100 protein-coding genes and 1 pseudogene (1 of these 101 cut by a window edge) are annotated in these 114406 nt (G+C 74.0%); 52 read left to right on the plus strand and 49 right to left on the minus strand.

Annotated elements, in window-relative coordinates; all coding sequences use genetic code 11:
- Positions 1–900: 900 nt before the first annotated feature.
- A complete protein-coding gene (locus tag ACFXGN_RS16705) occupies positions 901–1644 on the minus strand; it encodes a carbonic anhydrase (RefSeq protein ID WP_384859199.1) in 744 nt (247 codons plus the stop codon).
- A 504-nt stretch (positions 1645–2148) separates the two neighbouring features.
- Between ACFXGN_RS16705 and ACFXGN_RS16710 the strand changes: the two genes are divergently transcribed.
- Both ACFXGN_RS16710 and ACFXGN_RS16715 read left to right on the plus strand, forming a co-directional pair.
- Positions 2149–3411: a pyroglutamyl peptidase gene (locus tag ACFXGN_RS16710; RefSeq protein WP_384859201.1), complete on the plus strand. Its 1263-nt coding sequence runs from the start codon at positions 2149–2151 to the stop codon at positions 3409–3411.
- A gap of 720 nt (positions 3412–4131) precedes the next feature.
- On the plus strand, positions 4132–4257 hold the full coding sequence (locus tag ACFXGN_RS16715; RefSeq protein ID WP_384859203.1) for a hypothetical protein: 126 nt from the start codon (positions 4132–4134) through the stop codon (positions 4255–4257).
- A gap of 303 nt (positions 4258–4560) precedes the next feature.
- Here the strand turns inward: ACFXGN_RS16715 and ACFXGN_RS16720 are convergent, their stop codons facing one another.
- Positions 4561–5121, minus strand: coding sequence for a TetR/AcrR family transcriptional regulator (locus tag ACFXGN_RS16720; protein WP_384859206.1), 561 nt, complete (start codon positions 5119–5121; stop codon positions 4561–4563).
- Between the two features lie 103 nt (positions 5122–5224).
- Here ACFXGN_RS16720 and ACFXGN_RS16725 point away from each other — a divergent pair, with 103 nt between their 5' ends.
- The gene (locus ACFXGN_RS16725) at positions 5225–5863 is read left to right on the plus strand and encodes a DUF2867 domain-containing protein (protein ID WP_384859208.1); all 639 of its coding nucleotides are present in this window, start codon (positions 5225–5227) and stop codon (positions 5861–5863) included.
- Positions 5864–5989: 126 nt separating this feature from the next.
- Here the strand turns inward: ACFXGN_RS16725 and ACFXGN_RS16730 are convergent, their stop codons facing one another.
- Together ACFXGN_RS16730 and ACFXGN_RS16735 are read right to left on the minus strand one after the other, a co-directional pair.
- A complete protein-coding gene (locus ACFXGN_RS16730; RefSeq protein WP_384859210.1) occupies positions 5990–6199 on the minus strand; it encodes a hypothetical protein in 210 nt (69 codons plus the stop codon).
- Positions 6200–6329: 130 nt separating this feature from the next.
- Positions 6330–7154 (minus strand): SDR family oxidoreductase, encoded by an 825-nt coding sequence (locus ACFXGN_RS16735; protein WP_384859212.1) that lies wholly within the window; start codon positions 7152–7154, stop codon positions 6330–6332.
- A gap of 702 nt (positions 7155–7856) precedes the next feature.
- Between ACFXGN_RS16735 and ACFXGN_RS16740 the strand changes: the two genes are divergently transcribed.
- Together ACFXGN_RS16740 and ACFXGN_RS16745 are read left to right on the plus strand one after the other, a co-directional pair.
- Positions 7857–8678, plus strand: a complete 822-nt coding sequence (locus tag ACFXGN_RS16740; protein ID WP_384859215.1) for a lipase family protein — start codon at positions 7857–7859, stop codon at positions 8676–8678.
- Positions 8679–9740: 1062 nt separating this feature from the next.
- Entirely contained in the window at positions 9741–10646 is a 906-nt protein-coding gene (locus ACFXGN_RS16745; protein ID WP_384859217.1) for a hypothetical protein, read from the plus strand.
- A gap of 332 nt (positions 10647–10978) precedes the next feature.
- On the opposite strand, the pseudogene ACFXGN_RS16750 reads toward ACFXGN_RS16745, so the two are convergent.
- A pseudogene (locus tag ACFXGN_RS16750) lies at positions 10979–11368 on the minus strand (cytochrome P450); the annotation flags it as partial.
- 280 nt (positions 11369–11648) lie between these two features.
- On the opposite strand from ACFXGN_RS16750, the gene ACFXGN_RS16755 reads away from it, so the two are divergent.
- The 3 genes from ACFXGN_RS16755 to ACFXGN_RS16765 all read left to right on the plus strand — a co-directional run bounded on the left by ACFXGN_RS16755 (position 11649) and on the right by ACFXGN_RS16765 (position 16368).
- Positions 11649–11885: a hypothetical protein gene (locus ACFXGN_RS16755; protein WP_384859220.1), complete on the plus strand. Its 237-nt coding sequence runs from the start codon at positions 11649–11651 to the stop codon at positions 11883–11885.
- A 1236-nt stretch (positions 11886–13121) separates the two neighbouring features.
- Positions 13122–13331, plus strand: coding sequence for a hypothetical protein (locus ACFXGN_RS16760; protein WP_384859222.1), 210 nt, complete (start codon positions 13122–13124; stop codon positions 13329–13331).
- A gap of 1666 nt (positions 13332–14997) precedes the next feature.
- On the plus strand, positions 14998–16368 hold the full coding sequence (locus ACFXGN_RS16765) for an MFS transporter (RefSeq protein WP_384859224.1): 1371 nt from the start codon (positions 14998–15000) through the stop codon (positions 16366–16368).
- Between the two features lie 63 nt (positions 16369–16431).
- On the opposite strand, the gene ACFXGN_RS16770 is transcribed toward ACFXGN_RS16765, so the two are convergent.
- The 6 genes from ACFXGN_RS16770 to ACFXGN_RS16795 all read right to left on the minus strand — a co-directional run bounded on the left by ACFXGN_RS16770 (position 16432) and on the right by ACFXGN_RS16795 (position 23517).
- Positions 16432–18333 carry a helix-turn-helix domain-containing protein gene (locus ACFXGN_RS16770; protein ID WP_384859227.1) on the minus strand — a complete coding sequence of 634 codons (1902 nt, stop codon included), beginning with the start codon at positions 18331–18333 and terminating at the stop codon, positions 16432–16434.
- Between the two features lie 89 nt (positions 18334–18422).
- Complete coding sequence (locus ACFXGN_RS16775; protein WP_384859229.1) at positions 18423–19388, minus strand: 3-hydroxybutyrate dehydrogenase; 966 nt, start codon at positions 19386–19388, stop codon at positions 18423–18425.
- Positions 19389–19443: 55 nt separating this feature from the next.
- Positions 19444–19926 (minus strand): NUDIX domain-containing protein, encoded by a 483-nt coding sequence (locus tag ACFXGN_RS16780; protein ID WP_384859232.1) that lies wholly within the window; start codon positions 19924–19926, stop codon positions 19444–19446.
- A 43-nt stretch (positions 19927–19969) separates the two neighbouring features.
- Positions 19970–21571, minus strand: coding sequence for an apolipoprotein N-acyltransferase (gene lnt / locus ACFXGN_RS16785; RefSeq protein ID WP_384859234.1), 1602 nt, complete (start codon positions 21569–21571; stop codon positions 19970–19972).
- Between the two features lie 512 nt (positions 21572–22083).
- Positions 22084–22641 carry a hypothetical protein gene (locus ACFXGN_RS16790; RefSeq protein WP_384859237.1) on the minus strand — a complete coding sequence of 186 codons (558 nt, stop codon included), beginning with the start codon at positions 22639–22641 and terminating at the stop codon, positions 22084–22086.
- An 81-nt stretch (positions 22642–22722) separates the two neighbouring features.
- On the minus strand, positions 22723–23517 hold the full coding sequence (locus ACFXGN_RS16795) for a glutamate racemase (RefSeq protein WP_384859239.1): 795 nt from the start codon (positions 23515–23517) through the stop codon (positions 22723–22725).
- 58 nt (positions 23518–23575) lie between these two features.
- Between ACFXGN_RS16795 and ACFXGN_RS16800 the strand changes: the two genes are divergently transcribed.
- The 5 genes from ACFXGN_RS16800 to ACFXGN_RS16820 all read left to right on the plus strand — a co-directional run bounded on the left by ACFXGN_RS16800 (position 23576) and on the right by ACFXGN_RS16820 (position 30629).
- Positions 23576–24769, plus strand: a complete 1194-nt coding sequence (locus ACFXGN_RS16800) for a glycosyltransferase (protein WP_384859242.1) — start codon at positions 23576–23578, stop codon at positions 24767–24769.
- A 492-nt stretch (positions 24770–25261) separates the two neighbouring features.
- The gene (locus ACFXGN_RS16805; protein WP_384859244.1) at positions 25262–25768 is read left to right on the plus strand and encodes a DUF6643 family protein; all 507 of its coding nucleotides are present in this window, start codon (positions 25262–25264) and stop codon (positions 25766–25768) included.
- A 52-nt stretch (positions 25769–25820) separates the two neighbouring features.
- The gene (locus ACFXGN_RS16810) at positions 25821–26645 is read left to right on the plus strand and encodes an MOSC domain-containing protein (RefSeq protein WP_384859247.1); all 825 of its coding nucleotides are present in this window, start codon (positions 25821–25823) and stop codon (positions 26643–26645) included.
- Positions 26646–26792: 147 nt separating this feature from the next.
- The gene (locus ACFXGN_RS16815) at positions 26793–27401 is read left to right on the plus strand and encodes a hypothetical protein (RefSeq protein WP_384859249.1); all 609 of its coding nucleotides are present in this window, start codon (positions 26793–26795) and stop codon (positions 27399–27401) included.
- Positions 27402–28160: 759 nt separating this feature from the next.
- A complete protein-coding gene (locus ACFXGN_RS16820) occupies positions 28161–30629 on the plus strand; it encodes a right-handed parallel beta-helix repeat-containing protein (RefSeq protein ID WP_384859252.1) in 2469 nt (822 codons plus the stop codon).
- A 7-nt stretch (positions 30630–30636) separates the two neighbouring features.
- Here the strand turns inward: ACFXGN_RS16820 and ACFXGN_RS16825 are convergent, their stop codons facing one another.
- The gene (locus ACFXGN_RS16825) at positions 30637–33231 is read right to left on the minus strand and encodes a hypothetical protein (protein WP_384859255.1); all 2595 of its coding nucleotides are present in this window, start codon (positions 33229–33231) and stop codon (positions 30637–30639) included.
- Between the two features lie 146 nt (positions 33232–33377).
- Between ACFXGN_RS16825 and ACFXGN_RS16830 the strand changes: the two genes are divergently transcribed.
- The 3 genes from ACFXGN_RS16830 to ACFXGN_RS16840 all read left to right on the plus strand — a co-directional run bounded on the left by ACFXGN_RS16830 (position 33378) and on the right by ACFXGN_RS16840 (position 35554).
- Positions 33378–34208, plus strand: a complete 831-nt coding sequence (locus tag ACFXGN_RS16830; RefSeq protein ID WP_384859258.1) for a DeoR/GlpR family DNA-binding transcription regulator — start codon at positions 33378–33380, stop codon at positions 34206–34208.
- A 196-nt stretch (positions 34209–34404) separates the two neighbouring features.
- On the plus strand, positions 34405–34845 hold the full coding sequence (locus ACFXGN_RS16835; protein ID WP_384859261.1) for an SRPBCC family protein: 441 nt from the start codon (positions 34405–34407) through the stop codon (positions 34843–34845).
- A gap of 208 nt (positions 34846–35053) precedes the next feature.
- Positions 35054–35554 carry an SRPBCC family protein gene (locus ACFXGN_RS16840; protein WP_384859264.1) on the plus strand — a complete coding sequence of 167 codons (501 nt, stop codon included), beginning with the start codon at positions 35054–35056 and terminating at the stop codon, positions 35552–35554.
- Here ACFXGN_RS16840 and ACFXGN_RS16845 read toward each other — a convergent pair.
- Positions 35514–36653 (minus strand): PLP-dependent cysteine synthase family protein, encoded by a 1140-nt coding sequence (locus tag ACFXGN_RS16845; protein WP_384859266.1) that lies wholly within the window; start codon positions 36651–36653, stop codon positions 35514–35516. The two genes, ACFXGN_RS16840 and ACFXGN_RS16845, sit on opposite strands and share 41 nt — an antisense overlap.
- Positions 36654–36837: 184 nt before the next feature.
- On the opposite strand from ACFXGN_RS16845, the gene ACFXGN_RS16850 reads away from it, so the two are divergent.
- Positions 36838–37185, plus strand: coding sequence for a hypothetical protein (locus ACFXGN_RS16850; RefSeq protein WP_384859269.1), 348 nt, complete (start codon positions 36838–36840; stop codon positions 37183–37185).
- Between the two features lie 239 nt (positions 37186–37424).
- Positions 37425–38042: an ATP-binding protein gene (locus ACFXGN_RS16855; protein WP_384859272.1), complete on the plus strand. Its 618-nt coding sequence runs from the start codon at positions 37425–37427 to the stop codon at positions 38040–38042.
- 147 nt (positions 38043–38189) lie between these two features.
- On the opposite strand, the gene ACFXGN_RS16860 is transcribed toward ACFXGN_RS16855, so the two are convergent.
- On the minus strand, positions 38190–38960 hold the full coding sequence (locus ACFXGN_RS16860; RefSeq protein ID WP_384859274.1) for an SAM-dependent methyltransferase: 771 nt from the start codon (positions 38958–38960) through the stop codon (positions 38190–38192).
- A gap of 98 nt (positions 38961–39058) precedes the next feature.
- On the opposite strand from ACFXGN_RS16860, the gene ACFXGN_RS16865 reads away from it, so the two are divergent.
- Entirely contained in the window at positions 39059–39529 is a 471-nt protein-coding gene (locus ACFXGN_RS16865; protein ID WP_384859277.1) for an SRPBCC family protein, read from the plus strand.
- 227 nt (positions 39530–39756) lie between these two features.
- On the opposite strand, the gene ACFXGN_RS16870 is transcribed toward ACFXGN_RS16865, so the two are convergent.
- On the minus strand, positions 39757–40983 hold the full coding sequence (locus ACFXGN_RS16870; protein ID WP_384859279.1) for an ROK family protein: 1227 nt from the start codon (positions 40981–40983) through the stop codon (positions 39757–39759).
- 626 nt (positions 40984–41609) lie between these two features.
- On the opposite strand from ACFXGN_RS16870, the gene ACFXGN_RS16875 reads away from it, so the two are divergent.
- From ACFXGN_RS16875 to ACFXGN_RS16890, 4 genes are all read left to right on the plus strand, one after another.
- The gene (locus ACFXGN_RS16875; RefSeq protein ID WP_384859282.1) at positions 41610–41813 is read left to right on the plus strand and encodes a hypothetical protein; all 204 of its coding nucleotides are present in this window, start codon (positions 41610–41612) and stop codon (positions 41811–41813) included.
- 291 nt (positions 41814–42104) lie between these two features.
- Positions 42105–48305, plus strand: a complete 6201-nt coding sequence (locus tag ACFXGN_RS16880; RefSeq protein WP_384859783.1) for a DNRLRE domain-containing protein — start codon at positions 42105–42107, stop codon at positions 48303–48305.
- 58 nt (positions 48306–48363) lie between these two features.
- Positions 48364–48609 carry a hypothetical protein gene (locus ACFXGN_RS16885; protein WP_384859285.1) on the plus strand — a complete coding sequence of 82 codons (246 nt, stop codon included), beginning with the start codon at positions 48364–48366 and terminating at the stop codon, positions 48607–48609.
- 162 nt (positions 48610–48771) lie between these two features.
- The gene (locus ACFXGN_RS16890) at positions 48772–49545 is read left to right on the plus strand and encodes a maleylpyruvate isomerase family mycothiol-dependent enzyme (protein WP_384859786.1); all 774 of its coding nucleotides are present in this window, start codon (positions 48772–48774) and stop codon (positions 49543–49545) included.
- Between the two features lie 384 nt (positions 49546–49929).
- Here ACFXGN_RS16890 and ACFXGN_RS16895 read toward each other — a convergent pair whose 3' ends face one another.
- The gene (locus ACFXGN_RS16895; RefSeq protein ID WP_384859288.1) at positions 49930–50586 is read right to left on the minus strand and encodes a TetR/AcrR family transcriptional regulator; all 657 of its coding nucleotides are present in this window, start codon (positions 50584–50586) and stop codon (positions 49930–49932) included.
- Positions 50587–50694: 108 nt separating this feature from the next.
- Between ACFXGN_RS16895 and ACFXGN_RS16900 the strand changes: the two genes are divergently transcribed.
- Together ACFXGN_RS16900 and ACFXGN_RS16905 are read left to right on the plus strand one after the other, a co-directional pair.
- Positions 50695–51885, plus strand: coding sequence for a cytochrome P450 (locus ACFXGN_RS16900; protein ID WP_384859290.1), 1191 nt, complete (start codon positions 50695–50697; stop codon positions 51883–51885).
- A 5-nt stretch (positions 51886–51890) separates the two neighbouring features.
- A complete protein-coding gene (locus ACFXGN_RS16905) occupies positions 51891–52106 on the plus strand; it encodes a ferredoxin (protein WP_384859293.1) in 216 nt (71 codons plus the stop codon).
- Between the two features lie 152 nt (positions 52107–52258).
- On the opposite strand, the gene ACFXGN_RS16910 is transcribed toward ACFXGN_RS16905, so the two are convergent.
- Positions 52259–52597 (minus strand): thioredoxin family protein, encoded by a 339-nt coding sequence (locus ACFXGN_RS16910; RefSeq protein WP_384859295.1) that lies wholly within the window; start codon positions 52595–52597, stop codon positions 52259–52261.
- Positions 52598–52809: 212 nt separating this feature from the next.
- Here ACFXGN_RS16910 and ACFXGN_RS16915 point away from each other — a divergent pair, with 212 nt between their 5' ends.
- From ACFXGN_RS16915 to ACFXGN_RS16950, 8 genes are all read left to right on the plus strand, one after another.
- Positions 52810–53313 (plus strand): RNA polymerase sigma factor, encoded by a 504-nt coding sequence (locus ACFXGN_RS16915; protein ID WP_384859789.1) that lies wholly within the window; start codon positions 52810–52812, stop codon positions 53311–53313.
- Positions 53310–54122 carry a zf-HC2 domain-containing protein gene (locus tag ACFXGN_RS16920; protein WP_384859297.1) on the plus strand — a complete coding sequence of 271 codons (813 nt, stop codon included), beginning with the start codon at positions 53310–53312 and terminating at the stop codon, positions 54120–54122. The genes ACFXGN_RS16915 and ACFXGN_RS16920 overlap by 4 nt, the downstream gene beginning before the upstream one ends.
- Before the next feature lie 216 nt (positions 54123–54338).
- A complete protein-coding gene (locus ACFXGN_RS16925) occupies positions 54339–55148 on the plus strand; it encodes an ABC transporter ATP-binding protein (RefSeq protein ID WP_384859300.1) in 810 nt (269 codons plus the stop codon).
- Complete coding sequence (locus tag ACFXGN_RS16930; RefSeq protein ID WP_384859302.1) at positions 55145–56536, plus strand: hypothetical protein; 1392 nt, start codon at positions 55145–55147, stop codon at positions 56534–56536. Before ACFXGN_RS16925 ends, ACFXGN_RS16930 begins: the two co-directional genes overlap by 4 nt.
- On the plus strand, positions 56533–57108 hold the full coding sequence (locus ACFXGN_RS16935; protein ID WP_384859304.1) for a hypothetical protein: 576 nt from the start codon (positions 56533–56535) through the stop codon (positions 57106–57108). Before ACFXGN_RS16930 ends, ACFXGN_RS16935 begins: the two co-directional genes overlap by 4 nt.
- A 74-nt stretch (positions 57109–57182) precedes the next feature.
- Positions 57183–57650 carry a hypothetical protein gene (locus ACFXGN_RS16940; RefSeq protein ID WP_384859306.1) on the plus strand — a complete coding sequence of 156 codons (468 nt, stop codon included), beginning with the start codon at positions 57183–57185 and terminating at the stop codon, positions 57648–57650.
- A 92-nt stretch (positions 57651–57742) separates the two neighbouring features.
- Positions 57743–57868 carry a hypothetical protein gene (locus ACFXGN_RS16945; RefSeq protein WP_384859308.1) on the plus strand — a complete coding sequence of 42 codons (126 nt, stop codon included), beginning with the start codon at positions 57743–57745 and terminating at the stop codon, positions 57866–57868.
- 337 nt (positions 57869–58205) lie between these two features.
- Entirely contained in the window at positions 58206–60974 is a 2769-nt protein-coding gene (locus ACFXGN_RS16950) for a hypothetical protein (protein ID WP_384859310.1), read from the plus strand.
- A 139-nt stretch (positions 60975–61113) separates the two neighbouring features.
- Here the strand turns inward: ACFXGN_RS16950 and ACFXGN_RS16955 are convergent, their stop codons facing one another.
- Complete coding sequence (locus tag ACFXGN_RS16955) at positions 61114–62634, minus strand: MFS transporter (protein WP_384859313.1); 1521 nt, start codon at positions 62632–62634, stop codon at positions 61114–61116.
- Positions 62635–62802: 168 nt separating this feature from the next.
- Positions 62803–63402 (minus strand): TetR/AcrR family transcriptional regulator, encoded by a 600-nt coding sequence (locus tag ACFXGN_RS16960; protein WP_384859315.1) that lies wholly within the window; start codon positions 63400–63402, stop codon positions 62803–62805.
- Positions 63403–63521: 119 nt separating this feature from the next.
- Between ACFXGN_RS16960 and ACFXGN_RS16965 the strand changes: the two genes are divergently transcribed.
- Complete coding sequence (locus ACFXGN_RS16965; protein WP_384859318.1) at positions 63522–64535, plus strand: zinc-binding dehydrogenase; 1014 nt, start codon at positions 63522–63524, stop codon at positions 64533–64535.
- Positions 64536–64815: 280 nt separating this feature from the next.
- On the opposite strand, the gene ACFXGN_RS16970 is transcribed toward ACFXGN_RS16965, so the two are convergent.
- On the minus strand, positions 64816–65511 hold the full coding sequence (locus ACFXGN_RS16970; protein ID WP_384859321.1) for a TetR/AcrR family transcriptional regulator: 696 nt from the start codon (positions 65509–65511) through the stop codon (positions 64816–64818).
- A 286-nt stretch (positions 65512–65797) separates the two neighbouring features.
- On the opposite strand from ACFXGN_RS16970, the gene ACFXGN_RS16975 reads away from it, so the two are divergent.
- Positions 65798–66250 (plus strand): nitroreductase family deazaflavin-dependent oxidoreductase, encoded by a 453-nt coding sequence (locus tag ACFXGN_RS16975; protein ID WP_384859792.1) that lies wholly within the window; start codon positions 65798–65800, stop codon positions 66248–66250.
- A gap of 105 nt (positions 66251–66355) precedes the next feature.
- On the opposite strand, the gene ACFXGN_RS16980 is transcribed toward ACFXGN_RS16975, so the two are convergent.
- Entirely contained in the window at positions 66356–67717 is a 1362-nt protein-coding gene (locus ACFXGN_RS16980; protein ID WP_384859794.1) for a geranylgeranyl reductase family protein, read from the minus strand.
- 437 nt (positions 67718–68154) lie between these two features.
- On the opposite strand from ACFXGN_RS16980, the gene ACFXGN_RS16985 reads away from it, so the two are divergent.
- Positions 68155–69519, plus strand: coding sequence for a dipeptidase (locus ACFXGN_RS16985; protein WP_384859324.1), 1365 nt, complete (start codon positions 68155–68157; stop codon positions 69517–69519).
- Positions 69520–69607: 88 nt separating this feature from the next.
- Positions 69608–70288, plus strand: coding sequence for an MBL fold metallo-hydrolase (locus ACFXGN_RS16990; RefSeq protein WP_384859325.1), 681 nt, complete (start codon positions 69608–69610; stop codon positions 70286–70288).
- A gap of 282 nt (positions 70289–70570) precedes the next feature.
- Here the strand turns inward: ACFXGN_RS16990 and ACFXGN_RS16995 are convergent, their stop codons facing one another.
- The gene (locus tag ACFXGN_RS16995; RefSeq protein ID WP_384859328.1) at positions 70571–71605 is read right to left on the minus strand and encodes an NUDIX domain-containing protein; all 1035 of its coding nucleotides are present in this window, start codon (positions 71603–71605) and stop codon (positions 70571–70573) included.
- Positions 71606–71917: 312 nt separating this feature from the next.
- Positions 71918–72964: an ROK family protein gene (locus ACFXGN_RS17000; protein WP_384859330.1), complete on the minus strand. Its 1047-nt coding sequence runs from the start codon at positions 72962–72964 to the stop codon at positions 71918–71920.
- A gap of 209 nt (positions 72965–73173) precedes the next feature.
- Between ACFXGN_RS17000 and ACFXGN_RS17005 the strand changes: the two genes are divergently transcribed.
- Entirely contained in the window at positions 73174–74208 is a 1035-nt protein-coding gene (locus ACFXGN_RS17005) for a LacI family DNA-binding transcriptional regulator (protein ID WP_384859333.1), read from the plus strand.
- Between the two features lie 340 nt (positions 74209–74548).
- On the opposite strand, the gene ACFXGN_RS17010 is transcribed toward ACFXGN_RS17005, so the two are convergent.
- From ACFXGN_RS17010 to ACFXGN_RS17035, 6 genes are all read right to left on the minus strand, one after another.
- Positions 74549–76654: a protein kinase gene (locus tag ACFXGN_RS17010; protein ID WP_384859336.1), complete on the minus strand. Its 2106-nt coding sequence runs from the start codon at positions 76652–76654 to the stop codon at positions 74549–74551.
- Positions 76655–76769: 115 nt separating this feature from the next.
- Positions 76770–78059 (minus strand): DUF6986 family protein, encoded by a 1290-nt coding sequence (locus ACFXGN_RS17015; protein ID WP_384859337.1) that lies wholly within the window; start codon positions 78057–78059, stop codon positions 76770–76772.
- 174 nt (positions 78060–78233) lie between these two features.
- A complete protein-coding gene (locus ACFXGN_RS17020; protein ID WP_384859339.1) occupies positions 78234–79196 on the minus strand; it encodes an electron transfer flavoprotein subunit alpha/FixB family protein in 963 nt (320 codons plus the stop codon).
- Positions 79197–79284: 88 nt separating this feature from the next.
- On the minus strand, positions 79285–80070 hold the full coding sequence (locus ACFXGN_RS17025) for an electron transfer flavoprotein subunit beta/FixA family protein (protein WP_384859342.1): 786 nt from the start codon (positions 80068–80070) through the stop codon (positions 79285–79287).
- 201 nt (positions 80071–80271) lie between these two features.
- Positions 80272–80796, minus strand: a complete 525-nt coding sequence (locus ACFXGN_RS17030) for a flavin reductase family protein (RefSeq protein ID WP_384859344.1) — start codon at positions 80794–80796, stop codon at positions 80272–80274.
- A 197-nt stretch (positions 80797–80993) separates the two neighbouring features.
- Positions 80994–81317 carry a TlpA family protein disulfide reductase gene (locus tag ACFXGN_RS17035; protein ID WP_384859347.1) on the minus strand — a complete coding sequence of 108 codons (324 nt, stop codon included), beginning with the start codon at positions 81315–81317 and terminating at the stop codon, positions 80994–80996.
- 330 nt (positions 81318–81647) lie between these two features.
- Between ACFXGN_RS17035 and ACFXGN_RS17040 the strand changes: the two genes are divergently transcribed.
- Positions 81648–82370: a lysophospholipid acyltransferase family protein gene (locus ACFXGN_RS17040; RefSeq protein ID WP_384859350.1), complete on the plus strand. Its 723-nt coding sequence runs from the start codon at positions 81648–81650 to the stop codon at positions 82368–82370.
- 21 nt (positions 82371–82391) lie between these two features.
- Here the strand turns inward: ACFXGN_RS17040 and ACFXGN_RS17045 are convergent, their stop codons facing one another.
- The 8 genes from ACFXGN_RS17045 to ACFXGN_RS17080 form a co-directional block, all read right to left on the minus strand.
- The gene (locus tag ACFXGN_RS17045; protein ID WP_384859353.1) at positions 82392–83084 is read right to left on the minus strand and encodes a B3/4 domain-containing protein; all 693 of its coding nucleotides are present in this window, start codon (positions 83082–83084) and stop codon (positions 82392–82394) included.
- A gap of 212 nt (positions 83085–83296) precedes the next feature.
- Positions 83297–83815: an adenylate kinase gene (locus tag ACFXGN_RS17050; RefSeq protein ID WP_384859355.1), complete on the minus strand. Its 519-nt coding sequence runs from the start codon at positions 83813–83815 to the stop codon at positions 83297–83299.
- A gap of 166 nt (positions 83816–83981) precedes the next feature.
- Positions 83982–84626, minus strand: coding sequence for a restriction endonuclease (locus ACFXGN_RS17055; protein ID WP_384859357.1), 645 nt, complete (start codon positions 84624–84626; stop codon positions 83982–83984).
- A gap of 128 nt (positions 84627–84754) precedes the next feature.
- Positions 84755–84964 carry a hypothetical protein gene (locus ACFXGN_RS17060; protein ID WP_384859360.1) on the minus strand — a complete coding sequence of 70 codons (210 nt, stop codon included), beginning with the start codon at positions 84962–84964 and terminating at the stop codon, positions 84755–84757.
- A gap of 280 nt (positions 84965–85244) precedes the next feature.
- Positions 85245–86324, minus strand: a complete 1080-nt coding sequence (locus ACFXGN_RS17065) for a threonine aldolase family protein (RefSeq protein WP_384859361.1) — start codon at positions 86322–86324, stop codon at positions 85245–85247.
- A complete protein-coding gene (locus ACFXGN_RS17070) occupies positions 86321–87082 on the minus strand; it encodes an SDR family NAD(P)-dependent oxidoreductase (RefSeq protein ID WP_384859363.1) in 762 nt (253 codons plus the stop codon). The genes ACFXGN_RS17065 and ACFXGN_RS17070 overlap by 4 nt, the downstream gene beginning before the upstream one ends.
- Before the next feature lie 35 nt (positions 87083–87117).
- Positions 87118–88524, minus strand: coding sequence for a DUF6421 family protein (locus ACFXGN_RS17075; RefSeq protein WP_384859366.1), 1407 nt, complete (start codon positions 88522–88524; stop codon positions 87118–87120).
- Between the two features lie 156 nt (positions 88525–88680).
- Entirely contained in the window at positions 88681–89232 is a 552-nt protein-coding gene (locus ACFXGN_RS17080; protein WP_384859369.1) for a GNAT family N-acetyltransferase, read from the minus strand.
- A 172-nt stretch (positions 89233–89404) separates the two neighbouring features.
- Between ACFXGN_RS17080 and ACFXGN_RS17085 the strand changes: the two genes are divergently transcribed.
- The 4 genes from ACFXGN_RS17085 (at position 89405) to ACFXGN_RS17100 (ending at position 92848) form a co-directional block, all read left to right on the plus strand.
- On the plus strand, positions 89405–90019 hold the full coding sequence (locus ACFXGN_RS17085; protein ID WP_384859372.1) for a DUF5134 domain-containing protein: 615 nt from the start codon (positions 89405–89407) through the stop codon (positions 90017–90019).
- A 218-nt stretch (positions 90020–90237) separates the two neighbouring features.
- Positions 90238–91173, plus strand: coding sequence for a M56 family metallopeptidase (locus ACFXGN_RS17090; protein WP_384859374.1), 936 nt, complete (start codon positions 90238–90240; stop codon positions 91171–91173).
- 109 nt (positions 91174–91282) lie between these two features.
- On the plus strand, positions 91283–91957 hold the full coding sequence (locus ACFXGN_RS17095) for a phosphatase PAP2 family protein (protein WP_384859377.1): 675 nt from the start codon (positions 91283–91285) through the stop codon (positions 91955–91957).
- A 129-nt stretch (positions 91958–92086) separates the two neighbouring features.
- Positions 92087–92848, plus strand: a complete 762-nt coding sequence (locus ACFXGN_RS17100) for a TetR/AcrR family transcriptional regulator (protein ID WP_384859379.1) — start codon at positions 92087–92089, stop codon at positions 92846–92848.
- Here the strand turns inward: ACFXGN_RS17100 and ACFXGN_RS17105 are convergent.
- Positions 92836–94371, minus strand: coding sequence for an LVIVD repeat-containing protein (locus tag ACFXGN_RS17105; protein ID WP_384859381.1), 1536 nt, complete (start codon positions 94369–94371; stop codon positions 92836–92838). The genes ACFXGN_RS17100 and ACFXGN_RS17105 overlap by 13 nt on opposite strands.
- A 173-nt stretch (positions 94372–94544) precedes the next feature.
- On the opposite strand from ACFXGN_RS17105, the gene ACFXGN_RS17110 reads away from it, so the two are divergent.
- Positions 94545–95195: a DUF305 domain-containing protein gene (locus ACFXGN_RS17110; RefSeq protein ID WP_384859797.1), complete on the plus strand. Its 651-nt coding sequence runs from the start codon at positions 94545–94547 to the stop codon at positions 95193–95195.
- 136 nt (positions 95196–95331) lie between these two features.
- Here ACFXGN_RS17110 and ACFXGN_RS17115 read toward each other — a convergent pair whose 3' ends face one another.
- From ACFXGN_RS17115 to ACFXGN_RS17125, 3 genes are all read right to left on the minus strand, one after another.
- On the minus strand, positions 95332–96642 hold the full coding sequence (locus tag ACFXGN_RS17115; protein WP_384859384.1) for an NAD(P)/FAD-dependent oxidoreductase: 1311 nt from the start codon (positions 96640–96642) through the stop codon (positions 95332–95334).
- 119 nt (positions 96643–96761) lie between these two features.
- Positions 96762–98243, minus strand: coding sequence for a PE-PGRS family protein (locus ACFXGN_RS17120; protein ID WP_384859387.1), 1482 nt, complete (start codon positions 98241–98243; stop codon positions 96762–96764).
- Between the two features lie 193 nt (positions 98244–98436).
- Positions 98437–98790 (minus strand): ArsR/SmtB family transcription factor, encoded by a 354-nt coding sequence (locus ACFXGN_RS17125; protein ID WP_384859390.1) that lies wholly within the window; start codon positions 98788–98790, stop codon positions 98437–98439.
- 124 nt (positions 98791–98914) lie between these two features.
- On the opposite strand from ACFXGN_RS17125, the gene ACFXGN_RS17130 reads away from it, so the two are divergent.
- Both ACFXGN_RS17130 and ACFXGN_RS17135 read left to right on the plus strand, forming a co-directional pair.
- The gene (locus ACFXGN_RS17130) at positions 98915–100000 is read left to right on the plus strand and encodes an NADH:flavin oxidoreductase/NADH oxidase (protein ID WP_384859392.1); all 1086 of its coding nucleotides are present in this window, start codon (positions 98915–98917) and stop codon (positions 99998–100000) included.
- Between the two features lie 63 nt (positions 100001–100063).
- Positions 100064–101203, plus strand: coding sequence for a WD40/YVTN/BNR-like repeat-containing protein (locus tag ACFXGN_RS17135; RefSeq protein ID WP_384859395.1), 1140 nt, complete (start codon positions 100064–100066; stop codon positions 101201–101203).
- A gap of 116 nt (positions 101204–101319) precedes the next feature.
- Here ACFXGN_RS17135 and ACFXGN_RS17140 read toward each other — a convergent pair whose 3' ends face one another.
- Positions 101320–101997 (minus strand): uracil-DNA glycosylase, encoded by a 678-nt coding sequence (locus ACFXGN_RS17140; protein ID WP_384859398.1) that lies wholly within the window; start codon positions 101995–101997, stop codon positions 101320–101322.
- Between the two features lie 179 nt (positions 101998–102176).
- Here ACFXGN_RS17140 and ACFXGN_RS17145 point away from each other — a divergent pair, with 179 nt between their 5' ends.
- On the plus strand, positions 102177–103145 hold the full coding sequence (locus ACFXGN_RS17145; protein WP_384859799.1) for an N-acetylglucosamine kinase: 969 nt from the start codon (positions 102177–102179) through the stop codon (positions 103143–103145).
- A 184-nt stretch (positions 103146–103329) separates the two neighbouring features.
- On the plus strand, positions 103330–104253 hold the full coding sequence (locus ACFXGN_RS17150; protein ID WP_384859401.1) for a sirohydrochlorin chelatase: 924 nt from the start codon (positions 103330–103332) through the stop codon (positions 104251–104253).
- Positions 104254–104380: 127 nt separating this feature from the next.
- Here the strand turns inward: ACFXGN_RS17150 and ACFXGN_RS17155 are convergent, their stop codons facing one another.
- Positions 104381–105436, minus strand: coding sequence for a lactonase family protein (locus ACFXGN_RS17155; protein ID WP_384859402.1), 1056 nt, complete (start codon positions 105434–105436; stop codon positions 104381–104383).
- A 178-nt stretch (positions 105437–105614) separates the two neighbouring features.
- Positions 105615–107117: an FUSC family protein gene (locus ACFXGN_RS17160; protein WP_384859802.1), complete on the minus strand. Its 1503-nt coding sequence runs from the start codon at positions 107115–107117 to the stop codon at positions 105615–105617.
- Positions 107118–107735: 618 nt separating this feature from the next.
- Here ACFXGN_RS17160 and ACFXGN_RS17165 point away from each other — a divergent pair.
- From ACFXGN_RS17165 to ACFXGN_RS17175, 3 genes are all read left to right on the plus strand, one after another.
- Positions 107736–108233: an Lrp/AsnC family transcriptional regulator gene (locus ACFXGN_RS17165; RefSeq protein ID WP_384859405.1), complete on the plus strand. Its 498-nt coding sequence runs from the start codon at positions 107736–107738 to the stop codon at positions 108231–108233.
- Between the two features lie 220 nt (positions 108234–108453).
- A complete protein-coding gene (locus tag ACFXGN_RS17170) occupies positions 108454–108849 on the plus strand; it encodes a molybdopterin-binding protein (RefSeq protein ID WP_384859408.1) in 396 nt (131 codons plus the stop codon).
- Between the two features lie 141 nt (positions 108850–108990).
- On the plus strand, positions 108991–109608 hold the full coding sequence (locus ACFXGN_RS17175; protein WP_384859410.1) for a DinB family protein: 618 nt from the start codon (positions 108991–108993) through the stop codon (positions 109606–109608).
- A 57-nt stretch (positions 109609–109665) separates the two neighbouring features.
- Here ACFXGN_RS17175 and ACFXGN_RS17180 read toward each other — a convergent pair whose 3' ends face one another.
- From ACFXGN_RS17180 to ACFXGN_RS17195, 4 genes are all read right to left on the minus strand, one after another.
- Positions 109666–111126, minus strand: a complete 1461-nt coding sequence (locus tag ACFXGN_RS17180) for a ricin-type beta-trefoil lectin domain protein (protein WP_384859413.1) — start codon at positions 111124–111126, stop codon at positions 109666–109668.
- Positions 111127–111368: 242 nt separating this feature from the next.
- Complete coding sequence (locus tag ACFXGN_RS17185; protein ID WP_384859415.1) at positions 111369–112208, minus strand: ABC transporter permease; 840 nt, start codon at positions 112206–112208, stop codon at positions 111369–111371.
- Positions 112168–112995, minus strand: a complete 828-nt coding sequence (locus ACFXGN_RS17190; RefSeq protein ID WP_384859417.1) for an ABC transporter ATP-binding protein — start codon at positions 112993–112995, stop codon at positions 112168–112170. Before ACFXGN_RS17190 ends, ACFXGN_RS17185 begins: the two co-directional genes overlap by 41 nt.
- Positions 112992–113480 carry a MarR family winged helix-turn-helix transcriptional regulator gene (locus tag ACFXGN_RS17195; protein WP_384859420.1) on the minus strand — a complete coding sequence of 163 codons (489 nt, stop codon included), beginning with the start codon at positions 113478–113480 and terminating at the stop codon, positions 112992–112994. The genes ACFXGN_RS17190 and ACFXGN_RS17195 overlap by 4 nt, the downstream gene beginning before the upstream one ends.
- 158 nt (positions 113481–113638) lie before the next feature.
- Here ACFXGN_RS17195 and ACFXGN_RS17200 point away from each other — a divergent pair, with 158 nt between their 5' ends.
- On the plus strand, positions 113639–114100 hold the full coding sequence (locus ACFXGN_RS17200) for a hypothetical protein (protein WP_384859422.1): 462 nt from the start codon (positions 113639–113641) through the stop codon (positions 114098–114100).
- Positions 114101–114179: 79 nt separating this feature from the next.
- Here the strand turns inward: ACFXGN_RS17200 and ACFXGN_RS17205 are convergent, their stop codons facing one another.
- Positions 114180–114406, minus strand: the final stretch of a protein-coding gene (locus ACFXGN_RS17205) for an APC family permease (RefSeq protein ID WP_384859805.1). 1714 nt of this gene lie beyond the right edge of the window; only the last 227 of its 1941 coding nucleotides appear in the window; its start codon lies beyond the right edge, outside the window; its stop codon occupies positions 114180–114182.

Below are 114406 nucleotides of genomic sequence, written 5' to 3' on the forward strand. Positions count from 1 at the left end.
CCATGAGACCGCCCCCGACCACCTATCAGCCCACTACACTCCCGCCGCCCGGTGAAAGCCACAGCTCAGACAGCGAAATCCTGCTGGAGTACTAGGTGTCTGAGGCAGGGCCCGGCGCAGTCCCCGGCGGAGACGGAGGAACGCGGCCTCCTCCTGCTCGGTGGAGGGGTGCAGGCGTTCCGCAGCGGAGTGACCGGTGACGAACCAGCACTTCCAGGCCTACGGTCCTCCGGACCGCCAGGCACCCCGGCACCCCGGCACCCCGGCACCCCGGCACCCCGGCACCCCGGCACCCCGGCACCCCGGCACCCCGGCACCCGAGCCGTACAGCAGGATGGTGGCGAGTCGGCTGTCAGGTTCACGGGCGGTCGGGGCGACGACATCGACCGGGTAACGGCCGACCGCGTACGGCACCGTGCTCGCCATGAGCTCCTGGACGCTGCGGAGGCGGCCTCGGCAAGGGCATCACCGCAGCGCTCTCGGGCATGGGGGCTCGGCTCGGGTGAGCCAGGTGCGGCAGTCCGCACGGACAAATCCCGTGTGGGGCGCGGCTTCGGGATCGTCGAGGAACTCTCCCGTGGTGGTCGAGTAGCGCTTGAACAGCGACCATGCCCCCGGCGCGGGCATCAGTGCGTCCTTGACCGTGGCGGTCGACGTCCGGACCGCGAGCGCCGACAACGTCCTTGCCTGCGCCGAGCGGTCGGGGCCAGTCAGGTCCCGGCTCGCTTCCCGCCGCTCAAGACCTGAAGGTGAGAAGCGGGATGGCAGCGGTCGAGGCGAGGCGAGAGAGCCGCCCGGCCGGGTGTCCAGGGTGAGCTGATGGACGGCGTGGCCGAAGGGCTGGGAGCCGGTCGGTCGCGTACTCGTGGATCAGCGGCGGCCACCGGCGCCGGAGGCCGGTCAGGAGACCTTGTGCACCCGCTGGCTGGTCAGCTCGTACCGGGCGCCGATCACCGCGAGACGCCCGTCGGCGATCCGGACGGCGAGATCCGGCTCCGCCACCAGAAGGTCCCGCACCCGCCGTACGTTCTCGGTGACCGCCGCGTCCACCCGCGCCTCGCCGTGGAGCCGGTAGTCGATCGCCGGGCGGATCCGGTCCGCCAGGAAGCCGATGTGGGCCGGAAGCTCCGCGCCGTCGTCGGCGTGGACGGCCGCGGCGACCGCCCCGCACCCCTGATGGCCCAGGACGACGATCAGCGGGACGGCGAGCTCCAGCACGCCGTAGGCGATGCTGCCCAGGACCGCCTCGTCCAGGACCTCGCCCGCCGACCGCACGGTCAGCAGATCACCCAGCCCCTGATCGAAGACCAGCTCGGGCGGCACCCGCGAGTCCACGCACCCCAGCACCACCGCGAAGGGATGCTGCCCGCCCACCAGGGCCCTGCGCACATCGACGGCCCGGTCCGGATGGCTCTCGTGGAACGTCCGCCACCGCACGTTCCCCTCCGACAGCTCCCGCCACGCCCGCGCAGGTCCCGAGGGCCTCGACCCGACGGCGGCCACCGGTACGGGCCGCGCGCCGGACATCGCCGACGGCCCGCACACCAGACCGGCCACCAATGCCGCCAGCCCTCCCAGCCCCGCCCGCACCAGACGGCGCCGCGCAGTGAACATTCCCGGCCCGTCATCACGATTGACGCTCATGCCCGGACAACCTAGACCCGCCCGCGCCCCGGACACCGGGCTCCGCACCGGCCCCGGGCGGGCTCCGGCACGCCCGCGATACGGCCGACGCCTGTGCCAGAGGGTCAGTTCCCGCTGCCCGCCCCGTACGTTCCCGATGCCCGAGCGGGTGAAGCACACCGACGCCATCATTGACCGCCTCAGCCAGACGGGCGAGGCCCTTGGGGAGGACCTGTCCCGGACAGCGTCGGGGCGGTGAGCCGCGCCCGCGCGTTCCCCACCGAACCGGGCGCGTCGAGTCGGACCGTCTCATCGACGGCCCCAGGCTTCCGCTTTCACCAGCGCCACCGGAATCACGGCGCCACGGACGGACCCGCTCCGTCCACCCGACCACGGGACAGAGGCCGCTGGGGCGATAGGGGTGATTGGGGCAGCTGTGGTGAGTGGGACGGCTGAGGCAGGCACATGGTTGCGGGGCCGGAAGGGAGCCGGGATACTTCGCGGACCCCCGACGGAAGGACCCCCGTGCCACGGATACGCCCTGTCTCGCTCGGTCTCGCCCTGGCCAGTACCGCGCTCGTCCTCGGAACGCCACCGGCCTCGGCCACCGCCCCGGCCACGGGCGCCGCGCCGGTCACCGTCGAGGAGACCCGGCTCGATCGGGCCGCGCCCCAGGAGATCCTGCGCCGCAGCGGGTTCGACGCCGTGGCACGGGAGTTCGCGGACGCGCTGGCGGACGCCGACTCCTACCGGGAGGCCGAGCGGACCGTCGAGCGCCAGGGCGCGGGGCTGTGGCGACGCGCCGTCGACCGGGCGCAGGGGCGGGGGCCCGCCCGTGGCGATCTCAGCCGGGACGACGACCGGCCGCTGTACTGGGCACGGCTCGGCATGACCCGCGAACTGCGGTCCTGGCAGGCCGGATTCGCCCTCGACGACACCGCGCGGGCGCGTCTGCTCGACCGGCTCGAACGGTCCTCGCGAGGCCAGGACTCGATCCGCTACCCGGGGAAGGGCAAGAAGAACAAGGCCGTCAAGCGGGTCCTCATGACGGGCTTCGACCCCTTCACGCTGGACCGGGACACCCGGATCAGCAACCCTTCCGGCGCCACCGCGCTGGCCCTGGACGGCACCTTGATCCGTACGGCGGACGGTGGCCTCGCCCGGATCGAGACAGCCGTCTTCCCGGTCCGCTGGCAGGACTTCGCCGACGGGAGCGTGGAGCGGACGCTGCGCGCGCACCTGCCGGAGGTGGACCTGTTCACGACGGTCAGTCAGGGGCGGGTCGGCCGGTTCGACATCGAGCGCCACAACGGGGCCTGGCGCGGCGGTTTCCCCGACAACGAGAACCTCTCGCGGACGGAGACGGTTCCGGTGGCCGACCCGGCCACGCAGCCCCAGTGGACGACGACGACCCTCCCGTACCGGGCGATCGTGGCGGCGGACACCGGACCGTTCCCGGTGTACGACAACACCACGGTGACCGAGGTACCGGCCGGGGCGAGCGCGCCGGTGAACCGTGCCGACGGACCCACCACCGGCTCGGCCGCCCGCGCGGGCGGCGGCGGGAACTACCTCTCCAACGAGATCGCCTACCGCGCCACCCTGCTGCGCGACCGGCTGGGCCTGCCGGACCTGCCCGGCGGCCATGTCCACACCCCGGTCCTGCAGTTCGGCGCGAACAACGCCGACCCGGCGACGGGCACGGTCACCGACCCGGAGTTCGTCCGCAACCGTCTGGACATCATCGCCCAGGTCCGCGCCGTGATCGGGGTGGCCGCTTCGTCCTGAGGACTGCCCGGAGGGCGCCGCGAAGAGCGGCGCCCGACCGGCGCGGGCCGTCCTGGTCACCACGGATCTGGTGGCAGCAGCCGTGGGGGCGTGATCCCGGCAGCGGCCGTCCTCGGCGCGCTGGCAATGCCCTTGCTCTACGGCGCCGCCGTCGTGCTGGGCTCCCTCTCCGTCCTGTGGGACGCCGCATCGATGACCTCCGTCGTGCCTGCCCCTGGAGGCCCCGGTCGACTTCACCGCACCAATACGCGGATCACGGCCGTGACCACCGTCGCCAGAGCCATCGGGGCGGGGCGGGGTCGGATCCGTGCTCGCCGCCGTGGCCCGGCCAGCTCGCACCCTGCTCGCCGACACCCCCGCCTACCTCGTCGCCGCGTGGTGCGCCTCCCGGACACGGTCACTACCGGCACCAGCCCGATGCCGGGCGGCACGACAGTCGGTGTGGTCGGAGATCCAAGAGGGCCTCGCCCACTCCGTACGCGCCCCCCGTTCCGCGCCCTCCGCTCTCGGTCCTGGCCGCCCCGGCACCGCTACCGCCCTGACCAGCACCCTGCTCGCCCACCACCTTCTCGTCACCCTGCGGGCCAGGCACCGGCCTCGGGCCGGTCATGGCGGCGAGCAGCCTCGGCGGACTCACCGGCGCTCTCGCGGGGCCGCGTCTCGTCCCGCCGGTACGACTCCGGCCCCATCCTGGCCTGGGGACTCACCACCTACGCGGTCATGCGGATACCCGTACCGCTCACACACCCCGGGCCCGGCTGGCTCCAGACCGTCGCCCACACGCACAACCTCGCCCTCGCCCTCGACCTCGCCGCAGGATCAGGAACGCCACAGACTCAGTCCTGACCCGACCAGACGCAACCTTCTGCAACACGCCTCAGGGATCCGGCCAATGATTGCCTGATCCTCAACACCCTTTGCCCGTACGAGCGATGATCCGGGGCGCTGACGGGGGTCTGGATCAGGGCGATGAGTCCGGGTGCTGTCAGCAGGCTCCCGGACGTCCGTGGAAGCCCGCGCCCTGTCGACGTACGACGAGAACGGCGGAACACCCGCCCGGACCGGCCCGGACTACCCCGGACGGGTGCGGCGGGGCGTGCCGGGGCGCCCACGGGGCATGAGCCGTGCTGTCGCCCCGGCGGCGCCGCCTCAGCCCGTCGGGGGGCGGTCCAGGATCAGATCGCCCGCGCGCTGGAGGACTTCGAGCCGGGTACGGCCGTTGTGGTCGGCGGCCAGGGTGTGGCGGGCCACTGTCATGCAGAACGCCAGCAGGCTGCGGGCTTCCACCTCGTCGGGGTCGGTGCAGAAGGTGCCGATCATCTCGCGCAACAGCTCCATGCGCCGGTTGTCGACGCGCCGCAGGCGCTCCGCCACGGACGGATCGCGGCGGGCCCAGTCGCGTACCGCGAGGTCGACGGGGAGCAGTTCGTCGGAGAAGGTCAGCAGGCCCGCGCGCTGGACCTTCGTCTTCGGGTCGCCGCCCTCGCGCTGGACCTGCGCGATCACCTCGTCGGTGCTCTCCCGCTCCCAGGAGTCCAGCATGGCCGTCAGCAGTGCGTCGCGATCCGCGAAGTACCCGTAGAACCCCCCTTTGGTGACGCCGAGCCGCTTGGCGAGGACCTCGATGCGGACGGCGTCCGCACCGCCGTCGGCGAGGGCCCGCAGACCCTCCTCCACCCAGCGCTCACGCGGCGTGCGAGCTGCGCCCATGGTGTGCTCCACCTCACTCGGTGCACTGATATACGGCTCCGTATATCAGTGCCTAGGATTCGTTCTGTACGCCAGCGTACAAAGGGAGAGGGAGAACAGCGCCATGAGGCTTCCCCGTACGGCACACACCGAACATCCGTGGCGGATCCACGCCGTCGCACCCGACTTCGGGGTCGAGGACGTGTGGTCCTTCCGCACCCCCGGCGCCGGGCCCGACGACTTCCCCGTGATGCTCGCCGCGATGCGCGCGCACGGCGGCCTCGCCCGGCAACCGCCCGCGGTGCGGTTCCTCTTCGCCGTGCGCTGGAAGCTGGGCAGGCTGTTCGGCTGGGACCGGCCGGAGGCGGGCCTCGGGGGCCGCGCCGGGTCACTGCGCGAACGGCTCCCGGACGATCTGCGGAACGCGCCCGTCGCGCCGGAGCCCGGCGGCAGCCCCTTCACTCCGCTCTACGACCTGCCCCGCGAATCCGTGCGGGAACTCGCGAACGGCACCGGCCACTCCCTGATGCACCTGGGGTGGGCACCCGCGCCAGGAGGTGACGGGGAGTACGAACTGCGGATGGCGGTCCTGGTCAAGCCCAACGGGCGGTTCGGGAGCCTCTACATGGCCCTCATCGCGCCGTTCCGGTATCTGGTCGTCTATCCGGCACTGACCCGGATGTGGGAGCGCGCCTGGCGCGAGCACGGGCGGCCGGACGCGCGGGCCGAGGCCCACCCCTCCAGCCCGGTCCCCCCGATGTGAGGTGCTACTGACCCGGACGCACCACGGCCCCGACCAGGGTGTCTGTCCGGTCGGGGCCGCCTTCGTGGCCAGGCCGGGTACCGGGCCCGTGGTAGGTCGGCCAGCGGAGGGACGCTGTCCTGCGGGTCAGGTGAGCAACCCGATGATCTGGGCCTGGTCGATCTTCTTGCCGAGGGCATCGGCCTTCTGGCCCAGGTCCCGACCCGGAGGCGTACCGGGAGCGAGGTCGGGCTTGATGATCCCGCACCCGAGGTCGTGCTTCTCCGCGACCTCTTCGCATTCGAACCGGCTGGTCGGGGCAGCGAGTTCGCTGTGGGCGACGGGACCCTCGGGCACGCGGGAACTCCGGCCAGGGTGAGAGCGATGGCCGGAAGGTCCGCGACGACGTGCCCGCGCACCGCCCTGACCGGACCGGACCGGCTGAAGCTTCCTGGAGGGGCAGGGCGGTCATCAGCCTGGTGACTCCTCACGCTCCGGCGAGGAACTCGGTGGCACCGCGGAGCCTGACGGTCAGCCTGCGCTGGGTGGCCCGGTTGTCGAGGCGTACGTCGAGAGCTCCCGGCAAGCGCGTGTCCGCGCGAAGTCCTGCCGGAAGCCTGGCCGGGTCGATCCGGTCGCGGCGGGCGACGAGGACGCCGAGGGCGTAGCGGCTGAGGGCGTCGGGTCCGGCCAGGTGGAAGACACCGGTCTCGTCGGAGGCGGCCAGTTCCCAGAGGGCCGCCGCCGGATCGACCACGTGTACGGGGCAGCGGACGTCGTCCGTGAAGAGGGCGCCTTCCCTTCTGCCGGTGGCGAGTTCGTGCACGACGCGCTCGTGCTCCGATCCGCCGCTGCCGATGATGAGCGAGGTCCTCGCCACCACCGCGGAAGGGTGCAGGAGCCGGACCGCCGTCTCGGCGGCGGCCTTCGCGGCCCCGTAGGGGGTGACGGGGTCGGGGAGCGCTGTCTCCGCGTAGTGGACGTGGCGGCCTGAGAAGACGGCGTCGCTCGACACGTGCACCAGACGGATCTTCCGCCGGGCCGTCGCCCGGGTCAGGCGGACCGAGCCGTCTGCGGTGACAGCCCAGTCGTCATCACCGCTGGAGGCGTTGATGACGGCACGCGGGGCCACCGAGTCGAGGAGATCGTCGAGACGGCGGGGGTCGCGCAGGTCGAGGTGGTGCCACGAAGTCCCGGAAGCCCTGCCGGGACGGGAGTTGAACGTCGCGGCCGTGGTGTGACCGAGAGCCGGTGCCTGACGCACCAGCTCGGTCCCCAGGAACCCGGTGGCTCCGATGATCAGTACTGTCATGCCCGCACACGCTAACGCGAGACGCGGGCGACCCCCGTCCTTCACGAGGGAGCGGGGGATGGTGTGGTCGAAATGCGGTGGCCGACCGCCGTGGACGCCGGGCTCCGGGCGATCGCGCGCGCCCGATGGTTCCTTGTCCGGGATGGTGCAGCGGATACACCGGAACGAGTGTCTGGCGGGTGGTGTCCTTGATCGGGGGAACCGAGGGGCTGGGCATGATCATGAACTCGAAATCCGTACCCGTTCTCCCGCTCGCGGCTGCGGCCCTGCTGGTCCTGGGCCAGCGGACTGCGACGGCTGCCGAGCGGCAGCCTTTCGAGCGGACGCATCAGGAACGAACACCAGGAGAACCTGGTCGAGCCGGGCCGCATCTGCTTCCCGGTGCCACCTGACCGTGAGGACGGTGTTCCTGGTGCGGCTTCCCCGCCAGGCGGGCTGCCCGTCGCCGCTGTCAGGACGGGGGCCGCCAGGAGCAGGCCGACGAGCCGGGCGAGGCGGCCGACGACGGGCCGACGGGTGAGCAAGGCCCCGGGGAGTGCGGCTCGGCCTGTGGTGGTGGCGCGGGGGCGGTTCCGTGGTCTTTCGGGGTGACGTCCGGGCGCGCCGTACGCGGTGGCGGCGGATGCCCGGGTACGACGGAGGTCGTTGTCCGCGTCGACGGTGCCGTTCCGGTGCCGTCGGCCGTCCGCAGGAGGGATCGTCTTGCCGCTACCCACGGCCTTCGACCACCGGGCGAAGAGCTACAGCGTCGCGCACGCCTACTGGCTGGCGAAGGCGTCGGAGCTCGCCTACGAGGACGAAGCCGCCATCGAGCGGCAAGCCCGCGCCTGGGGCTTCGGCCAGGTACGTCATCACCAGACCCGGTTCACGCCGCCCTTCCCGCTGAAGGACACCCAGGCGTACACGATGGCCAGCGACGACATGATCGTGACGGCGTTCCGTGGCACGGAACCGGCGGAGATCCGCGACTGGCTCTCCGATTCCTCCACTCCGCCCTGGCCCGGCCCCGCCCGCACCGGCTACGTCCACTACGGCTTCGCCGAGGCGCTGGAGTCGGTCTTCCCCGAACTCCGGGGCACCCACGCCGAGCTGGGCGGCGGAGGGCGGTCCGTGTGGTTCACCGGCCACAGCCTCGGTGGAGCCCTGGCGATGCTGGCCGCCACCCGGATGTATCTGGAGGACCCGCGCCTGCGGGCCGACGGGGTCGTCACGTTCGGCCAGCCCCGCACCTGCGACCGGCTTCTCGCCGCCGCCTGCGACAAGGGCTTCAAGGGACGCCTGTACCGGTTCGTGAACAACAACGACATCGTGCCGCAGTTGCCTCCGGAGCCGGTCTACACCCACGTCGAGACGCTGAAGTACATCGATTCCTCCGGCCGTCTGCGCGATTCCATGGGCCTGGTCGCCGGGCTCGCCGACCGGGCCAGGGGCCTGACCGCCGACGCGTTCGCCCCGGCCACCGACGGCGTACGCGACCACGCGATCGGACGCTACCTCGCCGCCCTGGAGCAGAACCTCACCTGACCCGAGCCGGGGCGACCCACCGGGTCCGTTCGTCACGGTGCTCAGCGAGGTCCACCGGGAGCGGAAGCGCTTCTCCTCGACGCCGGGGCGCCGGGTTCCAGGCCGGTTGGTCAGCGTTCCGGGAGAGGGGTGTGAACAGTTCGTGCGGCAGGGGCGCCGGTGCTGGAGGTCCTGCGGCGCCGGGGTGGCCCGGGGGCTCGGCCGACGGCGAGCGCGGTTGTCCGGGCTCGCCCGGGGCGGCCGACCGCTCGGCCAGGGCCGGTCCAGGACTGAGACCTGGCGACCTGGCGACCTGGCGACCTGCGACGATCACGGCGCCACCGGTCACCGGTCCGTCGGAATGGGTCTGAGCCTGGCTGGCCGGTACGTGTGCGCCGTCCAGGTTCCCTACATGGTCGAGCCCGCGCAGCAGCCGAGTCCTGAGCCAGCGGGCCAGGGGGCGTTCGTCCAACCGGTGCAGGAGGCAGGCCGTCCTGCGAATGACGGCCAGCGACACCGCTGCGGCGGCCGGCGGGGGCATGGCCGTCCGCAGGGCGTTTCACCAGGACGATGCCGATCGACATGTGCAGCAGGTACAGCGGATACGTCAGAGCGGCGGCCTCCCTCAGCCATACGGTCTCGCGCCGCAGGTCGGGCGCGCTCAGCGCGATCAGGGCCAGAGCGGCGAGTGCGGCGAAGACGGTCAGTTGAGTCAGCCACAGGGCGACGGCCTGAGCGCCAGGGGACAAGTTCTCCGCGAGGCGTGCCGGTAGATGGCGCTGGGCCAGGACCTGACATGCTGCGATCAGGACCCACAGCGGGGCGGACGGGCCGAAGCGGCGCATGAGGTGGAACGCGATGCCCGCGCCGAAGTACGGCTGGTACGCGGGCATGTCCCACAGCGTGTTGTGGGCGGTCGGCGCGAAGGCCATCGCCGTGGCCGTGAGTTCGGAGCGTCAGGGCGTCTCCTGAACTCCGCTGGCACGGCGATCGCCGAGGCCGCCTTCGAACGCATCCGGTGCGGTACGTCCCTGACATCGGACATGCGCCCCGGTTGTCGGAGGGTGCCGCTACGGTGCCCCCATGACCGAACTTTCCTCCCTCACAGCCCAGTCGGCCGCCCCGATACCCCCGTCCTCGACCGAGCCGCAGGACAGCGGGGAGCGGCGGGCGGACTGGGACCGGCAGCTCGCGGACGCCTTCGCCGTTCTCGTCGGCAGTCCCCTGGACGCGTTCGACCCGGCCTCGGTCTACGCCGTCTGCCTGGGTGGCAACGCGCTGGACGAGTCCGGGTTCCGCCAGGATCCCGCCTGGGTGCGCCCTGCGGTGTTGAGCGGTGCCGAGCCGGTTGCCGGAGAGCACTTCCTGATCCATGGCGCGGTGCGGCCTCAGCCTTTCGACGCGGCCGGATCGGTCTTCGAGCTCTGGGTACCGCCGGGTGAGGCGACGGCGCTTCCGGCGGACTTCGCCGCCGCTCTGCCGGACGTCTGCTTCGACCAGGGCCTGGTGTGGGGTGCCGATCTCGCGGCGCTGGCGGAGCGGTACGGGGTGGATCTCGCCGATCCCGCTCTCGCCGGTACCTGGACGGTCTACCTCCCCAGGCTGGTCTCCGACGGCACCCTTCTCGACGCGCTGAGGGTCGCCCTCATCACCGGCCACGGCCCCGAGGACCTCCTGTTCCGTACGACCGGACCCGAGGAAGCAACAGGAGAGGAATACGGGACGCCGTACGCGGCGGTGTGGCAGGAGGACTGGGAGGAGGAACTGGCCGCGATCACCCACCCCGGACTCCGTTCACACCTGGGCTACTTCTGCACCGATGGCGAGGTGGCACTGATGCCCCTCGGTGACGACGCCGGAGCGGGAGGCTTGGAGGCCCAGGGCTGTGAAGCGGTCGCGGGATGGGAAGACGGGCACGGCCAGCTCGACATCACCGTCATCCGGCTCGGTGACCGCGTCACGAGACCGCGCCGGGTCACCCACCCCTGACCACCGACCACCGACCACCGACCACCGACCACCGCCAGAAGGATCCGCTTCCGCGCCGTGAGCACCCACTGAACCCTCCCGCGGCGCTCCACCCGACGCTGAGGCCGATACCCACGCCAGCGGGGGCCGCCTCCCGCCGCGCCTGCCCCGGTGCTCTCAAAGGCCGGGACCCGTCGCGTGGTCAGTCCCCCCGGCAGCCCGGACCTGTCCGCCCCCAGGGCCGGACCGGGAATGGTCACCGGCAGCTCGGAGACTCCGCCGATCAGGGATCCGTCGAGGAAGGGCAGTTCCTCCGCCGGGCCCGCGAGGGTGAGGCCGGGGTAGCGACGCAGGAGCGCCAGGAAGGCCGTGCGGAACTCCAGGACCGCGAGCCGCGCGCCCACGCAGCGGTCGGGACCGTGGCCGAAGGCCAGCTGCGGGCCGGGAACGCGCGTGAGGTCGAAGACGCCCGGGTCCGAGGAGACCCGGGGGTCCCGGTCCCCATGGGTGTGGGAGGGGAGCACGGCCTCCCCGGCGCGGACGAGCGTATTGCCGACGCGAACGTCGGCCGTGGCCAGCCAGGGCAGCGCCGCGTCGGCGATCGCGTCGAAGCGCGGGATCTCGTGGACGGCCCGGTCGACCAGGGCCGGATCCCGGCACAGTAGACGCCACCGCGGCCGGTCAGCGCGCAGTTGGAGCAGCCCGTTGCTGAGGGCAGCGACCACGGTCGCGTGCCCGGCCACGTACGGGTTGATGGCCGTGGCCAGCAGTTCGGTACGGGGCAGGGCCCCGGCGCGACGGCTCCGCAGGAGGGTGCGCAACAGGCCCTCGCCTGGGGCGAGCCCACCACCTGGCCGGGGCCCGTCGAACAGCAGGCGCTCCCCGTGGGCGCGCCGAGCAGGTCGCGGACGACCCCGGTGGCCAGCGGCAGGGAGAAGTTCTGGTGCGGGTCGACGGGGCGGCCCCGGCGCCCAGGGCGTCGACGCCGTCCAGCAGGCGTTCCACCCGTGCTTCGGCGGAGGGGTGCAGCGTCTCGACGGCGGCCGGGTGCAGGGCTGGTGCGTAGAGCCGTCGGACCCGGGTGTGGTCGGGCGGATCCAGACCCAGGAGGCTCGGTCCGTCGAGGTCGGCGCGGGTCATGTGGGGGCCGCCCGGCACGGTGAGCACGGCGCGGCGGCTGAACCGCCGGCCGGTGAGGACCCGTACGACATCGGCGTGCCGTACGGCGAGGTGGGCCAGGTCGCCGCTGGGGCATCGTGACGACAGCCATCCGGTCCTGTTCCAGGAGACCGGTGTGCGGCAGCGGTTCCAGGCAGTTCCGCCGGGCGAAGGGATGGGCGAGCGGCGGGCCGGGGCGGCAGGGGAGCTCGTGCATAGGGGCACCTCTCTGCGGGGAGGTGCCGTCAGGCCCCCCCCGGGGCTCTCCATCTGAGGCAGTCCGCACAGGCGGCGGGGTACTCGTGCGGTAAACGGGGCGGTGGGACAGGTCGGCCCGCCAGTGTTCCCGGAGCGCTGTGGTGACGGGCAGGCCGAGCCACGTGCGCACCCGCTCTGCGGCGCCCGCGTCAGCTCCTCAAAGGTGACGTCCAGGCAGCGGACCCCGGTCTCCGCGCTTGCCCGGAAGGCCCGTAGCCGCTCCAGCGCGGTAGGGGTGGCGGAGGTCAGTTGGCGGCCCACCTCAGGCGGGTCGAGGTGGTCGCTGCGCGCGCCGCGCCCGGCGCGAACCAGCCCGCACGCCGAGCCGATCGCCACATCGGTGTCGCGGTGGAGGACGACCGGACGGACGACCGGACGGGCGCGCGGATGGACAGCGGTCAGGGCCATGCCAGATGTAGGAGGGGCTCTTCAGCGGCGAACGGCTGCCCTCGGGGCCGGGACGGCGGGCGAGGATGTGCTGGAGCTGGGCCCGGTGGAGCCCGTAGGCCTCGGTGAGGTCCTTCTCCGGGAGCCAGGCCGCGTAACCGGGCACGCGGCAGCAGCCGATGGTGGCGAGCACGGAGTCGCGCAGGTCCGTGTTCATCAGGTGCTCGCACTCCTCCGGACAGGTCGCCGACATCAGTTGGATGCGGGCCGGTTCGGGGGCGGTTCGGCGGAGTGCGGCGACATGACGCCGGGCGGCGCGCACGAGCCGTGCCCGGCGGAGGTGAGCGGAGCGAGCAGTTCCTCCAGCCGGGGAGCGCGCGGTGCGGGATGGCGGTCGAGCAGGGTGTGCGGCAGGGTGCTTCGCGGTCGATCATGATGATCGACGTGTGGCGCGTGGAGAAGGAATCCCGCAGCCGCTGCCGCACCCGGTACTCACTCATCTTGGCGTCCAGGGCGTTCCAGATCCGCACGCATCACCGTGGCCCGCGACCCCGCGATCATCTCTCCTGGTCGCAGCGAGAGCCGGGAGGGCTATCCACCATGACGTCTCCGACTCGGATCACCAGAGCATGTTCGGCGGATCACTGATGGGGCTCCGGCCGACGACGCTGGCTGGCTGGCTATCCTCGCGTCGTGAACAGTCACGTGGTTGAGCTGGTGTGGGGCGGCATCGCTCTTGTGGGCGGGGGACTCCTGGCCACCGATGTCCGAGGAATAGCCGCCCGGTGTCAGGTGTTTTCCTATGCCTACCGATCGTGGCCCAGCAGTGTCATCACGTACAGAGTGATCGGAGGCGTCTTCGCCCTCGTCGGGGCAGGGACCCTCGTTGCCGCCGTACTCTGAACCTCAGGTGGTGCTGAAGCGGGACGGTCAGGACGTCGTGCAGGACGCCGAGTGCCGGGCGGTGTCCGGGACCTGGTGCAGCGAGTACGACGGCAGACCCTCACCGCCTCGGGCCGGGGCCGACATCGCCCACGTGATGCCGCTGGCCACAGCCTGGCGGGCGGGCGCCGACCCGTGGGACACCCCCTCGGCGCAAGGCGTTCGTCAACGACCTCGTCCACTCCCCGCTCATCGCCGTCTCCGCAGCATCGAACCGGGCGAAGGGTGACCAGACCCCCGACCCGTGGAAGCCCCCGCCGCAGTCGTACTGGAGCACCTCTTACCTGGCCTGGGGCAGCGTCAAGTACGTCTACGCCCTGAACCTCACCGCTGCCGAGCAGGGCGCCCCGACCACCGTGCTCGGCACCGCCCCACCGGCTGATGCCCAGCCCGGAATCCGGCAGGCGGTCCGTGGCACGGTGTCGCTGGTCCTGCCGTTCCGCTCGTGCGGGGCGACGATCGCCACGTTGCTGCGCGCCGCAGTCGCAGGCGTGCCGCTTCGGCTGGTGACCTGTGTTTCAAGGTCATGGGTCGCCACGTGAGGCGTCCCCTGTTTCAGATTGCGGTGTTCGCCTGCGGCAGTCACGCGTTCACGCTGTCCTGTGAGCATGGGCGATACCCGGCTGGAACGACACCGTGGTCACCGCGCGGCTCGATGTCGGCGGAGGCACCGTGCGCCGCTGGCGCACACGGTTCCCGCGCGACCGCCTCGCGGACTCGCGGACGAGCCGAGGCCCGGAGTGCCAAGGACCGTCACCGACACCCAGATGGAAGAGGTGGTGGTCCGCACCCTCGAAGACGCCTCCCGCGGGCACACACCGGTCCAAGCGGGAACCGGCCGAGGCCATGGGGATCCCGCCCGCGAGCGGGCTGAGGATCCGGCACGCCTTCGGCCCGCAACCGTGGCGGACCGAGACGTTCAAGATCTCCCCGGACCCGTTCCTGACCGACAGGACCCGGGACCCGTGACGTCGTCGGCCCGTGTCTCGCCCCGCCGACGAACACCGTGGTGTTCGCGGCCGACGAGAAACCGCAGATCCAGGCCCTTCAGCGGACCGCACCGGTGCTGCCCATCGGTCCCGGGAGTACCCGAGCGGTGGAGCTTCGACCACGTCCGCCACGGCACCGCCGACCAGATCCTCGACCGCATCCGCCGTCACTGCGACAGGATCTCCGAACCAGGTCACCAGCCGGTGTGGTGCGGGTGGATGCCTCGCTCCCCCACCACGCTCCACCAGTTGGCCCTCACGAACGGGGAACGGGGGAACAGGGGGCGGCAGACCGCGTCAGCACGTACCGACCCGGCCTGAATCAGCGTCGCAGTCAGCCGCTCGCACTTCCCGGTCCGTCATACCTGCGGCGCTTCTCCGCTCTGTAGTCGGTCAGCACCGAGTCAGCACGGGACTCAGCACCGCACCCGTCACATCACCCTGGACCAGGACAACAGAGGCAGCCTCTCCCCCGGCCCCCTCCCCGCCCTCCAGGAGGACCGCAAGGGGTTGCCATGGCGGCTGAGCGTACTCGTCCCTCCCGAACTGTGGTGTCCCACCACATACGCCCCTGATCTGCGCCTTCCTACGGTGTGGCGACAGCGAAACGTCCCCGTACCCGCCTGGAAGTGGTGCACATGGCCGCCGCAACTCCCTCCCCGACGCCGCCCGGTTCCCTCAAGCGCATCGTCGCCGCCAGCCTCATCGGCACCACCATCGAGTGGTACGACTTCTTCCTGTACGGGTCCGCCGCCGCGCTCGTGTTCAACAAGCTGTTCTTTCCCGAGTCCGATCCGCTGGTCGGGACCCTGCTGTCCTTCCTGACGTACGCGGTCGGGTTCGCCGCGCGACCACTCGGCGCGTTGGTGTTCGGGCACTACGGGGACCGGCTCGGGCGGAAGAAGCTGCTGGTGCTCAGCCTGCTGCTGATGGGCGGGGCGACGTTCGCGATCGGGCTGCTGCCGACCCACGCCACCATCGGGTCCGCCGCCCCGGTGCTCCTGACGGTGCTGCGGCTGGTGCAGGGCTTCGCGCTCGGCGGCGAGTGGGGCGGGGCCGTCCTGCTGGTGTCCGAGCACGGGGATGCCAAGCGGCGGGGGTTCTGGGCCTCCTGGCCGCAGACCGGGGCGCCCGCCGGGCAGTTGCTCGCGACCGGTGTGCTGTCGGCGCTGACCGCGCTGCTCTCCGACGCCGCCTTCGCCTCCTGGGGCTGGCGCGTCCCCTTCCTCCTCTCCGGTGTGCTGGTGATCGTCGGGCTCTGGATCCGGCTGTCCGTGGACGAGTCGCCGGTCTTCAAGGCGGCCCTCGCCGCCGCCGAGCGGCGCACGTCCGAGCCCGGGGGCGCCGCCGAGAAGATGCCGCTGGTGGCCGTGCTCAGACACCACTGGCGCGATGTGCTGATCGCCATGGGCGCCCGGATGGCCGAGAACATCTCGTACTACGTGATCACCGCGTTCATCCTCGTGTACGCGACGACCCAGGTCGGGCTCTCCAAGCAGACCGCGCTGAACACCGTCCTCATCGGCTCCGCCGTGCACTTCGCCGTGATCCCGCTCTGGGGCGCGCTCTCCGACCGGCTGGGCCGACGGCCCGTGTACCTGATCGGCGCGGTCGGCGTCGGTGCCTGGATGTTCCCCTTCTTCTCGCTGATCGACCGGGGCACCTTCGGCAGCCTGCTGCTCGCGGTGACCGTCGGCCTGGTCCTGCACGGCGCCATGTACGCGCCGCAGGCCGCCTTCTTCTCCGAGATGTTCGCGACCCGGATGCGCTACTCGGGAGCGTCGATCGGCGCCCAGTTCTCCTCGGTGGCCGCCGGGGCGCCCGCCCCGCTCGTCGCGACGGCGCTGCTCGCCGACCACGGCACCTCGACCCCGATCTCCCTGTACGTGATGGCCGCCGCGCTGCTCACCGTCGTCGCCGTCGTGTGCGCCCGGGAGACCCGCGACCGCGACCTCGGGGAGATCGAAGAGCGGACCGCCCCCGACGCCCGGGTCCGCGCCGACGCCTGACCCGTACGGTACGGATCGGCCCCGCCCCGCTCCCTGTCGAGCGGGGCACGGGCCCGTCCCACGTCAGCGTCCGGCGACCGCGTCGGAGAGCGCGTGCAGGCGCAGCGCCAGCTGGATCTCCAGGGCGCGAGCCGGGGACTGCCAGTCGGGGCCGAGGAGCCGGCCGACCCGGTCCAGGCGCTGGGCCACCGTGTTGACGTGGACGTGGAGCGCGTCCTTGGTGCGGGCGGGGCTCATGCCGCTGGCGAAGTACGCGTCGAGGGTGCGGACCAGGTCGGTGCCCCGGCGCCGGTCGTAGGCGACGACCTGGCCGACCGTACGGTCCACGAAGCCGTCGATGTCCCGGCCGTCGGCGAGCAGCAGGCCCAGAAAGCCGAGGTCCTCCGCGGCGGCGCCCTGACCCGAGCGGTGCAGGAGGCGGAGCGCGTCGAGGCAGCGGCGGGCCTCCTCGTACGCGAGGCCGACCAGGTCCGGGTGGTCGAGCGGGGCGCGCACGGCGGCGGAGGCGCCGACCGTGACCGGCTCGCGCAGGGTGCCGCCGAGGCCTCGGGCGGTCTGCCGGGCGAGGTCGGCGGCGCTCTCCCCGGGTCCCAGGGGCAGCAGCAGGACGGTGCCGCCGTCTCGTGCCGAGGCCAGTCCGCGGCGGGTGGCGGCCAGATGGGTGGCCGCCGACCACAGGCGCTGCCGGTCGGCGCTCTCCCGTCCGCCCGCGTCGGTGTCGGTGTCGGCCGGGCCGTCGGACGCCCGGTCGATCCGGGCGGCGAGCACCACGTGCGGGGCCTCGCTGTCGGCGCGGAGCCGGGCGGCGCGCTCGCGCAGCAGGCCCCGGTCGCGGTCGGGCGCGTCGAGGAGGTCGTCGAGGAGGTCGCCGCGCACCCGCTGCTCGGCCTCGGCCGCCGAGCGGCGGGCGAGCAGGAGGAGGGAGGTGACCAGGGCGGCCCGCTCCAGGGTGCGCTGGTCGACGGGGTCGAGGTCGGGCTGTCCGTGGAGGACGAGGGCGCCCAGGGTCTCGCCGCCCGCGGAGACGGCGGCGACCCAGTCGTCGCCGTCGCGGACCGCGTGGCCGCCCGCGTGCCGGGCGGTGCCCGCGCCCTCCTCGGTGAACTCGACGGTGCCGCCGAGGACTTCGGAGACGGCTTCGGCGACATCCTGGACGCCGCCGCCGTGCAGGACCAGTTCGGAGAGTCGGTCGTGAACCTCGGAGGCCCGCTCGATGACTGCGCTGTGCTCGCGGATGATGTCGTTGGCGCGTTCCAGTTCGGCGAGGGCCGAGCGGGTCTCGGCGAGCAGGTTGGCCGTGTCGATGGCGACGGCGGCGTGCGCGGCGAAGGAGCCGAGCAGGGCGACCTGTTCGCGTCCGAAGACCCTGGCCCTGCGATCGGCGGCGAACAGGACGCCGATGACCTGGCTGCCGAGGCTGAGGGGGACGCCGAGGATGGCGACGAGGCCCTCGTCCCGTACGGCCGTGTCGATGGTCCGGGTGTGCTGGAAGCGCGCGTCGTCGAAGTAGTCGTCGGTGACGTACGGGCGGGCGGTCTGGGCGACGAGGCCGCCGAGCCCTTCGCCCATGCCCAGTCTGAGCTGCTGGAACCGGGCGGAGACCGAGCCCTCGGTGACCCTCATGTAGGTGTCCCCCGCCGCCGGGTCGTTGAGGCTGAGGTAGGCGACCTCGGTGCCGAGGAGGGCGCGGGCGCGCTGGACGATGGCGCGGAGGACCGCGTCGAGGTCGCGGAGTCCCGCGAGGTCGTGGGCGGTGGCGAAGAGGGCGGAGAGTTCCGCCTCGCGGCGCCGCCGCCCCTCCAGTTCGGCCCGGACGCGCAGGGCGAGCTGTTTGGCCTGTTCGAGTCCGGCCAGCGCCTCGGGACCGGCGCCGCTCGCGCGGGCGAGCAGCACGGGCCGGTCGTAGGCCTCCGTGGCGGCTCCCCGGGCGAGGAGTTCCAGGTAGGAGACGTGTTCATGGGACATGGACACAGGGATACCTGCCGTAGGTGTGGTCGCACCACCCCTGTGGACAACCTTCCCGGGGTGGGCCCGCTCGGGGTGCGGGCCGTCGTTCAGTGGGCGGTCCAGCCGCCGTCGAGGGTGAGGGAGGTGCCGGTGATGAACGAGGCCTGGGGGGTGCAGAGGTAGAGCACGGCCTCGGCGACCTCCTCGGGTTCGACGAGCCGCTTGAGCGCGGAGTCCTTCAGGAGGATCTCGGACAGGACCCGCTCCGGGGGGATGCCGTGGGCGGCGGCCTGGTCGGCGATCTGCCGTTCGACGAGCGGGGTGCGTACGTAGCCGGGGCTGACGCAGTTGGAGGTGACCCCGTGCGGGGCGCCCTCCAGGGCGGCGGTCTTGGAGAGGCCCTCCAGCCCGTGCTTGGCGGACACGTACGCGGACTTGAAGGCGGAGGCGCGCAGTCCGTGGACGGAGGACAGGTTGACGATACGGCCCCACCCGCGCGCGTACATGTGGGGCAGGGCGCCCCGGATGAGCCGGAAAGGGGCTTCCAGCATCACGGTGAGAACCGTGTGGAAGACGTCCGGGGGGAACTCCTCGATGGGGCGGACCAGTTGGAGTCCGGCGTTGTTGACGAGGATGTCGGCGCCCGCCGCGGCGGCTTCGGCGGCGTCCAGGTCGGTGAGGTCGAGGAGGCGGGGTTCGAGCTTCCCGGGGAGTCCCTCGGCCGCCCCGGCGAGGGACTCCAGTCCCTCGGCCGCCCGGTCGACGGCCCTGACCCGGGCGCCGCAGGCCGCGAGCCGCAGGGCGCAGGCGCGTCCGATGCCTCCGGCCGCGCCGGTGACGAGCGCGGTGCGGCCGGTGAGGTCGAGGACGACGGCCCGGGAGGGGGGTGCGGGGGCGGGGACGGCCGTCCCGGGGGCATCGGGGCCCTCGGGGCCCGGAACGGCCCGGCCGGGCGGGGTGCCGGGGGCGGCCCGGCCCGGGGTGGTGCCGGGTCCGGGGGCATTACCGGGGCCCTGGGTGGTGCCGGGTCCGGAGGTGGTACCGGTGCCGGGGGCGGTGAGGGGGGCGCTCATGTTCCGCACCCTATGAACGGGCCCCTCCCCCACCCATGTGTGCCGAAGACATAGTTCAGCCGGTTGCCGTGGTGCGGAACCAGGTGGGTTCATCGGCCAGGGCCTTCTCGATCCGCAGATGGGAGAAGCGTTTCATCTCCGGCAGGTCGTCCAGGTCGAACCAGCCGACCTCGGTCGACTCGTCGTCGTTGACGCGCGCCTCGCCGCCCACCGCACGGCAGCGGAAGGCCACGTCCATGAACTGGCAGCGGTCGCCGTTGGGGTAGACGACGGGCTTGCGCAGGGTCTCGACGAGCACGATCCGTTCGACCTCGCAGTGGACCGCCGTCTCCTCGTACACCTCGCGGACCGCGCAGTCGGCGGGCTGCTCACCGGGTTCGACGATGCCGCCGACGACCGCCCAGCGTCCGTCGTCGGACCGCCGTCCGAGGAGCACCCGGCCCCGGTCGTCGAAGACGACGGCGCTCACCCCCGGCAGGAAGAGCAGCTGATGGCCCGCGGTCTCGCGCAGGGCCTGGATGAAGTCTGGGGTAGCCATGGGGCCGACCCTAGATCATCTACGGTGCCGGGCCGGGGCCGCGTCAGGAGGTGGAGCCGGTCCTGCGGGCCCGTACGGAACGGAGGACGGACCAGCCGAGTCCGGCGGCGGCGAGCGCCACGAGGAGCGCCTCGGGCAGGGTTCCCATCCTGGTCGCCGGGGTCAGCGAGGAACGCAGCGGCACCTTCTCGACGAGGACGTCGGGGGTGAACATCTTCGTCTCGGCGACGATCTCGCCGTCGGGGCGGATGATCGCGCTGACCCCGCTGGTGACGGGGACGACGACCGACCGGCTGTGCTCGACCGCCCGGACCCGGGACATCGCGAGCTGCTGGTAGGTCATCTCGCTGCGGCCGAAGGTGGCGTTGTTGCTGGGCACGGTGATGAGCTGGGCGCCATGGGTGACGGTGTCGCGGACGGCCCAGTCGAAGGCCGCCTCGTAACAGGTGGCGAGGCCGACCTTCGTCCCGGCGAGGTCGAACACGCCGATCTTGTCCCCCGGGCCGAAGTCGCGGCGGACCCGGTCGACGTCGCTGTTGAAGATCCGGACGAAGGAGCGCATCGGGATGTACTCGCCGAAGGGCTGGACGTGCCGCTTGTCGTAGGTGGCGACCGGGCCGCGCTTCGGGTCCCACTCGATGAGCGTGTTGCGGAGCTTGCCGGTCTCGGGGGCGACGACCGCGCCGATGACGGTGGGGACGCCGATGTCGCGGACGGCGCCGTCGATCACCTCGGACGCGTCGGCGTTCGCGTACGGGTCGATGTCCGAGGAGTTCTCGGGCCACAGGACGAAGTCGGGCTGCGGCTCGCGGCCCGCCCTGACGTCGTCGGCGAGTTCATGGGTGCGGGCGACGTGGTTGTCCAGGACGGCGCGGCGCTGTGCGTTGAAGTCGAGACCGAGGCGGGGCACGTTGCCCTGGACGGCGGCGACGGTGGCGGTGCCGTCCTCGGCCGTGTCGTCGACCAGCGGGAGCGCGGCGAGGGCGCCGGTGACCGGCAGCAGCACGGAGAGCGCGGCGGCGGTGACCGGGCCGCGCGGGAGGGTGCCGGTGGCGCGGCGGGCGCTGATCCTCCGGTACGCCTCGTACAGGCCGAAGCCGCAGAGGGCGACGGCGAAGCCGAGCACGGGGGTACCGCCCACGGCGGCGAGGGGGAGGAAGATCCCGTCGGCCTGCCCGAAGGCGATCTTGCCCCAGGGGAAGCCGCCGAAGGGCACGCGCGCGCGTGCCCCTTCCGCGAGGATCCACACCCCGGCGGCGAAGAACGGCCACCACGGGAGCCGGGAGACGGCGGCGATGCCGAGTCCGGCGCCCGCGACGAACAGCGCCTCGACACAGGCGAGGGCAAGCCAGGGGACGGGGCCGACCTCCTCACCGGTCCAGACGAGGAGCGGCAGCAGGAAGCCGAGCCCGGCGAGGTAGCCGAGGCCGAACCCGGCGCGAAGGCGACGGCCCCGCAGGGTCCAGCCGAGCAGCGCGAAGGCGGGCAGCGCGAGCCACCACAGGGGGCGCGGCGGGAAGCTCAGATAGAGCAGGAGCCCGGACAGCAGGGCCGTACCGGGCCGGACGAGCCGCCGCAGCCGGGAACCCGGCGTGGGCGCGGGGTCGGCTCCGGACGCGTCGACGGGGGTGATGGTGGTGCTCACCTCGCGGAGTCTACGGGGCGTCCCTGTCGGCCCGGCGGCCGGTGGGGCCGGGCCCGGAACGCTCCGGGGCGGAGGCGACCGGCCGTGCCCGGGGCGCCCCGGGCACGGAGCCGGGCCGGGATCCCGCCGGAGGACGCCCGGCCCGTCGGCGGGGCGCGGAAGGCGGAAGGAGGGGCGCGGGAGAAGAAGTTCCCGGAGGGTACGGACAGGGGCGCGGGAGTGGGCTACCCCGTAATACGGGAGTGGGTGACCCCGTACACGGGAGTGGGTGACCCGCGCATACGGACAGGGCGCGCGAGTGCGATGGATTTTCGGCGTCCACGGGCAGGGCCGGGCAGAAGGAGGCGACCGGCGTCCACGGGCAGAGGACCGGAAGCGGGGGCGGCGTCGTCCTCGTACGGCTCCTCAGGCGGTCGGCGGGTCCTGGCGGGCCCGCTCCCGGTGCCGGACGGGCGCCCCTGGTGCCGGACGGGCGCCCGGTACCGGAGGGCGCCCCGGTACCGCCCGGTGCGTCACGCGCCCGTGGGGGCCTGGGGGTGCGGGTCGGCGAGGCGGGCGCGGATGACGCGGACCGCCGATTCGGCGTCGTCGACGGTCACGGTGAACGTCCGTCCGTCGCCGAGGCGCAGGACCAGGCCCTCGCCGCCCCGGACGACGACGGCCGTGCCCTTCTCGGGGCGCCAGCGGTAGCCCCAGCCGCCCCAGTGGCGCGGGGTGACGCTCGGCGCGAAGTCGGCGCCGACGACATGGGAGAGCAGGATGCGGCGGCGCGGGAGGCCGATGTGGCCGCAGCGGACCTCCATCGCGCGGTCGTCGACCTCCACGGCCACATGGACGAAGGCGAGCGTGCCGAAGAGGACGAGGAGTCCGGCGGCGACGCAGCCGATCACGGCCATGAGGAGGGGGGCGACGCCCGAGGTCCAGGGCGATTCGACGGCGAGGGTGACGCCCAGGGCCATGAAGGCGCCGCCCGCCAGGGCCGCGACCCACTGGAAGCGGTTGGTGGCGCGGCCGGTCCAGACGACGGGGCTCGGTTCGTCGGCGCGCGGGTTCCGGGCGGGGTGCCTCATGCCGGAAGCGTACCCACGCCCCCGCCGGAGGGCACGCCGGAGGGCGACCGTCCGGTCACCCGGAGTGATGCGCCGGGGTGGTCAGCGGGCGGCGGTCTCGGCCGCGAGGAGACGGCCCTCCGCGTATCCGAGGGCGGTGACGGGAAGGGGGCCGGGGCGCCCGCTGAGGAGGACGGAGAGGGTGCCGGTCGGGGCCGCGCCGGGGGCGGCCCCGACGCCGACGCGGCGCAGCGCCTGCGCGGCGACGGCGTCGGCGGAGCCGTGGAAGACGACCGGGGGGAGTCCGTCCCGGCGGCGGGCGGCGAGGGCGGCCAGGATGCGGTCCTCGACGAGTTCGTAGTGGGTGCAGCCGAGGACGACGGCGCGGACGTCCCGGGGGGTGAGCGCGGCGGCGGCGGCGACGGCGCGGTCGACGGCCTCGGGGTCGGCGTGCTCGACGGCGTCGGCGAGGCCGGGGCAGGGCACCTCGGTGACCTCGGCTCCGTCGGCGAAGTCCCGGATGAGTCCGCGCTGGTAGGTGCTGCCGGTGGTGGCGGGGGTGGCCCAGATGGCGACCTTGCCGCCGTCGGCGGACGCGGGCTTGACCGCGGGCACGGTGCCGATGACGGCGATGTGCGGTTCCAGGACGGCCCGCAGCGCGGGCAGGGCGTGGACGGTGGCGGTGTTGCAGGCCACGATCAGGGCGCTCGGGTCGTGTTCGGCGGCGGCGAGGGCGACGGCGAGGGCGCGGCCCGTGAGGTCCTCGGGGGTGCGCGGACCCCACGGCATCCCGTCGGGGTCGTTGGACAGGAGCAGATCGGCGTCGGGCCGGAGACGCCGCACCGCGGCCGCTGCCGGGAGGAGGCCGATTCCGGAGTCCATGAGCGCGATCTTCACCCGGTCACCCTAGCCGATGGGCTCCTCATCCCCCTCGTTCTGGGGCAGACTGCCGCGAATGAGCACCCTCGCCTGGTTCGCGCTCGCTTCCCTGCTCGTGTGGGTCTGGCTGCTGCTGGGCCAGGGGTTCTTCTGGCGCACGGACCAGCGGCTGCCGCCGGTGTCCGGGGCACGCGCGCGGGTGGCGGCGGAGGGGTGGCCGCGCGTGGTGGTGGTCGTCCCGGCGCGGGACGAGGCCGGGGTGCTGCCGGTGAGCCTGCCGTCGTTGCTGGCGCAGGAGTATCCGGGGGTCGCCGAGGTGATCCTGGTGGACGACGGGAGCACGGACGGTACGGGGGCGCTGGCGGCGGGTTTCGCGGCCCGGTGCGGCGGGCTGCCGCTGACGGTGGTGTCGCCGGGCGAGCCGGAGCCGGGCTGGACGGGGAAGCTGTGGGCGCTGCGGCACGGCATGGCGCTCGCACGCGCGCGGGGGCCGGAGTTCCTGCTGCTCACGGACGCGGACATCGCGCACGAGCCGGACAGTCTGCGGCTGCTGGTGTCGGCGGCGGTGGCGAACGAGCTGGATCTGGTGTCGCAGATGGCCCGGCTGCGGGTGACGACCGGATGGGAGCGGCTGGTGGTGCCCGCGTTCGTCTACTTCTTCGCGCAGCTGTATCCGTTCCGCTGGATCAACCGGGTGCGGCGGCCGTGGGCGACGGCGGCGGCGGGCGGTTGCGTGCTGCTGCGGACGGAGGCGGCGGTGGCGGCGGGGGTGCCGGAGTCGATCCGGCGGGCGCTGATCGACGACGTCTCGCTGGCGCGGGCGGTGCGGCGTTCGGGCGGGCGGATCTGGCTGGGGCTGGCGGAGCGGGTCGACAGCGTGCGTCCCGCTCCGGGGCTCGGTGAGCTGTGGCGGATGGTGGCGAGGAGCGCGTACGCGCAGCTGCGGCACAGTCCGGTGCTGCTGCTGGGGACGGTGGCGGGCCTCGTCCTGGTCTATCTGGTGCCGCCGGTGGCGCTGGCCGGGGGGCTCGTGGGCGGGGACCGGGCGGCGGCGTGGGCGGGCGGGGCGGCGTGGGCGGTGATGGCGGGGACGTACGTGCCGATGTTGCGGTACTACCGGCAGTCGCCGTGGCTGGCGGCGTCGCTGCCGTTCACCGCGTTCCTCTATCTGCTGATGACGGTGGACTCGGCGGTGCGGCACCACCGGGGTGTCGGCGCGGCGTGGAAGGGGCGGACGTACGCGCGTCCGGAGGCGGCGGGGGAACGGTGACCGGAGCCGGGCGGCCCCCTGTGAGCGACCGGGGGGCGGCTCGCCGGGGCGGGGAGGGCTCGGGTCCGGGGCGGTCCGGCGGGTGCGCGCGGCCGGTGGCCGTCCGGCGGGTGCACGGGGCCGTCGATCATCCGGAGCGGCGTCACCGGAAAACATTTTCCCGACACGGGGAGTAGCCTGATCAATTCGGCGCGTGCGCGGCGAACCGCGCGTCCGCGGATTTGACGCCTAATCATGCCCATGATCGCTTCACCCACCCCTTCCCGGCACCTTTTCTTTATGTTTTCTTCATGCCCGGGGCGCCGGATCGCCCCGAAGGGCCGGACCCACCGGTAACCCCCTCCGAACTCGGCTTTTACACGATCTTGCCGTCGCGCGCCGCCCGTTTTTGTCACGTTCGCTCGGGTTGGGGATCGGCTCGTCCACGGAGCCCGGCAAACAACCCTCAAATCAGGCTCCCCAACCAGCACATCGTGGGTTTAACTTATGGCCATGACCTCCCCCCGCTCCACCTATGGAGGCGGTTACCACACCGCGCCGTCCTTCCCGGACACCCCGATCTACGACTCCCTGGTCGCGGAGCGGGGCACGCCTCAGATCGCCCCGATCAGAGTGCCCGCCGCCTACGACACCGGCAGCAGCTTCCCGGCCCCCGGTTCCTACCTGCCGGCGCTCCCCTCGGCGCTGCCCGCCCTCCCGGCCGCGCCCTCCCCGCAGCCCTCGTACGGCAACGGCTACGGATACCCGCAGCCCGTGCCGCAGATGGCTCCCGTGCCCCTGCAGCACGCCCCCGCCCCGTACATCCCGCAGCAGCAGATGACCCCGCGCGGCCACCAGGGCGCCCCGTACCAGCAGCCGCCCCGGCCCGCCCCGGCCGGCTACGAGGCGATGCGTCCCGCGGGCTACGAGGCGATGCGTCCGGCGGCCCCCCGGCCCGTCCCGGCGCCCGCACCCTACGAGGACCCGTACAACCGCCCCTACCAGGGCGGGGGTTACTGACCCGCCTCCCGTCGGACGGGGCCGGGACCGGAGCGGCTGGCAGGATGAGGACATGCCGACTCCGCTGCTCCGCTCCGTCCACGTCCACCCGGTGAAGGCCATGCGCGCGCTGTCCCCCACGGCGGCCGAGGTCCAGCCCTGGGGGCTGGCGGGGGACCGCCGCTGGGCCGTCGTCGACACCGCGGGGAAGGTCGTGACCCAACGCCGTACCCCCCGGATGGCGTTGGCCACGGCGGAGCCGCTGCCGGGCGGCGGAGTCGTCCTCTCCGCGCCCGGCCACCCGTCGCTGCCGGTCGGGGTGCCGCACCCCTCGGCCACGCTGACGATGGAGATCTTCGACAAGCCCGTGGAGACGGTGCCCGCGGGTCCGGCGGCGGACGCCTGGGTGTCCGCCTTCCTGGAGGGCGCGTTCCGGCTGGTCCACATGGACGCGCCCGAGCACCGGCGCCCGGTGGACCCGGAGTACGCGCTGCCCGGCGAGACCGTCAGCTTCGCCGACGGCTATCCGCTCCTCGTCACCACCACCGGCTCGCTCGACGCCCTCAACTCCCTCGTCGCCGAGGGCGACCACGCCCACGAGGGGCCGCTGCCGATGAGCCGCTTCCGGCCGAACCTGGTGGTCGGGGGGACCGCTCCCTGGGCCGAGGACGGCTGGACGCGCCTCGCCGTGGGGGAGGTCACCTTCCGGGTCGCCCGGCCCTGCGGGCGCTGTGTCGTCACCACGACGGACCAGCTCACCGCCGAGCGCGGCAAGGAGCCGCTGCGGACCCTCGCCCGGCACCGCAGGCGGGACGGCAGGGCCGTCTTCGGCCAGAACCTCGTCCCCGAGCACACCGGCACCGTCCGGGTCGGCGACGAGGTGAAGATCCTGGACTGACGGGGCCGACCGGCCCGAGCGGGCCCGGTGGACGTCCGGCGGGTCCGGCCACGGGACGCCCGTCACACTTCCCCGGCCCGACGGGCGGGGAACCCCGCCCCGGGGCACACTCGTTGGAGGACCGGTGAACGACGAGGGGGTGGGGACGTGCGCGCAGCCATCGGCCTCTGGCGCTGGCGGCACAATCCCCTGCGCCGGACCACGGACCTCGCGGAGGCGTGGGTCGCCTTCACGGCGGCGGCGCTGCTCTGTCTGCTGGTGCCGCTGACCGGCTGGGCGGCCGGAGCCTCCGCCAACGCCTCGCTCCAGCGCGCGGTCCGCGCGCAGCACGAGCAGCGGCTGCCGACGACGGCCCGGGTGCTGCGGGCCGCCGACCGGCCGGCGGGTGGTGCGGGGACGGCCGACGCGGCGGGCGAGGAGCGGCTGCGGCGTTCGGTGGTGGCCCGGTGGACCGCGCCGGACGGTTCGGTGCGTACGGGCACGGTGGCGACGGCCCGGCGGAGCTCCGCGCCGGGCGCGGTCTTCGCGCTGTGGACCGACCGGAGCGGACACCCGGTGGCCGCTCCGATGCGGGCGGGCGCCGCCCGCGCGCACGCGGCCGTCGCGGGACTGACGGCCGCGCTGCTCACCGGACTGATGGTGGAGACGGTCCGCCGTCTCGCCGTCCGCAGGCTGGTGCTCCTGCGGTACGCGCGCCTGGACCGCGCGTGGGCCGCGACGGGACCGGACTGGGGACGCACCGGCACGGGCAGCTGAGCGGGCCCGCGTCCGGGAGGTACGGACGCGGTCCGGCGGGCCCGCGCGTCGGCGGGCCTCGTGCCGACGCGCCGGGCCGGTGGACGGACGCGGCACGGCGGGCCCGGTGACCGCGCCGGGCCCTGAGGGGGCCGGGAGCGGGAAGGGCGTGCCCCGGGCGGGTGCGCGACCCGGGAGCGGTGATTCCGGGGCGCGTACGGCTTCGGTGGCCCGGCTGCTCGCCATGATCTGGGCCGTCATGGTGATTCCGGGGGCGTACGGCTCCGGTCGTACGGCCCCGCTGCGGCGGCCCGCCGCGAACGCGGGGCCCGGGGCGCCGGGGACGTACGGCCCGGACGGCGGCCCTCCGCCCCCCGCCGACGCGAGCGCGCACCCCACCGCCGCCGGTCACCGGGCCCACGGGCGACGGTCCTCCGGCCGTACCGACCCGGGGCGGGCGGGCCCAGCGTCCCCGTCCCGCCCGGCGGGCGGACCGCCGTGGCCGGGCGGCCCGGGGGAAAGGTTCTCCGGTGCGTACCGGCCCCGACCGCGCCCCGCTGCGGGCGGTGGATCCGTGGTCGTACCCCGGTGTCCTGGCCGCCGGAGCGCGACCGGGGACGACCGACCGCGACCGCCTCGCGACCGCCCGCGACCGAGCGGGCACCCGGCCCGCACCGGTGCGCGCGAGGGGGCCTCGACCCGTCAACCCGTCGGCCCCGCGCGCGCTACGGTGGGGCATCGGATCACCGGCGAGGCATGAGGCGGGGGCAGGACACACCCATGGCACAGGGCACGGTCCAGGTGACGCACACCGGCACATCGCGGTGGCGGCGCCGCACGGGTGAGTACCCCTCGCTTGCGGCTGCCCTGGAGGCCGCCGGGGACGGGGACGTGCTCACCGTCGCCCCCGGCACCTACCGGGAGAACCTCGTGGTGCGGCGGGCCGTCACCCTGCGCGGGCCCGAGGGCTCGGTCGGCTCGGTGCGGATCGCGCCGCCGGACGGCGTGCCGCTGACCGTCCGCGCCTCCGTGACCGTGCGGGACCTGCACATCGAGGGGCAGGACGTGGCCGCGCCCGCGCTGCTCGTCGAGGACGGCACCCCCGAGCTGCTGGACCTGAGGATCATGACCCGCTCGGCGGCCGGGATCGAGGTGCGGGGCACGGCCCGGCCGACGGTCCGCCGCTGCACGGTCGACAATCCGGCCGGGATCGGCATCGCCGTCCTCGACGGCGCGGGCGGGGTGTTCGAGGAGTGCGAGGTGGTGTCCGCCGGACAGACGGGGATCTCGGTGCGCGGCGGGGCGCACCCCCGGCTGGAACGCTGCCGGGTGCACCACGCCTCCGGCGCCGGGATCGCCGTGACCGGCGAGGGCAGCGGTCTGGAGGGGATCGGCTGCGAGGTGTACGAGATCAAGGGCTCCGGTCTGCAGATCGCGGGCAGGGCCTCCGCGCACTTCACGGACTCCTCGGTGCACCGCACCTCGGCGGACGGCATCACCCTGGACACGGACGCGGTCCTGACCCTGTCGGACTGCGACATCCACTCCGTACCGGAGAACGCGGTGGACCTGCGGTCCCGCTCGGTCCTGACGCTGACCCGGTCCACCGTCCGCAGGTTCGGCCGCAACGGCCTCTCGGTGTGGGACCCGGGGACCCGGGTGGACGCCCACCAGTGCGAGATCCACGACAGCACGGGCGACTATCCGGCGGTGTGGGTCAGCGACGGGGCGACCGCCGTCCTGGAGTCCTGCCGGGTGCACGACGTGCCGGACGCGCTGTTCGTCCTCGACCGGGGCTCGCGGGTGGACGTCGTCGACAGCGACCTCTCCCAGGTCCGGAACACGGCGGTGTCGGTGAGCGACGGGGCGACCGCCCAGCTCGACGACTGCCGCATCCGGGAGGCCTCCACGGGCGCCTGGTTCCGGGACCACGGCAGCGGCGGCACCCTCGCCGGCTGCACCATCGACTCGGTGCAGACCGGTGTCATCGTCACCAAGGGCGCCGACCCGACGATCGACCGGTGCACGGTCACCTCGCCCGCCGAGGCCGGTTTCTACGTGTCGGCGGAGGGCCGGGGCACCTTCACCGGCTGCCGGGTCACGGGCAGCGGAGGGTACGGCTTCCACGTCACCGACGGCTGCCGGACGACCCTGCGCAAGTGCCGTACGGAACGCTGCGCGCGCGGCGGCTACGAGTTCCCCGAGGAGGGCGCGAGCGCGGAGGACTGCACCAGCGACGAGAGCGCGGTCCGCTCCTCCGTGCCCGACGGCGGGACGGTCCCGTCCCCCATGCCGTCGGGCGGGGTGCTCGGCAAGGCGCCGGGCGGGGTCCTGGGGCCGGGCAGTGTCCTGGGGCCGGTCCCGGTCGGGGTGAGCAAGGTGCCGGTGCCGCTCGCCACGCCTCCCCCGGCCGCGCCCGTGCCGGTCGTCCCCTCCGCGCGTTCCTCGCAGGACGTCCTCGGGGAACTGGACGGTCTCGTGGGCCTGGAGAGCGTCAAGCTGGAGGTGCGGACGCTCACCAACATGATCGAGGTGGGCCGCAGGCGGCAGGAGGCGGGCCTGAAGGCGGCCTCGGTCCGCAGGCACCTCGTCTTCACCGGCAACCCGGGCACGGGCAAGACGACGGTGGCCCGGCTGTACGGGGAGATCCTGGCCTCGCTCGGGGTCCTGGAGCGCGGGCACCTGGTGGAGGTGTCCCGGGTGGACCTGGTCGGCGAGCACATCGGCTCGACCGCGATCCGTACCCAGGAGGCCTTCGACCGGGCGCGGGGCGGGGTGCTGTTCGTCGACGAGGCGTACGCCCTGTCGCCGGAGGACTCCGGCCGGGACTTCGGCCGGGAGGCGATCGACACCCTGGTGAAGCTGATGGAGGACCACCGGGACGCGGTGGTCGTCATCGTCGCCGGGTACACGACGGAGATGGAACGCTTCCTGACGGTCAACCCCGGTGTCGCCTCGCGTTTCTCACGGACCATCTCGTTCGGCGACTACGCGCCGGGGGAACTCCTGCGGATCGTGGGCCAGCAGGCCGACGAGCACGAGTACCGGCTCGCGCCCGGCACCGACCGGGCGCTGCTCGCCTACTTCACGAGGCTGCCGAAGGGCCCGGCGTTCGGCAACGGGCGCACCGCCCGCCAGACCTTCGAGTCGATGGTGGAGCGGCACGCGGGCCGGGTCGCCGAGCTGGCCGAGACCAGCACGGACGACCTGACCCTGCTCTATCCGGACGACCTCCCGGAACTGTCCTGACTCCGTTCTAGCCGGACGACCTCCCGGGACCGTCCCGCTCCGAGACCTCGTGGTCGCCCCGCTGCCGGGGCAGCGGGGGCGGCAGCCGGTCGAGGAGGCCGGTGCGCCGCCGGGCGAACGCCGGGTCGGCCTGGTAGTCGGAGTGCCCGAGGATGGGCTCGGGCAGCGGATGCGCGCGGGTCCTGCCGTAGACGACGGGGTCGAGCAGGACCTTCGCGTCGACGACGGGCCTGTCGTCGTCCGCCGGGACCCGGACGGGTCCGCCGATGGGGTCGGTGGCCCGGTAGAGGTTGCTCCAGCAGTGGACCGTGCGGTTCAGGGCGCGGAGCGCCTCGGGGCCGAAGTAGGCGGGGAACCAGCGGCCGTAGAGCCGCTCCAGGGGTGAGCCGTAGGTGAGGAGCGCGACCCGGCGGCGGGTGGCGGGCCGTAGCTGCCAGACGGCCGCCGCCGCCAGGACACTGCCCTGGGAGTGGCCGGAGATGACCAGTCGGCCGCCGGTGGCGCGGGTCCAGGAACTCATCCGCCAGGTGAGGTCGGGGACGGCCCGCTCCGCGTAGCAGGGCGGGGCGAACGGGTGGGCGGCGCGGGGCCAGAAGGTGCCGACGTCCCAGAGGACGCCGATGGTCCGGCGGGCGGAGGCGTCCTTGTAGGCGCGGCGGCCCCAGGTGACGAAGAAGAGGAAGCCGAAGCCGATCATCCAGGAGCCGAGGGCCTGGGTGGCGGAGGCGAGGGAGGCGACGGCCGGGTGGGCGCCGTCGAAGGCGCGTCCGGGGACGTTGCCGCTGGCCCAGGCGCCCACGACGGAGCAGGCGCCGAGAAGGAGGGTGGCGCCGGAGACGACGCCGACGAGGAGGGGCGCGGAGTCGGTGAGCGCCGCCCGTGCCCGGTCGGCCGCGATCTGCCCGGTGCGGACCGGGTCGTGCTCGTCGGTGGGGTAGTCGGCCTCGACGGCGGCCCGCAGCCGCCGGGCCGCGAGCACGGTCCGGACGCCGAGCAGGACGGCGGGGACGAGCAGCAGCAGGATCAGGACGGGGATCACGGAGGCCTGCCAGCTGAGCAGTACGGGGGGTGCTATCCGGGCGCCGGGGTCGCCCATGCCGGGGGTGGCGGGTCCGTCGAGCCAGTCGGCGACCCGCTGGGCCACTCCCCCGGACATGATGCCGCCGAGGGCGCAGGCGAGCATGGCGACGGCGGGCCCGCCGAGTCCGCGCAGGGCGGTACGGGGGTCGCGGCGGGGCCGTTGGAGGAGCAGGGCGACGATGCCGAGGGCGACGACCAGGACTCCCTGGACGACGGTGAGGCCGCCGAACACGGCGTCACCGGGGAGGGTCCCCGACGAGGTCCAGCCGGGGCGGGTCCAGGAGGCGTAGAGGGCGGTCAGCACGAGCAGGGCGAGGGAGGCGCCGGGCAGCCAGGAGACGAGGGCCTTCTCCAGGCCCAGGTCGAGACGGCGCTCGCTGCGGCCACGGCGGCACACCACCCAGAGGACGATCCCGGCGGCCACGGCGACGGCGGTCTGGAGGACCCGGCCGAGGAGGTCTCCGGCGCCCGGCAGACCGGTGTCGTGCCGGACGGCGGGCGTGACGACGGCGGCGGCGACGGTGAGGAACCCGGCGGCGGTGTGGGCGGCCCGGAGGCGGGCGACGAGCCTGCGGCCGTACCAGAAGCCGGGGCGGCCGAGGGCGGCCCGCAGTTCGGGGGGCGGGGCGGTGTCCGGGATTCCGTCCTTGCTTCGGGACGGGCCCCCGAAGGCGCTCCCGGCGGTGCCCCCGGACGGGTGTCCGGACGGGTGTCCGGACGGGTGTCCGGACGGGTGTCCGGACGGGTGTCCGGTGGTTTCCCCCGGTCCGTTCCCGGTGTCCTTCCCGGCCGTCGTCCCCCCGGCCGTCGTCCCGGTGTCCGGGTGCCCTTCGGCGGACGGTGTCCCGGGGCCTCCCGTACCGCTCGGTACGGGGGTGGCCGGGGCGTCGAAACCGGTGGGCGGCCGTTGGGCCTCGTACGCGCTCCACGTCCGGTTCGACAGGTACCAGAGCACGCCGACGAGGAGGGTCGGCACCAGGGCGGCGAGGGCGAGACGGCGGCCCGGGAGCGACCACCAGCCGCCGCGCCCGGCGGAGAGGAAACCGAGCCAGGAGTATCCGTCCGCGCAGGAGCCGCCCGCGCACTGCCAGGCCGTCAGGTCGAGCGCGACCTCGCAGGCGGCGGCGGTGAGCAGCACGGTGAGGCTGAGGGCGACGAGCCGGACGAGCACGCCGTACAGCCGGACGAGGCCCGCGCGGTCCTGGGCGGGCGGGCGCATCCAGTGCGCGAGGTTGGCGACCATGAAGGGCAGGAGCAGCAGCCACAGGGCGCGGGCCCCGTCGCCGGAGGTGAGGTTGGACCAGACGTACGCCTCCCGGACGGGTCCGGTCGCGTACCGCTCGGGGTGCTCCTCGGCTTCGAGGTCGTCGGCGCGGCGGTACACGGCGGCGGTCCGGTCGCCGGTGACCCGCACGGTCCGGGGGTCGTCCAGCATGTCCTGGGGGGTGGCTCCGCCGACTCCGTGCACGAGGAGTTCGAGCGCCGGGCCCCCGCCCTCCGGGGCGGGTGTGGCAGGGGACACTGGGGCGGCTTCCTCTCGGGGTGGGAAGATGCGACGTCGGCAACAAGCTCGGCACCAGGATCGCGGAAGGGCACGCGGCGACGCGCCGTCCCTCACCGAATCCGACGTTCATCCCCTTGTCTTCTGCGGAAGGACCGGCCCCGGCGGTGACTGACAACCAGAACCTCCTCGCGGAGCAGCGGCGCGCCCTGATCCTCGACGAGGTCCGGCGGCGCGGCGGTGTGCGGGTCAACGAGCTGACCCGTCGGCTGAACGTCTCGGACATGACGATCCGCCGCGACCTCGACACGCTGGCCCGGCAGGGCATGTTGGCGAAGGTGCACGGCGGGGCCGTCCCGGTGGCCGAACCCAGCGCCCACGAGCCGGGGTTCGAGGCCAAGTCGGTGCTCGAACCGAGCGCCAAGGACGAGATCGCCCGTGCGGCGGCGGCGCTGGTCGCGCCGGGCACCGCCATCGCGCTGTCCGGCGGGACGACGACGTACGCCCTCGCCCGGCACCTGCTCGACGTGCCGGAGCTGACCGTGGTGACGAACTCGGTGCGGGTCGCGGACGTGTTCCACGAGGCGCGGCCCGGGACCGGCGGCGGGGGCGGGTCCCGGGCGGGCGCGGCGACGGTGGTGCTGACCGGCGGGGTGCGCACGCCGTCCGACGCCCTGGTGGGGCCGGTGGCGGACCGGGCGGTCCGCTCGCTCCATTTCGATCTGCTGTTCCTCGGGGTGCACGGGATCTCGGCGGAGGCGGGGCTCTCCACGCCGAACCTGGCGGAGGCGGAGACCAACCGGTGTCTGATCCGGTCCGCGCGCCGGGTGGTGGTGGTCGCGGACCACACCAAGTGGGGCACCGTGGGCCTGAGTTCGTTCGCCGACCTGACGGAGGTGGACACCTGGGTGACGGACCGGGGGCTCCCCGGGGACGTACGGACCGAGGTCGTCGAGCAGGTGCCGGGGCTCGTGGTGGCGGGCGAGGAACAGCTGTGAGCCCCGCCCTGCCGGGACGGGCCACGGACCTCCTCGCGACCGGACCCGCCACGGGTCTCTTCGTGAGCGGTCCCGCCACGGGCTCCTTCCGGACGGGACAGGATACGGGCTCCTTCCTCGCGGGGCCGGTCGCGGGACCGGTCACGGGCTCCTTCCCGGCGGGGCCCGTCCCGAGCCGTTCCGGGGCGGGACGGTCATGAGCCTCTTCCGGCTGGAGCGGGCGGTGGCGGCGGCGCCGGAGGAGGTCTGGCGGCGGCTCACCGACTGGCCCGCGCACGGCCGTCAGGTGCCGCTGACCCGGACGCGGGTGCTGACGCCGGGGCCGAACCGGACCGGGACCCGGTTCACCGCGCGGACCGGGATCGGCGGGCTGTCCTTCGACGACCCGATGGAGGTCACGCGCTGGGAGCCCCCGACGGCGGACCGGGCCGGGGCGTGCCGACTGGAGAAGTCGGGCCGGGTGGTGCGGGGTTGGGCGCTGATCGAGGTGGCGGGGGCGCCCGGTGGCGGCAGCCGGGTCGTCTGGACGGAGGAGCTGTCGGTGCGCGGGGTGCCCAGGGTCTTCGACCCGGCCCTCGTCCGCGCGGGAAGCTTCCTGTTCGGGCGGGCGCTCGACGGACTGCTGGGGACGCGGTGAGAAGCCTTTCCGTGCCCTTCCGTGCCCTCCAGCGCCCTTCGGCCCTCCAGCGCCCTTCCGTTCCTTCCGGGAGACCGGGAGACTCCGGGGGCTCCAGCTTCCGGCTCCCGGCGACCCCGGTTCTCGCCAACTCCCTTCCGCCACTGTGCTGTTGACAGCAAGTCAGCTACGGTCTCACTTCCGCTTCCGTCCCGGGGAGGTTCGGTCCATGGCACGCCGACTGAGGCCGGTGGAGCTCGACTTCACCGTGTCCGCGCCCGTCCGTCTGGTCTTCTCGGCGGTGCTCGCCGCACCTCCCCCGGCCGTCTACCGGTCGCTGGCCGTGGAGGTGGGGAGCCTGCCCTCCTGGTTCACCGCGGTCACCTCCGCCGTACCGACCGGTGACGGCTCGGGCCGTACCGTGCGGCTGCGCGGCGGTGTCCGCTTCGAGGAGACGATCCTGGCCGCTGAGCCCGACGTCCGTTACGCCTACCGGGTGGACGTCACCAACGCGCCCGGCGTGACGGCCCTGGCGGAGGAGTGGGCCCTGCGGCCCGAGGGCAGGGGGACCCGGCTGCGCTGGACCATGGCCGCCGACGGGGCGCCGCCGTTCCGGCTGGGCCTGCGGCTCGCCGGACCGGGCCTGGCACTGTCCTTCCGGGACGCCGCGCGCCGCCTCGACCGGCGGCTCACTCCTGCCAGGCCCCCGTCGCCAGGAACCGGTCGATGACGGCGGCGTACGGGGCGATGTCGAGGCCCTGGGCGGCCAGCCAGTCGTCGGAGTAGTACTTGTCGAGGTAGCGGTCGCCGGGGTCGCAGAGCAGCGTCACGACGCTGCCGGTCCGCTCGTCGGCCACCATCTCGGCGACGATCCTGAAGGCGCTCCACAGGCCGGTGCCGGTGGAGCCGCCCGCCTTGCGGCCGATGGCGTCCTCCAGGGCCCGGACGGCGGCGACGCTCGCCGCGTCGGGCACCTTCATCATGCGGTCGACGGCCCCGGGCACGAAGCTGGGTTCCATCCGGGGGCGGCCGATGCCCTCGATGCGCGAGCCGCAGTCGGCGGTCGCGTGCGGGTCGTGATGCGTCCAGCCGTCGAAGAAACAGGAGTTCTCCGGGTCGGCGACGCAGATGCGGGTGTCGTGCTGCATGTAGTGGACGTAGCGGGCGATGGTGGCCGAGGTGCCGCCGGTGCCCGCGGTGGCGACGATCCAGGTGGGTTCCGGGTACCGCTCCAGCTTCAGCTGCTGGTACATCGACTCGGCGATGTTGTTGTTGCCGCGCCAGTCGGTGGCCCGCTCCGCGTAGGTGAACTGGTCCATGTAGTGGCCGCCGGTCCGCTCGGCGAGCGCCGCGGACTCCTCGTAGATCGTGCGGGAGTCGTCGACGAAGTGGCACTGCCCGCCGTGGAATTCGATGAGGCGGCACTTCTCGGGGCTCGTGGTGCGCGGCATGACGGCGATGAACGGCACCCCGATGAGCTTCGCGAAGTACGCCTCCGAGACGGCGGTCGAGCCGCTGGACGCCTCGATGACGGGCTTGCCGGGCCGCACCCAGCCGTTGCACAGGCCGTAGAGGAACAGCGAACGGGCGAGACGGTGCTTGAGGCTGCCGGTGGGGTGCGTCGACTCGTCCTTGAGGTAGAGGTCGATGCCCCACTTCTCGGGGAGGGGGAAGCGCAGCAGGTGCGTGTCGGCGGACCGGTTGGCGTCCGCCTGGACCTTGCGGACGGCTTCCTTGAGCCAGGCGCGGTACGCGAGATCGCTGCGGTCGACGTCGGCGGTCGGCGTGGTGGCCGGTCCGCCCCGAAGGCTCTTCTCCGTGGTGCTCATCCGTACCTCTCCTCGTTCGGCTCCCCCGTTCCCCCCGGGGCGCCCCACCGCCGACGATACCGCTCCCACCTGGGCAAACGTTTCCTTTGATTCCCCATAGGCCTGACTTGCGGAGGGCCACTGGTGCGGGCGCCGGAGGCCCGGCACACTGGGAGCGACAATGGGTGGAAGGGGTGGGATCGGCATGTCGAAACCCGAGTTCAGCGCCAGGGGCGTGGGGATCGTCCGCTGGCCGAGGTCGTTGACGCGCGCGGGCGAGGTACGGATCGAGGACGGCCGCCTCGCGCTGCTCACCAGTTACGGCAGCGAGATCGACAGCGCGCCCGTGGGCGCGGTGCGGGCGGGGCGCCCGTGGTTCGCGAAGCCCGACGAGGCGGTGGCGACCGTGAACGGCACCCGGTACCGCCTCAGACTGCACCGGGAGGAGCACCCCGATCCCGAAGGGGCCGTCGGGGAGGGCGACGACGGGGCGCGGACGACGGGACGGTTCCTGGCCGCGCTGAAGCGGGCGGCGGGACGGCGCTCGGGCTGAGACGACGGGCGGGCTGGGACGACGGGCGGCGGGACGGCCCGGAGCCGGACCCTCCGGCGGCCGGAAGCCGATGCCCGCCGGTCGCCGTGAGTTGCGGGACGGTCACCACTGGCTCAGGCTGGAACCACCTCACCGAGGGTTGATCGGTGGTGACGGCACGTTTCCGCCGTCACCCTGCTGTACCGCATGAGAGATCGGAATCTTCGTCTTCTTCCGGACCACTTCGGGGAGTCGCAGCCGTGATCAGCGAGCCGAGCAGGTACTACGCGGTGGAGCTCCACGCCCTGCCGTCGCGGATCGGACAGGTCCGCAGAATTGTCTCCGCGCATCTGCGCCACTGGCATCTGGACGCCCTGGTCGATCCCGCCGTCCTGGGCGTCACCGAACTCCTGACCAATGTCCACCGGCACGCCCGGCCGGACAAACGGTGCACCGTCGAGATCGAGCTGCTGCTCGACCGTCTCACGGTCTCCGTCCGGGACCACGACCCCCGTATGCCGGAGGCGGGCGACCGGGACCCGCTGGAGGCCTACGACGAGCTGGCCACCTCCGGGCGCGGCCTCGCCATCGTCGGCGCGGTCAGCGAGAGCTGGGGGGTGCGGCCCTGCGGGACCGGGGGGAAGGTCGTCTGGTTCACGCTGGCGGCGCCGCCGGACCCGCGCGACACGGTCGAACGCTGCCGCGAGGTGGTGTTCGGAGCCGTGGCCGAGAGCCTCGCGTCGTCGTACGGGACGATCCCCGCCGCACCGGTGGGAGCCTCGGTCGCACCGGGGCCGGTGTCGGCACCGGCGGTGGCCCTGGTGGGGGCGGCGGGCTCCGCGAGGATGGCGGGCTCCGCGAGGGCCCTGGTCCCGTAGGACCGGCCCCCGGTGCCTGCGCCGGAGGGAGTGCGGCCGGGGAATCGGCGGAGGCCACGGCGGCGGGAGCCGGGCCGTGGAACGGGCGTACGGGCGTACGAGCCCCACCGGGCCGCCGTGGCGCGCCCCGGGCAGGGCCGTCCGGCGTCAGGCCACCGCGATGAGCGTCAGGTAGGCGATGCCGAGGACGCCCCGGTAGCCGTGGAGCCAGGCCGAGCGCTGGCGGTCCACCCGCTCCCGGGTCTCGGCGGCGAGCGGATGGCCGGGACGGGCGGCGAGCCAGACCTCCGTGTCGTAGCGGTAGCCCGATTCGAACTCCTCCCACTCCTCCGCGCTCGCCGTCTCGATCCACGCGGGCCGGAACCCCGCCTCGACCGCCAGGTCCACCAGGGCACCGAGGCCCAGGTGGTCGCCGAGGTGCGCGCCGGGCCACATTCCGGCCAGTTCGGCGGCGGTCGGGGTGCGTTCCCAGAAGCCCTCGCCGAGGACGACCCGGCCGCCCGGACGGACGAACGAGCGCAGCGCGCGGAGGGCGACGGCGGGGTCGTGCGGCTGACCGGGGTCGCAGAGCGCCTGGCTCGCGCCGAGGCAGAGGACCGCGTCGGCCGGACCGTGGCCGGTGCCGCGCGCCGACTCCTCCACGAACGCGACCCGGTCGGCGAGCCCCCGGGACTCCGCGAGCGCCCGGCCCCTGGCCAGGTCCTCGGCGTCGATGTCGATCCCGGTCCCCCGGGCGCCGGGCGCGGCTTCGAGGACCCGCAGGAGTAACTCGCCCCAGCCGCAGCCGATGTCGAGCACATCGGCGGGCCCGGTGGCGGCGAGGCGCCCGGCGATGCGGGTGGCACGGGACTCGGAGAGCGGGCCGTGGAAGGTGAGGCCGCCGAGACGCGGGGGAAGCCCGGAGTCGTATGAGGTCATGGGGCGGAACGGTACGTCCCGGGGCCCCCGCCTCCCAGTGGATTTCGCCCCGGCCGCCGGGGGCGCGGTCCCGGCGGGCTCGTCCTAGCCTGGGAAGGGTGTACACCATGCGCGTGTCCCGCCGTGTCGCCGCGCCGCCCTCCGCCGTCTACCGGGCGCTCCTCGACCCGGAGGCCGTCGCGCGCTGGCGGGTGCCCTACGGGATGACCTGCGAGGTCCACACGTTCGACGCGCGCGAGGGCGGCACCTTCCGGATCTCCCTGACGTACGAGGACGAGAGCGGCGGCACGGGCAGGTCCGGGGCGCGCACCGACACGTACCACGGGCGCTTCGCGGAGCTGCTTCCGGACGAACGGGTCGTCGAGGTCATCGAGTTCGAGACCGACGACCCCCGGTTCCAGGGGGCGATGAGCCTCACGACGACGCTGGTGCCGATGGACGGCGGGACCGAGGTGGTCCTGGTCCACGAGGGGATTCCCGACGCCGTGTCCCCCGGCGACAACGAGACGGGCACCCGGATGGCGCTCGACCGGCTGGCCGCGCTGACCGAGGGACGGCCCGAGGGCTGAGGAGCGGGCGGAGGGGGAGCGGGGCCGGAGATCCGGTCGTCCCGGGAATCGGCCGGACCCCGGAAGCCTCCCGGGCCTCGGAAGCCTCCCGGACCGTGGGTCACTCAGACAGGACAGGACAGGGCAGGGCGGCCGTCCGGGCCGGGAGGCGGTCAGGACCAGGAAGCCGTCAGGGTCAGGAAGCAGGGGCAGGGCAGCCGTCCGGGCCGGGAGGCGCGAGCGCCGTTTCAGGCCGACTCGCGGCCCAGTGCGGCCAGGGGGTCGTCCAGGACCGGCTGCCAGGCCAGTTCGGCGGCGCCGACGAGACTGTTGTGGTCCAGGGTGCAGGGCAGGATCGGCACCCCGCCGCTGCGGCCCCAGAGGCTGCGGTCCGCGACGACCGCGCGGAGCCGCTCCGGGTCGGCGGCCAGGAGTTCGCCGTGCAGCCCGCCGAGGATGATCCGGTCGGGGTTGAGGATGTTCACCAGGCCCGCGAGACCCAGGCCGAGGCGGTCGATCAGCTCCCCGACGGCGACCCGTACGCCCGGGTCGTCGGGGCTGTCGCGCAGCAGCTCGCGGGACTCCCGGAGCAAGGACACCTCGGGTCCGGGGGCCCGGCCCGCGGCCGTGAGGAAGGCGAGCGGGTCGGTCTCGACGTCCAGACAGCCCCGGCTGCCGCAGTGGCAGGGGCGGCCCTCCGGGTTGACGGTGAGGTGGCCGACCTCCAGGGCGAGGCCCGCGCTGCCGGTGTGCAGGCGTCCGTCGAGGACGAGCGCACCGCCGACGCCCCGGTGTCCGGTGGCCACGCAGAGCAGGTCCCGGGCGCCGCGTCCGGCGCCGTGGCGGTGCTCGGCGAGGGCGGCGAGGTTGACGTCGTTGCCGGTGAAGGCGGGCCCTTCGATGCCCGCGGCCCGTACCCGCTCGGCGAAGATCTGCCGGACCTGGGCCCCGGCGGGCCAGGCCAGGTGCAGCGGGTTGAGCGCGGTGCCCTCGGGTTCGGCCACGGCGGAGGGGGCGGCGAGTCCGGCGCCGACGCAGCGGCGGCCGGACTCGTGGAGCAGTGCGGCACCCGCGTCGACGACGGCGCCGAGGACCTGGGCGGGGTCGGCCGAGACGGTGACGCAGCCCGGGGCGGTGGCGACGATGGTGCCGCCGAGGCCGACGAGGGCGGCGCGGAAGCCGTCGGCGTGGACCTGGGCGGCGAGGGCGACGGGGCCCTTCTCCTCCACGGCGAGGCGGTGCGAGGGCCGTCCCTGGGAGCCCGCGGCGGCGCCCGGGTTGGAGTCGACGCGGATGAGGCCGAGGGCTTCCAGTTCGGCGGCGACCGCACCGGCGGTGGCGCGGGTGACGCCCAGTTCGGCGGTGAGGACGGCCCTGGTCGGCGCCCTGCCGGTGTGCACCAGTTCCAGCGCGGGACCGAGCGCGTTCCGTCCCCTGTCCAGCCGTGTCCGGGTCGTCGTCGCCTTGCCGCTCATGGGGGTGAGTCTCCCATGATCGGACGGTCTGTCGGTCCCGCGCCCCCGGGCGCCGGGGCCGGGCGGCCGGAACGGTGCGGTCGGGGTCGCCGGACCGACCGCACCCCGTGGTCACCGTGAGTGATGTCCGCTGGTCGTCCGGGTCATCACGGTGGGGCGACATATGGGTGTCAGCCTGTATGGACCGTACGACCGTGATCACTCAGAATCCTTCTTGATCACCATCGCGACACCCGCCGACGGGCGGCGGGCACGTCGGACGGATGGCCGCGCGGAAGCCGAGGGGGAGGTCCGCAGTGTCGTTGTCCCGCCGGGTCTCCGTGCCGTCGTTCCACCGGGTCTCCGTGCCGTCGTCCCACCGAGTCTCCGCCCCGTCGTTCCGCCTCGGCTCCGTGCCGTCGTCCCTCCCGGGTGCCGTGGCGTCGCCGAAGCGTGGAGCCGGGGTGCCGTCGGACCGCCGGGGTCTCGTCAGGCCGTCGGACCATCGGGGTCTCGTCGCGCCGTCGGACCGCCGGGGCTCCGTACCGCAGCCGTGCCACCGGGGCTCCGTACCGCTGTCCGGCCCGGACCGCCCTCCGTCGTCATCCCACCCGGACTCCGCGCCCCCGCCCTGTCAGCGGGGCTCCGTGCCGGACGTACGTCGCTCCGTCATCCCCGGCGTCTTCGGCGTCTTCGGCGTCTCCAACCTCTCCGGCGTCTTCGCGGCGCCCGCGCCGGGAGCGTGGACCGCCGTTCCCGTTCCGGCCCTGCCCGACGACACCCCGCGCGGACCGCGCGACCGCGGCGAGCCCGTCCGCCACCTCCTCGGGACCGGTGTGACCGAGCCGTAGGAACGGAGCACCCCGTCACGCCTCCGGCCGTACGCGCCGGGAGGCGGTCCCGGCATGTCTCCGTCCGGCGAGAGCTCCACCGCCCGCCCCCATGGACCCCGCCGTTCCACCGCCGGTGGGACGGCGCCGGGACCGGCAATCCCCCCACCGGTCCCCCACACCCCACCCACCACCTACTCAGGGAGAAGCGTGAGAAGCCAGCTACCGGAACCCTCGTCAGGGTCCCGTCATCGGCCGGGACCCGAGCGGAGGAAGGGATTGCGCGGCACCGCCGCCGGCGTGGCCCTGCTGATGTCGGTCTCGATGGTCTACGGCGCCGAGGCAGCCGTCGCCGCGCCCGCCGCCCTCCCGGCGGCCGGGTCCCAGGGACCCGCCCCGGTGACCTCCGCCCCCGACGTCCTGTCCGCCCGGGTGGCGGCACGGCTGTCGGGCGAGCCGGTCGAGGCCTTGTCGGAGCGTACGGAGACGTCGACGACCTGGGTGAACGAGGACGGTTCGCTGACGACGGAGCTGTCGGCCGGACCGGTCCGCTTCGAGGACCCGGCCACGGGCGGCTGGCGTGACGTGGACGTCGAGCTGACGACCGCGCCGGACGGGTCGGTCGTCTCGAAGGCGCACCCGCAGGGCCTGCGGCTCGCCGGGAGGTCCGGGGCCAGGGCCTCGTCCCTGCGCGCCTCGCAGGCGGCTCCCGCCACGGACCTGGTGACGCTGGGCAGCGGCGAGGACGCGATCACCCTCCAGTGGCGCGGGGGACTGCCCGCGCCGAAGCTGGACGGCACCCGCGCCACCTACGAGAACGCGGTGCCGGGCGCGGACGTGGTCGTGGAGGCCACCCGGTCCGGATTCGAGCAGTTCGTCGAGGTCAAGCAGCGTCCCGAGGCCGGGTTCTCGTACACCCTGCCGCTGCGGACGAAGGGGCTGAAGGCCGAGCGGCAGGCCGACGGCAGTGTGCTGTTCACCGACAGGAAGTCGAAGAAGACGGCCGTCATGCCCGCGCCCGTGATGTGGGACGCCACGGTCGACCCGGTCTCCGGTGAGCACACCCGGCAGGTCCCGGTCGGCATGAAGGTGGTCAGGGCCAAGGGCGGCGTCGACCTCGTCATGACCCCCGACCCGGCCTTCCTCGCCGACCCGGCGACGACGTACCCGGTCACCGTCGACCCCTCGACGTCCGCCCTGTCGAACGTCTTCGACACGTACGTCCAGCAGGGCACGAGCACCGACTGGTCCACGGACGTGGAGCTGGATCTCGGCAACCCGGGGACGAAGAACGCCGACGGCACCCCGCGCACCGCGCGTTCCTTCGTCTCCTGGAACACCGCGCCCGTCTCCGACGCCCTGGTGCTGGACGCCAAGCTGTCGCTGTGGAACTTCCACTCCGCCAACCACACCGGCTCGGCGTGCCCGAACCAGCCCTGGGAGGTGTGGTCCACCGGAGCGGCGACGACCTCCTCGCGCTGGACCGCGCAGCCCGCGTGGACGGCGAAGAAGGCCACCTCCACCGAGACCCGGGGCAACGCCGCCTGCACCGCCCAGCCGGACGGCTGGATCAACGCCGACGTGACGGCGATGGTCCAGGAATGGGCGTCGGCCAAGGCCGCCCGGTCCCATCTGGGCCTGCGCGCCACCGACGAGAACGCCACCGCGCAGTGGAAGCGGGTCAACTCCGCCAACGCCGCCGCGAACGTCCCGAAGCTGACGGTCACCTACAACTACCGGCCGCGCACCGGCACCAAGCAGGAGGCGGGTCCGCCGTACTTCTCGTACGGCGGCGCCTACGTGGTCAACACGGTCACGCCGACCCTGCGGGACACCTTCGTCGACGCCAACGGCGACAAGGTCAACGGCACCTTCCAGATCTTCGACAGCGCCACCGACAAGCAGGTCGGCAACGTCCTCGTCTCCCCGTGGGTCAACTCCGGCCAGGTCGCCTCGGTGACCGTCCCCGCCGGGGTCCTCACCAACGGCAGGACCTACAAGTTCCGCTCCAACCCGTACGACGGGACCCACTACAACACGGGCTGGTCGGCGTGGAAGACCTTCACGGTCGACACCACCGCCCCCGTCGCGCCCGCCGGTGTCACCTCGACGGACTACCCGCCGGGCGCGTGGGTCAAGGGCGCGGGGCAGACGGGCACCTTCACCGTCACCCCCAGCGGCACCGACCACGACGGGGTCGAGTGGTCCCTCGACGGAGTGACCTGGACCAAGGTCCCCACCGGCGGCTCCACCGCCGCCAGGGCCGTCGCGGTCGCCCCGCCGAAGGACGGCACCCACACCCTCCGGGTGCGGCAGGTCGACAGGGCCGACAACAAGTCCGAGGCGGTCGAGTACACCTTCCACGCCGGTCCCGGCGGCTTCGTCCAGCCCGCCGACGGCGAACGCACCGCGCGCCGGCTGCCGCTGGTGGCCGAGGCCGACGGCGGCACGTACGACAAGGTGTCCTTCTCCTGGCGCCGCTCCGAGGCCGACCCCTGGCAGCGGATCCCGGCCGGTCAGGTCACCTCCGGCGGCGCCCCGCTGACCGCCTGGCCGGTGGCCATGACGGGCGGCAGGAACAGCCCGCTGGTGTGGAACGCCACGGAGACCGTCGACCCCGACGGCACCGTCCAGATCAAGGCCGACTTCACCGGCCCCGCCGCCTCGGCGGGCAGCACCGGACCGCTCTCCGTCGTCGTCGACCGCGATGCCTCCGGCGCGGCCACCCAGGAGATCGGTCCCGGCACGGTGAACCTGCTCACCGGTGACCACACACTGTCCTCGGGCGACGCCTCCGCCTTCGGGCTCTCCGTGTCCCGCACGGCTTCCTCCCGCACCCCGGACAAGGGCGTCAAGCAGGAGGGCCAGGCGCCGGTCTTCGGCAAGGAGTGGGTCTCCGGCACGGTCGCCGAGGCGACGCAGTCGGACTACTCGCACCTCCGGCGGATCTCGGACACGGCCGTCGCCGTCGTCGACTCCGAGGGCGAGGAGACGCACTTCACCGCGAACGCCGCCAGGACCGGCTGGATCGCCGAGACCGGTTCCGAGTTCCTCACCCTCGTGGGCGCCGTGACCGGTTCCTTCACCCTGTCCGACACCGAGGGCACGGTCACCGCGTTCACCAAGCCGGACGCGACCGCCACCACGTGGCAGGTCTCCTCCACGCTCCTCGACGGCCTCGCCCACACCACCACGACCGTGGTCTCCGAGACGGTGACCGTGGACGGCAGGAAGCTGGCCCGCCCGAAGCGGATCATCGCCCCGACCTCGGCCGCCTCGGCCGCCGTGTGCACGGCGACGCCGTCCACCAAGGGCTGCCGGGCGCTGGAGTTCGTCTACGGCACCGCCACCACCGGCACCGGCACCGCCTTCGGGGACTTCACCGGCCAGGTGAAGGAGATCCGGCTGTGGTCCACCGCGCCGGGCGCCGCCTCGGCCACCGCCAAGCCGGTGCAGACGTACGCCTACGACGCCTCCGGGCGCCTTCGTCAGGCGTGGAACCCGCAGATCGGCCCGGCGCTGAAGACCGAGTACACCTATGACGCGGCGGGCCGGGTCATAGGTCTGACCCCGACCGGGGAACTGCCCTGGACCTTCACCTACGGCAAGGCGGGCAACGCCGCCACCGCCGGTGACGGAATGCTCCTGAAGACGTCCCGCGCCGGACTGAAGCAGGGCACCGCCGACGTCCAGCAGGGCACCGCGGCCACGTCCGTCGTGTACGACGTGCCGCTGACCGGCGCCACCGCCCCGTACAAGATGGGCGCGGCGGACGTGCGGGCGTGGGGGCAGCTGGACGCCCCCACCGACGCGACGGCCGTCCTCCCCGCCGACGCGGTCCCCGCCACGCACGCGGGCGGTTCCCTGACGGCCGGGGCCTACGCCCGCGCCACCGTCACCTACATGGGTGTGGCGGGGCGTGCGGTGAACAGCGCCGCACCGGGCGGCCGGATCTCCACCACCGAGTACGACCGCTTCGGCAACACGGTCCGTGAACTGACCGCGGGCAACCGCGAGACCGCCCTCGGGACCGGCGCCGCCGACCGGGCCGCCCAGGCGGAGCTGGGCATCGGCCGGCTCACCCCGGCCGAGCGCGCCGATCTGCTGGCCACCCGGTCCGTCTTCGACGGGACGGGCACCCGTGAGCTGGAGAAGACCGGCCCGCTGCGCCGGATCGAGCTCACCGCCGACCTGAAGTCGGGGGCCACCACCCTGGTGTCCTCGGGGACGTCGGTGACGGCCCGTTCGTGGACGGTCAACGAGTACGACGCCGGGCGTCCCACCGACGGCACCGCCAAGGTGAAGGACCAGGTCACCCAGGTGACCACGGGCGCGCAGGTGCGCGAGCACCCCACCGTCCTCGGCGAGGCCCGGGTGACGCGGACGGTGTACGACTGGGCCAAGGGCCTGGTCACGAGGACGGTCAAGGACCCGGGCGGCCTCGCGATCACCGAGAGCACCGAGTACGACGACCAGGGCCGGGTCGTCAAGGAGTCGCCGCCCGGCGCGACCGGTACCGACGCCGCGACCCGGGTCACCACCTACTGGTCCGCGACCGGCACCGGCGTCTGCCAGGGCCGCCCGGAGTGGGCCGACCTGGTCTGCTCCACCGGACCGGCCGGTGCGATCACCGGCGGTGGCTCCCAGCCGTCGCAACTGCCGACGACCACCACCGAGTACAGCTGGTGGGGCGGCCCGGCGAAGGTCACCGAGACCGCCAACGGCGTCACCCGCACCACGACCACCGGCCACGACGACGCGGGCCGTCCCACCACGGTCGCCGTCACCGGCGGCGTCGGCCAGGCGGTCCCGGCGGCGACGACCGAGTACGACCCGGCCACGGGACGCGCGGTCAGGACGGTCTCGCCGACCGGCGGCACGATCACCAAGGCGTTCGACGGGCTGGGCCGCCAGACGTCCTACACGGACGCCGACGGCGGTGTCACCACCACCGAGTACGACCTGCTGGACCGACAGGTCAAGGTCGGTGACAGCGTTCCCTCGACCGTCACGTTCACCTACGACACCACGGCCGAGCCGCGCGGTCTGGCCACCCGGACCACGGACTCCGTGGCGGGCGCCTTCCACACCACGTACGACGCGGACGGGTCCGTCGCCACGGAGAAGCTGCCCGGCGGCTACACCCTCAGCGTCACCGAGGACACCACGGGCGCCACGCTGAACCGCACCTACACGCGGGACGGCGACGGCACGGTGGTCTACGCGGACACCGTCAACGAGTCCGCGCACGGCCAGGTCACCAGCCACGCGGGCTGGTCCGACCAGGTCTACCGCTACGACGCGGCCGGACGTCTCGTCACGGTCGAGGACACCGTGGACACGGTCTGCACGCGCCGCGCCTACGCGTTCGACGCGCGCACCAACCGCAAGTCCCTCACCACCACGGCGGCGGGGCCCGGCCTGGACTGCGCCACCACCGGCGGGAGCACCACCACCCACGCCTACGACAGCGCCGACCGGCTGGTGGACAGCGGCTACGCCTACGACGCCTTCGGCCGCACCACGGCACTGCCCGGCGGCCAGCTCGGCCACTACGCCAACGACCTGGTGCACCAGCAGACCGCCAACGGGCAGCGGCAGACCTGGCAGCTCGACGCGGCCCACCGCTTCCGCTCCTGGAAGACGGAGAGCGGCAGCGGCACCAGCTGGACCCCGACCGGGTCGAAGCGGAACCACTACGACGGCGACGGCGACAACCCGCGCTGGATCGTGGAGGACACCGCCACCGGCGCGCTGACCCGCAACGTCGAGTCCGCGAGCGGGGACCTCGCCGCCGTCACCGGGAAGACCGGCGACACCGTCCTGCAGTTCACCACCGTCCACGGTGACGTGGCGCTCCAGCTCCCGCTGGACGCGGGCAGGGCCCCCGTCGCGCTCGACAGCGACGAGTACGGCAACCCGCGCGCGGGTCAGGCGGCCACCCGCTACAACTGGCTCGGCGCCAAGCAGCGTTCCTCCGAGACGCTCACCGGTCTGACCCTGATGGGCGTCCGCCTCTACAGCCCGGCCACCGGCCGCTTCCTCTCCCTCGACCCGGTGTACGGCGGCGGCGCCAACGCCTACGGCTACCCCGGGGACCCGGTCAACGAGTACGACCTCGACGGCAGGTGGTGGAGCTGGAAGAAGACCAAGAGCTGGGTCAAGCGGCACCGCGTGGGCATCGCGGCGACGGCGGCGGGGGTCGGCTGCGGCCTGTTCACCGCCGGTCTCGCCTCGGCGGGCTGCGCGATCGTGGCGGGGGCGGCGGCCGGAGCCGGAGCCAAGTGGTACGGGAACCGCAAGGCGTCCTTCGGTTCCATCGCCCGCGCGGGAGTGGCGGGTGCCACCGGCATCGGTCCCTTCGGCGGGGCCATGGGCAGCATCGGACGCTGGGGGGTGAAGAAGGCCGTCACCCGCTGGGCGGTCAAGCGTTACCCGTCGAGCGGCGGTCACCGCGCGGTGCACACCAGCCACCGCAAGAAGACCTCGTGGTGGTCGTCGTGGCGGCGCTGAGGAATGTCGTGGTGACGCCGGAACACGGCGGACCCCGAGGACGATGATGAGGAGTCACATGAACGAATCGCGTAGGAACTCGACGGCGTTCTTCTTCCTGGGCGTGCTCGGTCTCCTGACCGGGATCGTCTTCTGGGCCACGTCGGGAAGGGCCTCGGCGACGGTCACCTTCGCCTGCTCGGCCGTGGTGTTCGCCACGGCGTGGTTCTTCGAACGGACCTCACGGCGCGACGACGGGGACCGGAACGGACAGGACGGACAGGACGGGCGGCACGGACCGGACGGACCGGGCCGGACCTCCTGACGCGGGAACCCGGCGGGTGGGCCCGGCACTTCGTGTGCCGGACCCACCCGCCGTTCCCATAGCACAACAATCGGTGTCGATACGGCAGATCCGCCGGACCTCCCCCTCTTCGACCCGGCGACTGCGACAATCCCGCCCATGGACGAGAACACCGGCGGAAACATGAAGATCTCGGAGCACATCGAGGCACTGGAGACGGCCGGCCGGGCCCTGGCGGACGCCGCCGCCGAGGCCGGGCCGGACGCGAACGTACCGACCTGTCCGGAGTGGCGGGTCCGTGATCTGCTCCGGCACGTGGCGATGGTGCACCGCTGGGCCACGGACCTCGTGGTCGAGCGGCGCACCGCGTACCACCCCGGCGCGGGTGAACCGGAACTGGACGGCGACGAACTGCTCACGTACTACCGGGAGGGGCACGCGGCCCTGGTGGCGGCCCTCCGGAGGGCCCCGGAGACGCTGGACTGCTGGACCTTCCTGCCCGCTCCCTCACCGCTCGCCTTCTGGGCGCGGCGCCAGGCCCACGAGACGGCCGTGCACCGCGCGGACGCCGAGTCGGCGCTCCCGGGCGGGCCCGGTCCGGTGGCCCCGGACCTGGCCGCCGACGGCGTCGACGAACTGCTGCGGGCCTTCCACGGCGGGGACGGCGGCAGCAGACTGCGGACGCCCGAGCCGAGGATCCTGCGGCTGCGGACGACGGACACGGGTGACGTCTGGACCGTGCACCTGTCGGCGGCGGAGCCGCCGCACACGGACCGGGGACACCGGGCGACCGGTGCGGGAACGGTCCTTCCCGCACCGGACACGGAGCTGAGCGGTCCGGTGGACCGGCTGTACCTGACCCTCTGGAACCGGCTCCCGGTCTCTGCGGTCACCCTGACCGGCGACGAGGAACTGGCCCGGCTCTGGCGGGAGGGGTCCGCCATCACCTGGTCCTGACGGGCCGGTGGGGGCGTGGGGCCGCCGGGGCGACGAGCCGCCGACGGTCCCGGGCCCCTCGGGCCCGCTCGGGCCCGTAGACCGGCCCGAGGACGGAGGAGGAGGCCCTGCCGGGGGCCGTCGCACCCGGTCGGGCCGCCTCCTCCTGACCCCGCCGGGCAGGCCCACGGCGTCGGTGCGGGGCGGGACGGGGCGCGGGAGCGGCCGGGTACGTCCTCGCGCCCGGCCGTTCCGGCGACACCACGAGGTGCCGCGCCCGGCACCGTGGGCCGGGCGGGGTCCGGCAGGTCCCGGGGCCGTACGCCGGGCAGGCCCCCTCGGCCGGGGTCGGCCGGGGTCGGGCAGGTCCGGCCGGGGTCGGCCCGGGATGGCCCGGCGACCCGTTCAGGCCCCCGGGGCGTCCCAGAGACCGTCGAGGGTGCCGAGCACGAGGCGGCAGACCGCTTCGGGGTCCGCGCTCGCGAGGGGCTCGCGGGCCACGACCGTGCGCAGGATGCCGATGCCGAGCAGCCAGGCCATCGCCAGGTCGGCGCGGAGCGCGGCGTCCTCGGCGCCGGACAGGGACGCCAGGGCGCTCTGGTACTTCTCCCCCAGCTCGCGCAGCGCCCCGGCCGTCTCCTCGCCCCTGCCGAGGGAGCGGAGGTAGACCTCCAGGGAACGGTCCTCGGTGCCGCCCGCGTCACGCGTCAGCATCGAGCGGAGGGCCGTCTCGAAGAGCTCCTCGGGGGGCGTGGCCCGGATCTGTTCGAGGCCGCCCCGCGCGACGACCTCCGTCAGCAGCCCCTGCTTGGAGCCGAAGTAGCGGAACAGCAGGGCCTGGTTGACCCCGGCCCGCTCGGCTATGTCCCGCACCTTGGCGCCTTCGTAGCCGTGCTCGGCGAACAGGTCACGGGCCGCGTCGAGGAGCCTGCGGCGGGTGCCGGCCGCGTCCCTGCGCCGCTCGGCGCCCGTCGGCCGTCCGGCACCCGGGTCACCGGAAGCCTTCGGCCCGTCGTCGGCGCGGGCCTCCGCTACGGCACGGGTACGGGCGGATCGATCCATGACGGTCCTCTCAGACGGCCCGTCAGGATAACGGCCATAAACGGTCGTTGACCGCACCGATCTCCGGTCCTAGCGTTGTAAGCACGTGCTTACAACTGGGAGGCCCTAGTGACGACAGCCGACACCGCACCCCTCGCCTACCCCTTCAACACCGCCGACGGGCTGACGCTCGCCGAGGAGTACGAGCGGGTGCGCGAGCAGCCCGGCCTGTTACGCGTCCAGCTCCCCTTCGGTGAACCGGCCTGGCTCGCCACGCGGTACGCGGACGCCCGGCTCGTCCTCGGTGACCAGCGCTTCAGCCGGGCCATGGGGGTCGGCCGGGACGAGCCCCGCCAGTCGGAGGGCAGCAACGACAGCGGCATCCTGAGCATGGATCCGCCGGACCACACCCGGCTGCGGTCCCTGGTGGCCAAGGCGTTCACCGTCCGCCAGGTGGAGAGGCTCCGCCCCCAGGTGCGGGAGCTCGCGGCGGGACTCCTGGACGAACTGGAGGCGGCGGGGCCCCCGGCCGACCTCGTGGACCTGTACGCGCTGCCGATCCCGGTCGCGGTGATCTGCCAGATGCTCGGCGTCCCCACCGAGGACCGCCCGCGCTTCCGGGTGTGGAGCGACGCGGCGCTCTCCACGAGTTCGCTGACGGCCGCCGAGTTCGAGGCGAACCGCGAGGAACTGCGCGCCTACATGGCCGGGCTGATCGCGGGACACCGCGAGGACCCCCGGGACGACCTGATGACCGCCCTCATCGAGGCCCGCGACGGCCGGGACCGGCTGTCCGAGCTCGAACTGGTCGACCTCTGCGTCGGCATCCTGGTCGCCGGACACGAGACGACCGCGTCGCAGATCCCGAACTTCACCCTCACCCTCCTCGACCATCCCGACCAGCTCGAACTGCTGCGGAGGAAGCCCGAGCTGATCGGCGCGGCCGTCGAGGAGCTGCTGCGGTTCGTCCCCCTGGGCAGCGGCGCGAGCCAGGCCCGGTACGCCACGGAGGACATCGAGGTCGGCGGCACGCTCGTACGGGCCGGGGAGCCCGTCCTCGTCGCGACGGGAGCCGCGAACCGTGACGCGCTCCGCTTCAGCGGCCCCGGGACGCTGGACATCGCGCGCGAGGGCAACCAGCACCTCGGTTTCGGCCACGGCGTCCACCACTGCCTCGGCGCGCCGCTGGCCCGGCTCGAACTCCAGGAGGCCCTGGTGGCGCTGATCACCCGCTTCCCCCGGCTCCGGCTGGCGGGGGACATCACCTGGAAGTCCGAGATGCTGGTGCGCGGCCCGCGCGTCATGCCGATCGGCTGGTGACGGCGGTGCCCTGGAACGTACGCGTCGATCCCGGCCTCTGCATGGCGTCCGGCATGTGCGCGGCGATCGCGCCCGAGGTGTTCGCCCTGGACGGGGAGCACGCACGGCCCCTCGCCGGGGCCGTCGCCCCGGACGACCGGGTCCTGGAGGCCGCCGACGTCTGCCCGGCCCAGGCCATCACGGTCCATGACGGTGCCTCGGTGATCGCCCCGCGCCCCTGAGACGTGCCGTGGACGGCCGCGTCACGACGACCGGCGGACGGACCGCGCCCGCCACGGACGGCGCGTCCTCCGCGGCTCGGTTCCGCGGCTCGGTCCTCCGCAGGTCGCGTCCTCCACGGACCGCTTCGTCCACGGACCGCTCCACGGGTCGCTCAGAGGTGGCCGTCCAGGAACTCCCGTACCTCGGCGGTGGTCATGGGGCCCGTGCCGTGGGCCACCGGCGCCCCGTCCTTCAGCAGGACGCAGGACGGGGCGCCGGTGATCCCGTACCGCTCGGTCGCGGCCGGGCAGCGCGTGATGTCGGTGCGGACGGCCGTCAGACGGCCCGCGTACTCGTCGGCGATGCCGCCCATGACGAGGTCCGCCGCCCGGCACGGCTCGATCGCCTTCGGCCATGTCCCGGTGAAGTACGCGAGGACCGGGACTCCGCTCGCCCTGAGGATGAAATCGAACTCCGCGTCCTCGCGCGGCTGGTGAACCCGCTTCGCCATGGAAGCTCCTGACCTCGTGTTCCGTCGTTCCGCCCCCATCATCCCCCGCGCCGCACCGGCCGCCCGAGAGCGTCCGGCTCCGGCGGTACCGCCCTGTGACCCGGATCACCTCCCCGGGAAAACCTGAGGTCCCCGCCGGGCGTCTAGCAGGTGTGAAACGAGTGAGGGCGGCGGCGCCGCAGGAACTGGACGAGGAGGGGCTCCTCCGACGGGTGGCCCGGGGCGACCGGGCCGCCTTCGAGGAGCTGTACCGGCGCACGTCTCCGTGGCTGGCGGTGCGGCTGCGCCGCCGCTGCGCCGACCAGCAGATCGTCGCCGAGGTCATGCAGGAGACGTATCTGGCGGTGTGGCGGGCGGCGGGCTCCTTCGCCGGGAGCGGCACCGGGGGAACGGCCGTCGGCTGGCTGTGGACGATCGCGGCCCGCCGCCTCGTCGACGCGTTCCGGCGCAGGGCCCACCACGCGGAGCCGCCACCGGCCGCCGCGCCGCACCCCGTGGCGCCCGCCGCCGAGGAGGAGGCGCTGCTGTCCACCGTCGGCGGTGACGTCGGGGACGCGCTGCGGCGCCTCGCCCCGGAGCTACGGGACGTCCTGCAGGCCATGGTGCTGGACGGGCTGTCCGTCAGGGAGACCGCCGTTCTGCTGGCACTGCCCGAGGGGACGGTCAAGACCCGCGCCCGCCGGGCCCGGATCGTGATGCGGGAGGCGCTGGGATGAACGTGGAACACGCGTCGGCACGGCTCATCGAGGGATACGCGCACGGCGGGGCGGACCTCGTCGCGGACGAGGTGTGGGCCCTGGAGGCCCATCTGGAGGGGTGCGGCGTCTGCCGCGACCGGCTGTCGGCCGCCCTGACGGCCGGGGTGCCCGCCGTGACGGCGCTGACCGCCGCCGTCTGGTCCGGTCTCGAACCGCTGCTGGCGACGACCGCCCCGGCTCCGCCGCGCCGGCTCCGCGCGCGCCTCTCGACCTGGGCGACGCCCGCCATGACGCCGTGGCTGGCCATGGTCCTGGCCGTGACGGCACTGGCCCTGGTGATGGACCTGGCGGGACCTGGCTCCGGCCGGGTCTCCCTGCTCCTGCTGCTCGCCCCCGTCCTGCCCGTGTGCGGCGTGGCGGCCTCGTGGTCGCGCGGCCTGGACCCGGCGTACGAGCTGACGTCCGGCACGCCGAGGGCGGGGCTGCACCTGGTGCTGCGGCGCACCGCCTCCGTACTCGCCGTGGTCGTCCCCGCCCTGCTGGCCGGAGGCTGGGCGACGGGCGTGTCGGCCGTGCAGTGGCTGCTGCCCTGCCTGGCCTTCACCTCGATGACCCTGGCGCTCGGCGGGCTCATCGGGACGGTCCGCGCCGCCGTCGCCCTGGTGACCGCGTGGGTCGCCGTGCTGGTACCGGTCCTCGTCACCGACAGCGTGGCCCTCGTCCTGAGGACGGACACCCTGCCGCTGTGGGGGCTGGCCCTCGCGCTCGGCGTCGGCGTGGTGATCGCCCGCAGGGGCGCGTACACCGTGCCGGGAGCCCACCGGTGAACTCCCGGGAGAACCCGGAACCCCCGCAGTCCTACGAATCCCCCGAATCCCCGGAGCGCCCGGAAATCCCTCCGACCTCCATGACCCCATCACTCCATGACCCCGAGACCACCTGAGATTCCCGGGAGATTCCCCCGGTTCACCCGAGATCTCCGACATGTCCGAGATCTCCAGGGCCCCGGGACCCCCCGGGACCCCCGCAAGAAGAGGAAGCGCATGATGCCCGCAGTGAGCAGGGCCGACATCGCCCCCACGGCCTACGCCTGGGAGATCCGGGCGACCGGGCTGAAGGTGAAGGTCGGCAGGAACCGGATGGCCGTCGACGGGCTCGATCTGTTCCTGGGGACCGGCGTGCACGGTCTCCTCGGCCCCAACGGGGCGGGCAAGACCACCCTCATCCGGGCGCTGGCCACCGTGCTGCGCCCCGCCGGGGGCACCCTGGAACTGCTCGGGGAGTCCGCGGGCGGGCTGGGCGAGTACCGGGCGCTGCGCCGCCGGATCGGCTATCTGCCGCAGGAGTTCGGCTACTACAAGCGGTTCACCGTGCGTGAGTTCGTCGAGTACATGGCCTGGCTGAAGGAGGTGCCGGGACCGGACATCCCGGCGGCGGTGCAGCGCGCCGTGGAGCGGGTCGGCCTGGCCGACCGCGCCGACGAGCGGATGAAGTCCCTGTCGGGCGGGATGGTACGGCGGGCCGGCATCGCCCAGGCCATCGTCAACGACCCGTCGGTCCTGCTCCTCGACGAGCCGACGGTCGGCCTGGACCCGGCGCAGCGGCTGCGCTTCCGCGAACTGCTCCAGGAACTGGGCGGGGACGCCTGTGTGGTCGTCTCCACCCATCTGGTGGAGGACGTGGCCGCCGCCTGCACCGATGTGGTGCTCTTCGCCGAGGGGCGGCTGGTCTTCCAGGGCACCCCGGACGAGCTGGCCGCCGCGGGCGGTCCGGAACACGTGGGCGACAGCCCCCTGGAGCGCGGCTACTCGGCGCTGCTGGCCGACCCCGTACAGACGAAGGGTGCCTGGTGAACCTCCGTATCCCGCTCATCGAGCTGAGGCGTTCCGTCGCCGTGTGGGCCGGGGCCGTCGTCCTGGTGGCCGCGCTCGCGTTCCTGCACCTCGTCCCCGGACCGTGGGCACAGGGCAGCACGCTCTGGACGGCCCAGTGGACCTCCATGGCCCTGTGGACCCGGCACCTGCTGATCTTCCTGTGGCCGATCGCGGTGGGGCTCGGGGCGCTCCAGGGGCTGCGCGACCACCGCTCGAAGATGTCCGAACTGCTGACCAGCACCCCTCGGCCCGCCCGGCACCGCGCGGCCCTCCTGGCGGGCACGACGGCCTTCGCGCTGGTCTCGGCCTTCGCGCTGCTCGTCCTCGTGGGCGCGGTGCGGGTCCTCGCCGGAGACGCCTCCTACACCCATCCGGGCTGGCTGCCCATCTCCCTGGTGGCGGCGCTCGCGCTGGCCGCCGGCGCGGCCCTGGGCATGGGGACCGCCCGGACCCTGCCCTCCGTCCTCACACCGCCCGTGCTGGCCGTGAGCGCCTTCCTCTTCGTCAACTTCCTCCGCCAGGTCCAGAGTTCGGACCACGTGCTGCCGACGTCCGCCGCGCCGAACCCCCTCTCGCTGCTGTCGCCCCCGGTGGCGGACGTGCGCGACACCCTGCTCACGCTCTCCTTCCCCGTCCACCTCGGGCAGACGCTCTGGCTGCTCGGCATGGCCGGTACGGGCCTGGCTCTGCTGGCCGCCGCCCGCCCGCGCACCCGGCTGCTGGCCCTCGTCCCCCTGCTGGCGGGCGGGGCCCTCGCCCTGCTCGTGCTCCCGGCCGACCCCCGCGACACCCATGTCGTCGACCGGGCCGCGGCGGCGCAGGTGTGCGACGGGCCGGTGTGCGTGACGGCCGCCCGGGAGGCGCGCCTCGGTACTCTGGCGGGCCCCGGCGGGGAGGCGCTGCGGCTGCTGCGCGACTCCCTGGGCGACCGGGCGCCCGTCGCGGTCCGCGAGACCACCGTGCCCCGGGCGATCGGCGGCACACCGGAGCGTCCGCGCGACTCCGTACTCGTCGACTTCGGCGACCGGACGATCGGCGAGGCCGAGGGCGAGCGGCTGACCCGGGCCCTGGTCGGTCAGGGCCTGGTCCCGCTGTGCCGCCCCCGCAGCACCGTCGAGAGCGGCACCCATGAGGAGGCCGCCGCCCAGGCCGTCGTGACCGCCTGGGTCTTCGGGGAGGAGCCGCGCCCGCTCGACGGGACCATGTTCACGGCGAAGGACCAGGAGGACCTGACCCGCCCGGTGTGGAAGAGGTTCGCCGTGCTGCCCCGGGACGAGCAGCGGCGCCGGATCGTCGCCGCGCACGCCGCCGCGGTCTCCTGCTCGGGCGACCCGCTCGCGCTGCTGAACGGCGGTGGGGCCCGGTGAGGCCGCTGACGCTGTACGCGCGCTCGCGGCAGGCGCCCGCCTCGTTCGCCGCCGTGCTGACCGGCGCGGTCGCGGTCGTGGTGCTCGCCCGGCTCGGCGGCGGAGGGCTGGACGATCCACGGCTCGCCACGCTCGTCCTCGTCCTGGGTATGACGGCGGTCTCGGTCGGACTCGGCGGGCAGGACCTCGCGCTGGACCGGACGGCCGCGATCCGCTGGATGCCCCGGAGGGCGGCGCACCTGCTGCTCTGCGGGGCGTTCGTCGGCGGGGTGCTGCTGGCGGCGCAGGCGCTGAGCGGGCAGCCGGTCTCCTTCTCCTTCGTGGCGCGCAACAGCGCGGGGCTGCTGGGGCTCGTCGCCGCCGGGACGGCCTGGGGCGGGGCCGCGTACGCGTGGCTCCCGCCGTTCGCCTGGCTGTCGGTCTCCCTCGTCGCCCCGCCCTCGGCGGGCACGGTCTCGCAGGTCCTGGGCTGGATGCTGCGGGAGCCGGGCGCGCAGGCCGCCACCTGGACGGCCGTCGTCCTGGCCGTCGTCGGCACCACGGTCTACGTCGTCGGGGGCCCGAGGCGTTAGGCGGGGGCCGGGCTCCGGCGCGGGCCCGGGGCGCACCCGGAGGGCGTCGGGGCCGCGCGTGGGACGCTGTCGGGATGGACGTTTTCACGGACCGGATGGACGACGCGTGGGAGTGGTGGGCCGCCGCCGTCGAGGAAGCGCAGGAGGGGCGCTGGGTCCGTGACGCCGTGGAACGGCAGGTGATGGCGGACGTCATGGCCGCGACCAACGCCCTGCACGGCGGCCGTACGGCTCCGTTCACCGAGGACGGATGGCACGTACGGATCGGGCGGATCGCCAACTGGGCGGGGGTGCTCCGGCTCGCCGCGCGGGCGGGAGGCTGGGAGCTCCGGCCCGTCGTCGGACACCGCCCCGGGCGTCCCGCGGGCATGGCCGAACTGCTGTCCGCCGTCTACGCGATCGGCGAGCAGGGCGAAAGATGGATGACCCTGCTCCTCCGGGAGGGCCGGGTGCCTCCGGAGAAGGAGATCGCCCGAGCGGAGGCCTTCCTGACCGGGCCGGGGTCCGTGGAGGACCTCGAACTCTTCTTCTACGACGACTGAGGGACGTCCCGCGTGGGTCCTGTGGCCTCTGTGGTCTCTGTAGGCCTCGCGTGCCCGTAAGCCTTACGTGCCCTGTAGACCTCGCACTCATCGTGAGCCTCGCGGACCTCGCAGGTCTCATGGGCCTCGCGCTCCTCACCGACCGTGCGGACCTCGGCGCCCGTGCCGATCTCGGCACCGTAGGCGGGCGCTCGACCGTCCGCACGGTCCCGCCGTAGCCCGTGTCCCACGCCGCCGGTCCCGCAGGGGCGGCCAGGTCCTGCCCCACCCGCGCGGCGCCCGGCACAGCACCTCGCCGCGCCGCCGGAACGGCCACGTACGGCCACGTACGGCCACGTACCGGCCAAGCACGGCCACGTACCGGCCAAGCACTCCGGTCATGGGGTCGCCGTCCCCGTCCAGCAGGTCGTCGTCCCCGTCATGAAGTCGCCGCCCGGTCGAACAGCTCCCGGTGGAGGCGCAACCCCCGGCGGGTTCGGACGTCTACCGGTTACGAAGGGCGCCCCTGGGATTCCCGGGGCGCCGGAGCATGACCGAGGACGAGGAGACACCATCGTGGGACAGGTCTCACGCGCGCTGGCCGCAGGCCTGGCGGTCGTGGCGCTGGCGGCGGGTGCGCCGGCGTACGCGCAGCCACCCGGCACGTCCATACCCGGGGCGCCCGCGGGAGCCTCCGGGGAGCGGCTGCCGGAGGGCTGGCGGCTCGGGGCCGGGGAGTTGGTGTGGAGCGCGCCCGAGCCCGTGGGCGTGGGCGGCGCCCTGATCGAGTTCCGCTCGGGGAAGCGGACCCTGGGCGTCCCGCAGGCCTCCCCCGACCAGCGCACCTTCCGGCTCCCCCTCGACGGGGTGGAGCTCGGGCCGGTGGGCGAACTCCAGGTGGTGGCCGGTACGCGGCGGCTGGACGCCGCGGGGGCCGGTCGTGCTCCCGGCGAGCGGCGCCTGTCGGCCGCGACGACGCCCCCGGCCCCGTACCCGGCGAACCCGGTCGATCCCGGTGTCGCCGGAAAGTACCGCACCACCAGCGGCGAGTACGCCCTGGAGCCGGTGCGCCTGCCGGGCTACGCCGAACCGGTGGAGATGCGCGCCACGGTCGTCGGCCCCACGGACGCGCCGGGCAGGCGACCGCTCGCGGTCTTCCTCCACGGGCGCGGCGCCACCTGCTACCAGCCCGGCAACGACGTCCCCACGCTGCACTGGCCCTGCAAGCCCGGCTACCAGGAGGTACCGAGCCACCGCGGCCATCTGCACGACCAGCGGCTGCTGGCCTCCCAGGGCTATGTGACGGTCTCCCTCTCCGCGAACGGCATCAGCTCGCAGGACAACCGCGCGGCCGACCTCGGGGCGCAGGCCCGCTCCTCCCTGATACGGCAGCACCTCGCCCGCTGGGCGGAATGGGGTACGGACCCGGGGAAGGCCCCCGGTCCGGTGCGGGCGACGAAGCCCGTGGACCTGTCGAAGGTCCTCCTGGTCGGCCATTCCCGGGGCGGCGAGGGGGTCAACCGGGCCGCCCTGGACAGCGTGTCCCCGCCGCCGCCCGCCGAGGACGGCTACCGGGGACCGGTGAGCTGGCGGATCCGCGGAACCGTCATGATCGGCCCCACCAACTTCGGCCAGAACCCCACGCCCGACGTGCCCTCCCTGACGATCCTGCCGGGCTGCGACGGAGACGTGAACGACCTCCAGGGCCAGATCTACGTCGACGGCACCCGGGGCGTCAGCAAGGGCGCCGCGCTGCACAGCGCGGTCTACGTGGTCGGCGCCAACCACAACTTCTTCAACAGCCAGTGGACGCCCGGCCAGGCCGACGGTCCGGCCTTCGACGACGCCCCCGGTGACACGGACCCGGTCTGCTCGACCCGGTCCGCGACACGGCTGACCGCCGGACAGCAGCGGGCGGCGGGCAGCACCTACATCGCCGCCGCCGCGCGGCTCTTCCTCGCGGGCGACGACCGGGTCCGCCCGCTGCTCGACGGCTCCGGTCTGCGCGCGCCCTCGGCGGACCCCGCCCGGGTGCTGACCCACGCCGTCGGCGGCGCCCGCACCCCGGCGATCGATGCCGACGCCCCGCTCACGGTCACGAACGGACGCGTGTGCGACCAGACCGCGACGAGCGGCGACCGGGCCTGCCTTCCGGCGGACTCGGGCCCCGGCCGGTCACCGCACTTCGCGTCGTGGAGGGCCGCCGAGAGCGAGCCGGGCCGCAACGCCGTCACGGCCCGCTGGACCGGGCCGGGCACCCCGGTCCGGCTGACGCCGGAGCGCGCCTTCTCGCTGGCGGGCTCCGACGCGCTCGCCCTGCGGGTGATCGTGCCGCCGAACACCCGGGACACCCCGCTCGACGTCGCCGTCACCGACACCGCCGGCAGGCGGGTGACGCTCGGTCAGGTCACCGTGGACGGCCTTCCCGGCTCCGACATGACGGCCTCGCACTGGGCGCGCGAGGTCCGGGTCCCGCTGAAGGCGGCCGTCGCGGCGGGCGTCGACCTGGAGCGGACGCGCTCGCTGGAACTCGTCCCGCGCGGCGGCCCCGGCGAGCTGTGGCTGATGGACGCCTGGGGCTGGCGCCCCGGCACCCCCGCGGTGCGCCCCGTCCCGCTCCCGCGCATCGACATCGGGCGGCTGACGGTCCAGGAGGGCGACTCCGGCACCCGTACCTACCAGGTGCCCGTCCGCGTCACCGGCAAGGGCGTCGGCACGGTCAAGCTCGCCGTCCTGGACCCGAAGACGTATGTGTCCACGGTCCGCACGGTGGCGGTGGAGGCGGGCCGCTCCACCGTGGACGTGTCCTTCACGGTCGAGGGTGACTCCCGCTACGACATCGACCGCGACCATCAGGTCGCGGTCAAGGCCGTGCGGGGCGTGGCCGTCGGCAGCGCCTCCGGTGGTGTGCTCGCCAAGAACGACGATCCGCTGCCCACGATCACCGTGACGCCGGTCGCCGACGCGGTCACCGAGGGCCGGAAGCTCGTCTGGAAGGTGGAGCTCTCCCAGCCCGCCGAGGTCGCCGTCGAGACGCGGTGGGACCTGCTGCCGGTGGACGCGGGGGCGGCGGAGCTGTCCACGAAGGACGTCGACGCGGAGTGGCTCTCCGGGATCGGCGACGTCCCCGACCCGGAACGGCCGCTGTCCGCGAACGGCTCCTCCCTGTGGGTCCAGGTCCCCGAGGGGAAGACGAGCACCGAGGTGTCCGTGCCGACCGTCACCGACGCGCTGACGGAGCCGGAGGAGTCCCTGCGGATGCGGGTGAAGATCTACCAGGAGGAGGGCGAGTGGCCGGACGGCCCGCTCCTCACGGGCCGGGTCACCGACGCGCCCCTGCGCTGACGCCCGCGCCCCTCGCGGAAGGTGCCCGAGCGCACCGTCCGGCCGATGGCACCGGTCCCCGCCCCGGGGACCGGTGCCATCGGCACGACCTGCCCCCGGTGGCTCCTTCCCCCCGGCGCGGGGCCGCGTCCCGCGCCGGTCACGCGGGCTCCGACGAGAGGGGGGCCGCGATGTCCTCCAGGGAGCGGCGTTCCGCGTCCACCGCGAGGAAGACCGCCACCAGGCCTCCGACGCACATCAGGGCGGCGCCGATGCAGAAGGCGAGGACGGTGTCACCGACGTCGCCCGAGCCCGTGAGGTCGGCGAAGACCAGCGGTCCGCTGATGCCTCCGGCCGCCGTGCCGAGGGCGTAGAAGAAGGCGATGGCCATCGCCCGGGTCTCCATCGGGAAGATCTCCGACACCGTCAGATAGGCGCTGGAGGCGCCGGTCGAGGCGAAGAAGAGCACCACGCACCAGCAGACGGTCAGGGTGGTGGCGGTGAGGGAGCCCCGGCCGAAGAGCCAGGCCGTCACGAAGAGCAGCAGGCCGGAGAGGAGGTACGTCGAGGAGATCATGATCCGGCGGCCGACGGTGTCGAAGAGCTTGCCGAGCAGCAGCGGTCCGACGAAGTTCCCGGCGGCGATGACGGCGAAGTAGTAGCCGGTGCTGCCGGTGGGGACCCCGTAGAAGGTGGAGAGGATGACGCCGAATCCGAAGGTGATCGCGTTGTACAGGAACGCCTGGCCGATGAAGAGCGTCAGCCCGAGCACCGCGCGGCGCGGGTAGCGGGCGAAGACGGTCCTGGCGATGACGCCGAAGCCGAGGTTCCCGCGCTGGTGGACGGTGATCCGTCCGGCGGGTTCCGGGAGGCTCCGGCCCTTCTCCTTCTCGATCTCCTCCTCTACGGCGCCGACGAGTCTCTCCGCCTCCTCCGCGCGCCCGTGGATGAGCTGCCAGCGCGGGCTCTCCGGTACGTGCCGCCGGACGAGGAGGATGACCAGGCCCAGGACGACGCCGAGGGCGAAGCTGAGCCGCCAGCCGACGTCGAGGGGAAAGACGTCGGTGTCCAGCATGACGATCGACAGCAGGGCCCCGCCGATGGCGCCGAGCCAGTAACTGCCGTTGATGACGAGATCGACCCGGCCCCGGTGGTACGAGGGGATCAGTTCGTCGATGGCGGAGTTGATGGCCGCGTACTCGCCGCCGATGCCGAAGCCGGTGAGGAAGCGGAAGAGGAAGAACCACCAGGACTCGGTCGACAGCGCGGTCATGGCGGTCGCCGCGAGATAGACGGCCAGGGTGACCATGAACAGCTTCTTGCGGCCGTACCGGTCGGTGAGCCGTCCGAAGAACAGCGCGCCGGAACAGGCTCCGGCCACGTAGAGCGCCGCGGCGGTGCCGGTGACCTGGGCGGCGGTGATGTCGAGACCGCTGCCCTCCTCCGCGAGCCGCCCGGCGACGTTGCCGACGATGGTGACTTCGAGGCCGTCGAGGATCCAGACGGTGCCGAGGCCGATCACGATCATCCAGTGCCAGCGGGACCACGGCAGCCGGTCGAGACGGGCGGGTACGGCGGTGGTGAACGTGCCCCGGCCGCCACCGGTCGCGGAGCCGCTCCCGTCGGATGCGGGGGCGGGACCCGGGCGGCGGTCCGGATCCGGTGACACCGGCGTCGTCATGCGCGCTCTCCCCGTGGAGGTGGTCCGGAGGGCCCCACCTTGCGCCCGCGGCCGCCGCCCCACGACCCGGAGGACTCCGGCGGGGTACGGGTCCACCCGTACGGGCCCCTCCCCCGTTCCCCCGCCGGGCGGGGCCCGAGGGAGCGGCGGGCGGGGCCCCGCGCCGTTTCAGGAGCCGGCCGTCGGGCCCGGGCCCGCCCCGTCGAGCACGAGGGTCACGAGGTGTGCGGCGAGGTCCTCGTCGAGCGGGGCGCCGCTGATGAGCGCGCGGGTGAACAGGGCGCCGCTGACGGCCTCGATGACGAGGCCCGGATCGGTGCCCGGCGCGAGTTCGCCGCGCTCGACGCCCCGGCGGACCATGACGGCCCCCCGTTCGAGGCGCTCGGTCCAGTACGAGAGGCGGTGGTCGGGGAAGGTGTCGTCGCGTTCGGCGCTCAGCCGGAGCAGGGCCTCGCCCTGCGCCGTCGCGAGCAGCCGCGCCAGCGAGCCGAAGTACGCGACGAGGTCGTCCCGGACGTGCCCGGTGTCCGGCACGGGCGTCGCCGTGTCGAGCTGTTCGGCCAGCGCCTCCAGGATCAGGTTCTCCCTGGTCCCCCATCTCCGGTAGACGGAGGTCTCGTGGACCCCGGCGGCACGGGCGACGGCACCGACGGTGGTCCCGGCGAGGCCGTGCTCGGTGAGGACGTCGACGGTGGCGGCGAGGACGGCGGAGCGCATACGGGCCCCGCGGCGGCGCAGCGGCGGAGGGGTCTGGTCGGGCGAGGACATGGCTCATCGTAACGCAGGGGAACTTGCTTTATCGCGCCGCTCGGCATACTTTCATTGCAAGGCGACTTGCGTTAGGGGCCCGCAGCCCCCGGTCGCCGCCGCGATCAGGAGGTCACGTCATGAAGCAGATGCTCGCCGCCCGACTGCACATCCCCACCCGCACGCTGCGGATCGAGGAGGTGCCGAAGCCCGCGCCCGGCCCCGGCCAGGTCATGGTGAAGGTGGAGGCCGCCGGTGTCTGCCTGTCGGACGCCCACCTCATCGACGGCACCCTCACCCCGCTGTTCCTGCGCGACGACACGGTGACCCTCGGGCACGAGGTGTCCGGCACCATCGCGGAGACCGGCCCCGGGGTCACCCGCTGGACTCCCGGCCAGCGGGTCGTGCTCTACTCGGGCGAGGTCCGCGACGGCGTCGCGTACACCCGGGGCGTCGACTACGACGGCGGCTGGGCCGAGTACGCCCTCTCCGCCGAGGACGCCCTCATCGAACTCCCCGCTTCGATCCCCTTCGACCAGGGCGCGATCATCCCGGACGCCGTCTCCACCCCCTGGGGAGCGATCACCGACACGGGCGCCGTGAAGCCCGCCGAGGCCGTCGGCGTCTGGGGCGTCGGTGGACTCGGCGTCCACGCCGTCCAGCTGCTGCGGGCCGTCGGCGCGTACCCCGTCGTCGCCGTCGACCCCAACCCCACCGCCCGGGAGCGCGCCCTCGCGCAGGGCGCCGACCTGGCGCTCGACTCCGCCGACCCGGAGCTCGCCGAGCGGATCGGCCGGGCCACCGGCGGGGCCGGACTCGCCGCCGCCTTCGACTTCGCCGGGGTGCCGGCCGTCCGCGAGCAGGCCCTCACGGTGCTCGCCCCCAAGGGCAGGCTGGTCCTGGTGGGCCTCACCGACAAGCCGCTGGCCATCGCCGACGGCACCCGCTTCAGCTACCTCCAGCAGCGCGTCCTCGGCCACTACGGCTCCGACATGCCGGTCGCGCTCCCGCAGCTGCTGGCCCTGGTCCAGGGCGGGCGGCTGGACTTCTCCGGGTCCATCAGCGGCGAACTGCCGCTCGCGGAGGCCGCCGAGGCGGTCCGGCGCCTGGAGAACAAGACCGGCGACCCGATCCGTCTGATCCTGCGCCCCTGACCGGGCCCCCACTCAGGGAGCACGGGCACCGAGGGCCGGGGGCGTCAGCCCCGCAGGCGCCGGGGCCCGTCCATCGGCTCCTGGTCCATGTCCGCCACGCCAGCCGCGCCCGGACCCCGGGGCGTCAGCCCGGCGGGGTGGCCACCCGTGCTCCCGGCGGAGCGGACGGGCCGGTACGGGAGCACGCCGCCGGAGGCCCGGGACGGGACGGCGGGGGACGGGTGCGGGCGTGGGTGGGGGCGCGGGTGGGGGCGCGGGTGGGGGCGCGGCTGTCGGAGCGTCAGCCGCGCGGCAGCAGGCCCACGTCCTGGCCCAGGCGGCGGGCGGCGGTGGCGAAGAAGGTGTCGCGGTCTTCGACGACCCGGTGGAACTGACCGAAGACCTCGAAGGAGATGAGGCCGAAGAGCTGCGACCAGGCGGCGACGAGGGCCACGGCGAGCGCCGGGGGGAGGTCGGGGGCGATGTCGGCGGCGAGGCGGGCGGCCTCGGGCCGGAGGGCCTCGGGGAGCGGCGGGAGCGCGACGCCCTCGCCCTCCTGGGCGCGGCGGGCGATGCCGACGAGGGCGAGGCCGACGCGGGCGGCGGGCACGACGGTGTCCTGGGGGGCCGTGTAGCCGGGGACCGGGGAGCCGTAGATCAGGGCGTACTCGTGCGGATGGGCGAGGGCCCAGCTCCGGACGGCACGGCAGACGGCGGTCCAGCGGTCCAGGGGCCGCTGGGCGGTGGTCTCGGCGAGGGCCAGTTCGGCGGCGGCGCCGACGGCGTCGTAGGCGTCGACGATGAGGGCCGTGAGGAGGTCGTCGCGGCTCGGGAAGTAGCGGTAGAGCGCGGAGGACACCATGCCGAGCTCGCGGGCGACGGCCCGCAGGGACAGTTTCGCGGCGCCTTCGGCGGCGAGCTGGGCGCGCGCCTCGTCCTTGATGGCGGCGGTGATCTCGATACGGGCGCGGGCGCGGGCTCCTCGGACGGTCGTCATGGAGAGCAGTGTAACCACTTTCAGAGCACCGATACGAAACGAGAGCAGTGCTCTTGAATGTGGACGGCGGAAGGTGCACACTGATCTCAAGCGAGAGCAGTGCTCACGGTTTATGCCTCGCGATGCCCCAGGTCACCCGGCCCCCGGCCCACCCTGTGGCCGCCCCGCCCCGACACCCCAGGAGGACGACATGCCCGCCCACTCCCCCCAGCCCACCGGCCCCAGCTCCGGTTCCGGCTCCAGCACAGGCTCGGCCTCCGGCTCCACCACCGCCGCCGCCCACGTCATGAAGCCCGGCTGGTTCACCGTCCACGTCCTCAACCGCGCGGTCGCCTGGGCCACCCGCCGGGGCGTCAGCGTCTGGGGCTCCCGTGTGCTGGCGGTCCGTGGCCGCAAGAGCGGTGAGTGGCGCCGCACCCCCGTCAATCTGCTCACGGTGGACGGAACCCGCTACCTCGTGGCCCCCCGGGGACACGTCCAGTGGACCCACAACATGCGGGCGGCGGGCGGCGGACAGCTGATCCTCGGCAAGCACGTGCAGGAGTTCACCGCCGTCGAGGTCGCCGACGACGACAAGCCCGTCCTGCTGCGCGCCTACCTCAAGCGCTGGAAGGCCGAGGTCGGCGTCTTCTTCGGCGGGGTCGGCCCCGACTCCTCCGACGGGGAGCTGCGCGCCGTCGCCCCCAAGCACCCCGTCTTCCGCGTCACGCCGACGGGCCCCACCACTCCGGCGGCATGAGCCGTCCGGCGCGGTGGAGCCCGTACGCCCCACTCGTCCCACTGTCGTCCTGCCGTCGTTCCGGGACCCCGGTACTGCCGGTGGGTCTCAGATGCCGGGTGGGTCTCAGACCGACCCCGGTGCCTCCGGCGTGCCCTGGCCCTTCACGGCCCCGTCGTCCGGGCCCCCGGCCCGCACGCCCTCGGTCCCCGGCTCTTCTCCCCGCACGGCTTCGTCCGCCGCGTCCCCGGTCTCCTGCGCCGCGCGTTCCCGCTGGCTGACGCCCCGGCCCGCGGGGCCCACGCCCGACGAGGTGTCCATCCGCTTGTCGAGCATCTCGATCGCCCGCCGGGCCATGCCGTTCGAACGGACCATGCCGCCGAGCGTCGCCGAACCCCGGGTGATGTCCGCGAAGGCGTTCCACGCGGGCCGCAGACCCGTGATCGCCGCGTGCAGCAGTCCCGGCCGCCGCTCGAAGACGGCGAGCATCCGGCGGCCGACCGCCATCTCGACACCGAGGCCCGCCTTGATGGCGAAGGCGTAGTTCAGTGCCTGGCGGCGCGCGTCCACCGCGTCGTTCGCCTCGGCGACCCGGACCGCCCACTCACCGGCGAGCCGGCCCGAGCGGAGCGCGTACGAGATGCCCTCGCGCGTCCACGGCTCCAGCAGACCGGCCGCGTCGCCGCAGACCAGGACCCGGCCACGGGAGAGCGGCGAGTCGTCGGTGCGGCAGCGCGTCAGATGGCCGGAGGAGAGGGCGGGCTCGAAGCCTGACAGGCCGAGCCGGGCGACGAAGTCCTCCATGTACCGCTTGGTCGCGGCGCCCTCGCCGCGCGCCGAGATGACGCCGACGGTGAGCGTGTCGCCCTTGGGGAAGACCCAGCCGTAGCTGCCGGGCATCGGACCCCAGTCGATGAGGACCCGGCCCTTCCAGTCCTCGGCCACCGACGGGGGCACCGGGATCTCCGCCTCCAGGCCCAGGTCGACCTGCCCGAGCTTCACCCCCACATGAGCGCCTATCCGGCTGGCGCTGCCGTCGGCCCCGACGACCGCGCGCGCGAGGACGGTCTCGCCGTCGGCGAGGACCACGGCGACCGTGCGCCGGTCCGGCACCGCCGGGCCGTGCTGCTCCACCCGGCTCACGGTCGCGCCGGTGCGCAGCTCGGCACCGGCCTTCTGGGCGTGCTCCACCAACTGGGCGTCGAACTCGGGCCGGTTGATGAGACCGAAGAGCATCCGGCGCGAGCGGCGGGTGCGGGCGAAGCGTCCGTCGAGGGAGAAGGTGACGGCGTGCACCCGGTCCTGGAGGGGCAGTTCGAAGCCGGGCGGCAGGGAGTCGCGGGAGGGGCCGATGATGCCGCCGCCGCAGGTCTTGTAGCGGGGCAGCTCCGACTTCTCCAGGAGCAGGACGCGGCGGCCCGCGACCGCCGCGGCGTAGGCGGCGGAGGCTCCGGCCGGTCCGGCGCCGACGACCACGACGTCCCACACGTCGGCGGGCTCGTCGCCCGCCGGGTCCGACGGGGCGTCACCCGGGGCCGTCGCGGGGACCGGGACGTCGGCCGGGTCCCCGGCGAGCGGCGCGTCCGTGCCCCCGTCCCCGTCCCGGTCCACGTCTCCGTCCGGGACCGTGCCCGGGTCCGTGTCCCCCGACGCCCGCGCACCGACGCCGTCAGGAGCCGCGCCGCCGGGCGCGGTGTGTTCCGGGCCGGTGTGCTCTGCGGTGTGCTCCGGACCGGCGTTCTCTGTGTGCTCGCTGCTCACGATGTGCTTCTGCTCCTGATCCGACCGGTGGTCTGCTCCTGACGCATCCTACGGCGCGGTAGCCAGGGGCCCGCGCCGTAGGATCGGCGGTGCGTTCGCCGTACCACGACATACGTCGATCGCCGTCCTCTTGTCTTAACGTCGCACCCATCAGGAGCGTGCCCATGACCTCGAATCCGATCGCCGAGACCGTCCGGTCCCTGATGCCCAGGGCCAAGGCCGAGCTCACGGAGCTGGTGGCCTTCGAGTCGGTGGCGGACGAGGCGGTGGCGCCCCGCAGCGAGTGCGAGGGCGCGGCGAACTGGGTCGCGGACGCCCTGCGCGCCGAGGGGTTCCAGGACGTGGCGCTGCTCGACACCCCGGACGGTTCGCAGTCCGTCTACGGCGTTCTGCCCGGCCCGGTGGACGCGCCGACGGTGCTGCTCTACGCGCACTACGACGTGCAGCCGAAGCTGGACGAGTCGGCGTGGCTCAGCCCGCCGTTCGAGCTGACCGAGCGGAACGGGCGCTGGTACGGGCGCGGCGCGGCCGACTGCAAGGGCGGTGTGGTCATGCACCTGCTCGCACTGCGCGCCCTGAAGGCGAACGGCGGCGTCCCGGTGACGGTGAAGGTGATCGTCGAGGGTTCCGAGGAGCAGGGCACCGGCGGTCTGGAGCGGTACGCCGAGCAGCACCCCGAACTCCTCACCTCCGACGCCATCGTCATCGGTGACGCGGGCAACTTCCGGGTGGGCCTGCCGACGGTGACGGCGACCCTGCGCGGGATGACGATGATCCGGGTCGGGGTGGAGACGCTGGAGGGCAATCTGCACTCCGGTCAGTTCGGCGGCGCCGCGCCGGACGCGCTGGCCGCGCTGATCCGGATCCTGGACTCGCTGCGCGGGCCCGACGGCTCCACCGTGATCGACGGGCTGCCCGCCGACAGCGTGTGGGAGGGCCTGCAGTACCCGGAGGAGGACTTCCGCCGGGACGCGAAGGTCCTCCCCGGCGTCGGTCTGCCGGGCTCCGGCACGGTGGCCGACCGGGTCTGGGCCCGTCCGGCCGTCACCGTGGTCGGCGTCGACTGCCACCCGGTGGCGGGCGCGACCCCGTCGATCCCGTCCTCCGCCCGCGCCCAGATCAGCCTGCGGGTGCCGCCCGGCCAGGACTCGGTCGAGGCGACGAAGCTGCTCTTCGCGCACATCGAGAAGCACACGCCGTGGGGCGCCCGGGTGACCCTGGAGCAGGTCGGCCAGGGCCAGCCGTTCCAGGCGGACACGTCGAGCCCGGCGTACGCGTCGATGGCGGAGGCGATGAGGATCGCGTACCCCGGTGAGGAGATGCAGGCGGCGGGCATGGGCGGGTCGATCCCGCTGTGCAACACGCTGGCCACGCTGTACCCGGACACCGAGATCCTGCTGATCGGTCTGAGCGAGCCGGAGGCGCAGATCCACGCGCCGAACGAGTCGGTCTCGCCGGAGGAGCTGGAGCGCCTTTCCGTGGCCGAGGCGCACTTCCTGGTCAACTACGCCCGTTCGAAGCGGGTCTGACGGGCGGCGGCCGGTTCAGCGTTCGGCGAAGCTCGCCGAGAGCGTAGAACCATGGGGCGGACCCGCGCGGACGCATAGGTTCGCCCCCATGGAACCGACCCGGATCACTTCGCGACTGCACCTCCTCGACCATTCCATCGGACAGTCCTACCTATGGCGGGACGGGGACGAGCTGACCCTCGTCGACGCGGGCTGGGCCGGTACGGCGGACCGCACGGCGGAGGCGATACGGAGGGCGGGCGGCGACCCGGAGCGGCTGCGGCGGATCGTGCTCACCCACTGCCACCGGGACCATGTGGGCGCGGCGGGTGAACTGGCGGACCGGTACGGCGCCGAGATCCTCGCGCACCGGCTCGACGCGCCGGTGGTCCGGGGCGAGGCCCCTGTGCCGGAACCGGATCTGCTGGACTGGGAGGTCCCGTTGTTCCAGCACGGTCTGACCGTGCCGGAGGCGCCGCCGACCCGGGTCGACCGGGAGGTCGAGGACGGGGAGGAGCTGGGGTTCGGCGACGGGGCGGTGGTGGTCCACACGCCGGGGCACACACCGGGTTCGATCGCCGTCCATCTGCCGCGCCACGGCGTGCTGTTCACTGGGGACACGGTGGCGTCGGTGCGGGGGGTGACGTTCGGGGTGTTCCATGTGGACCGGGCCCTGGCCATGGAGTCGATGCGGACCCTCGCCGGGCTGGAGCCCTCGTTCCTGTGCTGCGGCCACGGCGCCCCGGTGACGGAGGACACGGCCGCCGTGCTGAAGGCGGCCGTCGGATAGCCCCCGGTGGGACGGTGGCCGGGGTACGCCCCGGTGGGACGGTGTGGCCGGGTACGTCCCCGGTGGGGCGTGGCCCCCGGCCGGACGGCCGCGCGGATGCGGCGCGAGGCGGACGGCCGCGCGGACGGGGCGGGAGCGGCGGCCCCTCCGGCCAGCGCCTCGGACCGGTCACGTGGACAGGGCGGGAACGGCGGCCCCTCCGACGACCGCTCCGGCGGGCCGCTCGTACCAGCCTCTCCGACCGGCCGCTCGGCCTTCGCGCTGGGGGGGGGCGGTGGCCGGTCAGCCGACGGGGACGCCCGCCTCCAGGTTGAGGACCGTGCCGCGTTCGCGGGCGCGCAGGGCCCAGTGGAGCCGACGGTAGCGGACGGGCGGCAGGAGGTGCGCGGCCTCCTCCTCGGTGACGAAGCGCCAGTCGCGCAGTTCGGCGCCGGGGAGGCGGAGGCGCGCGGTGTCGGCCGGGCCGAGCCGTCCGCCGTCGAAGAGGAGGCGCAGCCCGCCGTGGCCCGGCGGCTCGGGCCGTTCCCAGTCGACGAGCAGCAGCCGGGGCACGGTGTCGAGTTCGATGCCTATCTCCTCGGCGACCTCGCGCACGCCCGCGCGTGCCGGTGCCTCGCCGGACTCGACGACGCCGCCGGGGAACTCCCAGCCGGGCTTGTACGTCGGGTCGACGAGCAGGAAGCGGTCCTGGTCGTCGAAGAGGAGGACCCCGGCGGCGAGGGTCTCCCGGGTGGGCTCGGGGGTCTGGACGATCCCGCAGGGGGCGGCGAGGCCGCTCCGGACCGCGTCGGCGACGGACCGGGCGGCCTCGGGCGGGGTCAGCTCCGAGGTGTCGACGGCGTAGGCGTCGGCGGCGAGCCAGCCGAGGGCGGCGCGGTGGGACGCGAGACGGCCGTGGCACCAGGCACGGACGCGGGCGTCGGTCTCGGGGTCGCCGTAGTCGGCCCGCCCGTCGATCCGCGCCCGCAGGATCGTTTCCTCCGGGAAGAGGTGGATATGGCGCACATCGATGCGGCGGGCGGCGAGCCCGCCGAAGATCTCGTCCCGGTACTCCTGCCGCAGCAGGGTCATCGGCACGATCAGGACCCCACCGGTCTCGGCGAGCAGGGCGGCGGCCGTGTCCACCACCAGGCGCCGCCAGATCGGCAGGTCCTGGTAGTCCTCGACCTCCGCGAGCCGTTTGGCCGACAGGAGGGCCCGGAGGCTCCCGCCGGTGGTCTCGGGGTCGTACAACGTGCTGTTCGGGATCAGCTCGACCAGTTCGCGTGCGGTGGCGGTCTTTCCCGCGCCGAACGCACCGTTGATCCAGACGATCACGATTCCCCCTCTTCGACGGCCCCCTGTGGCTTGCCCGCAACACCCTGCCACGGAAACCCGCGAACACTTGTCCGGAGACACGCGCGCGTGTGGTGAGTGCCTCCGGTCGCTCGCCGGGGGCGGGGCGGCGGCGCCCCGGCGCTCACCCCGGTGAGGGGGATCGCTCCCGCCACGGTGTCCGCTTCCGCGCCGACGCCGGTCGGCGGCCCGGCGCCCGCCTCCGGGACGACGGCGCTCCCGGCCCCGCCGCCCACCGTACGGCCGCCCGTCTCCCGGCCGCCCGCTTCGGAGCCGGGGAGACTCCCGGGCCGTTCACCTCCGGACCAACGGCGTTCCCGTCCCCGGGCCGCCGCTCGCCCTCCCCTCGGCGGCCGTCCCCGGCCCATCGGCCCCCGGCCCGCTCGCGATCGTTCCCGCTCCGGCTGCCGCCGCCGCGCCCAGGAGGCCCGCGTCGGTGCCGGTGACGGCGGGGACGACCGTCAGGTCCCGGACGAAGGACAGGGTGGCGTAGTCGGCGAGGCTGCGGCGGAGAGGGGCGAAGAGGACCTCGCCCGCGCGCGCGACCCCGCCCCCGACGACCGCGATGTCGATCTCGACGAGGGTGGCCGTGGCGGCGATGCCCGCCGCCAGGGCCTGCGCAGCCCGCGCGAAGGAGGCGACCGCGACCGGGTCCCCGGCCCGTGCGGAGGCGGCCACCGCCGCCGCCGAGACATCGCCGTCCCGGCCCGGCCGCCAGCCGTTGTCCAGGGCCCGGCGGGCCAGGTGGGGGCCGCTGGCGACCCGCTCCACACAGCCGCGTCCGCCGCAGGCGCAGGGCTCGCCGTCCAGGTCCACCACGATGTGCCCGATGTGACCGGCGTTGCCCGTGGGGCCGGGGTGCAGCCGTCCGCCGAGGACGAGACCGCCGCCGACGCCCGTGGAGACCACCAGGCACAGCGCGTTGTCGTGGCCCCGGGCCGCGCCGAGCCAGTGCTCGGCGGCGGTCATGGCCACGCCGTCCCCGACCAGGGTGACGGGCCGCCCGTCCGTCGCCCGCCGCACCCGGTCCACCAGCGGATAGTCCCGCCAGCCGGGCACGTTGACCGGGCTGACCGTCCCCCGGTGCGCGTCCACGGGCCCGGCGCTGCCGATGCCGACGGCTCCCGCGGAGTCCCACAGCGGCGAACCGGAGAGCTCCGTCAGCACCTCCTCGACCGCGCGCATCACCGTTCCGCCGTCCTCACGCGCGGGCGTGGGCCGCCGCGCCCGGACCCGGATGCGGCCCTCGCCGTCGACCAGAGCGCCAGCGATCTTGGTGCCGCCGATGTCGAGGGCGACGACGAGGCCGTCGGTGGAGCCCGGGACGGAATCGGTCTGCATGGGCGCGGGGTCTCCAGTCGACGACGGACGGAAGCGGGACGCTCTTCCGTACAGTCTCCCCCGCTGTGACAACGTTGTCCAGGTTCTATGCTTCGGTCGGAGACAGACCGCCCGGAGAGACGACACGGGGAGATGACACGGGGAGACGGCCCGGCGTCCCGCACGGGAGGCCCGCACGTCCCCGGCCCCACGACGGAGGAATCGCGCACGTGGCCGACACCGCCCGCCGCCCCGACCACCGCTACGGCACCCGGCCCACGATGAAGGACGTCGCCGCGCGCGCGGGCGTCGGCCTGAAGACGGTGTCCCGGGTCGTGAACGGCGAACCGGGGGTGACGCAGGACACCGAGCGGCGGGTCCAGGAGGCGATCGAGATCCTCGGCTTCCGCCGCAACGACAGCGCGCGCGTCCTGCGCAAGGGCCGCACCGCGACCGTCGGCCTGGTCCTGGAGGATCTCGCCGACCCGTTCTACGGGCCGCTCAGCCGGGCGGTGGAGGAGGTCGCGCGGGCGCACGGGGCCCTGCTGATCAACGGGTCGAGCGCCGAGGACCCGGACCGGGAGCAGGAGTTGGCGCTCGCCCTGTGCGCGCGCCGGGTCGACGGTCTGATCGTGATCCCCGCCGGTGACGACCACCGCTATCTGGAACCGGAGATCAGGGCGGGCGTCGCCACCGTCTTCGTGGACCGGCCGGCGGGCCGCATCGACGCCGACGCCGTGCTCTCCGACAGCTTCGGCGGGGCCAGGGACGGCGTGGCGCACCTGATCGCCCACGGCCACCGCCGGATCGGCTTCATCGGGGACCGTCCCCGCATCCACACGGCGGCCGAGCGGCTGCGCGGCTACCGCGCGGCCATGGAGGACGCGGACCTCCCGGTCAGGGACGCCTGGGTCGCGCCGGGGTCCACCGACCCGGGACGGGTGCGTACGGCGGTACGGAAGATGCTGACGGGTCCGGAGGCCGTGACGGCGGTGTTCACGGGGAACAACCGGGTCACGGTCACGGTCGTCCGGGCCCTCGCCGAGCACCCCCGCCCGGTCGCCCTGGTCGGGTTCGACGACATCGAACTCGCCGATCTGCTCGGCATCACGGTCATCGCGCAGGACGCCGCCGCGCTCGGCCGGACGGCGGCGGAGCGCCTGTTCCGGCGGCTGGAGGGGGCGGGCGGGACGCCGGAGCGGGTGGTCCTCGGCACGAGGCTCCTGGCCCGGGGCTCCGGCGAGGTCCCGCCGCCGGGCGCCTGAGGGCCCGCCGCCGGGCCGGGCGGGGCCGGGCGGCGAAGGGCCACGTCCCTGGTACGGGTCCCCCGGGACCGGGGACGCAGGACGTACCGCCTGCCGGTCCCGGGGCGCGGGCCCGTACGCGGGGCGCGGGCACCTGGTGGGGCCGCACGCGGCACCGGGGCGAGCCCGCCCTTGGGCCGCGCCGGGCGCACGGTCTCCTCCGCACGACGGGCGCGCACGACGGGAGCCCGCGACGCCGGACCCGCGCGACCCGCCACGCCCGGACCCGCCACGCCCCAGGGGCCGGTCCCGTCTCGGGCCCAGCACCCGATCCGCCCATTCCGCACGCTCCGTGCGCTTCTCAGCAGACGCGCAGGCCCTCGACGGGGCCGCCGCCCGCGCCGCCGGAGAGGTGCAGGACGCTGAGGTAGACGTTGGTGTTGCCGCTGTCGTCGTCGGTCCTGGCGAACCAGCGGCTGGAGCGCCCGCCGTACGTCTCGCCGTGGTCCAGGTCCACCTGGCAGAAGAAGGTGTGCGGGCCCGCGCCCACGGTGCCCATCTCGCCGCCGTCGTGCCGGGTGGTCGTGGCGCTCCTGACCACCTGGCAGGTCGCGGAGGAACCGGCCGGGACACAGCCCGGGGCGGGCGGCGGGGCCTCGGTGGTGGGTGCGGCCGTGCCACCGCCGGACGGCGGCTTCGTCGTGGCCGCGCCGCCGCCGGGTGCGCGGGTGGTGTCCGTACCCGTGCCCCCGCTCCTGCCGCCGGACCCGGCGGTTCCCGTCCCGGGGGTGCCGGTACCGGTGTCCGGGTCCTCCGCCGGTTCCTGACCCCCGGACGCGGGCCGGTCGGTGCCGTCCGCCGGGGAGGACGGGGCGGGGGCGGCGGAATCCCCCGTGGAGGGCCGGGCGGTGCCGGTACGGCCCGGGGACGGCGCCCCACCGGTGCCCGGGTCGAGCACCCGGCCCCGGTCGCCGCCCTCGGAACCGCCGCCGCCTCCGCCCCCGCCGCCGGTCGCCTCGCCCACGGCCCCGGTCCCGGTGCCTCCCCGGTCCATGAGTCCGTACGTGAGTCCGCCCCCGGCGAGGAGGACCGCGACCACCGAGGCGGCGACCAGCGTGTTCCCCCGGCGCGGCCCGGCGGCGGCGCGGCGCGCGGCCCTGGCCCCGGTCACCGCGTCCGTACGGTCCGCGCCGGGGGCCGTGGCCGGGGAGCCGGGCGGCGGAACAGCGGGCCCGAACGCCCCGGCGGGCGGCCGTACGGCCCCGGGAACGGCGGGACCGGCCGGGACGGAGCCGTACTCCCCCGGCCCGGTCGGCGACGGCCCGTGACCGGCCGGGGTGCCGGAGGCCACGGGATCGGCGGCGGCGCGGTCGGGCCCGACCGGCGCGGGACCGGGTCCGACCGGCGCGGGCCCAGGTCCGACGGGAGGAGCCGGAACGGTGCCGGGCCCGGCCAGGCCCGCTCCGGATCCCGTCGGCTCGGGCCCGCCCAGCGAGGAGACGCGCGGGTCAGGGGCGCCCTGACCCACCACGACCTGGCCTCCCACGACCTGGCTTCCCATGGCCTGATCCCCCGTGACCGGGCTCCCCGCGACCGGGGCGGCCGGTCCGCCCGCTCCGGTGCCGGGCGCCTCCGGGGTCGCGACGTCCGCCAGGAGGGCCGCCGCCTCCCTGGCCGTGGGTCGGGCCGTCGGGTCCTTCGCCATGAGGCGGCCCAGGAGCGGTGCGAGCGGTCCGGCCCTGACGGGTTCCGGCAGGGGGTCGGCGACGATGGCCGCGAGCGTCGACCAGGTGGACGTACGACGGAACGGGGAGGCGCCCTCGACGGCCGCGTAGAGGGTCGCGCCGAGCGCCCACACGTCGGACGCGGGGCCCGGGTCCAGGCCCTTGGCCCGTTCGGGGGCGAGGTAGTCGAGGGACCCGACGATCTCGCCGCTGCGGGTCAGACGGGTCGCGGAGCCGTCGCCGGGGTCCTCCATGGTGGCGATGCCGAAGTCGGTGAGGACGATCCGGCCCGAGCGGTCGAGCAGGATGTTGCCCGGCTTGACGTCCCGGTGCAGCACGCCCGCGTCGTGCGCGGCGGCGAGCGCGGCCAGGACGTGGGCGCCGATCCGGGCCGCCTCGGCGGGTTCGAGGGGGCCGCGCGTGCCGAGGACGTCGTCGAGGGAGGGCCCGTCGACGAGTTCCATCACGATGACCGGGCGGCCCTGGTGTTCGGTGACGTCGTGGACGGCGACGACCCCGGGGTGGCGGACCCGGGCGGCGGCCCGTGCCTCGCGGGTCATCCGCAGGCGCAGACCGGCCAGTTCGGGCGCGGCGGCGTCCGAGTAGGTGCGGAGTTCCTTGACGGCCACCTCGCGACCGAGGACTTCGTCGACGGCCTGCCAGACGACCCCCATGCCGCCCCGGCCGAGTCTGCGCACGATTCTGTAGCGGCCGGCGAGCCGCTCGTTCTCCCCCGATGACACCGGTGCCCCGTTCCCCTGTCGAGCATGTGCGCGGACCGCGCGTGAACTCGTTCAGGGTACGGGGCAGTTGGCCGGATCATGTCCATGAATGGATCAGGTCGGGACGGCTTCTCGGCTACTCGGCGGAAGCGGTGAGATCGCCCCGGCGGGGTGCGGCGAAGCGGTCGAGCGCGGCGCGGTCCATGCCGGTGAGGGCGTCGACCTCGGCGGTGTCGAGGGCCCCGCAGTCGATGCCGCGCAGCAGGTAGGAGCTGAGGGCCTTGGCGGTGGCGGGCTCGTCCATGACGTCGCCGCCCGTGTGGTTGGCGTAGGCGGAGAGGCGCTCGGCCGCGGCCTCGAAGCCCTCGCGGTAGAAGGCGAAGACGGCGGCGTAGCGGGTGGGGATGTGCCCGGGGTGCATGTCCCAGCCCTGGTAGTAGGCGCGGGCGAGGGCGCGGCGGGTGAGGCCGTAGTGGAGCCGCCAGGCCTCGTGGACGTGTTCGGTGCTGCCGACGGGCAGGACGTTGGTGGAGCCGTCGGAGACGCGGACGCCGGTGCCCGCGGCGGCGACCTGCATGACCGCCTTGGCGTGGTCGGCGGCCGGGTGGTCGCTGGCCTGGTGGGCGGCGGAGACGCCGAGGCAGGCGCTGTAGTCGAAGGTGCCGTAGTGGAGTCCGGTGGCGCGGCCCTCGGCGGCGCCGATCATACGGGCGACGGCGGCGGTGCCGTCGGCGGCGAGGATGGACTGGCTGGTCTCGATCTGGATCTCGAAGCCGAGGCGGCCCGCGTCGAGGCCGTGGGCCTTCTCGAAGGCCTCCAGGAGGCGGACGAAGGCGGAGACCTGCTCGGGGTAGGTCACCTTGGGGAGGGTGAGGACGAGGCCGTCGGGGAGGCCGCCGTGTTCCAGGAGGCCGGTGAGGAAGACGTCGGTGGTGCGGAGGCCCCGGTCGCGTACGGCGGACTCCATGCACTTCGTCCGGATGCCCATGTAGGGGGCGGCGGTGCCGTCGCGGTACGCCTCGGAGATCAAACGGGCGGCGCGGGCGGCGTCCTGGTCCTCGTCGGTGCCGGAGTAGCCGTCCTCGAAGTCGACGCGGAGGTCCTCGACGGGCTCGCGCCGGAGCTTGGCGACCACCCGCTCGTGGACGTCCCGGGCGAGGGCGTCGGGGAGGCCGAGGACCCGGGCGAAGGAGTCGGCGTCGGGGGCGTGCTCGTCGAGGGCGGCCAGGGCCCGGTCGCCCCAGGAGCGGACGGTTCCGGCGTCGAAGACGTCACCCGGTACGTACACGGTGTGGACGGGCTGGCGGGTGCCGGGGTCCCCGGGGTAGCGGCGGTCCAGCTCGGCGTCCACGGCGGCGAGGGAGGCGCTGATGCCCTCGCTGACCGCGCCCGCGAGGCTCGTCGACACCTTCTCCTGCTGACCCATCCCACACCCTCCTGTTTTCCGCTGCACGGAATCAACAATCCGTATGGCGAAGTTAGTAGTCGGTCAGGACTCCCGTCAATGGGTGTCCGAAACGGCCGGGGGCCGCGCGGCGACGATCGCCACGCGGCCCCCGGACCGTACGGAACAGCAGGTCGGACCTGCGGAGCGGGAAGATCAGCCCTTGCGGGCCTTGATCTCCTCGGTCAGCTGCGGGACGACGTCGAACAGGTCGCCGACGACGCCGTAGTCGACCAGCTCGAAGATCGGCGCCTCGGCGTCCTTGTTGATCGCGACGATCGTCTTCGAGGTCTGCATACCCGCGCGGTGCTGGATCGCGCCGGAGATGCCGGAGGCGATGTACAGCTGCGGCGAGACGGACTTGCCGGTCTGGCCGACCTGGCTGGAGTGCGGGTACCAGCCGGCGTCGACGGCGGCGCGGGAGGCGCCGACGGCGGCACCGAGCGAGTCGGCGAGCGCCTCGATGATCCCGAAGTTCTCGGCGCCGTTGACACCACGGCCGCCGGAGACCACGATCGCGGCCTCGGTCAGCTCCGGGCGGCCGGTGGACTCGCGCGGGGTGCGGGCGGTCACCTTGGTGCCGGTGGCGAGGGCGCCGAAGGAGACCGCGAGGGCCTCGACGGCACCGGCGGCCGGGGCGGCCTCGACGGGGGCCGAGTTCGGCTTGACCGTGATGACCGGAGTGCCCTTGGAGACACGGGACCTGGTGGTGAAGGAGGCGGCGAACGCGGACTGCGTCGCGACCGGGCCCTCGTCACCGGCCTCCAGGTCGATGGCGTCGGTGATGATGCCGGAGCCGACGCGGACCGCGAGGCGGGCCGCGATCTCCTTGCCCTCGGCGGAGGACGGGACGAGCACGGCGGCCGGGGAGACGGCCTCGTACGCGGCCTGGAGGGCGTCGACCTTCGGGACGACCAGGTAGTCGGCGAACTCGGGCGCGTCGGCGGTCAGGACCTTCACGGCGCCGTGCTCGGCGAGGACGGCGGCGGTGTCGGCGGCACCGTTGCCGAGGGCGACGGCGACCGGCTCGCCGATGCGGCGGGCGAGGGTCAGCAGCTCCAGGGTGGGCTTGCGGACGGCTCCGTCGACGTGGTCGACGTAGACGAGAATCTCAGCCATGGGACTTCAATCTCCTGCGAACGAAAAAGGGGCGGTCTGAAGGGCTCGCACGGGCCGGGAGGGTGCCCCCGGCCCGGCTGACCGAGTCCTAGATGAACTTCTGCTCCGCGAGGAAGCCGGCGAGCTGCTTGCCGCCCTCGCCCTCGTTCTTGACGATCGTTCCGGCGGTGCGCGCCGGACGCTCGGCGGCGGAGTCGACCGCGGTCCAGGAGCCTTCGAGACCCACTTCGTCGGCCTCGATGCCGAGGTCGGACAGGTCCAGGGACTCGACCGGCTTCTTCTTGGCCGCCATGATGCCCTTGAAGGAGGGGTAACGCGCCTCGCCGGACTGGTCGGTCACGGACACGACCGCCGGGAGGGAGGCCTCCAGCTGCTCGGAGGCGGTGTCGCCGTCACGACGGCCGGTGACCTTGCCGTCCTCGATCTTGACCTCGGAGAGCAGGGTGACCTGCGGGACGCCCAGGCGCTCGGCGAGGACGGCCGGGAGGACGCCCATCGAGCCGTCGGTGGAGGCCATGCCCGCGATGACCACGTCGTAGCCGGTCTTCTCGATCGCCTTGGCGAGGACCAGCGAGGTGGCCATGACGTCGCTGCCGTGCAGGTCGTCGTCCTCGACGTGGACCGCCTTGTCGGCGCCCATCGAGAGCGCCTTGCGCAGCGCGTCCTTGGCGTCCTCGGGGCCGACCGTGAGCACGGTGACCTCGGCGTCGTCGGCCTCTTCGGCGATCTGCAGCGCCTGCTCGACGGCGTACTCGTCGAGCTCCGACAGCAGACCGTCGACGTCCTCGCGGTCGACGGTCAGGTCATCGGCGAAGTGCCGGTCGCCGGTGGCGTCGGGCACGTACTTCACACAGACAACGATCCTCAAGCTCACGCCGGCTCTCCTACTGCAATCGTCACTAACTCGGCTGCCTTGTTGCTCGCAGCATAGGCGCCCGGAGGGCGGGTTCCCGGTCGGGGCGCCGGACGCCCCGACCGGAATATTACTCGTCAGTACACCCAGTTCGTGACCCATGAGCAAGCGCTCAGGCGTGTGATCTGCCCAACGCGCGGAGAGCGGCGCGCGCGGGAACTCTCAGTCGCGCAGCGCGTTGAAGCGCCCGTGGTGGTAGAGCAGCGGACGGCCCGCGCCCTCGGGGTCGCCCGCGACGGCCTGCGCGATCACGATCCGGTGGTCGCCCGCGGGCACCCGTGCCACGATCCGGCACACCAGCCAGGCGAGCACCCCGTCGAGCACGGGCACGCCCTCGGGGCCGACGCTCCAGCGGGTGTCCTCGCCGAAGCGGTCCGCCCCGCTGCGCGCGAAGGTGGCGGCCAGCTCCTGTTGGTGCTCGCCGAGTATGTGGACGCCTATGTGCTCGGCCTCGGCCAGTACGGGCCAGCTGGAGGAGGAGGTGCCCACCCCGAAGGAGATCAGCGGGGGCTCGGCGGCGACGGAGTTGAGCGAGGTCGCGGTGAAACCGACCGGGCGCTCGCCGTGCGCGGTGACGACGGCGACGCCCGCCGCGTGCCTGCGGAAGACGGAGCGGAGCAGGTCGGGAGAGGCGGACCGGGGTGCGCCGATGGTGGGAACGGTACGGAGCTCGGGCGAGACCGTCATGGAATTGTCCTTCTGCGGGGGCGGCATGGGAGGTGTCCTGGGGTCGTCAGACACCCGGACAGCGCGCGCTCGCGTTGCGGGCCAGGTCCACATGGGTCCGGCCGTAGAGAAGGAGTTCTGGGGGCACTCCGTCAGGGTGACGATCGTTGCCGCGTGCAGTCAAGTGCGTACCGCGATGTGGGAGGAGTGTCACGGCGTCAGAGCGCCCGCCCGAGCGCGGCGATGACGTCCGCCGTGCGCGGCTGTCCGGCGGCGCGCCGGACGACCCGGCCCGTCGCGTCGAGGACGAGGACGGTCGGGGTGCGGGTGACACCGAGCGCGCGGACGAGTGCCAGCCGCTCCTCGGCGTCGATCTCCACGTGCCCGACGCCGGGGACCATGGCGGCGACCTCGGCGAGGGTCTGCCGGGTGGCCCGGCACGGCTGGCAGAAAGCCGTGGAGAACTGGACGAGGGTCGCCCGCTCCCCCAGCGGGGCGCCCAGCGCCTCCGGATCCAGGACCTCGGTCGTCCCCTCGGTCATCCCCTCCGCCTTCCCTGTCGATTCTCCGGACTTCCCGCGCGTCTCCTCCGCCCCTTCCCGCGCGCGTGGGCCCGTGCGGGAAGGGGCCGATGCCGGTGCGGGCGGCTCTCCCGCGCGCGTACGCACCCGCGCTCTCCCGTGCAGCGTCGCACGGGACCGTCCCATTCCCGCCACGACCACCGCGAGTGACGAGAATCTCCCTGTACGAAGCCGCCTGGACTGGTCACGGCGGCCCACATGGGGCACGATCTGCCCAAAGCCGAAAACCTACGGCCGCGTAACTTCGCCGGGAGACCCTCCCCAGGCAGACGAAGAAGAGGTTCCTCTCCGATGGCAGAACTCGTCTATCGACCGGTCGTCGGTGCCGCGCTCACCCTGTTCAAAGCACTCGACCTGAAGATCGACATCCAGGGTTCCGAGCACATCCCGCGGACCGGCGGAGCGGTGCTGGTGAGCAACCACATCAGCTACCTCGACTTCATCTTCACGGGCCTCGCGGCCCTCCCCCAGAAGCGCCTGGTGCGCTTCATGGCGAAGGACTCCGTCTTCCGGCACAAGGTCTCGGGACCGCTGATGCGCGGCATGAAGCACATCCCGGTGGACCGGTCGCAGGGCGAGCACGCCTACCGGCACGCCCTGGAGTCGCTGCGCGCCGGCGAGATCGTCGGAGTCTTCCCGGAGGCGACGATCTCCGAGTCGTTCACCCTCAAGAGCTTCAAGACGGGTGCGGCGCGGCTCGCGCAGGAGGCGGGCGTCCCGCTCGTCCCGATGGCCCTGTGGGGTACCCAGCGCGTCTGGACGAAGGGCCGCCCGAGGAACTTCCGGCGGAGCCACATCCCGGTGACGATCCGGGTGGGCGAGCCCCTGGAAGCGCCCGCCGACCAGTACGCGGGCGCCATCACCCGACGGCTGCGCGAGCGCGTCCAGGAGCTCCTGGAGGCGGCCCAGCGCGCCTACCCGGTCCGCCCGAAGGGCGCGGACGACACCTGGTGGGTGCCCGCGCACCTCGGAGGAACGGCTCCGACGCCCGCGCAGGTCAAGGAAGCGGGCTGAGCCGACCGGAGCGGCCCCCGGTCACTCCGGGTCACCGACGGTGATCCGGGCGCCGGGGCTGAGCTTCTCCAGGGACTCCGCCAGTTCCCTGCCCGCCGCGAGCAGCTCGTCCCGGGTCATGGGGGCGAGCGACTCCAGCAGGAAGAAGGCGTCGGTGGTGTCGTCGTCGATGCGGGTGCGGGGGCCCTGGCGCCAGTTCCAGCGGCGGCAGGTGACACCCTCCTCGTCGCGCCAGACGACCTCGCCGGGCTCGGGGTGCTCGACCGTCTCCACGCCGCCCGCCATGGTGACGAAGGGCTCGTCGCCGGTGGCCCGCACCAGGCTCATGGCGCCCCGGACCCGCCCCAGGTCCTCGCCGCCCACCGGGATCAGATGGGCCACGCTGACCGCGTTGTAGGCGTCGACCAGCCGGTTGATGCGGGGCAGTCCGCCGTCCGCGAGCGCGCGGCGGGCGAGCGCCTCCGCGGAGTTGCGGGTGCGGGAGGGCTTGGTGCCGAACGCGGTGTACGCGGCGCGCCAGGCGGCGACGTGCGGGTCCTGGTCGGGGCTCCGGCCGTCGAGGCGCTCGGCGAGCCGTCGCGCGGCCTCGTCGAGGAGCGCCGAACTGGCCTCGTCGCTGGGCCCGTTGACCAGTCCGCGGGCTTCGACGAGGAGATGGGTGAAGCCGGGCGCGAGGGTGCGCACCTCGTCGGAGACTGTGAGCGTGAGGGTCATGATCCGCCGTTCGCCGGTGTCCGGGTGCGGGGCTCGGTGGGGAGCGTCCGCCAGAGGGGTCCGGTCGGGTGCGGCGCGTAGTACGTCGGTAGACGACCGGTGCAGTTCACTATAGAGCACTGGATGGTACATCACGATGGACTGATCCTGTGGTCCGTACGCGCCCCTCCCCCGGGACCCGCATCCCCGCGGCGCGCCGCCCGTCGGCCCGGTCAGAGCGACGCGAGCCAGGTCGCGGTGTCCTCGGGACGGCCGAAGCGGAGGGTGTCGAGAGGCGCGAAGCGGGGGTCGCGGACGAGGAGCCCGATCTCCCGGCGGCGGGCTCCGTGCTGGGACCAGGACCACCGGGCCGGGTGCTCCCGGCTCAGCCAGTCCTTCCAGGTCTCCCTGTTGCCGCCGAAGAGGACCTCCCGGGTGAGGCTGCGCCGGAGGGACCGGCGCAGCACCCTCGGCATCACGACACGTCGGGGGTAGTCGAGCCAGACCACGGTGTCGGCCCGCTCCCACAGCGGCTCGCGGACCTCGGGGCTCCCCGGCGAGTCGACGATCCAGCGGGGTCCGGCGGCCAGAGCCGACACGGTCTCGGCCAGCCGGGGGCTGACGGCCCAGCCGGGACCGTCGTAACGCAGGGCGTCCATCTCGTGACGGGGCAGGTCCAGACGGGCGCCCAGGGTCCGGGCGAGCGTGGACTTGCCCGCGCCGGTGACGCCCACCACCAAGATCCGTTCCACGGGGTGCACCCTATCCCGGCGGCCCGGGCGGGCCTCCGCGCGGACCACGGGGCCCCTCGCCTGACCTCCGCGCGGACCACGGGCCCCCTCGCCGGACCCCCTCGCGGACCGCGGGGGCCCCCTCGCCGGACCCCCTCGCCCGGCCTCCTCACCGTGTCCACCGGGCTCAGGAGCCGGACGAGGGGCGGCGCGGGGACGGGACCGTGCCCAGCAGTTCCCACAGGGGCGTGGAACCGGCGGCCCACCGGGCGAGGAGGTGGCGGTCCACCAGATGGAGCCGCTGGGAGCGGGCGAACTCGACGGCCTTGCCCGTGAAACGGCCGTTGGTGACCAGCACGACGACATCGCCGTGGTGGACGGGCCGTCCGGTCCCGTTGAGGACGTGCAGATCCGGTGTCCCGACCGCCGCACCGGCCAGTCCGGCCCTGCGGTGCTTGCACTGGATCACCCACAGACGGCCGAACGGGTCGGTCGCCTTCACATCGGCGCCGTTGTCACCGGCCCCACCGACCCGGACCGCACCGGGACAGCCGTCGCGGCGCATCAGGTCCCGTACGGCCTCCTCGAACTGCCGGTGGTGCAGGGCGTCGATCGACGACAGCGCGTAGCGCAGTCCCCGCTCCCGCTCCCGGTCCCGGCGGGCCGCCTCCCGTCGCCGGTGCGCCCACGCCCCACCGGCGGCGGCCACGGCGAGGAGGAGCACTCCCGGGACCCAGGGATGCGCGGCCAGCCACCGCAGTGCTCCGGCGACCAGGCCCCACAGCAGGGCCAGGAGCAGGAGGAGCAGTCCGGCGCGTTCTCCGCCGGACACCCGCCCGCGCCGCCGGGGCACCGGACGGCGTCCGGACGCGGGCCGTCGGCGAGGAGGACGGCGGGGGCGGGGCGGCGTCGAGCGGCGCCCGGCGGGAGACCTGCGGGGGCCCGGCCGGGCCCGGCCGCTCATGAACCCGCCCCCGAGACACCGCGGGCCAACTGGCCGATCCCGTGGAAGACGCCCTGGCCCAGCGGGGTGGGCGCGATCAGGATGCCCAGGACGAGCACGAGGAGCGCGGTGTTGCGCTCCTCTACCCGGCTCCTGGCCTGTGTCCTGCGGCGCAGCCGCATCACCACGACGACCGCGAGGAGCACGGCCACGTTGATCGTCATCATGCGAGACCCGCTTCCACTCGCCCCGCCGCTCCGGGGCGGCCCGGAACCAGTGCAGCCGACCGCGTCCCCCGGCCGCAGCGGGTCCGCGCACGATGGCGTGAACCCCGCCGACACTGTCCGGTTGCCGCCCGGACACCCGTTCCCACAGGTCAGAGCGGGTCGGGTCGGTCAGACGCGGAGCGACGAGGAGGGCGGGCCACCGGACGGAACGACGAGGGGCGGACCGCCACGGTCGCCGTGGTGGTCCGCCCCTCGTCGTTCCGTCCATGTGCCCGGGGTGTCAGCGGGCGAGTTCTTCCTTCAGCGCCTGGAGGAAGGCGTCCACGTCGTCCTCCGTGGTGTCGAAGGCGCACATCCAGCGCACGTCCCCGGCGGCCTCGTCCCAGAAGTAGAAGCGGAACCGCTCCTGGAGCCGTCGGCTCACCTCGTGCGGCAGCCGGGCGAAGACCGCGTTGGCCTGCACCGGGTAGAGGATCTCCACCCCGTCGAGCTCTCGCACCCCGGCGGCGAGCCGCCGCGCCATCGCGTTGGAGTGGCGGGCGTTGCGCAGCCACAGGTCCTTCGCGAGGAGGGCCTCCAGCTGGACGGAGACGAAGCGCATCTTGGACGCGAGCTGCATGGACAGCTTGCGCAGGTGCTTCATGTGGCTGACCGCGTCGGGGTTGAGGACGACGACGGCCTCGCCGAAGAGCATCCCGTTCTTCGTGCCGCCGTACGACAGGACGTCGACGCCCACCGCGTTGGTGAAGGCGCGCATCGGGACGTCGAGGGAGGCGGCGGCGTTGGCTATCCGGGCTCCGTCGAGGTGCACCTTCATGCCCTTGCCGTGGGCGTGCTCGACGATGGCGCGGATCTCGTCCACCGTGTAGACGGTGCCCAGCTCGGTGTTCTGGGTGATCGAGACGACCTGCGGCATCGCCCGGTGCTCGTCGTCCCAGCCCCAGGCCTGCCGGTCGATCAGCTCGGGGGTGAGCTTGCCGTCCGGGGTGGGGACGGTGAGCAGCTTGAGGCCGCCCATCCGCTCGGGCGCGCCGCCCTCGTCCACGTTGATGTGGGCGGACTCGGCGCAGATGACCGCGCCCCAGCGGTCGGTGAGCGCCTGGAGGGCGGTCACGTTGGCCCCGGTGCCGTTGAAGACCGGGAAGGCCTCGGCGGTGGGTCCGAAGTGGCTGTGCATGATCCGCTGGAGGTGCTCGGTGTACTGGTCCTCGCCGTAGGCGACCTGGTGGCCGTCGTTGGCGAGGGCGAGGGCGGCGAGGACCTCGGGGTGGGCTCCGGCGTAGTTGTCGCTGGCGAAGCCCCGGACCGACGGGTCGTGGCGACGCCGTGCGTCGGTCCTGGGGCCGAGGGCCGCGGTCACGGCTTGGGGGTCAACCACAGACGCTGTCCGTTCACTTCCTGGGCGGGCCTGTCCCACAGGCCGACGATCTCGTCGGCCAGGTCACCGACGTCGGTGAAGCCCGCGAACTTCGCGTTGGGGCGTTCGGCGCGCATGGCCTCGTGCACCAATGCCTTGATCACCAGGATCGCAGCCGCCGCCTGCGGGCCGTCGTCGCCCCCGAGCTTGCGGAAGGAGTCGGCCATGGCGAGGGTCCAGGCCTCGGCCGCCGCCTTGCCCGCGTTGTACGCGGCGTTGTTGGCCAGCGGCTTGTGCGCGCCGACCTGGCTGATCAGGGCGTAGCGGCCACGGCCGCCGCTGCGCAGCAGGCCGTCGTGGAAGGCGAGGGAGGTGTGCTGGACGGTGCGGATGAGGAGCTTCTCCAGGAAGTCCCAGTCGGCGAGGTCCGTCTCGGTGAAGGAGGGGCTGCCGCGCCAGCCGCCGACGAGGTGGACCAGGCCGTCGACGCGGCCGAACTCCTTCTCGGTCTTGGCGGCCCAGTCGCGGGTGGCGGCCAGGTCGAGGAGGTCGACGGTGTCGCCGACGACCTTGGCTCCGCCGTGGGCGTAGCCCGCGGCGTCGACGGCCTCCGCGAGCCGCTCCGGGTCGGCGTCGGACGCGACCACCGTGGCGCCCGCCTCGGCGAGGCGCAGCAGGGTGGCGCGGCCCGCCGGGCCGGCCGCTCCGGCGACCGCGATGACGGCGCCGTCGAGCGGTCCGCCGTTTCCGTCGGTGTTCATGGTCGACGTCTCCTCCGTGTTCTCGGTGCGCGCGCTCACGCGGCGGCCCGCTCGTGCCTCGGGACGTCGGCGGCGGTGATCCCCTTGGTCTCGGCGATCACGCCCTTCAGTTTCTTGGCGAGGGCCTCGAAGAACATGCTGAGCGGAAACTCGTCGGGAAGCACGTCGTCGACGAGCTTGCGCGGCGGGAGGGAGAGGTCCAGGGCGTCGGGGCCCTTGGCCCAGGTGGAGCCCGGGTGCGGGGAGAGGTAGGTGGAGACCAGCTCGTACGCCTTGAACCAGTGGACGATCTTCGGGCGGTCGATGCCGTCGCGGTAGAGGGTCTCGATCTCGGCGCAGAGGCGGTTGGTGACCTCGGGGGCCCGCTGCCAGTCGATCTTGAGGGTGTTGTCCGTCCAGCGCACCACGTCGTTCTTGTGGAGGTACGCGAAGAGGAGCTGGCCGCCCAGACCGTCGTAGTTGCGGTTGCGGTCGCCGGAGAGCGGGAAGCGGAACATGCGGTCGAAGAGGACCGCGTACTGCACGTCACGGCCGTGCGCGTTGCCCTCGGCCTCCAGCTTCACGGCCTCCTTGAAGGCGGTGAGGTCGCAGCGGAGCTCTTCGAGGCCGTACATCCAGAACGGCTGGCGCTGCTTGATCATGAAGGGGTCGAAGGGCAGGTCGCCGTGGCTGTGGGTGCGGTCGTGGACCATGTCCCAGAGGACGAACGCCTGCTCGCAGCGGGTCTGGTCGTCGATCATCGCGGCGATGTCGGCGGGCAGCTCGATGCCGAGGATGTCGACGGCGGCTTCGGTGACCTTGCGGAAGCGGGCGGCCTCGCGGTCGCAGAAGATGCCGCCCCAGGTGAAGCGCTCGGGGGCCTCGCGGACGGCGATGGTCTCCGGGAAGAGGACGGCCGAGTTGGTGTCGTACCCGGAGGTGAAGTCCTCGAAGGTGATGCCGCAGAAGAGCGGGTTGTCGTAGCGGGTGCGCTCCAGCTCGGAGAGCCACTCGGGCCAGACCATGCGGAGCACGACGGCTTCGAGGTTGCGGTCCGGGTTGCCGTTCTGCGTGTACATCGGGAAGAGCACGAGGTGCTGGAGCCCGTCGGCGCGGTCGGCGGCCGGGTGGAAGGCGAGCAGCGAGTCCAGGAAGTCCGGGACGGCGAAGCCGCTCCCGCCCCACTTGCGCAGGTCGGCGACGAGGGCCAGGTGGTAGGCGCCGTCGTGCGGGACGAGCGGGGAGAGCCGCTCGACCGCGGTGGTGACGCGGTCGAGGGTCAGCTCGGCGAGCGCGCGGGCGGGTGCGTCCTCGCGCTCGAAGTCGATGGAGCCGTCCGCGCTCTGCCAGGTGCGGATCTCCTCCACGGCATTCTTGAGCTCGGGCCAGGCGGGGTGATCGACCACCCTGGCTGCGGTGGCTATCCCTCCACCGGTCACGTCCTGCACAAGAATTTCCGTCATGCCACTTCCTCCACAGGAGAACCTCGCGTTAAGACACCGTAACCATCGACGGTTCTTCACCACAAGAGGGCCAAGAGAAATTATCCTGCGCGACCCCCCTCTCAACAGAAGTTTTTCCTGTCTCGAAGGGCTGAAGCCACCCTTCCGCCGGGTGGATCAGACCAGCGGCTTCACCAGGAGCTCGAACTCCAGATCGTCGCGCTGGGGCACTCCGAAACGCTCGTCGCCGTACGGGAACGGCGTCATCCGCCCGGTGCGCCGGTAGCCGCGGCGCTCGTACCAGGCGACCAGCTCCTCCCGTACGGAGATCACCGTCATGTGCATCTCCCGCACGTCCCACAGCTCGCGGACCCGGCGCTCGGCCTCCGCGATGATCCGCTTGCCCAGACCCGCGCCCTGGAGTTCCGGGCGGACGGCGAACATGCCGAAGTACGCGGCCTCGCCCCGGTGCTCCAACTGGCAGCAGGCGACGATCTCGCCGTCGCGCTCGACGACCAGGAGCCTGCTGCCGGGCGCGGTGATCACGGCGGCCACCCCCGCCGGGTCGGTGCGCTGCCCCTGGAGGAGGTCCGCCTCGGTGGTCCAGCCGCCCCGGCTGGCGTCGCCCCGGTAGGCCGACTCGACGAGCGGGACGAGGGCCGGGACGTCGTCCACGACCGCCTCCCGATAGGTGATCCGGCCGGTCTCCTGCGACGTGGCGGTGTCCATGTGTGCGGGGCTCCCCTCGGGCGCTGACGATCGCGGTGCGCGACCAGCCCGAGCCTAACGCGCCCCCTCCTCCCCCCCTTCCGTACGCCTGTGCGCGTCCGTGCGCCCGCGTGTGTGCGGACGGCGGCGGGCATCCCTCCGGGGAGCGGACCGAGCCGAGGGGAGGTGCGCCGTGCACGGAGCGGCCCTGTCCGGGTGGCTGATGGTCGCACTGTGCACGGCCACCGGGGTGTACTGCCTGCTGCGGACGCGGGTGTGCGTCGGCGCGGCCCGGCGGGCGGCGGGCGGCGAGGCCCTGATGGGCTTCGGCATGGCCTCCATGGCGCTGCCCGCGGCGGTGCTCACCCGGCCGGAGTGGGGCTGGGCGGTGTACGCGGCGGTGTTCGGCGCGGCGGCCCTGCACGGGCTGTCCGGACTGTTCGGGGGGCGGCACGGCAGCCATCACGCGCACCATCTGGTGGGCTCGCTCGCCATGGTCTACATGGCGGTGGCGATGACGTCGGCGGGCCCCGGGGCGCACGCGGGGCACTCGGCGGTCACGGCGGGCGGCCTCCCCCCGCTCACCGGCGTCCTGCTCCTCTATTACGGGGTGTACGTGCTCCACACCGGCACCCGGCTCGTCCCGGTGGCGGTACCGGCCGGTACCGGCGTCGGCACGGGGGGCGCGGGGGCCGGGACCGTGGGGGCCGGGGGCGCCGGGACCGGCTGGATCACCCGGCCGGAGCTGGCGCTGGCGTGCAGGCTCTCGATGGCGCTCGTGACGGTCGCGATGCTGCTGACGCTCTGATCGGGCCGGAACCTCGCGAACCCGTCGAAGTTCACCGAAGTCCATCGAAATACGCCGGTGGCCGACCGGCGGCGGCCCACCGACAGCCCTCCGCACGCGCTCCGACGACTCTCCGACGACTCTCCGACGACTCTCCGACGACAACGAAACCGTGGCGTACGTCACTTGACGCCCGAGGCCGTACCCCCGACCCGTATCCCGCTCATAGGGTGACGCCCATGTGGGTCTCCCTCGTGCTGTTCCTGCTCGGCCTCCTCACCGCGCTCACCGCCCCCCGGCTCCTCGCGCGGGCCCACTGGGCCGAGCGAGAACCCGTGGTGGCCCTCTGGGTCTGGCAGTGCGTGGTCGCCGCCGTGCTGCTGAGCTTCGCGCTCTCCATGACGTTCAGCGCCTCGGCCACCTGGCAGGCCGTCCGGGGCCAGGTCTTCGCACCCGCCCCGCGCGCGGTGGTCGACGCCTACGAACTCGGCACGACCGGCCCCTGGTCAGCCGTCCTCACGGTGGCCCTGGCGGCGGGCGGGCTCTGGTCCGGGGCGATGCTCGGCCGGGAGATCGGCCACGCCCGCGCCCGGCGGCGCCGACGCCGCTGCGAGCTGCTGGTCCGGGCGCCCCTGCTCCCGGGCGAACGGCCCGGGACCGAGCGGCTCGTCGTCCTGGAGGGCGAGCGGGCCGACGCCTGGTGGCTGCCGGGGACGACGCCCCGGCTCGTCGTCACCACGGCGGCCCTGCGACGGCTCAAGGGCCGTCAGCTCGACGCCCTCCTGGCGCACGAGCAGGGGCACGCGCGGGCCCGGCACGACTGGCTGCTGCACTGCTCGGGGGCGCTGGCCGCCGGATTCCCCGGCGTCCCCGTCTTCGCCGCCTTCCGCGAGGAGATGCACCGGCTGGTGGAACTCGCCGCCGACGACGTGGCCTCGCGCCGCTTCGGGCGCCTCACGATCGCCCTCGCCCTGGTCGGACTCAACGAGGACCGGGGGGTGTTCGGGCCCGTGCCGACCTCCGACGCGAGCCTGCCCCGGCGGGTGGACCGACTGCTCACGGCCGCGCCCCGGCTCACCGCCGGCCACCGCCTGCGGCTGACGGCCACCGCCGCCCTGGTGCCGGTGGTCCCGGTGCTCGTGGCCTTCGTCCCGGCTCTCCGCACCCTGGGGTAGCGGCCGATGACGGCGCCCGGCCGCGCCGGGACCCCCTCCACGGACCGCTCGGCGGCGCGCGGGGACCCCGGACGATCACCCGGAACGGATCGTCGGGCAGGATCGGCCCATGCGTACCTCCGCCGTGGTCTCCGGAGTCCTGGCCGTCCTGCTGCTCGTACTCGTCGCCGTGGGCTGGGCCCCGCTGCTCTCCTTCGACCGCTCGGTCGCCGACACCCTCCACCAGCACGCCGTCACCCACCCGGGGTTCACCCATCTCAACCGGATCCTCAGCGACTGGGTGTGGGACACCTGGACCATGCGCGCCCTGGCCGCCGCGACCGCCCTGTTCCTCTGGTGGCGGCGGGAGCGGCGCACGGCCCTGTGGGTGGTGGGCACCAGCCTGCTGGCCATGGGGCTCCAGCAGGGGCTGAAGGCGCTGGTGGGGCGGGAGCGGCCACAGTGGGTCGATCCGGTGGACTCGGCGCACTTCGCCGCCTTCCCGTCCGGGCACGTCATGACGGCGACGGTGACCTGCGGGCTGCTGCTCTGGGTGCTCGCGCTGTACTGGCGGGACGGATGGCGCGGCTGGGGCACCGCCGCGGGCGTCGCCGTGGTCTCGGTCCTCGGGGTGGGGTGGACCCGGGTCTATCTGGGCGTCCACTGGCCGACGGACGTGCTGGGCGGCTGGCTGTTCGGCTGGTGCTGCGTCTCCCTGGCGATCCTGGCGTACCGCCGGGTCGAGCGGCGCGGGGGGCAGCCGGGCGCCGGGGGCGGGAGGAGCGTCGTGGAAGGGGAGAAGTGAAGCCGCCTGTTCTGGACGATCCCCCGTGTCGCCCAGAACAGACGGCGGCTCCGGCGGCCTGCCACAGGGACATGCCGACGGAATGCGCCGAGTATATTGGCCGACAGCCAGTCAACGCAGGAGTCCAGCATGTCCCCGCGTAGCCCATCGGTCAATGAAGAGCTGCGCCGCAGGTCGCGGGAGCGGATTCTCCAGGCCACGGTGGAGCTGGTGGACAGCCGTGGTTACGAGTCCACGACGCTCGGCGACATCGCGGAGCGGGCCGGTATCGCGCGGGGGCTGATCTCGTACTACTTCCCCGGCAAACGCCAGTTGCTCCAGGCGGCCGTGCACCGGCTGATGCACCTCACGCTGGAGGCGGCGCTGGAACGCGAACCGCGCACGGAGGACGGCGAGGAGCGGATGGCCCGCGCGATCGACGCGGTCCTGGGCCTCGCGGCGGAGCGCCCGACCCTGATGCGGACCCATATGGCGGGCATCCTGCAGGCCGAGGGGTTCGTGCGGTGCGAGGAGCAGCAGCGGCTGGCGTTCCTGCTGCGGGACACCGTGACGCGGTACGGCTCGCGGGACGTGGAGACGGACTATCCGATGCTGCGCGCCCTGCTGATGGGCGCGGTGGTGGCGGTGCTGCTCCCGGGCGCGGGGATGCCCCTCGCGCGGCTGCGGTCGGAGCTGTTCCACCGCTACGGGCTCGACTGGGAGACGGGTGTGCCGCCGGGCGGGGTTCCGCCCGGCGGCACACCGCCGTTCGGTCCGTCAGCCGGCCCTCACGGGCCGGAGCGGCCGTCCCCGCCGACGGGTCCGGCGGGGACGGCGGGGACAGCGGGGACAGCGGGGACAGCGGGGTCGGCGGGGCCGACCGGGGAGCCGGGGTCGGCTCAGTCGTCGTAGTCGAAGTAGTCCGGCTGCGTCTGGACGTTGAGCTCGTCCATCCGGATGCGCTTCGCGGGGTCGGTACGACGGTCGGAGAGCTTCAGCACGTCGAAGCCCTTGGCGATGTCGTTGGAGTAGATGTAGCCGTTGTAGTAGTACGCGGACCACGAGCCGCCCGTCGCCATGGTGGTGGCGGAGACGGGGCCGCGCTCGAAGTAGCCGATCTCCTTCGGCCGGGACGAGTCGGTGAAGTCCCAGACGGAGACGCCGCCCTGGTACCAGGACTGGACCATGAGGTCCTTGCCCTTGACCGGGATCAGGGAGCCGTTGTGGGCGACGCAGTTCTCGGTGTCGGCCTGGTGGCGCGGGATCTTGAAGTAGCTGCGGAAGACGAGCTTGCTCTTCTTGCCCTTGCCGACGATGTCGTAGATGCCGTTGGCGCCCCGGTTCGGGCCGACCTGGGCGTTGCAGGTGGCCGCGCCGCCGCCGCCCAGCTCGTCGGTGAAGACGACCTTGTTCGCCTTCAGGTTGAAGGTCGCGGAGTGCCAGAACGCGAAGTTGACGTTGTCCTGGACCTGGTCGATGACCTTCGGACGCTCGGGGTCCTTGATGTCGAAGAGGATGCCGTCACCCATGCAGGCACCGGCGGCGAGGTCCTCCTCCGGCAGCACGGTGATGTCGTGGCAGCCGGTGGTCTTGGAGACGCCCGGGTTGGTCGGCCCGCCCGGGTTGCCGCCGCCGTCCGGGCCCGTGCCCGGGAAGAGGACGGGGAAGCTGACGACCGCGGCCTTCTGGGGGGCCTTGCGGGGCACCTTGATCACGGAGATGCCGTCGTGCGGGGGCTGGCAGTCCGGGAAGGCGGCGTTGGGCGAGTAGGAGGAGACGTAGACGTAGACGTCCTTCTTCTTCGGCACCAGCGTGTGGGTGTGCGAACCGCACGCCGTCTCGACGGCGGAGACGTACTTCGGGTTGCGGACGTCGCTGATGTCGAAGATCTTCATGCCCTCCCAGGACTCCTTCACCGACGCGGGCTGCGAGGTGCTGGAGCAGGAGTTGTCGCTCCGGGAGGAGTCCGTCGAGAGGAACAGCAGGTTCCCCGAGACGGAGATGTCGTTCTGGGAGCCGGGGCACAGGACCTGGGCGACGGTCTTCGGGGCCTTCGGGTTGCTGATGTCGAAGATCCGGAAGCCGTCGTAGTTGCCCGCGAAGGCGTACTTGCCCTGGAACGCGAGGTCCGTGTTGAGGCTCTGCAGCGCGTCCTTGGGGACGTTCGCGAGGTGCTCGATGTTGGAGCTGTGGACTATCTCGTCCACGCCGGGTATCTCACCGCTCTGGATGGCGGCGCGGGCCTCGGCCCTCTGCTGCGAGGAGACCTTGCCCTCGACGAGGGCGTCTCCGGGGTCCGGGATGGCGACCGCGGGCCCGGCCGTGAGCAGTGTGGCCAGCAGTCCGACCGCGGCGGATGCCACGCCCAGTCGTCTGATCCGTGCACGCGGGTCACGCGTGATGGATGGGGTGCGCGGGGTTCGCAACGAAGTCACTCCGTCCTCCCTGATGTCCGTTCACTGTTGAACGGGTGTTTGACCCCGGAAGTATCTTCCCTACCATGCACATCTCAACAGATGGCAACACAGACGTAATGAAGGTTTTTGATCGGTACTCCTGAGAAAGTGCTAGGAACGGCACTGTCCCGTAAGCAGACCTGGAGGTCGTGTTGTTGATCCGCCGTCAGCGTGCCGTCGTCGCCGTGGCCCTGTCCGTCGTCGCCGTACTCGCCCTGACCGCCTGCGAGTCGGACCCCGGGAAGGGGGCGCCGCAGGCGGCTTCGTCGGACGGGAACACGGTGGTGGCGCCGGGGAAGCCCGGTGAACCGGCCCGGCGGATATCCCCGGAGGAGGCGGCGAGCCTGCTCCCGGACGAGAGCCCCAACAGCGCCGACTTCCGCTACATCCAGATGATGATCGTGCACCACCGGCAGGCCGTGACCATGACGGCGCTGGCCCCGGAACGGGCGGCTTCGGTCAAGGTCAAGAAGGTGGCCGAGCGGATCGGGGCGGCGCAGAAGCCGGAGATCGGCGCGATGGAAGCCTGGCTGAAGAACAACGGCGGCCCGCGTGAACAGACGGGTCACGACCACGGCTCGATGCCGGGGATGGCGACCGAGGCCCAGCTGAAGGAGCTGGAGGACGCCCGGGGCAAGGCCTTCGACGAGCTGTTCCTGAAGCTGATGATCACCCACCACGAGGGGGCGGTGACGATGGCGGCCGAGGTGCTGGGCCAGGGCAACAACGTCCTCGTCGAGGAGATGGCCAACGACGTGATCGCCCAGCAGAGTTCGGAGATCAACCGGATGCGGTCGATGTAGTCGATGTGGTCGCGTCGCCGTCGCGGTCGTGCCGCCGTGTCGTCACGCGGTCGTGCCGTCACGCCGGTCGTTCGTCATGCCGGTCGTGCCGTCACGCCGTCGACGCCGCCGCGCGTACGGCGAGCGGGGCCGCCCGTCAGCCGCCGAGCAGGGTCCTGGCGGTGCGGTAGAGCACCCGGGGGCCGGTGAGCGCCCTGGGCCGTTCCATCATGTGGAGCACCCTCATATAGGTCTCGTTGACCTCGGGGTCCGTCACGGACGCCTCGGTGATCCCGTCCGCGACCCGCTTGAGGACCGTGTAGCCGCGCGGGTAGGGCCCCGTGACGTGCGGCTGGGCGAGGTCGGCGGTCGTGGACAGTTCCCAGGCCGCGTCGACGAACACTCCGGCCGTGCGGAAGTAGCGCAGGGCGGGCTCGCCGCCGCGCGCGCCCGACCGCAGGTACGCGTGGAGCGAGGCGGCCTGGAGCGCGGCCAGGGTGAGCCCCTGCCCGTAGACGGGGTTCACGGTCGCCAGCGCGTCGCCGACGACGACCAGACCGGCCGGGAAGCGGGTCAGGTCGCCGTACCGTCGGCGCCTGCTCTCCGCGAAGGTGAACGGTTCCACGTCACCGAGCGGTTCGCACACCTCGGCGACCTCGCGGAGCGGGGCGACGCACCGCTTCAGCCGGGCCAGGAACTCCGCCGGGTCCTTGCCGGGCTTGTGGTCGGCGTACCCGGCGAGCAGGACGGACCAGGTGTCCCCCTCGACCGCGGCCAGCGCGCCGGGCTCGATCGCGGTGGGCAGGTATCCGCTCCTCGGGCCCGGCATGGAGTGGGCGATCACCGTGCCGGGAAGTTCCCCGCCACGGGCGAACCGGGCGGTGGCGTAGCCGAGGTCCACCCGCATCCGGTCCACCGGGGCGGCCCGCCAGCCCGCGCCGGTCAGCCATGCCCCGAGGCGGCTGGAGCGCCCCATGGCGTCGACGACGAGGTCGGCCGTCAGCTCCGTCTCCGGCTCGCCGTGCGCCGCGATCCGCGCGCCGAGGACACGGCGGGGGCCGAAGAGGAGTCCCCGGGCCGTGGCGCGTTCCCCCCTGACGTTCCCCAGGGCGGCGACCCGGCGCCGGACGTGCCGCTCGATGAACGGGCGGGTCGCGCCGAGCATTTGGATGCCGGGGACGGGCACCTTGAGCCGGCCGTCCACGTAGAACCGGAGCGCGTCGCCCTGTCCGAGGTGCGCCCCGCCGTCGGTCAGATCCCGGGTGATGCCGGGGAACAGCTTCTCCAACTGGGCGTGTCCCATGCCGAGGAAGGCGTGCAGCTGGCCCCGGTGCGGCGCGCCGGGGCCCGTGCCGTCCTCGTCGAGCGGATCGGGTTCGACGAGGACGACCTCGTCCGCGTACTCGCTCAGGACCCGGGCGGCGAGCAGTCCCGCGAAGCTTCCGCCCAGCACCACGGCACGTCGCACGTCGCTCCCCCGTCCGGGCCGGTCGCGCGGCCCCGTTCGACCGGACCGCGCCTCGCGTCGGTCCGCGCCTCAGGACGGTACCGCGCGCGGGCGGCCCGGGACCGTGGATCGGTGGGGATTCATCCGCGGACCGCGGTGGTGAGGACGTCGGTGATCCGCCGCATCGCCGGGAGCGGGAGCGAGGGGTTGCGGATCGCGTGCCCGGCGGTCTCCGGGTCGAGCAGCAGCCGGAGGAGGACGTCCGCCGGGAGGGCGGGGTGCTGGGCCGCCAGGGCGCGGACGGTGGAGTCGGGGTCCCCGACGAGCCGGGCGGCGGACGCCGGGGGGAGTCTCGGGTCCCTGACCGCGTCCTGCCGGACCTCCTCGGACGGGTCGTGGCCGAACTCCTCGACGAGCGCCCCGGTGGCCCGGGGGTCGCTGAGGGCGAGCCGTCGCAGCCGGGGGTCCGGGTCGGTGGCGAAGCGGAGCAGTCCGGCGCGGGGGAAGCGGGGGTGGCTGCGGGGCCGGTCGGGGTGGGAGAGGCTGCCGGTCCACCAGTGCCAGACCTCCAGGAGCATCTCGGCGGGCGCGTCCTCGCAGGACTCGGCGAGGAACAGCCGTACGGCCCGGTGCTCGTCGCGGGCGAGCCGGGCGACGGCCTCCGGGGGAAGACGCCGGGCCCGGGCGACGCTGCCGCGTATGTACGGGTGGGAGGAGGCGGCGAGGCGGCGCATGGCCCCGGGGTCGTCGTGCAGGGCGGCCACCCAGGGCAGGGCGGGGGGCCAGAGGCCCGTGGTGTCGAGGTCGACGCGGACGGCCGCGCGCCGCTCCTCGGTGAGGTCGGGGCGCAGGGCGGTCCGGTGCCGGACGTACGGGTCGGGGTCCTCGGCGAGCAGGGCGGTCCCGGCCGGGGGCAGATCGGGGTGGTCGGCGATCCGGCCGCGTACCTCCGGGTCCTCGTGGGCGGCGAGCCGCAGCGCGAGCGAGGGGTGGAGTCGGCAGCGGTCGAGGTCGGGGAAGGCGGGTCCGCCGAGGAGTCCGAGGGTGTGCTCGTCGAGGGGTTCGTCGCGGTGGCGGCGGACCAGCGCGGCGGTGCGGACCTTCCCCGCGGGGTCGGTGAGCAGGGTCTCGCGGGCGGCGGGGCCGAGGTGGTCCCAGGCGGGGGCGCAGGCGGCGGCCCGTACGGCGGGGTCCGGGTCGGCGGCGAGGGCGCGCAGGAGCCCGGCGCCGAGTCCGGGCAGCGGGGCGGTCCCGGCGCGGACGAGCGCCGAGGGGTCGGCGGCGAGCCGGGCCAGGGTCTCCGGGGCGAGCGCCGCCCGGGAGCGGACGGCGTCCTCGACGAAGAACGACCGTACGGCGGCGGAGGGTTCGGCGCGCAGGTGGCGGTCCCACTGGGCGGGGGTGAGGGGGTGCCGGGCGTCGGAGAGGGCGCCGCGCACGCGCCGGTCGGGGTGGCCCGCGGCGGCGTCGACGACGGCCGGGGGCAGGTCGGCGCGCAGGAGGAAGCTCGCGTTGAGGGGGAGCAGGCGGATCAACAGGTCGTCCGGGGCGGCCCGGTTGAGGCCGAGCCACTCCCAGCCGGGCACGGACGTCCCGAACTCCTCGTACGCGTCCTGTTCCATGAGCCCCCGCCCTTCCTGCGTACCGGCGTACGCCCCCGTACGTGATCGTGCCGCTCGCGCGGGGGCGGGCCGCTCGCGTCGGGTACGGGCTCCCCGGCCGTCGCGCGTGGACGGCCGGGGAGCCCGGCCGTCAGGTACGAACGGGCCGGGCTCCTCCGGCCGTCGGGCACGGGAGGGGCGGGGCCCTCTGTCGTCAGGCCGGGTCGTTCTCGCGGGTGGCCTGGGCCTCGGCCGCTGTCAGTACGGCGTCGAGGAGGCCGGGGAACAGGGCGTCGAGGTCTTCCCCGCGCAGGGCGTTGAGCTTGGCGGTGCCCCGGTACGTCTGCCGGATGACCCCGCCCTCGCGCAGCACCCGGAAGTGGTGCGTGGTCGTGGACTTGGTCACCGGGAGGTCGAAGTACGAGCAGCTCAGTTCGGCGTCCTCGCGGGCCATCTCGCGCACGATCCGCAGCCGCACCGGGTCCGAGAGGGCGTGCAGCACGGCTTCCAGGCGGATCTCGTCACGCGCGGGGTGGTCGAGGGCGCGGGCGCTGGCGGCGGTCGTCATGGCGGCGGCTCCACTTCATCCGGGGTACCTCCATGGTACGAGAACTCTCGTAGTTTGACAGATCCCGTACTACGATGAGTACCGTACTAACGTCCTCGCAAGGCATCCCGAAACGGAGTCCGTCATGAGCGTCGCCCTGTTCGAGCCCTACACCCTGCGCTCCCTCACCGTGCCCAACCGGGTCTGGATGGCGCCCATGTGCCAGTACCTCGCCGCGACGACCGGACCCGGCACGGGGGTCGCCACGGACTGGCACTTCGCCCATTACGCCGCCCGCGCCACCGGTGGCACCGGGCTCGTCCTCGTCGAGGCGACCGCCGTCTCCCCCGAGGGCCGGATCACCCCGGCGGACCTCGGTCTGTGGAACGACGCCCAGACCGAAGGCCTGCGCCGGATCGCCTCCTTCCTCAAGGACCAGGGCACGGTCGCCGGGATCCAGATCGGACACGCGGGCCGCAAGGCGTCCACGGAACGCCCCTGGGAGGGCCGCGGACCGGTCCCCGAGGGCGGCGACGGCTGGCGGCCCGTCGCCCCCAGCCCCGTCCCGTACGCCGAGACCCACCCCGTACCGACCGAACTGACCACCGCGCGCGTCCGGGAGATCACCGGACAGTTCGCGGACGCGGCCCGCCGCGCCCTCGACGCGGGTTTCCAGGTCGTCGAGGTGCACGGCGCCCACGGCTACCTCATCGGCGAGTTCCTCTCCCCGCACAGCAACCACCGCACCGACGAGTACGGCGGCTCCTTCGAGAACCGGACCCGGTTCGCCCTGGAGGTCGTCGACGCCGTCCGGGCGGTCTGGCCCGAGGAACTCCCGCTGTTCTTCCGGATCTCCGCCACCGACTGGCTGGACGAGCACGGCTGGACGGCCGACGACACCGTACGGTTCGCCGCGCTGCTGCGCGCCCACGGCGTGGACCTCCTGGACGTCTCCAGCGGCGGCAACGGCGGACCCGCCCGCATCCCCACCGGCCCCGGCTACCAGGTGCCCTTCGCCGCCCGCGTCAAGGCGGAGACCGGGCTGCCGGTGGCCGCCGTCGGCCTCATCACCGAGAGCGGGCAGGCCGAGAAGATCCTCGCGAACGGCGAGGCCGACGTGATCCTCCTCGGCCGCGAGCTGCTCCGCGACGCCTCCTGGGCCCGCCGCGCCGCCCGCGAACTCGGCGCGCAGGCCCCCGCCGCCCCGCCGTCGTACGCCTGGGCGATCTGAGCGGGGAGAGGCTCTTCGGCGCTGCGGGGAGGGGTGCTCCGGGGTGTCCGGGGGCCGTTGTCGGTGGCCGGGTGCAGACTGGCCGGTATCCGCGACAACGGCGTCCTGGAGGTGGCAGCCTTGCCCGACGTACTCCTCACCGTGGGCACCCGCAAGGGTCTCTTCATCGGCCGCAGACACGACGGCCGCTGGGAGTTCGACGATCCGGCCTTCCCCGCGCAGGCCGTGTACTCCGTCGCCGTCGACACCCGGGGCCGCGTCCCGCGCCTCCTCGTCGGCGGGGACAGCGCCCACTGGGGCCCGTCCGTCTTCCACTCCGACGACCTCGGCCGGACGTGGACCGAACCGGCCCGGCCCGCCGTCAGGTTCCCCGAGGACACCGGCGCCTCCCTGGAGCGGGTCTGGCAGCTCCACCCGGCACCCGCGCACTCCCCCCGCGTGGTGTACGCCGGGACGGAACCGGCCGCCCTCTTCCGGTCGGCGGACGGCGGCGAGTCCTTCGACCTGGTCCGCCCCCTCTGGGAGCACCCGACCAGATCCCGCTGGGTGCCCGGCGGTGGCGGCGAGGCCGTGCACACCGTGGTCACCGACCCCCGCGACCCGGCGGCGCTGACGGTCGCCGTGTCCACCGCCGGAGTGTTCCGCTCACGGGACGGCGGGGCCGACTGGGACCCCTCGAACGAGGGGGTGTCCGCCGTGTTCCTGCCGGACCCGCACCCCGAGTTCGGCCAGTGCGTCCACAAGATCGCCCAGGACGCGGCAGACCCGGACCGGCTCTACCTGCAGAACCACTGGGGCGTCTTCCGCAGCGACGACGGCGGCGCCCACTGGTCCGACATCGGCTCCGGGCTCCCCTCCGACTTCGGCTTCGCGGTCGCCGCCCACCCGCACCGCCGGGACACCGCGTACGTCTTCCCCCTCACCGCCGACTCCGACCGGGTCCCGGCCGGCCGCCGGTGCCGGGTCTACCGGACCACCGACGCCGGGGCGAGCTGGCAGCCGCTCACCGAGGGGCTGCCGGAGGGCCACCACTACGGCACGGTGCTGCGGGACGCGCTGTGCACGGACGACGCGGACCCGGCGGGCGTGTACTTCGGCAACCGCAACGGCGAGGTGTACGCCAGCGCCGACGACGGCGACACCTGGCGGCTCCTCGCCGAACACCTGCCGGACGTCCTCTGCGTCCGGGCGGCGGTCGTCTGAGCACAGAGCACGTCCGGGCACGGGACCTCCGAGCCCGGGACCCCTCCGAGCGCGGGCCCGGGGAACTCCGGGGCGGGCGCGCCCCGGACGGGCGGGGCCTCAGGACGGGCGGGGCCTCAGGGCAGGCGCCAGTCCACCGGCTGCGCGCCCAGCCCCAGCAGCAGCTCGTTGGCGCGGCTGAACGGGCGGGAGCCGAAGAAGCCCCGGTCCGCGGACATCGGCGAGGGGTGCGCCGACTCGACCGCGGGCAGGTCCCCGAGGAGCGGGCGGGCGTTCCGCGCGTCCCGGCCCCACAGGATCGACACCATCGGCTTGCCCCGGGCCGCGAGCGCGCGGATCGCCTGCTCGGTCACCTCTTCCCAGCCCTTGCCCCGGTGGGCGGCGGGCTTGCGCGGGGCCGTCGTCAGTGCCCTGTTGAGCAGCAGGACGCCCTGCCGGGTCCACGGGGTCAGATCGCCGTTGGACGGCCGGGGCAGTCCCAGATCCGTGTGCAGCTCCCGGAAGATGTTCTCCAGGCTGCCCGGCAGGGAGCGGACCTCGGGGGCGACCGCGAAGCTCAGCCCGATGGCCATGCCCGGTGTCGGATAGGGGTCCTGACCCACGATCAGGACCCGGACGTCGTCGAAGGGCTGCTGGAAGGCCCGGAGCACGTTCTGCCCCGACGGCAGGTACGTCCGGCCCGCCGCGATCTCCCCCCTGAGGAAATCGCCCATCTCCGCCACTCGCCCCGCGACGGGGCTCAAGGCCTCCGCCCAGCCGGGCTCCACCAGTTCGTTCAAGGGTCGCGCTGCCACGGTCCGTCACTCTACCGGCCTACAGTGACACCGTGAACGAGCCCGCCGCCCCGCCGCGGCCCGCCGAAGCCCCCGGGACCAGCACGCCGTTCCCGCCCTCCGCTCCCGCCGCCCCCACCGTTCCCGCCGCGCCGGGCGCGCGTCCCGGGCCCGCCGGAGCCCCCGCGCGGCCCGGCGGTCTGGTCGTCGGGATCGACTCCGGCGGCTCCGGACTCCGCGTCGCGCTGGCCGAGGCGGCGAGCGGCACCGTCCTCGGCACCCGCGCCACCCGGGAACCGGTGCGGACCGGCCCCGGCGGGATCTCCGCCCGGCACTTCCTGGAGCAGGTCCTGCCCGCCGTCGCCGCCCTCACCGGAGCGCACGGCTCCCGCCCGCTCGTCGCGGTGGCCGTCGGCGCCGCCGGAATGGCCACCCTCGGCGACGAGCTGCGGGCCGCGCTGCCCGGCGCGCTCGCGGACGCCTGGGGCGTCCGGCGGCTCGCGCTCGCGGCCGACGCGGTCACCGCGTACGCCGGGGCGCTCGGCCAGCGGCCGGGCGCGGTCGTCGCGGGCGGCACCGGCATGATCGCCCTCGGTACGGACCTGGCCGCCTGGCGGCGGGCGGACGGCTGGGGACACCTGCTCGGCGACTGCGGCAGCGGCGCGTGGATCGGCCGGGCGGGTCTCGACGCGGCGATGCGCGCGTACGACGGGCGGCGGGGTGGCTCGGCCGCGCTCCTGGCCCGCGCCGAGCGGTCGTTCGGTCCGGTCGCGGGGCTGCCGGGCGCGCTCTACCCCCGGCCTGACCGGCCCGCCGTGCTCGCCTCCTTCGCCCCCGAGGTGGGCCGGTGCGCCGCCGACGGCGACCCGGTGGCGGCGGACGTCCTGGCGCGGGCCGCCGGGCACATCGCCGAGGCGGCGGAGGCCGTCTGCCCCGCCGGACCCGGGGCCCTGGTCGCCCTGACGGGCGGACTGTTCCACATGGGCGACCCGCTGCTCGTACCCCTGCGAACGGCTCTGCGGGAGCGCCTGCCGCACGCCCGGACGACGGACCCGGCCGGTGACCCGCTCGCCGGGGCGGTGACGCTCGCCTCCGCGCTCGCCGGAGGGACGCTGCGGCTGCCGGAGGACGGGACGCTGCTGCGCCTCTCCGGCGACGGCACGGACTGACCGGGGCGCCGCCGGACGCGCCGTCCCGGCGATGCCGGTCCGGCCAGGGCGCGGGGCATTTTCCCAGGTCGGAGGTGGTGCAGCGAACTCACGTCAAGGACAGGCGGGGACATAGGGGGACAGAAGGCGCGGGACCGTACCTCAGCCGACGGCGCACCGGGCGAAACCAGTAACATGCGGCGCCATGAGCTCCCCCAATGGGCCTGCTTCGGGCCTGCCTGTACGAATGCCTCGACCCCGTCAGTCCGGGCGGCACCGTCGCCCCGAACCCGCGGCGGCGCCCGAGGGCGCTCCCGCACTGGTTCTCGCCGTACCCGGCGCTCCGTCCGCCGCCATACGCTCACTGGCCGAGGAGGTCGTGAGCATCGCCCGTTCCGAGCTGCCCGGTCTGGAGGCCCTGATCGGCTTCCTGGAGGGCGACGACACGGAGTACGCCTCGCTCCAGGGCGCCCTCGCGGCGGCCGAGTCGCTGCGCGTCCAGCGGTACGAGCTGGCCGTGGCCGCGGGCCGTGAGGTCACCGCCCCGACGGGTCCGGCCGCCGTGGTCGTCCCGCTGCTCGCGGGTCCGGACAGCGCGCAGACGCGGCTGGTGCGCCAGGCCGTCATGGACGCGGGCAACACCGCCGAGCTGACCGACGTCCTCGGCCCGCACCCGCTGCTCGCCGAGGCGCTGCACGTGCGTCTCTCCGAGGCGGGGCTCGCCCGCGCCGACCGTGCCCGGCTCTTCACGGTCGCCACGGCCGCCGACGGCATCATCCTCGCCACCGTGGGCGGCGAGGAGGCCGTGCAGGCCGCCGGGATCACCGGGATGCTGCTCGCCGCGCGGCTCGCCGTCCCGGTGATGGCCGCCGCGCTCGACCAGGAGGGTTCGATCGCCTCGGTCGCCGACCAGCTGCGGGCCTCCGGTTCGGGGCAGCTGGCGCTGGCCCCGTACCTGATCGGCCCGGAGCTGGCCGACGGTCTGCTGGACGAGGCCTCGAAGGAGGCCGGTTGCGCCTCCGCCGAGGCGCTGGGCGCCTACCCGGCGATCGGCAAGCTGGTGCTCTCGCAGTACTCGGCCACGGTGGGCATCCCGCCGCAGCAGCCGCAGGGGGCCGCCGCCCACTGAGGCGCGGTACGCGAAGGGGCCCGCACCGGATGACGTCCGGTGCGGGCCCCTTCGCTTACCGCGCCCGCCGGGGCCGGGCCTCCTCCGCGTGCGCCGAGGGGGCTCCCGGGCTCCTTCGCGTACGCCGTCAGCCGAGGACGACGCAGGAGGCCGCCGGGGCCTCGACCGAGCCCGCCCGCGCGGGGACGCCCGTCTCGGGGTCGAGGGTGAACCAGGTGACGTCGCCGGAGCGCTCGTTCGCCGCGTACAGGCGCCGTCCGGCCGGGTCGAGCGTCAGGTCGCGGGGCCAGGTGCCGCCGCAGGGCACGGAGGCGACCAGCCGGGCACGGGCGCCGTCCTCGTCGAGGGCGAGCACGGCGAGGGTGTCGTCGCCGCGCACGGCCGCCCAGAGGAAGCGCCCGCCGGGGTCGGCGACGACCTCGGACGGGTAGCTGGGCCCGGTGGCGCCCTCGGGCACGACCGGGATCTCCGCGAGCGGTTCGAGGAGGCCCGCCGGGGCGTCCCAGCGGCAGACGGTGAGGGTGGGCTCCAGCTCGTTCAGGACGTACGCGTACCCGCCGTCCGGATGGAAGACCAGATGGCGCGGTCCGGTGCCGGGGCGCAGGGCGGTCTCGCCGTGCGGGGTGAGCGCCCCGGTCGTGGCGTCGAGGGCGCAGACCCGTACCGAGTCGGTGCCGAGGTCCACGCTGACGATCCACCGGCCGCTGGGGTCGGGGAGCACCTGGTGGGCGTGCGGGGCGGCCTGGCGGGCGGCGACGGGGCCGCTGCCCTCGTGCCGGAGGACCGCGGTGGCGGGGCGGGCGGTGCCGTCCTCGGCCAGGGGCAGCACGGTGACGCTGCCGGAGGTGTAGTTGGCGGTGACGAGGTGTCCTGCGGCGAGCGCGAGGTGGGTGGGGGCGGCGCCGTCGACGGGGACGGGGCCGCCGAGCGGGCGGGGGGCGGGGCCGGTGACGTCGAACGCGGCCACGGCCCCTTCGCCGGTCTCGGACACGGCGTACAGCACGGGGCCCGCGAGGGCGAGGAACGAGGGGTCGGCGACGGCGTCGCTGCCGCCGGTGACGGTCAGGGCGCCGGTCGCCTCGTCGACGTCGGCGGCGAGGACGCCGAGACCGCCCGCCGAGGTGAAGGAGCCGATGTACGCCCGGACGGCGTTCCGGTCGCGATCCGTCCCTGTGCCGCTCATGACGTGTCCCCTGTCCCCGGGGCCGGTCGTGGTCGGCCGGCCTGCCACGGCCTGCGGCCCGGGCCCGCGGCCGTCGGGCCGGGGCGGCGGGGCCGCGATCGGCCTTCGTGCGGCAGACGGTAGCAGGCGGTCTAGACCAGCTCGGGGAGGTGGGGTGCGCGGGCCCGGCACCCGTCGGTCAGGAGCGTACGAGCAGTGAGCCCGGCGGGGTCCGCAGCGGCTCGTCGAGGGCGGCGAGGAGCTTCTCCAGGCCGCTGACGTGCCCGAGCGCGGCCTGCCCGTGGGCGGCGGTGGCCCCGTGGGACGTGGGGGCCGTCCACCCGGTCCCGGGGCCTTCGCCCGGGGTGGTGAGCCGCTCGACGGCGGCCTCGACGCGCCAGCAGGCCGCCGCGAGCCGGGCGTCGTGGCTCGCGGCGGGGTCGGCCGCGACCGCCGTGAGGCCGCGCACCTCGTCCGCGCATTCGTCGAGGAGGGCGAGGACCCGCCGGGCGCGGGCCTTCCGGCCGGGGAACGGGCTCAGCGGGTGCACCAGCGGCGCCAGCGAGAGCCGCACCCGTCCGAGGAGCAGTTCCAGCTCGGCGGCGTGCGGCGCCGGGTCGGCGTCCGGGTCGCCGGAGAGGCGGCGCAGGGAGGCGGAGGTGGCGGCGCGGACGCCGTTGAGGGCGCGCTGGATCCACGCGTCGTTGACCGCGTGGGTGGTGACGGGGAGGATCAGCACCACGGCGAGCGCGGCGGCCACCGCGCCGACGGCGGTCTCCTCGACGCGCAGCACCAGGAGGGCCGGGTCGAGGACGCCGAGGAGCCCGTAGAGCAGGCCCGCCATCACGGTCACGGCCAGCATCATCCAGCTGTACGACACGGCGGCCGTGTAGAAGATCCCGAAGACGCAGAGCGCGACCAGGACGGCCGTCGGCGCCGGTGCCCCGTGGAGCGGGATGGCGACGACCATGCCGACGGCGACGCCGATGACCGTGCCGAGGACCCGGCGGAAGCCGCGTACCAGCGTCTCGCCCCGCGACACGGTGTTCACGAAGATCCACCAGGTGGTGCCGACGGCCCAGTACCAGCGGTCCTCGGACAGCACCTGGCCGATGCCCAGGGCCACCGCGCACGCGGCCGTCGCCTGGATCGCCTGCCGGGTGGTCACCCGGGCGAGACCGGTGCCGGGCAGCGGGGCGGGCGCGGCGGCGGGCGGGATGCGGCGCTCCAGCGGCCAGAGGACGAAGCGGACCGTGCCCGCGGCGGCCAGCGCGATGCCCACGGCGGCGTACAGCTCGGGGAGCTGCGAGGGGACGGCGTGCAGGAACTGGGTGGCGAAGAAGTTCATGAAGGCGAAGATGCCGAGCGCGTGCCCCCGGGGGCCCCAGCGCCGGGCGTAGACCCCGCAGAGGACCACCGCGAGGAAGACGGCGTCCCGCAGCGGTGTGAGGTCGTGCAGCAGGGTGGCGAGGGCGAGCACGGGGAAGCCCGCGACCGGGAGGAGCAGGGTCGTGAGGCGCTGCGCGGGGACGGTGGAGTCCATGACGGTGAACAGCGCGAGCAGCGCGGCCAGACCGCCGGTGATCGAGGCGGTGAGCGAGAGTCCGGCGAGTTCCGCCAGGGCGACGGCGAGCGCGATGCCCGCGACGGCCCGCAGCGCGGTCCTGAATCTGACGAGCCCGGGATCGGGCGCCACGAAAATCTTCCTCACGGCGGTCCGCCGCCCCCTTGTCTCGCACTCGCCCGTCCTGGCGTCCCGGGGTGGTGGGCGCTCGCGGACACGACGAAGGCGCCGCGGTCCGGACCGGCCTCGTCGCCGGACCGGCGCTGCGCGGCGCCGAAAGTACCTGGATGCGCCAAGGAGAACATCCAGGTGGCGGTTGGCTCAACTCGACGCCGGTTCACTGGGCCATTGGCCCGGTAGATACGTCTGCGACTGGTCCAGGTGAGGCCAACGGACCACTCGGCCGACCGGTGGTGGTCCCCTTCCCCCGGGTTCCCTCGGGCGGGTACGTGCCGGGCGGGGCCGTACGGGCTCCGCTCCCGGGGTTCGGGCAGTAGTTCGAGATACGGGCGGACGCGCTCGGCCACCCGGCCGCCCGATCACCCGGCAACCCGATCGTCCGGTCACTCGGTCACTCGGTGACGGTGGGCGGCTCGGTGAGGAAGGGGCGCGGTTCGAGCCATTCGTGGAGGGGGCGCCCACCCGCTCCGGGGCCGGAGCGGGAGCGGGTTCTCGACTTTCGCCGGGAAAGATCCTTCCGCTCCCGATCCGTACCAGAATGGAGCCCGTCCGGAACGTGAGGGAGGACGACACGACATGACGGTGGACGCACTCGACACCCGCATCCTGCGGCTGCTGATCGAGCGGCCCAGGACCAGCGTGCGCGAGTACGCGCGGATCCTGGGCGTGGCGCGGGGCACCGTGCAGGCCAGGATCGACCGGCTGGAACGGGACGGGGTGATCACCGCGACCGGCCCGGTGCTCTCCCCCGCCGCCCTGGGCCATCCGGTCCTCGCCTTCGTGCACGTCGAGGTGACCCAGGGGCACCTGGACGAGGTCGGTGACGCGCTCGCGGGCGTGCCGGAGATCGTCGAGGCCTTCTCCATCACCGGCGGCGGCGACCTGCTGACCCGGGTGGTGGCCCGGGACGCGGGCCATCTGGAGGATGTCATCCAGCGGCTCATCCAACTGCCGGGCGTGGTCCGCACCCGCACGGAGATCGCCCTGCGCGAACGAGTGGCCCACCGGCTGCTGCCGCTGGTGGAGGCGGTGGGACGGGGACGCGGGACCGAGGCCGGAGGCAGCGGCGGGTGAGCGGGGCGTGGGACCTGGGGCCGGGCGACAGGCGGTCGGCGGTCGGCGAACAGACGGGCAGGGGCAGACGGGCAGACGGGCAGACGGGCAGACGGGGGCACGCGACCGGCCGGGAGCACGCGGGGCGAGGGCCGGGGGCCACGGAGTCCGGGGGCGCGCGGAGGCCCGGGGGAACGCGCGGGGTGGCCGGGGGTTTCCGGCCACCCCCTAGGCTGGCGCCATGCAGTCCTACACCATCGGGCAGGCGTCGCGTCTGCTGGGCGTGAGCCCCGACACCGTACGCCGCTGGGCCGACGCCGGGCGGGTTCCCACCCGGCGCGACGACAACGGGCGGCGCCTCATCGAGGGCCGTGATCTGGCGGCCTTCGCCATCGAGGTCGGCCAGGGCGCCCAGGGCGAGGAGGACGTGTCGTACACCTCGGCGCGGAACGCGTTCCCCGGGATCGTGACCGCCGTGAAGCTGGGCGACATCGCGGCCCAGGTCGAGATCCAGGCGGGGCCGCACCGGCTGGTGTCGCTCCTCACCCGCGAGGCGGTCGAGGAACTGGGCCTGGAGGTCGGGATGCAGGCCACCGCCCGTGTGAAGTCGACGAGCGTGCACATCGACCGGACGTGAGGGGACGGACCCGCCCCCCGCACCGGTTTCGCGGGACCGCCGAGGGCGTACGGGCGTCCTCCGTCCGTAATTCGGGGGCGGGGCGGCGGGGCCCGTGGCAGAGTGCGACGGCCCTGTCCCCCGTACGATCCGGAGCGTCCGATGGCGGTACCCGCCCGACTCCTGCCCCTCCTCCAGCAGTTCGACTTCGCGCGGAAGCGGCTGGTCGACCGGATGGCGGGCCCGGTGGTGGACAGCGGCAACGGCACGGACGTGGTGGTGGGGCCGATGACCGACGAGGAGTACCGGTGGGAGCCGGTGCCGGGCTGCTGGTCCGTACGACGGCACGGTGACGGCCCCGGACCGGGCGCCGCCCTGCTCGTCGGCGCGGGCGACTGGGGCCGGGACACCGCTCCCCCGCCGCATCCCGTGCCGCCGCCGTTCACGACGATCGCCTGGCGGCTGAGCCACCTCGGCGAGATGCTCGCGCTGCGCGCCGACCACACGAACGGCAGCCATGCGCTGACCCGTGAGGTCTACGAGGTCGGCGGGACGGCGGCGAGCGGCGTGACCGCCTTCGAGACGGCCGCGGACGCATGGCGTTCGGCACTGCTGTCCGCCGACGACACGGCACTCGACACGATCGGCTTCAGCACCTACCCGTACGGCAGCGACCCGGAGGACCCGTTCCTGGCGACCGTCTGGTGGGTGAACCAGGAACTCCTCCACCACGGCGCGGAGATCGCCCTGCTGCGCGACCTGTACCGAGCACGGGGCTGAGCGACTCCACCCGCCCGCGTCGCCGGAGCCCCCCATGCCGGTGCGGCCCCGTGTCGTTCAGGGGCCGCCCCAGCGCCAGTACAGCTCCGGGCGGCGTTCCGGGCCGCAGGGGGTGAGGGTCGGGCGGGGGTTCTGGTGGTCGGGAGAGTCCCAGGCGGGAGGGAGTTCGTGGTCGTCCTGGAACAGGCAGCGGTCGGCCTCGCCGACGATCCGCCAGGCCTCCCGCCTCCAGGTGTCGCTCTGCCACGGTTCGCGCTTCCACCGCTGCCCGCCGGCGCCGTCCTCGCAGTGTCCGAGGCCGACGGCGGGAGCGCGCGCGGTCAGGCAGAGGGTGGAGTCGAGCCGGGGGCGGACCGTGCCGTCGTTCCTCATGTCCCATCGCTGCGCGTCGGATCCGTCGCACGCGCGCAGGCCGACCGGTTCGGGGGCTCCCGGCCCGGTGTCCGCGTGGAGGCACCGGGACGGGTCCCGCCCGGTGAAGTACGTCGTGCGGCCGATGTCACCGAGGAGTTCACCCGGGCGCGGCGCCCGCTGGATCCGCTGGTACTCGCGGTGGATCCACAGCCTCCAGTCCTTCTGGAGCGGCCCCGGGTAGGCCGAGACGTTCGCGCAGGTGCCGGAGGCCCGGCATCTGCGGTGGGCGAGGTACCAGCGCGCCACCTCGTCCTTCTCGGCGACGTCCGCGGCGGTGAGGTTCGGCGGGAGGGGTGACATCGTGTAGCCGAGGTAGGCGGTGACGGGGACCCCGAGCGCGTAACCCACCCGGCGGAGGTACCTCGCCCCGATGCCGTGGTCGGCGTGGTCGACGCGACCGCCGAGCCCGTAGGCGAAGGACGCGTTGTCGTGGTCCATGACGAGCAGCCGCTCCGCCCCGCTCAGCCGGACCAGGGCCGACAGCACGGCGAGCAGATGCCCCTCCGTCCACCGCGCGGTGTCCTGGAACGGCTCGATGCTCTGCCGCCGTCCGCTGAACAGGTTGAGCAGGCTGTCCGGCTCCTGGCCGTACGGGAGCCCGTCGTGCAGGTCGAGGAAGGTCAGCCGTACGTCGGCGGTCCTGGCGTCGTCCGCGAGCCGGTAGGACCGGACGCGCGCCCCGTCCGCTTCCACGTCCGCCCGCTCCCAGTGACCGGCCGCGCCCGCCATGTCCGCGTAGGCCGCCCGTACCCCGTACTCCCTGCGGTCCACGTACTCCATCGCCCCGACGCGTTTCCGCTCGCCCGCGTCGCCCGCGGTCAGATAGACCGTGTCCACCCCGCACCCGGCGCGGAGGGTGCGCAGGATCTCCGGGTTGAAGAAGAACAGGTCGTCGTCGGGGTGGGCCACGCCGACCACCGTGCGACGGCACTGCGGCTGGCCCGCCGGGCGGGAGGCCGGGGCCGAGGCCGCCGCGCCCTGGTCGGCGGCACCGTCCGGTACGGCGGAGCACGCGGAGGCGAGCAGGGCCCACAGGCCCAGCAGCGCCACCACGGCAGGGGGGCGGGGCGAACCGCCGGTACGACGACGTCCTCGACCGCGCACCCACGCCCTCTTCCGTCCGCTTCCGCCCATGCCGTCCGTCTTCTCGGCCCGTGTGCCGTACGCCGGTCGTCGGCCCCTCCGCGGCCGACCGCCGACCCGCCGACCACCGTTCGGAACCTTCGGTACCTGTCGTCCGTCCGTCCGTCCGTCCCGCCACAGGATCTTCCTGTCCGAGGGAGCGGGGTCGGCCGACACACCGGGACCGGCTCCGAAACCCCGGGCCGGCCCTGCCTCCCGTGGAGTCAGCGGGCGAGACGGCCCATCAGCGCGGAGGCGCAGACGATCCCGGCGAGCGCCGCGAAGCACAGCACGCCGAAGTCGAGCAGCAGGTGCGAGGGGGTGCCGATGAGCAGGCCGCGCAGGGCGTCGACCTCGTAGCTCAGCGGGTTGGCCCGGCTGACGACCTGGAGCCAGCCCGGCATGAGCGCGACCGGGTAGAGGGCGTTGGACGCGAAGAACAACGGCATGGTGATCGCCTGGCCGATGCCCATCAGCCGGTCCCGGGTGAGCACGATGCCCGCGATGCTGATCGACAGACAGGCGAAGAACGCCGACCCCAGCACCACCACCACGGCCACTCCCGCGAGGCGCAGCGGGTTCCAGGTGAGCGCCACCCCCAGAGCGGCGGCGATCAGGATCACGACCACGGCCTGGATCAGCGCCTTCACCCCGGCCGCGAACGCCTTGCCGGTGACCAGGGCGGCCCGGGGCGTCGGGGTGACGAGCAGTTTGCTGAGGACGCCCGCGTCCCGTTCCCAGATGATCTGGATGCCGTAGAAGATGGCGATGAACATGGCGGACTGGGCGATGATCCCCGGGGCGAGGAAGTCGAGGTAGGGCACGTTCCCGGTGGGGATCGCGTGGATCCTGGTGAAGGTCTCGCCGAAGATCAGCAGCCAGAGCGCGGGCTGGATCGCCCTGGTGTACAGCTCGGTCCGGTCGTGGCGGAGCTTCTGGAGTTCCACCGCGCACATCGCGGCCACCCGGGAGGGCAGTACGGCCCAGCCGGTGCGCACCCGGGCGGGCGGGGGAAGGTCCTTCTCAGCCGAGGCGGGACGCCGTACGGCGGGTGCTGCGCACATCGCGGAATTCGCCTCCCGCGTGGTCGTCGTCGAGGCCGCTGCCCGCGTAGTGGCGGAAGACGTCCTCCAGGGTGGCCGGGGCCGCCGCCGGACGCAGCCGGTCCAGCTCGGCTCTGAGCCCGGCCGGGGTGCCGAGCGCCCGGATCTTCCCCTGGTGCATGAGGGCGAGCCGGTCGCAGTAGCGGTCGGCCTCCTCCATGGCGTGGGTGGTGACCAGGACGGTCATGCCGGTGGCCGTGCGCACCTCGTCGAGGCGTTCCCAGACGGTGGTGCGGGCGATCGGGTCCAGCCCGATGGTGGGTTCGTCGAGGATCAGCAGCCGGGGCGAGCTGACCAGGGCCTGGGCGAGTTCCAGCCTGCGGACCATGCCTCCGGAGTACGTGCCCGCCAGCCGGTCGGCGGCCTGTCCGAGGCCGACGGAGTCGAGGGCCCGGACGACGCTGCGGGCCCGTTCGCGGCGCGGTACGTCGTACACGCGGGCGAAGAGGGTGACGTTCTCGCGTCCGGTGAGGGCGGCGTCGGCGGAGAGCTGCTGGGGAAGGTAGCCGAGCAGTCTGCGGACGGGCATCTTCTCCCGGGCCGCGTCGTGGCCGAAGACGCTGATCATTCCGGGGGCGACGGGGAGCAGGGTGGTGATCGCCCTGATGGTGGTGGTCTTTCCGGCGCCGTTGGGGCCGAGAAGTCCGAAGACCTCGCCCTCGGCGACCGAGAAGTCCACTCCGTCCACCGCGCGGGTGCTGCCGAAGCGGTAGACGAGTCCGGTGCACGCGACGGCGCTTCCTGTCATGTCCGTTCACTTCCCTCCACGGGGGTTCCCCGGGGTGTGCGCGTCTCCTCGTGGAGGCGCGCGGCGAGCCTGCGCAGCGCGGGTACGGCGGCGGCCAGCGCGGCCCGGTCCTCGGCGGAGAGCCGTTCCCACTGCTCCCGGTAGAGGGCGGTGCGCCGGTCGTCCCAGTGCCGCAGCCGCTCGGCCGCCCGGGGCGTGACGCGCAGCAGGGCGGCGCGGGCGTCGCGCGGGTCGGGTTCGCGAAGCATCAGGCCCCGTTCGGTGAGTTGTCCGACCAGGGTGGACACGGAGTTTCCGGCCAGGCGCAGTTCCCGGGCCGCTTCCGAGACGCGGATGCCGGGCTTCGTCCGTACCAGCCGCAGCAGTTCGGCCTGGGCGACGGGCATCGGCGGGCCCGTCAGAGTCGCCCGCAGTCGGCGCCTGACGAGCCGGTTGACGTCGGCCGACAGGTCGCTCCACTCTCGCGCGAGCTCCAGATCGGACATATTTCGATAATAACTCTTACTCAGAGATAACGACCGAGAAGAATGAAAGGATCAAATGCTTTTTTACGGGGTATTTTGGACAGCGGCAGGGAAGTTCCGGGCCCGAGCGGTCGGGCCGTTCCGGGATGTGGTCTCCCGGAGGAAGAAGGTGCGGGCCCATGGACGCGGAACGTGCCACTCGTATGACAGCGGCCCTCCGTGCGCGCCGGGTGATGGCCCATGTCGTCGAGGCGGGGGTGTACGAATTCGGTGTCCGGGTGGTGCTCGACGAGGGGGTCGAGGCGCTCTGGGACGTCGACGGAGCCGCCGGGCTCGACGCGGAGATCGTCGGCGACGGGGTCCTGATCGGTTTCGTCCCCCATGTCCCCGGCTCCGAGGACTTCACCGAGGAGCAGCTCGTCGACACCATCGCGAGAACGGTCTACTCGCCGGAAGGGCTCCACCCGCCGGAGGACGGCCCGGCCGCCGGGCCCCCCGCGCGGACCCCGGAACCGGCCCGGACCGACGACCACGGCGCGGCCCCCGGCCCCGGCCGGGACCCCGGCACCGCCGCCGGGGCGCCCCCCGTCGCCCGGTACCAGCGGCGCGCGCACTGGATCCGGCGGAACCACCGGGGGTGACGCCCGCCCGCGTACGGGTCACGGACGGACCTCCCGTACGGACTCCCATACGGACCGTCCGTACGGACTCCCGTACGGACTACAGGTGGAACGGCACCGTGGTGATCACGATCTTCGGCAGGGGGCGGAGGGCGCGGCGCAGCCGGGTGGCCGTACGGCTGTGCAGGAACTGGTGGCGCCTGCGCCTGGTGACGATCTCGGGGAGGATCACCGTCACGGTGAGGTCGGGGTGCTGCCGGTGCAGCGCCTCGATGTAGTGGACGAGGGGGGCGACGACGGCCCGGTAGGGCGAGACGACGACCTCCA

Origin of the sequence: Streptomyces sp. NPDC059247 (genome assembly GCF_042754005.1) — a bacterium.
Classification (GTDB): Bacteria; Actinomycetota; Actinomycetes; order Streptomycetales; family Streptomycetaceae; genus Streptomyces.

Excerpts from the sequence above, each read along its gene's own strand:
- ACFXGN_RS17150 (WP_384859401.1), top strand. The coding sequence starts at position 103,330 with ATGAGCTCCCCCAATGGGCCTGCTTCGGGCCTGCCTGTACGAATGCCT.
- ACFXGN_RS17185 (WP_384859415.1), bottom strand. The coding sequence starts at position 112,208 with ATGTGCGCAGCACCCGCCGTACGGCGTCCCGCCTCGGCTGAGAAGGAC.
- ACFXGN_RS16965 (WP_384859318.1), top strand. The coding sequence starts at position 63,522 with ATGAAGCAGATGCTCGCCGCCCGACTGCACATCCCCACCCGCACGCTG.
- ACFXGN_RS17095 (WP_384859377.1), top strand. The coding sequence starts at position 91,283 with ATGCGTACCTCCGCCGTGGTCTCCGGAGTCCTGGCCGTCCTGCTGCTC.
- ACFXGN_RS17000 (WP_384859330.1), bottom strand. The coding sequence starts at position 72,964 with ATGCAGACCGATTCCGTCCCGGGCTCCACCGACGGCCTCGTCGTCGCC.
- ACFXGN_RS17155 (WP_384859402.1), bottom strand. The coding sequence starts at position 105,436 with ATGAGCGGCACAGGGACGGATCGCGACCGGAACGCCGTCCGGGCGTAC.
- ACFXGN_RS16715 (WP_384859203.1), top strand. The coding sequence starts at position 4,132 with ATGCGGATACCCGTACCGCTCACACACCCCGGGCCCGGCTGGCTCCAG.
- ACFXGN_RS16880 (WP_384859783.1), top strand. The coding sequence starts at position 42,105 with ATGTCGGTCTCGATGGTCTACGGCGCCGAGGCAGCCGTCGCCGCGCCC.
- ACFXGN_RS16975 (WP_384859792.1), top strand. The coding sequence starts at position 65,798 with ATGAAGCCCGGCTGGTTCACCGTCCACGTCCTCAACCGCGCGGTCGCC.
- ACFXGN_RS17090 (WP_384859374.1), top strand. The coding sequence starts at position 90,238 with ATGTGGGTCTCCCTCGTGCTGTTCCTGCTCGGCCTCCTCACCGCGCTC.
- ACFXGN_RS17170 (WP_384859408.1), top strand. The coding sequence starts at position 108,454 with ATGCAGTCCTACACCATCGGGCAGGCGTCGCGTCTGCTGGGCGTGAGC.
- ACFXGN_RS17035 (WP_384859347.1), bottom strand. The coding sequence starts at position 81,317 with ATGACCGAGGGGACGACCGAGGTCCTGGATCCGGAGGCGCTGGGCGCC.
- ACFXGN_RS16955 (WP_384859313.1), bottom strand. The coding sequence starts at position 62,634 with ATGACGACGCCGGTGTCACCGGATCCGGACCGCCGCCCGGGTCCCGCC.
- ACFXGN_RS16725 (WP_384859208.1), top strand. The coding sequence starts at position 5,225 with ATGAGGCTTCCCCGTACGGCACACACCGAACATCCGTGGCGGATCCAC.
- ACFXGN_RS16800 (WP_384859242.1), top strand. The coding sequence starts at position 23,576 with ATGAGCACCCTCGCCTGGTTCGCGCTCGCTTCCCTGCTCGTGTGGGTC.
- ACFXGN_RS16925 (WP_384859300.1), top strand. The coding sequence starts at position 54,339 with ATGATGCCCGCAGTGAGCAGGGCCGACATCGCCCCCACGGCCTACGCC.
- ACFXGN_RS17190 (WP_384859417.1), bottom strand. The coding sequence starts at position 112,995 with ATGACAGGAAGCGCCGTCGCGTGCACCGGACTCGTCTACCGCTTCGGC.
- ACFXGN_RS16705 (WP_384859199.1), bottom strand. The coding sequence starts at position 1,644 with ATGAGCGTCAATCGTGATGACGGGCCGGGAATGTTCACTGCGCGGCGC.
- ACFXGN_RS16845 (WP_384859266.1), bottom strand. The coding sequence starts at position 36,653 with ATGAGCACCACGGAGAAGAGCCTTCGGGGCGGACCGGCCACCACGCCG.
- ACFXGN_RS17195 (WP_384859420.1), bottom strand. The coding sequence starts at position 113,480 with ATGTCCGATCTGGAGCTCGCGCGAGAGTGGAGCGACCTGTCGGCCGAC.
- ACFXGN_RS16805 (WP_384859244.1), top strand. The coding sequence starts at position 25,262 with ATGACCTCCCCCCGCTCCACCTATGGAGGCGGTTACCACACCGCGCCG.
- ACFXGN_RS16890 (WP_384859786.1), top strand. The coding sequence starts at position 48,772 with ATGAAGATCTCGGAGCACATCGAGGCACTGGAGACGGCCGGCCGGGCC.
- ACFXGN_RS17175 (WP_384859410.1), top strand. The coding sequence starts at position 108,991 with ATGGCGGTACCCGCCCGACTCCTGCCCCTCCTCCAGCAGTTCGACTTC.
- ACFXGN_RS17045 (WP_384859353.1), bottom strand. The coding sequence starts at position 83,084 with ATGACCCTCACGCTCACAGTCTCCGACGAGGTGCGCACCCTCGCGCCC.
- ACFXGN_RS16745 (WP_384859217.1), top strand. The coding sequence starts at position 9,741 with ATGACCGAACTTTCCTCCCTCACAGCCCAGTCGGCCGCCCCGATACCC.
- ACFXGN_RS16810 (WP_384859247.1), top strand. The coding sequence starts at position 25,821 with ATGCCGACTCCGCTGCTCCGCTCCGTCCACGTCCACCCGGTGAAGGCC.
- ACFXGN_RS16940 (WP_384859306.1), top strand. The coding sequence starts at position 57,183 with ATGGACGTTTTCACGGACCGGATGGACGACGCGTGGGAGTGGTGGGCC.
- ACFXGN_RS16885 (WP_384859285.1), top strand. The coding sequence starts at position 48,364 with ATGAACGAATCGCGTAGGAACTCGACGGCGTTCTTCTTCCTGGGCGTG.
- ACFXGN_RS16920 (WP_384859297.1), top strand. The coding sequence starts at position 53,310 with ATGAACGTGGAACACGCGTCGGCACGGCTCATCGAGGGATACGCGCAC.
- ACFXGN_RS16985 (WP_384859324.1), top strand. The coding sequence starts at position 68,155 with ATGACCTCGAATCCGATCGCCGAGACCGTCCGGTCCCTGATGCCCAGG.
- ACFXGN_RS17080 (WP_384859369.1), bottom strand. The coding sequence starts at position 89,232 with ATGGACACCGCCACGTCGCAGGAGACCGGCCGGATCACCTATCGGGAG.
- ACFXGN_RS17060 (WP_384859360.1), bottom strand. The coding sequence starts at position 84,964 with ATGATGACGATCAACGTGGCCGTGCTCCTCGCGGTCGTCGTGGTGATG.
- ACFXGN_RS16870 (WP_384859279.1), bottom strand. The coding sequence starts at position 40,983 with ATGAGCGGCAAGGCGACGACGACCCGGACACGGCTGGACAGGGGACGG.
- ACFXGN_RS17030 (WP_384859344.1), bottom strand. The coding sequence starts at position 80,796 with ATGACGGTCTCGCCCGAGCTCCGTACCGTTCCCACCATCGGCGCACCC.
- ACFXGN_RS17075 (WP_384859366.1), bottom strand. The coding sequence starts at position 88,524 with ATGACGGAAATTCTTGTGCAGGACGTGACCGGTGGAGGGATAGCCACC.
- ACFXGN_RS17200 (WP_384859422.1), top strand. The coding sequence starts at position 113,639 with ATGGACGCGGAACGTGCCACTCGTATGACAGCGGCCCTCCGTGCGCGC.
- ACFXGN_RS16840 (WP_384859264.1), top strand. The coding sequence starts at position 35,054 with ATGGCACGCCGACTGAGGCCGGTGGAGCTCGACTTCACCGTGTCCGCG.
- ACFXGN_RS16960 (WP_384859315.1), bottom strand. The coding sequence starts at position 63,402 with ATGTCCTCGCCCGACCAGACCCCTCCGCCGCTGCGCCGCCGCGGGGCC.
- ACFXGN_RS17015 (WP_384859337.1), bottom strand. The coding sequence starts at position 78,059 with ATGGGTCAGCAGGAGAAGGTGTCGACGAGCCTCGCGGGCGCGGTCAGC.
- ACFXGN_RS17120 (WP_384859387.1), bottom strand. The coding sequence starts at position 98,243 with ATGGAACAGGACGCGTACGAGGAGTTCGGGACGTCCGTGCCCGGCTGG.
- ACFXGN_RS16970 (WP_384859321.1), bottom strand. The coding sequence starts at position 65,511 with ATGACGACCGTCCGAGGAGCCCGCGCCCGCGCCCGTATCGAGATCACC.
- ACFXGN_RS17020 (WP_384859339.1), bottom strand. The coding sequence starts at position 79,196 with ATGGCTGAGATTCTCGTCTACGTCGACCACGTCGACGGAGCCGTCCGC.
- ACFXGN_RS16990 (WP_384859325.1), top strand. The coding sequence starts at position 69,608 with ATGGAACCGACCCGGATCACTTCGCGACTGCACCTCCTCGACCATTCC.
- ACFXGN_RS17040 (WP_384859350.1), top strand. The coding sequence starts at position 81,648 with ATGGCAGAACTCGTCTATCGACCGGTCGTCGGTGCCGCGCTCACCCTG.
- ACFXGN_RS16910 (WP_384859295.1), bottom strand. The coding sequence starts at position 52,597 with ATGGCGAAGCGGGTTCACCAGCCGCGCGAGGACGCGGAGTTCGATTTC.
- ACFXGN_RS16850 (WP_384859269.1), top strand. The coding sequence starts at position 36,838 with ATGTCGAAACCCGAGTTCAGCGCCAGGGGCGTGGGGATCGTCCGCTGG.
- ACFXGN_RS16775 (WP_384859229.1), bottom strand. The coding sequence starts at position 19,388 with ATGAGCGCCCCCCTCACCGCCCCCGGCACCGGTACCACCTCCGGACCC.
- ACFXGN_RS16860 (WP_384859274.1), bottom strand. The coding sequence starts at position 38,960 with ATGACCTCATACGACTCCGGGCTTCCCCCGCGTCTCGGCGGCCTCACC.
- ACFXGN_RS17125 (WP_384859390.1), bottom strand. The coding sequence starts at position 98,790 with ATGACGACCGCCGCCAGCGCCCGCGCCCTCGACCACCCCGCGCGTGAC.
- ACFXGN_RS16835 (WP_384859261.1), top strand. The coding sequence starts at position 34,405 with ATGAGCCTCTTCCGGCTGGAGCGGGCGGTGGCGGCGGCGCCGGAGGAG.
- ACFXGN_RS16895 (WP_384859288.1), bottom strand. The coding sequence starts at position 50,586 with ATGGATCGATCCGCCCGTACCCGTGCCGTAGCGGAGGCCCGCGCCGAC.
- ACFXGN_RS16790 (WP_384859237.1), bottom strand. The coding sequence starts at position 22,641 with ATGAGGCACCCCGCCCGGAACCCGCGCGCCGACGAACCGAGCCCCGTC.
- ACFXGN_RS16780 (WP_384859232.1), bottom strand. The coding sequence starts at position 19,926 with ATGGCTACCCCAGACTTCATCCAGGCCCTGCGCGAGACCGCGGGCCAT.
- ACFXGN_RS17130 (WP_384859392.1), top strand. The coding sequence starts at position 98,915 with ATGAGCGTCGCCCTGTTCGAGCCCTACACCCTGCGCTCCCTCACCGTG.
- ACFXGN_RS17165 (WP_384859405.1), top strand. The coding sequence starts at position 107,736 with ATGACGGTGGACGCACTCGACACCCGCATCCTGCGGCTGCTGATCGAG.
- ACFXGN_RS16720 (WP_384859206.1), bottom strand. The coding sequence starts at position 5,121 with ATGGGCGCAGCTCGCACGCCGCGTGAGCGCTGGGTGGAGGAGGGTCTG.
- ACFXGN_RS16765 (WP_384859224.1), top strand. The coding sequence starts at position 14,998 with ATGGCCGCCGCAACTCCCTCCCCGACGCCGCCCGGTTCCCTCAAGCGC.
- ACFXGN_RS17070 (WP_384859363.1), bottom strand. The coding sequence starts at position 87,082 with ATGAACACCGACGGAAACGGCGGACCGCTCGACGGCGCCGTCATCGCG.
- ACFXGN_RS16735 (WP_384859212.1), bottom strand. The coding sequence starts at position 7,154 with ATGACAGTACTGATCATCGGAGCCACCGGGTTCCTGGGGACCGAGCTG.
- ACFXGN_RS17100 (WP_384859379.1), top strand. The coding sequence starts at position 92,087 with ATGTCCCCGCGTAGCCCATCGGTCAATGAAGAGCTGCGCCGCAGGTCG.
- ACFXGN_RS16770 (WP_384859227.1), bottom strand. The coding sequence starts at position 18,333 with ATGTCCCATGAACACGTCTCCTACCTGGAACTCCTCGCCCGGGGAGCC.
- ACFXGN_RS16820 (WP_384859252.1), top strand. The coding sequence starts at position 28,161 with ATGGCACAGGGCACGGTCCAGGTGACGCACACCGGCACATCGCGGTGG.